At 60.0% G+C, this 113,212-nt stretch carries 102 protein-coding genes and 1 other RNA gene (1 of these 103 running past the window's edge); 38 read left to right on the top strand and 65 right to left on the bottom strand.

Features of this window, described 5'->3' with window-relative positions:
• Positions 1-52: 52 nt before the first annotated feature.
• Both mutM and AB4P91_RS07330 read right to left on the bottom strand, forming a co-directional pair.
• Entirely contained in the window at positions 53-865 is an 813-nt protein-coding gene (gene mutM / locus AB4P91_RS07335; RefSeq protein ID WP_150597582.1) for a bifunctional DNA-formamidopyrimidine glycosylase/DNA-(apurinic or apyrimidinic site) lyase, read from the bottom strand.
• Between the two features lie 12 nt (positions 866-877).
• Positions 878-1,690 carry an HDOD domain-containing protein gene (locus AB4P91_RS07330; protein ID WP_191624033.1) on the bottom strand — a complete coding sequence of 271 codons (813 nt, stop codon included), beginning with the start codon at positions 1,688-1,690 and terminating at the stop codon, positions 878-880.
• Between the two features lie 228 nt (positions 1,691-1,918).
• Here AB4P91_RS07330 and AB4P91_RS07325 point away from each other — a divergent pair, with 228 nt between their 5' ends.
• From AB4P91_RS07325 to ilvD, 6 genes are all read left to right on the top strand, one after another.
• Positions 1,919-2,458 (top strand): type 1 glutamine amidotransferase domain-containing protein, encoded by a 540-nt coding sequence (locus tag AB4P91_RS07325; protein WP_150593577.1) that lies wholly within the window; start codon positions 1,919-1,921, stop codon positions 2,456-2,458.
• Between the two features lie 173 nt (positions 2,459-2,631).
• Positions 2,632-3,828 (top strand): class I SAM-dependent rRNA methyltransferase, encoded by a 1,197-nt coding sequence (locus tag AB4P91_RS07320; RefSeq protein WP_150593576.1) that lies wholly within the window; start codon positions 2,632-2,634, stop codon positions 3,826-3,828.
• Between the two features lie 453 nt (positions 3,829-4,281).
• Complete coding sequence (locus AB4P91_RS07315) at positions 4,282-5,355, top strand: SagB family peptide dehydrogenase (protein WP_150687960.1); 1,074 nt, start codon at positions 4,282-4,284, stop codon at positions 5,353-5,355.
• A complete protein-coding gene (locus tag AB4P91_RS07310) occupies positions 5,352-6,329 on the top strand; it encodes a diiron oxygenase (protein ID WP_395604563.1) in 978 nt (325 codons plus the stop codon). The genes AB4P91_RS07315 and AB4P91_RS07310 overlap by 4 nt, the downstream gene beginning before the upstream one ends.
• Complete coding sequence (locus tag AB4P91_RS07305) at positions 6,322-7,554, top strand: MFS transporter (protein ID WP_395604562.1); 1,233 nt, start codon at positions 6,322-6,324, stop codon at positions 7,552-7,554. Before AB4P91_RS07310 ends, AB4P91_RS07305 begins: the two co-directional genes overlap by 8 nt.
• Positions 7,555-7,810: 256 nt before the next feature.
• Positions 7,811-9,652: a dihydroxy-acid dehydratase gene (ilvD, locus tag AB4P91_RS07300; protein ID WP_150593572.1), complete on the top strand. Its 1,842-nt coding sequence runs from the start codon at positions 7,811-7,813 to the stop codon at positions 9,650-9,652.
• A gap of 190 nt (positions 9,653-9,842) precedes the next feature.
• On the opposite strand, the gene AB4P91_RS07295 is transcribed toward ilvD, so the two are convergent.
• A complete protein-coding gene (locus AB4P91_RS07295; protein WP_150597587.1) occupies positions 9,843-10,904 on the bottom strand; it encodes a haloacid dehalogenase-like hydrolase in 1,062 nt (353 codons plus the stop codon).
• A gap of 242 nt (positions 10,905-11,146) precedes the next feature.
• Between AB4P91_RS07295 and AB4P91_RS07290 the strand changes: the two genes are divergently transcribed.
• The gene (locus tag AB4P91_RS07290; RefSeq protein WP_150687956.1) at positions 11,147-12,535 is read left to right on the top strand and encodes an L-cystine transporter; all 1,389 of its coding nucleotides are present in this window, start codon (positions 11,147-11,149) and stop codon (positions 12,533-12,535) included.
• 65 nt (positions 12,536-12,600) lie between these two features.
• On the opposite strand, the gene AB4P91_RS07285 is transcribed toward AB4P91_RS07290, so the two are convergent.
• Complete coding sequence (locus AB4P91_RS07285; protein ID WP_150593569.1) at positions 12,601-13,119, bottom strand: dihydrofolate reductase; 519 nt, start codon at positions 13,117-13,119, stop codon at positions 12,601-12,603.
• Between the two features lie 85 nt (positions 13,120-13,204).
• Between AB4P91_RS07285 and AB4P91_RS07280 the strand changes: the two genes are divergently transcribed.
• Together AB4P91_RS07280 and AB4P91_RS07275 are read left to right on the top strand one after the other, a co-directional pair.
• Positions 13,205-14,578: a DUF2868 domain-containing protein gene (locus AB4P91_RS07280; protein WP_150593568.1), complete on the top strand. Its 1,374-nt coding sequence runs from the start codon at positions 13,205-13,207 to the stop codon at positions 14,576-14,578.
• A complete protein-coding gene (locus AB4P91_RS07275) occupies positions 14,571-15,956 on the top strand; it encodes a GTPase/DUF3482 domain-containing protein (RefSeq protein ID WP_150593567.1) in 1,386 nt (461 codons plus the stop codon). Before AB4P91_RS07280 ends, AB4P91_RS07275 begins: the two co-directional genes overlap by 8 nt.
• Positions 15,957-16,129: 173 nt before the next feature.
• Here the strand turns inward: AB4P91_RS07275 and AB4P91_RS07270 are convergent, their stop codons facing one another.
• The 7 genes from AB4P91_RS07270 to AB4P91_RS07240 form a co-directional block, all read right to left on the bottom strand.
• Positions 16,130-16,690: a phosphonate degradation HD-domain oxygenase gene (locus AB4P91_RS07270; protein ID WP_395604561.1), complete on the bottom strand. Its 561-nt coding sequence runs from the start codon at positions 16,688-16,690 to the stop codon at positions 16,130-16,132.
• Entirely contained in the window at positions 16,690-17,823 is a 1,134-nt protein-coding gene (locus AB4P91_RS07265; RefSeq protein ID WP_395604560.1) for a TIGR03364 family FAD-dependent oxidoreductase, read from the bottom strand. The genes AB4P91_RS07270 and AB4P91_RS07265 overlap by 1 nt, the downstream gene beginning before the upstream one ends.
• Positions 17,824-18,037: 214 nt before the next feature.
• Positions 18,038-19,063, bottom strand: a complete 1,026-nt coding sequence (locus tag AB4P91_RS07260; RefSeq protein ID WP_042561586.1) for a putative 2-aminoethylphosphonate ABC transporter substrate-binding protein — start codon at positions 19,061-19,063, stop codon at positions 18,038-18,040.
• Positions 19,064-19,097: 34 nt separating this feature from the next.
• Positions 19,098-20,822, bottom strand: coding sequence for a putative 2-aminoethylphosphonate ABC transporter permease subunit (locus AB4P91_RS07255; RefSeq protein ID WP_395604559.1), 1,725 nt, complete (start codon positions 20,820-20,822; stop codon positions 19,098-19,100).
• Complete coding sequence (locus AB4P91_RS07250; RefSeq protein ID WP_150593562.1) at positions 20,822-21,898, bottom strand: putative 2-aminoethylphosphonate ABC transporter ATP-binding protein; 1,077 nt, start codon at positions 21,896-21,898, stop codon at positions 20,822-20,824. The genes AB4P91_RS07255 and AB4P91_RS07250 overlap by 1 nt, the downstream gene beginning before the upstream one ends.
• 256 nt (positions 21,899-22,154) lie before the next feature.
• The gene (locus AB4P91_RS07245) at positions 22,155-23,018 is read right to left on the bottom strand and encodes a LysR family transcriptional regulator (RefSeq protein WP_150593751.1); all 864 of its coding nucleotides are present in this window, start codon (positions 23,016-23,018) and stop codon (positions 22,155-22,157) included.
• Between the two features lie 16 nt (positions 23,019-23,034).
• Positions 23,035-25,290, bottom strand: a complete 2,256-nt coding sequence (locus AB4P91_RS07240; RefSeq protein WP_395604558.1) for a heavy metal translocating P-type ATPase — start codon at positions 25,288-25,290, stop codon at positions 23,035-23,037.
• A gap of 85 nt (positions 25,291-25,375) precedes the next feature.
• Here AB4P91_RS07240 and cadR point away from each other — a divergent pair, with 85 nt between their 5' ends.
• The gene (gene cadR, locus AB4P91_RS07235; RefSeq protein ID WP_105704602.1) at positions 25,376-25,825 is read left to right on the top strand and encodes a Cd(II)/Pb(II)-responsive transcriptional regulator; all 450 of its coding nucleotides are present in this window, start codon (positions 25,376-25,378) and stop codon (positions 25,823-25,825) included.
• Positions 25,826-25,886: 61 nt separating this feature from the next.
• On the opposite strand, the gene AB4P91_RS07230 is transcribed toward cadR, so the two are convergent.
• The 3 genes from AB4P91_RS07230 to AB4P91_RS07220 form a co-directional block, all read right to left on the bottom strand.
• Complete coding sequence (locus AB4P91_RS07230) at positions 25,887-26,858, bottom strand: thymidylate synthase (RefSeq protein WP_395604557.1); 972 nt, start codon at positions 26,856-26,858, stop codon at positions 25,887-25,889.
• A gap of 50 nt (positions 26,859-26,908) precedes the next feature.
• Complete coding sequence (gene lgt, locus AB4P91_RS07225; RefSeq protein WP_395604556.1) at positions 26,909-27,724, bottom strand: prolipoprotein diacylglyceryl transferase; 816 nt, start codon at positions 27,722-27,724, stop codon at positions 26,909-26,911.
• Positions 27,725-27,803: 79 nt separating this feature from the next.
• A complete protein-coding gene (locus AB4P91_RS07220) occupies positions 27,804-28,586 on the bottom strand; it encodes a sulfite exporter TauE/SafE family protein (RefSeq protein ID WP_150593560.1) in 783 nt (260 codons plus the stop codon).
• Between the two features lie 129 nt (positions 28,587-28,715).
• On the opposite strand from AB4P91_RS07220, the gene AB4P91_RS07215 reads away from it, so the two are divergent.
• Positions 28,716-29,462, top strand: a complete 747-nt coding sequence (locus AB4P91_RS07215) for an NRDE family protein (protein ID WP_395604555.1) — start codon at positions 28,716-28,718, stop codon at positions 29,460-29,462.
• Positions 29,463-29,588: 126 nt separating this feature from the next.
• On the opposite strand, the gene ptsP is transcribed toward AB4P91_RS07215, so the two are convergent.
• Both ptsP and AB4P91_RS07205 read right to left on the bottom strand, forming a co-directional pair.
• Complete coding sequence (gene ptsP / locus AB4P91_RS07210; protein WP_042561615.1) at positions 29,589-31,868, bottom strand: phosphoenolpyruvate--protein phosphotransferase; 2,280 nt, start codon at positions 31,866-31,868, stop codon at positions 29,589-29,591.
• A gap of 22 nt (positions 31,869-31,890) precedes the next feature.
• Positions 31,891-32,370 (bottom strand): RNA pyrophosphohydrolase, encoded by a 480-nt coding sequence (locus tag AB4P91_RS07205; protein WP_003229203.1) that lies wholly within the window; start codon positions 32,368-32,370, stop codon positions 31,891-31,893.
• Between the two features lie 143 nt (positions 32,371-32,513).
• On the opposite strand from AB4P91_RS07205, the gene AB4P91_RS07200 reads away from it, so the two are divergent.
• Positions 32,514-33,170 carry an HAD family hydrolase gene (locus AB4P91_RS07200; RefSeq protein WP_395604554.1) on the top strand — a complete coding sequence of 219 codons (657 nt, stop codon included), beginning with the start codon at positions 32,514-32,516 and terminating at the stop codon, positions 33,168-33,170.
• A 121-nt stretch (positions 33,171-33,291) separates the two neighbouring features.
• On the opposite strand, the gene AB4P91_RS07195 is transcribed toward AB4P91_RS07200, so the two are convergent.
• Together AB4P91_RS07195 and ilvA are read right to left on the bottom strand one after the other, a co-directional pair.
• Complete coding sequence (locus AB4P91_RS07195) at positions 33,292-33,705, bottom strand: DUF2269 family protein (RefSeq protein ID WP_395604553.1); 414 nt, start codon at positions 33,703-33,705, stop codon at positions 33,292-33,294.
• Positions 33,706-33,745: 40 nt separating this feature from the next.
• Positions 33,746-35,260, bottom strand: coding sequence for a threonine ammonia-lyase, biosynthetic (ilvA, locus tag AB4P91_RS07190; protein ID WP_395604552.1), 1,515 nt, complete (start codon positions 35,258-35,260; stop codon positions 33,746-33,748).
• Between the two features lie 148 nt (positions 35,261-35,408).
• Here ilvA and rpiA point away from each other — a divergent pair, with 148 nt between their 5' ends.
• On the top strand, positions 35,409-36,083 hold the full coding sequence (gene rpiA, locus AB4P91_RS07185) for a ribose-5-phosphate isomerase RpiA (protein ID WP_042561619.1): 675 nt from the start codon (positions 35,409-35,411) through the stop codon (positions 36,081-36,083).
• A 147-nt stretch (positions 36,084-36,230) separates the two neighbouring features.
• Here the strand turns inward: rpiA and AB4P91_RS07180 are convergent, their stop codons facing one another.
• The 4 genes from AB4P91_RS07180 to AB4P91_RS07165 all read right to left on the bottom strand — a co-directional run bounded on the left by AB4P91_RS07180 (position 36,231) and on the right by AB4P91_RS07165 (position 40,573).
• Complete coding sequence (locus AB4P91_RS07180; RefSeq protein WP_150598273.1) at positions 36,231-37,148, bottom strand: SdiA-regulated domain-containing protein; 918 nt, start codon at positions 37,146-37,148, stop codon at positions 36,231-36,233.
• Between the two features lie 132 nt (positions 37,149-37,280).
• A complete protein-coding gene (locus tag AB4P91_RS07175) occupies positions 37,281-38,204 on the bottom strand; it encodes an SdiA-regulated domain-containing protein (RefSeq protein WP_395604551.1) in 924 nt (307 codons plus the stop codon).
• A gap of 267 nt (positions 38,205-38,471) precedes the next feature.
• A complete protein-coding gene (locus AB4P91_RS07170) occupies positions 38,472-39,137 on the bottom strand; it encodes a fumarylacetoacetate hydrolase family protein (RefSeq protein ID WP_150593552.1) in 666 nt (221 codons plus the stop codon).
• A 41-nt stretch (positions 39,138-39,178) separates the two neighbouring features.
• Positions 39,179-40,573, bottom strand: coding sequence for an FAD-binding oxidoreductase (locus tag AB4P91_RS07165; protein WP_395604550.1), 1,395 nt, complete (start codon positions 40,571-40,573; stop codon positions 39,179-39,181).
• Between the two features lie 204 nt (positions 40,574-40,777).
• Between AB4P91_RS07165 and serA the strand changes: the two genes are divergently transcribed.
• On the top strand, positions 40,778-42,007 hold the full coding sequence (gene serA / locus AB4P91_RS07160) for a phosphoglycerate dehydrogenase (RefSeq protein ID WP_042561624.1): 1,230 nt from the start codon (positions 40,778-40,780) through the stop codon (positions 42,005-42,007).
• A 111-nt stretch (positions 42,008-42,118) separates the two neighbouring features.
• Here serA and AB4P91_RS07155 read toward each other — a convergent pair whose 3' ends face one another.
• Positions 42,119-42,544 carry a DUF4399 domain-containing protein gene (locus tag AB4P91_RS07155; protein WP_150593551.1) on the bottom strand — a complete coding sequence of 142 codons (426 nt, stop codon included), beginning with the start codon at positions 42,542-42,544 and terminating at the stop codon, positions 42,119-42,121.
• 135 nt (positions 42,545-42,679) lie between these two features.
• Between AB4P91_RS07155 and AB4P91_RS07150 the strand changes: the two genes are divergently transcribed.
• Positions 42,680-43,243: a transporter substrate-binding domain-containing protein gene (locus AB4P91_RS07150; protein ID WP_150593550.1), complete on the top strand. Its 564-nt coding sequence runs from the start codon at positions 42,680-42,682 to the stop codon at positions 43,241-43,243.
• A 295-nt stretch (positions 43,244-43,538) separates the two neighbouring features.
• On the opposite strand, the gene AB4P91_RS07145 is transcribed toward AB4P91_RS07150, so the two are convergent.
• On the bottom strand, positions 43,539-44,024 hold the full coding sequence (locus tag AB4P91_RS07145) for a DUF523 domain-containing protein (RefSeq protein WP_395604549.1): 486 nt from the start codon (positions 44,022-44,024) through the stop codon (positions 43,539-43,541).
• Position 44,025: 1 nt separating this feature from the next.
• Entirely contained in the window at positions 44,026-44,658 is a 633-nt protein-coding gene (locus AB4P91_RS07140) for a 2OG-Fe(II) oxygenase (protein ID WP_150593548.1), read from the bottom strand.
• Positions 44,659-44,766: 108 nt separating this feature from the next.
• On the opposite strand from AB4P91_RS07140, the gene AB4P91_RS07135 reads away from it, so the two are divergent.
• Positions 44,767-45,498: a DUF2059 domain-containing protein gene (locus AB4P91_RS07135; protein WP_042561629.1), complete on the top strand. Its 732-nt coding sequence runs from the start codon at positions 44,767-44,769 to the stop codon at positions 45,496-45,498.
• 128 nt (positions 45,499-45,626) lie between these two features.
• Here the strand turns inward: AB4P91_RS07135 and AB4P91_RS07130 are convergent, their stop codons facing one another.
• The gene (locus tag AB4P91_RS07130; RefSeq protein ID WP_395604548.1) at positions 45,627-46,574 is read right to left on the bottom strand and encodes an alpha/beta hydrolase; all 948 of its coding nucleotides are present in this window, start codon (positions 46,572-46,574) and stop codon (positions 45,627-45,629) included.
• Between the two features lie 99 nt (positions 46,575-46,673).
• On the opposite strand from AB4P91_RS07130, the gene AB4P91_RS07125 reads away from it, so the two are divergent.
• Together AB4P91_RS07125 and AB4P91_RS07120 are read left to right on the top strand one after the other, a co-directional pair.
• On the top strand, positions 46,674-47,252 hold the full coding sequence (locus AB4P91_RS07125) for a DUF6436 domain-containing protein (protein ID WP_150597883.1): 579 nt from the start codon (positions 46,674-46,676) through the stop codon (positions 47,250-47,252).
• A gap of 102 nt (positions 47,253-47,354) precedes the next feature.
• Positions 47,355-49,766: a penicillin acylase family protein gene (locus AB4P91_RS07120; RefSeq protein WP_395604547.1), complete on the top strand. Its 2,412-nt coding sequence runs from the start codon at positions 47,355-47,357 to the stop codon at positions 49,764-49,766.
• A 300-nt stretch (positions 49,767-50,066) separates the two neighbouring features.
• On the opposite strand, the gene AB4P91_RS07115 is transcribed toward AB4P91_RS07120, so the two are convergent.
• The 8 genes from AB4P91_RS07115 to AB4P91_RS07080 form a co-directional block, all read right to left on the bottom strand.
• The gene (locus tag AB4P91_RS07115; protein WP_150593543.1) at positions 50,067-50,957 is read right to left on the bottom strand and encodes an ABC transporter permease subunit; all 891 of its coding nucleotides are present in this window, start codon (positions 50,955-50,957) and stop codon (positions 50,067-50,069) included.
• Complete coding sequence (locus AB4P91_RS07110; RefSeq protein WP_395604944.1) at positions 50,954-51,835, bottom strand: ABC transporter permease subunit; 882 nt, start codon at positions 51,833-51,835, stop codon at positions 50,954-50,956. The genes AB4P91_RS07115 and AB4P91_RS07110 overlap by 4 nt, the downstream gene beginning before the upstream one ends.
• Positions 51,836-51,870: 35 nt before the next feature.
• Entirely contained in the window at positions 51,871-53,013 is a 1,143-nt protein-coding gene (locus AB4P91_RS07105; protein ID WP_115146591.1) for an ABC transporter ATP-binding protein, read from the bottom strand.
• Between the two features lie 67 nt (positions 53,014-53,080).
• Positions 53,081-54,178: a polyamine ABC transporter substrate-binding protein gene (locus tag AB4P91_RS07100; protein WP_150593541.1), complete on the bottom strand. Its 1,098-nt coding sequence runs from the start codon at positions 54,176-54,178 to the stop codon at positions 53,081-53,083.
• A 187-nt stretch (positions 54,179-54,365) separates the two neighbouring features.
• On the bottom strand, positions 54,366-55,478 hold the full coding sequence (locus AB4P91_RS07095) for a polyamine ABC transporter substrate-binding protein (RefSeq protein ID WP_150593540.1): 1,113 nt from the start codon (positions 55,476-55,478) through the stop codon (positions 54,366-54,368).
• Between the two features lie 171 nt (positions 55,479-55,649).
• Positions 55,650-57,014, bottom strand: a complete 1,365-nt coding sequence (locus tag AB4P91_RS07090; protein WP_395604546.1) for an aspartate aminotransferase family protein — start codon at positions 57,012-57,014, stop codon at positions 55,650-55,652.
• Positions 57,015-57,071: 57 nt separating this feature from the next.
• Positions 57,072-58,430 carry a glutamine synthetase family protein gene (locus AB4P91_RS07085; protein ID WP_042561639.1) on the bottom strand — a complete coding sequence of 453 codons (1,359 nt, stop codon included), beginning with the start codon at positions 58,428-58,430 and terminating at the stop codon, positions 57,072-57,074.
• A 95-nt stretch (positions 58,431-58,525) separates the two neighbouring features.
• The gene (locus AB4P91_RS07080; protein ID WP_395604545.1) at positions 58,526-58,885 is read right to left on the bottom strand and encodes a glutamine amidotransferase; all 360 of its coding nucleotides are present in this window, start codon (positions 58,883-58,885) and stop codon (positions 58,526-58,528) included.
• Positions 58,886-59,163: 278 nt separating this feature from the next.
• Here AB4P91_RS07080 and AB4P91_RS07075 point away from each other — a divergent pair, with 278 nt between their 5' ends.
• Together AB4P91_RS07075 and AB4P91_RS07070 are read left to right on the top strand one after the other, a co-directional pair.
• Positions 59,164-60,540, top strand: coding sequence for a glutamine synthetase family protein (locus AB4P91_RS07075; RefSeq protein WP_150593537.1), 1,377 nt, complete (start codon positions 59,164-59,166; stop codon positions 60,538-60,540).
• Positions 60,541-60,799: 259 nt separating this feature from the next.
• Positions 60,800-61,438, top strand: coding sequence for a TetR/AcrR family transcriptional regulator (locus AB4P91_RS07070; protein ID WP_150593536.1), 639 nt, complete (start codon positions 60,800-60,802; stop codon positions 61,436-61,438).
• 178 nt (positions 61,439-61,616) lie between these two features.
• Here the strand turns inward: AB4P91_RS07070 and AB4P91_RS07065 are convergent, their stop codons facing one another.
• From AB4P91_RS07065 to argE, 11 genes are all read right to left on the bottom strand, one after another.
• A complete protein-coding gene (locus AB4P91_RS07065) occupies positions 61,617-61,832 on the bottom strand; it encodes a molybdopterin-binding protein (protein ID WP_003229256.1) in 216 nt (71 codons plus the stop codon).
• Between the two features lie 106 nt (positions 61,833-61,938).
• The gene (gene ssuB, locus AB4P91_RS07060; protein ID WP_395604544.1) at positions 61,939-62,745 is read right to left on the bottom strand and encodes an aliphatic sulfonates ABC transporter ATP-binding protein; all 807 of its coding nucleotides are present in this window, start codon (positions 62,743-62,745) and stop codon (positions 61,939-61,941) included.
• The gene (gene ssuC / locus AB4P91_RS07055) at positions 62,742-63,524 is read right to left on the bottom strand and encodes an aliphatic sulfonate ABC transporter permease SsuC (RefSeq protein WP_395604543.1); all 783 of its coding nucleotides are present in this window, start codon (positions 63,522-63,524) and stop codon (positions 62,742-62,744) included. The genes ssuB and ssuC overlap by 4 nt, the downstream gene beginning before the upstream one ends.
• Positions 63,525-63,532: 8 nt before the next feature.
• On the bottom strand, positions 63,533-64,681 hold the full coding sequence (ssuD, locus tag AB4P91_RS07050) for an FMNH2-dependent alkanesulfonate monooxygenase (protein WP_150593533.1): 1,149 nt from the start codon (positions 64,679-64,681) through the stop codon (positions 63,533-63,535).
• Between the two features lie 25 nt (positions 64,682-64,706).
• Positions 64,707-65,672: a sulfonate ABC transporter substrate-binding protein gene (locus AB4P91_RS07045; protein WP_395604542.1), complete on the bottom strand. Its 966-nt coding sequence runs from the start codon at positions 65,670-65,672 to the stop codon at positions 64,707-64,709.
• Between the two features lie 89 nt (positions 65,673-65,761).
• Entirely contained in the window at positions 65,762-66,355 is a 594-nt protein-coding gene (ssuE, locus tag AB4P91_RS07040) for an NADPH-dependent FMN reductase (RefSeq protein ID WP_150593531.1), read from the bottom strand.
• A 357-nt stretch (positions 66,356-66,712) separates the two neighbouring features.
• Positions 66,713-67,351: a peroxiredoxin gene (locus tag AB4P91_RS07035; RefSeq protein ID WP_395604541.1), complete on the bottom strand. Its 639-nt coding sequence runs from the start codon at positions 67,349-67,351 to the stop codon at positions 66,713-66,715.
• A 296-nt stretch (positions 67,352-67,647) separates the two neighbouring features.
• A complete protein-coding gene (locus AB4P91_RS07030) occupies positions 67,648-68,982 on the bottom strand; it encodes an OprD family porin (protein ID WP_150593529.1) in 1,335 nt (444 codons plus the stop codon).
• A 422-nt stretch (positions 68,983-69,404) separates the two neighbouring features.
• On the bottom strand, positions 69,405-70,733 hold the full coding sequence (locus tag AB4P91_RS07025) for an OprD family porin (RefSeq protein WP_150597877.1): 1,329 nt from the start codon (positions 70,731-70,733) through the stop codon (positions 69,405-69,407).
• Between the two features lie 569 nt (positions 70,734-71,302).
• Positions 71,303-72,604, bottom strand: a complete 1,302-nt coding sequence (gene argA, locus AB4P91_RS07020; protein ID WP_150597876.1) for an amino-acid N-acetyltransferase — start codon at positions 72,602-72,604, stop codon at positions 71,303-71,305.
• A 180-nt stretch (positions 72,605-72,784) separates the two neighbouring features.
• Entirely contained in the window at positions 72,785-73,939 is a 1,155-nt protein-coding gene (gene argE, locus AB4P91_RS07015) for an acetylornithine deacetylase (protein WP_150593525.1), read from the bottom strand.
• A gap of 155 nt (positions 73,940-74,094) precedes the next feature.
• Between argE and AB4P91_RS07010 the strand changes: the two genes are divergently transcribed.
• Positions 74,095-75,465, top strand: a complete 1,371-nt coding sequence (locus AB4P91_RS07010; RefSeq protein ID WP_395604540.1) for an inorganic triphosphatase — start codon at positions 74,095-74,097, stop codon at positions 75,463-75,465.
• A 115-nt stretch (positions 75,466-75,580) separates the two neighbouring features.
• Here the strand turns inward: AB4P91_RS07010 and AB4P91_RS07005 are convergent, their stop codons facing one another.
• Positions 75,581-76,045 carry an Lrp/AsnC family transcriptional regulator gene (locus AB4P91_RS07005; RefSeq protein ID WP_141125863.1) on the bottom strand — a complete coding sequence of 155 codons (465 nt, stop codon included), beginning with the start codon at positions 76,043-76,045 and terminating at the stop codon, positions 75,581-75,583.
• A gap of 126 nt (positions 76,046-76,171) precedes the next feature.
• Here AB4P91_RS07005 and AB4P91_RS07000 point away from each other — a divergent pair, with 126 nt between their 5' ends.
• The 3 genes from AB4P91_RS07000 to AB4P91_RS06990 all read left to right on the top strand — a co-directional run bounded on the left by AB4P91_RS07000 (position 76,172) and on the right by AB4P91_RS06990 (position 78,775).
• Positions 76,172-76,510 (top strand): hypothetical protein, encoded by a 339-nt coding sequence (locus AB4P91_RS07000; RefSeq protein ID WP_395604539.1) that lies wholly within the window; start codon positions 76,172-76,174, stop codon positions 76,508-76,510.
• A gap of 92 nt (positions 76,511-76,602) precedes the next feature.
• On the top strand, positions 76,603-78,387 hold the full coding sequence (locus tag AB4P91_RS06995; protein ID WP_150597874.1) for a GspE/PulE family protein: 1,785 nt from the start codon (positions 76,603-76,605) through the stop codon (positions 78,385-78,387).
• Positions 78,388-78,457: 70 nt separating this feature from the next.
• Complete coding sequence (locus tag AB4P91_RS06990) at positions 78,458-78,775, top strand: DUF2388 domain-containing protein (RefSeq protein WP_042561654.1); 318 nt, start codon at positions 78,458-78,460, stop codon at positions 78,773-78,775.
• 101 nt (positions 78,776-78,876) lie between these two features.
• Here the strand turns inward: AB4P91_RS06990 and gcvP are convergent, their stop codons facing one another.
• The 10 genes from gcvP to AB4P91_RS06940 form a co-directional block, all read right to left on the bottom strand.
• Entirely contained in the window at positions 78,877-81,750 is a 2,874-nt protein-coding gene (gcvP, locus tag AB4P91_RS06985; protein WP_395604538.1) for an aminomethyl-transferring glycine dehydrogenase, read from the bottom strand.
• A gap of 253 nt (positions 81,751-82,003) precedes the next feature.
• Entirely contained in the window at positions 82,004-82,387 is a 384-nt protein-coding gene (gcvH, locus tag AB4P91_RS06980; RefSeq protein WP_042561656.1) for a glycine cleavage system protein GcvH, read from the bottom strand.
• A gap of 48 nt (positions 82,388-82,435) precedes the next feature.
• Entirely contained in the window at positions 82,436-83,518 is a 1,083-nt protein-coding gene (gcvT, locus tag AB4P91_RS06975; RefSeq protein WP_395604537.1) for a glycine cleavage system aminomethyltransferase GcvT, read from the bottom strand.
• 155 nt (positions 83,519-83,673) lie between these two features.
• The gene (locus AB4P91_RS06970) at positions 83,674-85,290 is read right to left on the bottom strand and encodes an iron ABC transporter permease (protein WP_150597871.1); all 1,617 of its coding nucleotides are present in this window, start codon (positions 85,288-85,290) and stop codon (positions 83,674-83,676) included.
• 349 nt (positions 85,291-85,639) lie between these two features.
• The gene (locus tag AB4P91_RS06965; protein WP_042561659.1) at positions 85,640-86,644 is read right to left on the bottom strand and encodes an extracellular solute-binding protein; all 1,005 of its coding nucleotides are present in this window, start codon (positions 86,642-86,644) and stop codon (positions 85,640-85,642) included.
• A gap of 187 nt (positions 86,645-86,831) precedes the next feature.
• Entirely contained in the window at positions 86,832-88,049 is a 1,218-nt protein-coding gene (locus AB4P91_RS06960; RefSeq protein WP_181818472.1) for a 2-octaprenyl-3-methyl-6-methoxy-1,4-benzoquinol hydroxylase, read from the bottom strand.
• A 9-nt stretch (positions 88,050-88,058) separates the two neighbouring features.
• Positions 88,059-88,544 carry a DUF4442 domain-containing protein gene (locus AB4P91_RS06955; RefSeq protein WP_150597869.1) on the bottom strand — a complete coding sequence of 162 codons (486 nt, stop codon included), beginning with the start codon at positions 88,542-88,544 and terminating at the stop codon, positions 88,059-88,061.
• Entirely contained in the window at positions 88,537-89,724 is a 1,188-nt protein-coding gene (gene ubiH, locus AB4P91_RS06950) for a 2-octaprenyl-6-methoxyphenyl hydroxylase (RefSeq protein ID WP_395604536.1), read from the bottom strand. Before ubiH ends, AB4P91_RS06955 begins: the two co-directional genes overlap by 8 nt.
• Positions 89,721-91,055 carry a Xaa-Pro aminopeptidase gene (gene pepP, locus AB4P91_RS06945; RefSeq protein ID WP_395604535.1) on the bottom strand — a complete coding sequence of 445 codons (1,335 nt, stop codon included), beginning with the start codon at positions 91,053-91,055 and terminating at the stop codon, positions 89,721-89,723. The genes ubiH and pepP overlap by 4 nt, the downstream gene beginning before the upstream one ends.
• 27 nt (positions 91,056-91,082) lie before the next feature.
• The gene (locus AB4P91_RS06940; protein WP_395604534.1) at positions 91,083-91,643 is read right to left on the bottom strand and encodes a YecA family protein; all 561 of its coding nucleotides are present in this window, start codon (positions 91,641-91,643) and stop codon (positions 91,083-91,085) included.
• Between the two features lie 118 nt (positions 91,644-91,761).
• On the opposite strand from AB4P91_RS06940, the gene AB4P91_RS06935 reads away from it, so the two are divergent.
• The 4 genes from AB4P91_RS06935 (at position 91,762) to AB4P91_RS06920 (ending at position 93,179) form a co-directional block, all read left to right on the top strand.
• Complete coding sequence (locus AB4P91_RS06935; RefSeq protein WP_016985919.1) at positions 91,762-91,971, top strand: TIGR02449 family protein; 210 nt, start codon at positions 91,762-91,764, stop codon at positions 91,969-91,971.
• Positions 91,968-92,285 carry a cell division protein ZapA gene (locus AB4P91_RS06930; protein WP_007967943.1) on the top strand — a complete coding sequence of 106 codons (318 nt, stop codon included), beginning with the start codon at positions 91,968-91,970 and terminating at the stop codon, positions 92,283-92,285. Before AB4P91_RS06935 ends, AB4P91_RS06930 begins: the two co-directional genes overlap by 4 nt.
• Positions 92,286-92,315: 30 nt before the next feature.
• A non-coding RNA gene (ssrS, locus tag AB4P91_RS06925) (6S RNA) lies at positions 92,316-92,494 on the top strand.
• 79 nt (positions 92,495-92,573) lie between these two features.
• Positions 92,574-93,179: a 5-formyltetrahydrofolate cyclo-ligase gene (locus AB4P91_RS06920; RefSeq protein ID WP_395604533.1), complete on the top strand. Its 606-nt coding sequence runs from the start codon at positions 92,574-92,576 to the stop codon at positions 93,177-93,179.
• Between the two features lie 35 nt (positions 93,180-93,214).
• Here the strand turns inward: AB4P91_RS06920 and AB4P91_RS06915 are convergent, their stop codons facing one another.
• On the bottom strand, positions 93,215-93,370 hold the full coding sequence (locus tag AB4P91_RS06915) for a hypothetical protein (RefSeq protein WP_191627814.1): 156 nt from the start codon (positions 93,368-93,370) through the stop codon (positions 93,215-93,217).
• 197 nt (positions 93,371-93,567) lie between these two features.
• Between AB4P91_RS06915 and AB4P91_RS06910 the strand changes: the two genes are divergently transcribed.
• From AB4P91_RS06910 to AB4P91_RS06895, 4 genes are all read left to right on the top strand, one after another.
• The gene (locus tag AB4P91_RS06910) at positions 93,568-94,017 is read left to right on the top strand and encodes an EVE domain-containing protein (RefSeq protein ID WP_150593514.1); all 450 of its coding nucleotides are present in this window, start codon (positions 93,568-93,570) and stop codon (positions 94,015-94,017) included.
• Between the two features lie 123 nt (positions 94,018-94,140).
• Complete coding sequence (locus AB4P91_RS06905; RefSeq protein WP_395604532.1) at positions 94,141-95,106, top strand: HlyD family secretion protein; 966 nt, start codon at positions 94,141-94,143, stop codon at positions 95,104-95,106.
• Positions 95,103-97,826 (top strand): ribosome-associated ATPase/putative transporter RbbA, encoded by a 2,724-nt coding sequence (rbbA, locus tag AB4P91_RS06900; protein WP_395604531.1) that lies wholly within the window; start codon positions 95,103-95,105, stop codon positions 97,824-97,826. Before AB4P91_RS06905 ends, rbbA begins: the two co-directional genes overlap by 4 nt.
• A complete protein-coding gene (locus AB4P91_RS06895; protein ID WP_150593511.1) occupies positions 97,826-98,944 on the top strand; it encodes an ABC transporter permease in 1,119 nt (372 codons plus the stop codon). Before rbbA ends, AB4P91_RS06895 begins: the two co-directional genes overlap by 1 nt.
• A 16-nt stretch (positions 98,945-98,960) precedes the next feature.
• Here AB4P91_RS06895 and AB4P91_RS06890 read toward each other — a convergent pair whose 3' ends face one another.
• Complete coding sequence (locus AB4P91_RS06890; protein ID WP_042561670.1) at positions 98,961-99,368, bottom strand: flagellar basal body-associated protein FliL; 408 nt, start codon at positions 99,366-99,368, stop codon at positions 98,961-98,963.
• Positions 99,369-99,518: 150 nt separating this feature from the next.
• Here AB4P91_RS06890 and AB4P91_RS06885 point away from each other — a divergent pair, with 150 nt between their 5' ends.
• Positions 99,519-100,496 carry an NADPH:quinone oxidoreductase family protein gene (locus tag AB4P91_RS06885; RefSeq protein ID WP_150597865.1) on the top strand — a complete coding sequence of 326 codons (978 nt, stop codon included), beginning with the start codon at positions 99,519-99,521 and terminating at the stop codon, positions 100,494-100,496.
• A gap of 200 nt (positions 100,497-100,696) precedes the next feature.
• Positions 100,697-102,046, top strand: a complete 1,350-nt coding sequence (gene glpT, locus AB4P91_RS06880) for a glycerol-3-phosphate transporter (protein ID WP_042561673.1) — start codon at positions 100,697-100,699, stop codon at positions 102,044-102,046.
• On the opposite strand, the gene AB4P91_RS06875 is transcribed toward glpT, so the two are convergent.
• The 7 genes from AB4P91_RS06875 to AB4P91_RS06845 form a co-directional block, all read right to left on the bottom strand.
• Positions 102,022-102,690 (bottom strand): gamma-glutamylcyclotransferase, encoded by a 669-nt coding sequence (locus AB4P91_RS06875; RefSeq protein ID WP_042561674.1) that lies wholly within the window; start codon positions 102,688-102,690, stop codon positions 102,022-102,024. The genes glpT and AB4P91_RS06875 overlap by 25 nt on opposite strands.
• A gap of 207 nt (positions 102,691-102,897) precedes the next feature.
• On the bottom strand, positions 102,898-103,866 hold the full coding sequence (locus tag AB4P91_RS06870; RefSeq protein ID WP_395604530.1) for a CDP-6-deoxy-delta-3,4-glucoseen reductase: 969 nt from the start codon (positions 103,864-103,866) through the stop codon (positions 102,898-102,900).
• The gene (gene ubiD, locus AB4P91_RS06865) at positions 103,866-105,332 is read right to left on the bottom strand and encodes a 4-hydroxy-3-polyprenylbenzoate decarboxylase (RefSeq protein WP_150593506.1); all 1,467 of its coding nucleotides are present in this window, start codon (positions 105,330-105,332) and stop codon (positions 103,866-103,868) included. The genes AB4P91_RS06870 and ubiD overlap by 1 nt, the downstream gene beginning before the upstream one ends.
• An 80-nt stretch (positions 105,333-105,412) precedes the next feature.
• Positions 105,413-107,374 (bottom strand): acyltransferase family protein, encoded by a 1,962-nt coding sequence (locus AB4P91_RS06860; RefSeq protein ID WP_150687921.1) that lies wholly within the window; start codon positions 107,372-107,374, stop codon positions 105,413-105,415.
• A gap of 138 nt (positions 107,375-107,512) precedes the next feature.
• Positions 107,513-108,772, bottom strand: a complete 1,260-nt coding sequence (gene rho, locus AB4P91_RS06855) for a transcription termination factor Rho (RefSeq protein WP_042561678.1) — start codon at positions 108,770-108,772, stop codon at positions 107,513-107,515.
• A gap of 248 nt (positions 108,773-109,020) precedes the next feature.
• Complete coding sequence (gene trxA / locus AB4P91_RS06850) at positions 109,021-109,350, bottom strand: thioredoxin TrxA (RefSeq protein ID WP_003206727.1); 330 nt, start codon at positions 109,348-109,350, stop codon at positions 109,021-109,023.
• A gap of 120 nt (positions 109,351-109,470) precedes the next feature.
• Positions 109,471-110,178 (bottom strand): FadR/GntR family transcriptional regulator, encoded by a 708-nt coding sequence (locus AB4P91_RS06845; protein WP_150597863.1) that lies wholly within the window; start codon positions 110,176-110,178, stop codon positions 109,471-109,473.
• Between the two features lie 255 nt (positions 110,179-110,433).
• Between AB4P91_RS06845 and AB4P91_RS06840 the strand changes: the two genes are divergently transcribed.
• The 4 genes in view from AB4P91_RS06840 to AB4P91_RS06825 are tightly spaced (at most 21 nt apart) and all read left to right on the top strand, a layout consistent with a single transcriptional unit that may run on beyond the window.
• Positions 110,434-111,219, top strand: a complete 786-nt coding sequence (locus tag AB4P91_RS06840) for a transporter substrate-binding domain-containing protein (RefSeq protein ID WP_395604529.1) — start codon at positions 110,434-110,436, stop codon at positions 111,217-111,219.
• Positions 111,220-111,240: 21 nt separating this feature from the next.
• Positions 111,241-111,909 carry an amino acid ABC transporter permease gene (locus AB4P91_RS06835; protein WP_047304094.1) on the top strand — a complete coding sequence of 223 codons (669 nt, stop codon included), beginning with the start codon at positions 111,241-111,243 and terminating at the stop codon, positions 111,907-111,909.
• Complete coding sequence (locus tag AB4P91_RS06830) at positions 111,906-112,556, top strand: amino acid ABC transporter permease (protein ID WP_150593502.1); 651 nt, start codon at positions 111,906-111,908, stop codon at positions 112,554-112,556. The genes AB4P91_RS06835 and AB4P91_RS06830 overlap by 4 nt, the downstream gene beginning before the upstream one ends.
• Positions 112,543-113,212: the 5' portion of an amino acid ABC transporter ATP-binding protein gene (locus AB4P91_RS06825; RefSeq protein WP_395604528.1), read on the top strand. It continues 68 nt past the right edge of the window; 670 of the gene's 738 nt are visible here — the first part of the coding sequence; the start codon lies at positions 112,543-112,545; the stop codon falls past the right edge of the window. The genes AB4P91_RS06830 and AB4P91_RS06825 overlap by 14 nt, the downstream gene beginning before the upstream one ends.

The raw sequence follows: 113,212 nt of genomic DNA, 5'->3' as shown, positions 1-113,212 counted from the left end.
AGGCAGTGAGACAACTCACTATAGACCGTAGGATGTTTTCGAACGGTTTGCCTCAGCTCTGACAGCGCGGACAGAAGACACTGGCGCGCTGGCCAAGCTTCACCTCACGCAGCCCGGTGCCGCAGACCTTGCAGTGTTCACCACCACGACCATAGACAAACAGCTCCTGCTGGAAATACCCCGGTTGCCCGTCGCCGCCGATAAAATCACGCAACGTGGTGCCGCCACGCTCGATGGCGGCGGCAAGGATGCGTTTGATCTCGATCGCCAGTTTCAGATAACGCCCCCGGGAAATGCCCCCGGCCTCGCGACGTGGATCAATCCCGGCGGCGAACAGCGCTTCGGTCGCATAAATATTGCCGACCCCGACCACCACCGCGTTGTCCATGATGAACGGCTTGACCGCCATGGAGCGTCCGCGCGACAGCTTAAACAACCGTTCACCGTCGAACAGATCGGTCAACGGCTCCGGCCCGAGACGAATCAGCAATTCGTGATTGAGTGGATCGGTGCTCCAAAGCATCGCGCCGAAACGCCGTGGATCGGTGTAGCGCAGGGCCAGACCGGATTCCAGCTCGATATCGACATGCTCATGCTTGAGCGCCGGCAGCCCGGACTCGACCAGGCGCAAATTACCTGACATGCCCAGATGGCTGATCAACGTGCCGACTTCTGCATTGATCAGCAGATACTTGGCCCGCCGCTCGACCAGCACGATGCGCTGGCCCGAGAGGCGCACATCGAGGTCTTCGGGGATCGGCCAGCGCAGCCGGCGGTCGCGCACGATCACACGGCTGACACGCTGGCCTTCCAGATGCGGAGCAATGCCCCGGCGGGTGGTTTCGACTTCCGGCAGTTCAGGCATGGCGTCCTCGAATCAATGCGCGCCGAGGTCGCGGATCGTTTGTTTGAGGGTTTCGAAGTCGTATTCCGACAGGCCGACATAATCAAGCACCAACGGGCCGACTGCGTTCCATTCGAAATCTTCGGTCTGGTTGCCCAATACCCGATAGGACGCGCAAATGTGCTCGGCCATCTTGAGGATCGCCAGCAGGTTCTTCAGTTGACTGTTGCGCGAAGACTCGTCGCTGAAAATCGCCAGCGCATTGTGGTGATTGGCGATCGCCGCACTGACGTGTTCCGGCAGGCGCCAGGACTTGGCCGTGTAGTAGCCGACCACGGCGTGGTTGGTGTTGAACGCGTTGTTTTCGGTGTCCACCACCCGGCATTCGGCGCTGGCCTGGGCGTAGGCCTTTTCCAGAACCGACATGTAATTGGGGAAGCGCTGCAGCATCAACGGCACACCGCAATCGTGGAACAGGCCCAAGGCGTAGGCTTCGTCGCCGGCCTGAGTGCCGATGCGCTTGGCCAGCGTCAGGCACGTCATCGCCACGTCCTGGGCGGTATCCCAGAAACGGTTGAGCGTGACGATGGTGTCATCGTTCATCTCGCCCTTGATCGACTGCGCGTTGATCAGGTTGATGATCGAACGACTGCCCAACAGGTTCACCGCGCGCTGGATCGAAGTGATCTTGTTGCTCAAGCCGTAATACGGCGAGTTGACGATTTTCAGCAGCGAGCCGGACAGGCCCGGATCCTGGGCGATCAGCTTGGCGATCACCTCCAGGTCCGGGTCAGGCATGTACTGCTCCATTTGCAGATCCACCATGATCTGCGGCTGCGCGGGCACGCTGATGCCTTGCAGGGATTGTTGGATCTGTTCGGCGGTCAGCTCTTGGGACATAAGTACACACTCTGGGACAGGCGGCGATTCTACCCTCTTAAATCCGCAGGACGACACACCAGTGGGCAATTGTCAGGAACTTTCATTCAAGCGCCGGCTTCGGATTCATTAATGCCCAACGGATCATTCAGGTCCCATGTGGCGGTAAATTCCCACACACTCAGGAGCTTATCGATGGCTACTCAACTCAACGGCAAGCGCGTCGCTTTTTTGGTAACTGATGGTTTCGAACAGGTTGAATTGACAGGTCCCAAGCAAGCGCTCGAGCAGGCCGGCGCTCAGGTCGATATCCTTTCGGCCGAAGAAGGCACGGTCAAAGGCTGGAACCATGACAAACCGGCGGATGACTTCAAGGTCGACCGGACCTTCCAGGCCGCCAGCAGCGAGCAATATGACGCGATCGTATTGCCCGGTGGCGTACAGAATTCCGACACCATTCGCATCGACCCGGATGCCCAGCACCTGGTCAAGACAGGCACCTCGGCCGGCAAACCGATTGCGGTGATCTGCCATGGCGGCTGGCTGTTGATTTCGGCGGGGCTGGTGAATGGCAAAACCATGACAAGCTACAAGACGCTCAAGGATGATCTGGTGAATGCCGGCGCCAACTGGGTCGATCAGGAAGTGGTCAAAGACGGCCACTTGATCAGCAGCCGGCAGCCGGATGATATTCCGGCGTTCAGTCGTGAGTTGATCGGCGCCCTGTCGGCATAACATTCCTGACCGCTTGCGCGAGCAATCTCGCTCCCACAGGGGATTTGTGATCACCACAAGCCCGATGTGAGAGCGAGCCGGCTCGCGAAAGCGTCATCAGCGTTTCATCGCACGCCAAACCCGGCACAAGTCTCAACACGCTATACTCCCGCTCTTTTTTCCGGAGCGACGTCATGTCCCTGCCTAGCCTGCGCCTCAAAGCCAATGCCGACCGTCGCCTGCGCAACGGCCACTTGTGGGTCTACAGCAACGAAATCGATGTGGCGGCCACGCCACTGCACGGCTTCAAAGCCGGCGATCAGGCGATCCTCGAAGCTGCCGGCGGCAAGCCGCTGGGCATCGTGGCGATGAGCCCGAACAACCTGATCTGCGCCCGTCTGGTGTCCCGCGACATCAAGGTGCAACTGGACAAATCCCTGCTCGTGCATCGCCTCAACGTAGCGCTGTCGCTGCGTGATCGCCTGTTCGACAAGCCGTTCTATCGTCTGGTGTACGGTGATTCCGACCTGCTGCCGGGTCTGGTCGTTGACCGTTTCGGCGACATTCTCGTGGTCCAGATCGCCTCGGCGACCATGGAAGCGCATAAAGATGACGTGATCGCCGCACTGACCCAAGTGCTCAAGCCAAGCGGCATTCTGTTCAAGAACGATTCCGCTGCGCGTGACGCCGAAGGCCTCAACCGCTACGTCGAAACCGTATTCGGTCTGGTGCCGGAATGGGTCGCACTGGAAGAGAACGGCGTGAAGTTCGAAGCGCCGGTCATTCAGGGTCAGAAAACCGGTTGGTTCTATGATCACCGCATGAATCGCGCACGCCTGGCGCCGTATGCCAAAGGCAAGCGAGTACTCGACCTCTATAGCTACATCGGTGGCTGGGGCGTGCAGGCTGCCGCGTTCGGCGCCAGCGAAGTATTCTGCGTCGATGCCTCGGCCTTCGCCCTTGATGGGGTCGAGCGCAACGCTGCATTGAACGGCTTTGCCGACAAGATGACCTGCATCGAAGGTGATGTCTTCGAGGCCTTGAAAGAGCTGAAGGCAAGCGAAGAACGCTTCGACGTGATCGTGGCCGACCCACCAGCGTTCATCAAACGCAAGAAAGACATGAAGAACGGCGAAGGTGCTTACCGTCGTCTGAACGAGCAAGCCATGCGCCTGCTCAACAAGGACGGCATTCTGGTCAGCGCATCGTGCTCGATGCACCTGCCGGAAGACGATCTGCAAAACATCCTGCTGACCAGCGCCCGCCACCTGGACCGCAACATCCAGTTGCTGGAGCGCGGCGGTCAGGGCCCGGATCACCCGGTCCACCCGGCGATCGCCGAAACCCGCTACATCAAGAGCATCACCTGCCGCCTGCTGCCTAACAGCTGATCAACGCGGATGACGGGGAGCCACCAGGCTCCCCGTTTGCTTTACGCCTGAATCTGACGGCCAATCAACCTACTTTTACCTTCGTTATTGCGACTTCCTACACTTCCGTCCGACTGACGTGCAGGACGTTTCCTTACGCCTTTTAAATATTGAAACTTGCCCTACAAAGTCCATCTCTATCTAAAGATCGCTCCGACAAAATTACTGGAATATTCCTACTTAATATCCACTTGCCAATAATCCATTACAAACTATTATGAAGTTGTCACCACGAGGTGACTTCGCTTATCAATGAACAAGGAGTTCACATCATGAAAAACATTTCTCTGGAAACCAACAAAATCGCAAACCTGGCTTTTCTGGTTGCGCCTAAAGTCCGTTAAATAGGTCAGGACGCTGGGGAGTGCCGGCCCCTCGGCGTCCTTTCGACTTTTTCCAGAGTGAATGAAGCCCATGTACATCAACCCTTACTTGTTTATATTGCCGCGCTCGCCCGGACAAATAGTCTGGAACTACAAAGATCACACTCAACATGAACTCGACCTGGATTATGCGTCACGCCTTACCCAACTCATAAACAATCCAGACTTATTTGACACACACAACATCATAGACACGCAACTATTAAACACGGGCATTCTAACCGTTTCAAAACCAGACAACCCTCACTGGGGTTGGGATGAACTGTCGAAGATTTATCATATCGGCACGCAAAACATTCCCTGCGAACACACCCCACAGAATATTCAAGAGTGGTCCAGGCAATACCTGGCGCACTGCAACGAAGTGCTGGCCACCCCGCCGCCCGCAAAAAGCCGTGCGCAGCACGAGGCTGCACAGCGCATCGCCTTGCCCGACCCGGGCGAATTGAGCGACGACAGCCTGGCTAACGCGCTGCTCCAGCGAAAAACCTGTCGCTCCTTTACCGGCGCAGCGATGACGCTCAATCACGTCAGCACTTTGCTTTACCTGACGCTCGGTTACCTGCGCGAGCGCGACACTGATCGGGATGACAGCATCGCCGAAGGCCTCGGCGCACGCCGCAGCAGTCCCTCCGGCGGTGGCCTGAACGCATGCGAAGGTTTTTTGCTGGTGCAGAACGTCGACGACGTTGCGCCCGGCATTTATGCCTATCACTCCGACGATCACTCCATCAGTCGAGTCAATCCATTGCCGTCATCGGCACTGGGCCACTTGCTCGGTGGTCAGCATTTCATCAACAACCTGCCGCTGGGATTGTTCATCACGGCGCGATTCGATCGACTTTGGTGGAAGTATGGACACTCCCGCGCCTATCGCATGGCGTTCGTGGAGGCCGGTCACCTCTCACAAACCTTTCAACTGGTTGCCACAGCACTTGGCCTTAACACCTGGTTGACCGGCGCGTTTGCCGACGAGCACGTCGAAACACACCTCAAACTTGAGGGAAGCGCCGAACAGCCCTTGTTCTTTGTCGGCTGCGGGGAAAGCGACGGACAGGCAATGTGCCAGGAACTGCGCGAACTGTTGCGCGAGGCCCAGGCATGACTCTCCTCTGCGCCGATCCGAGCGAAGCGCCAACCTCCTGGGCGCTCAAATTCACCTTGGGGGACTGGGACAACCGAGCCTCCGTCCGCACCAGCACTCATGACTATCAGTTGCCAGACGATGTGCAGCAACAACTGGAAAGTCGTTACTGGTTTCCACCAGACTTCCTGCCCTACCTGTCGCATCCCGCTATTCAAGCAGCAGGGCGTGATGTGCTGCATCGGCTGACGGCCAATCATCTGGTGCACTTTCTCGACTACACCACCCTGCTGGAACACCGCATCGTCAATCGCGCGGTAGAAGTCATCGTCCACCGGGAACTGCCGATTCATGTGTCTCAAGCGATGAAACATGCAGCGCTGCAGCTCTACACCGACGAGGGCTATCACGCGCTGTTTTCAAATCGTCTCGCCGATCAGATCGCCGGGCTCTACGGGATCATCGGGCGTCCGGCGATGCCAAAGCGGATTGCGCGCATGAACGCCCTGATCGCCCGCACTTCGGAGAAAACCCGCCCATTGGCATGGTTTCTCCTTGGCTTCGTCTCTGAAACCATCATTGCCCGGGAGCTGCTGGAGGTCTGTCGCAACAGTCTGGTGTCCAGCGTGAACGACATGCTGCGCGATCATCTGGCCGACGAAGCCCGCCACAGCCGCTACTTCGCCGAAGTGTTCCATTACCTGTGGCTGGCCTTGAACAATCGCCAGCGAACCTTCGCCTCCAGATCGCTATTGGAGATCATCGGGATGTTTTTCGAAGCCGACGAGCGCTGGCTGCAACAGAGCCTGCGCGGAGCAGGCATCACCGACAGCGCCGTGACCGACATCATCGCCAGCGTAAAGGCGCCGCAAGCCACTCGACGGCGCGCACGCTCAGGTGCCACCGCGACACTGGACGCACTGAAAAGAGCCGGTTTTTTTGCGTGGCCCACCAACCAGCAACGCTTCGCCAAGGCAGGATTGATCGATGGATAAGGGGCAATCAGTGGTAACCGCCAGACAACGCCGTGGCGCGGTCAGCCTGTTGCTGGCGATGGTGCTGCTCGGCGTGTTTCCTCTGGATGTTCTGCTGCCTTCATTTCCGGCACTGGCTGCACACTTTCGCAACACGCCCACAGACATTGCGCTGTCGATCAGTCTGTTCGCCGTGGGAATCGCGTTCGCTCAGGTTTCGATCGGGCCACTGTCCGACGTGATCGGGCGCAAGGGCTTGCTACTCGCAGGCATGATCGTATCGATACTCGGCGCGCTTGGTTGCGTGATGACCAGCGACTACTCGCTGTTCCTGATGTTTCGAATAGTGCAGGCCGTGGGCTGCGGTTGTTTTGTGCTGTCACAGGCGCTGGTGCAGGATTTGTTCGAGGGTAAAGAACGCGATCGTCTGCGCATCCTGATGGTCACGGCGAGCGGGGTCTTTATTTCAGTGTCGCCGCTGGCCGGCACCTTTCTGCAAGCCACTCTCGGCTGGCGCGGCAGTTTTTGGGTTTTCATTGCACTGGCTACAGTGGTGTTCATCAAAGCCTGGCTGCTTCTGGATAACCGTCGTCCGGCCAGCAGCAGCGAACGCTTGGGTTTCATTCCGTCCTACCGACGGGTGCTGGGAAGTTTCGAGTTCGTCGGCTATTGGCTGATATCGGCGTTTGCCTTTGCCTGCCACTTCTCGTTCATCGTGATCTCGCCGCTGATCTTCATGGATCAGTTGCAACTGGCGCCGTACGACTTTGCGCTGATCCTGCTGATTTACGGTGCCGCCTACATTGTCGGGGGCATCATCGCTTCGGTGCTGAATCGACGCATCACGCCCGGCCGACAAATCATTATCGGGCTGAGCCTGATCCTGCTGTCGGGGCTGCTGACGCTGTATCTGGCGGCCCATCATCCGCTCACCCCGATTGCGGTGCTGATCCCGATGCTGATGTGTACCGCTGGCACGACCATCTCCCGGCCAGCCGCCACTTCTCGGGCCATGAGTCTGTTCCCCGATAACGCCGGCACCTCGGCCTCGGCCGGCAGCACCATCATCTTCATTTGCGCAGGATTGATCAGCGCACTGATAAGCCTCAGTCCTGCCAATCTGCAATCCACGCTGGGCTACAGCTTCGTGCTGCTCAGTTGCGTGGCGCTGGCCTTGAACGGTGGTATCAGCCGTCGAGCAAGAAACCCTCAGACCAACGCGATCGTGCAGCCGGGGAGCGATTAATCCTGCCGGTCGTCACGCAACAGGCACCGTCGGCACGGCAACAACACTTTGCGCCATTCCCTCCAGACGCCAGCGGTGTAGAATCGCTTCATTCATCGCCATTCATCCCCCGGCGGGTTTATGAGCTCAGGCTGAGGCAAGCGGCGATCCCGCAAAGTCATCGGCAACTTCCGGACACACGGCCATTTCTGAGTGTTCCAGACGTCAATAGAAGCTCTCTCCCCTTTGATACCTGTTTAGCCGCCCGGAGTGCTCCATGCCTGATTACCGTTCGAAAACATCCACCCACGGCCGCAACATGGCCGGCGCCCGCGCACTGTGGCGCGCCACCGGGATGAAAGATGACGACTTCAAAAAGCCGATCATCGCCATTGCCAACTCGTTCACCCAGTTTGTACCCGGCCATGTGCACCTGAAGGATCTGGGCCAGCTGGTCGCCCGTGAAATTGAACGCGCCGGTGGCGTGGCCAAGGAATTCAACACCATCGCCGTGGATGACGGCATCGCCATGGGCCACGACGGCATGCTCTATTCGCTGCCGAGCCGCGAAATCATCGCCGACTCCGTCGAGTACATGGTCAACGCCCACTGCGCCGACGCCATTGTCTGCATCTCCAACTGCGACAAGATCACCCCGGGCATGTTGATGGCTGCGTTGCGCCTGAACATTCCGGTGATCTTCGTTTCCGGCGGGCCGATGGAAGCCGGCAAGACCAAACTCGCGTCCCACGGCCTCGACCTCGTCGATGCCATGGTGATCGCCGCCGACGCCAGCGCTTCTGACGAGAAAGTCGCTGAATACGAGCGCAGCGCCTGCCCTACCTGCGGTTCGTGCTCCGGCATGTTCACCGCCAACTCGATGAACTGCCTGACCGAAGCCCTCGGTCTTGCACTGCCGGGCAACGGTTCGACCCTCGCTACCCACAGCGACCGCGAACAACTGTTCCTGCAGGCCGGCCGCACCATCGTCGAGCTGTGCAAGCGCTACTACACAGAGGACGACGAGTCGGTATTGCCGCGTAACATCGCCAATTTCAAGGCGTTCGAGAACGCGATGATGCTCGACATCGCCATGGGCGGTTCGACCAACACCATCCTGCATTTGCTGGCGGCTGCCCAGGAAGCCGAGATAGATTTCGACCTGCGCGACATCGACCGTCTTTCCCGCGTTGTGCCGCAGCTGTGCAAGGTCGCGCCGAACATCCAGAAGTACCACATGGAAGATGTGCACCGTGCCGGCGGCATCTTCAGCATCCTCGGTTCGCTGGCCCGTGGCGGCCTGCTGCACACTGACCTGCCGACCGTGCACAGCCGCAGCATGGAAGAAGCCATCGCCAAGTGGGACATCACCCAGACTGACGATGAAGCCGTGCATCACTTCTTCAAGGCGGGCCCGGCGGGCATCCCGACCCAGACTGCATTCAGCCAGTCGACGCGTTGGGAAAGCCTCGATGACGACCGTGAAAACGGCTGCATCCGCAGCTTCGAGCACGCCTATTCGAAAGAAGGTGGCCTGGCCGTACTCTACGGCAACATCGCGCTCGATGGCTGCGTGGTGAAAACCGCTGGCGTCGACGAGTCGATCCACGTGTTTGAAGGCAACGCGAAGATCTTCGAAAGCCAGGACAGCGCCGTACGCGGCATCCTCGCCGACGAAGTGAAAGAAGGCGACATCGTCATCATTCGCTACGAAGGCCCGAAAGGTGGCCCGGGCATGCAGGAAATGCTCTACCCGACCTCGTACCTGAAATCCAAAGGCCTGGGCAAAGCTTGCGCCCTGCTTACCGACGGCCGTTTCTCCGGCGGTACCTCGGGGCTGTCCATCGGCCACGCTTCGCCAGAAGCCGCGGCCGGCGGTGCGATCGGTCTGGTGCAGGATGGCGACAAGGTGCTGATCGACATTCCAAATCGCTCGATCAACCTGTTGGTCAGCGACGAAGAACTGGCCGCACGCCGGGTCGAGCAGGACAAGAAAGGCTGGAAACCGGTGGAAATCCGTCCGCGCAAAGTCACCACCGCGCTGAAGGCTTACGCCCTGCTGGCAACCAGTGCCGACAAAGGCGCTGTGCGTGACAAGGCGATGCTCGACGGGCTGTAAGCCTCGACAGCAAAAACAAAAATGCCCCGCCAAAGTGCGGGGCATTTTTTTGCCTGGCTGATTCAGTCGGTGACCATGACGGCCCCATCGCGGGCAAGCCCGCTCCCACAGGGATCTGTGTGATCACAAATTTGTGGTTCGCCCCGATACCTGTGGGAGCTGGCTTGCCAGCGATTGGAGCGACTCGGTATTACTGAATTTCCTCAGGCTTGACGATCACCCAGTTCTTGTCCGCCGTCACCGGCAATCCTTCCTTGGCCTGCGCCGCCGCATGCTTGGCCATCATGCCGTTGATTTGCGTCATGTACTTGTCCTTGCGGTTGATCCACAAGTGAATACCGCCCTTGGCCACGTCGACATCGTGGAACAGCATGTAGCCGTCGCTGGTGGGCGTATCGCCGCCGACCAATACCGGTTTTTTCCACTCATCAATGTAGGTCAGGATCGCTGCATGCTTGCCGGCCATCCAGGTCGCTGGCGTCCACAGGTACGGGGTCAGCTCCAGACCGAGGTTGGCCTTCTCGTCGTAGTTGCCCGCCGTGATTTGCTTGCGTGCGGTGGTCAACTCGTTAGTTTCGCGGTTCTTCAGCAGCAGACTCACGCCAATGACGTTTTGCGGTTTGACGTTGTAGCCGTACTTGGGATCCGCCGCGACCATGCGCACCAGTTCTTCAGAGGCCGCGGTCATCACGTAGACCTCGATGCCGTTCTCCATCAGCTTGTTGTACAACTCTTGCTGGCCGGTAAAGATCTTCGGCGGGTTGACGTCGAGTTTCTTGACCACATCGCCTTCGTAATACGTGGCCGGCACCGGTTTGCCCGAGGCCATCAGCTCATCGACGTAGCCTTTGAGTTCCTTGAGGGTGAAGCCGGAGAACACCTGCGCCACCCATGGGTAGCAAACCATGTCGTCGACTTCGCAGAGGCGATAGTAGTAACTGAACAGGCTTTCCTTGTGGTCAGCGGTGTCCTTGAACGGCATCAGTTTCAGGGAGGGGTCGAGTTTGTCGCGGGTGATCAGGCCCTTGTTTTCCATGAACGGCAGCAAGGACTCTTCGAGGTCGTAGCGGTAACTGGTGTTGTCCATGTCGAACACCGCGTAGTTACCCTTGTTGGCGTTGGCCGCAATCATCGCGTCCAGCGCCTTGGCCTGATCGGCTGGCCAGTGTTTCAAGTCGGTAGCGAAGGCCTGAGTGGCCAGGCCCATCCCCACAGTCAATGCGACAGCCAGAAATTTCGGTGCGAACTTCATCGACGCTTTCTCCCTGATCGAAAAGCATCGACGCTAACAAATACGTGTGACAGTCCTCGTCTGTCAGCGACCGCCCCCGCCCCTGTTTGCGCCAAATGCATTGCTGTGAGCGACACACGCTTATTCCAAAAACGACGGACACCATACGTTTTCGGTATTAAATCATTAGTTTTCAAGCTGTTAGGCTTGCCGGTTCGCAGCAGCCCCGGAAGGCTGTTGGCAAAGACTTTCCTGGAGTTCTCATGAATCTACCGTTGATTCTCAACCTGCTGGTGTTCCTCGCCCTGCTCTTCGGTCTGGCGCAGACCCGCCACACGTCGTGGAGCCTGGCGAAAAAAGTCCTGCTCGCGCTGGCGCTCGGCGTGGCATTCGGCGTGGCGCTGCACAGCATTTACGGTGCCGGCAACCCGGTGCTGAAAGCTTCGATCGGCTGGTTCGATCTGGTCGGTAACGGCTACGTGCAGTTGCTGCAAATGATCGTCATCCCACTGGTGTTCGCCTCGATCCTCAGCGCCGTGGCCCGGCTGCACAACGCGTCGTCGTTGGGCAAGATCAGCTTCCTGACCATCGGCACGCTGCTGTTCACCACCGCGATTGCGGCGCTGATCGGTATTGGCCTGACCAACCTGTTCGGCCTTACCGCCGAAGGTCTGGTCGCCGGCACGCAGGAAATGGCTCGCCTGCAAACCATTCAGACTGACTACGCCGGCAAGGTGGCCGACCTGAATGTGCCGCAACTGTTGCTGTCGTTCATCCCGCAAAACCCGTTCGCCGACCTGGCCCGGGCCAAGCCGACCTCGATCATCAGTGTGGTGATTTTTGCAGCGTTCCTGGGGGTTGCCGCACTGCAACTGCTCAAGGATGACGTCGAAAAAGGTCAGAAAGTGATCAACGCCATCGACACCTTGCAAGCCTGGGTGATGCGTCTGGTGCGTCTGGTGATGAAGCTGACCCCGTACGGCGTGCTGGCGCTGATGACCAAAGTGGTCGCCGGTTCCAACCTGCAAGACATCATCAAGCTCGGCAGTTTCGTCGTGGTCTCGTACCTCGGTCTGGGCCTGATGTTTGTGGTGCACGGCCTGCTGGTGTCGGGGGCCGGGATCAACCCGCTGCGTTTCTTCCGCAAGATCTGGCCGGTGCTGACGTTCGCGTTTACCAGCCGTTCCAGTGCAGCGAGCATTCCGCTGAGCATCGAGGCGCAGACCCGTCGTTTGGGTATTCCACAGTCTATCGCCAGTTTCGCCGCTTCGTTCGGCGCGACTATCGGTCAAAACGGCTGCGCAGGTCTGTACCCGGCGATGTTGGCGGTGATGGTTGCACCGACTGTCGGCATCAACCCGCTGGATCCGCTGTGGATCGCCACGCTGGTAGCGATTGTGACTCTGAGTTCGGCCGGTGTGGCGGGCGTGGGTGGCGGTGCGACGTTTGCTGCGCTGATCGTGCTGCCGGCGATGGGTTTGCCGGTGTCTTTGGTGGCGCTGCTGATTTCGGTTGAGCCGCTGATTGATATGGGGCGTACGGCGTTGAACGTGAGTGGTGCGATCACCGCCGGTGCGATTACCAGCCAGGTGATGCAGCAGACGGATAAAGAACTGCTGGATGCCGATGAACATGCGCAGCTAGCTAGCTAGCCAGCAAGCTGCAAGCTGCAAGCTGCAAGCCAAGAGCCAATCAGCTTTTACTTGCAGCTTGTAGCTCAAAGCTGCTCTTTCTCCCAGACTTCGAAGTTGTACGCCGGCTTATCGCCCTCTGCCGGGTTCGGCACATTCGACACCAGTGTCCACTGGCTCAGATCAAACTCCGGAAACCACGCATCGCCTTCCGGGCTCAGCGCCACACGGGTCAGGTACAGACGATCCGCCTGCGCCAGCCCTTGCGCATACAACTGCGCCCCGCCAATCAGCATCAGCTCATCGACGCCCTGCGCTTTCGCCCACTCTTCAGCGCGAACCACGGCAGCCTCCAGCGACGGATAAACCTCCGCACCTTCGAGCACCAGGTCTTGCTGACGGCTGACCACGATGTTCAAGCGCCCCGGCAGCGGGCGGCCCAGCGAATCCCAGGTCTTGCGCCCCATGATGATCGGCTTGCCGAGGGTCGTGGCCTTGAAGTATTTGAAATCGCCCGGCAGGTGCCAGGGCATGCTGTTGTCGATGCCGATCACACGGTTTTCACCGAGGGCTGCGATCAGGCTGAGGGGGAGTGATTTAGTCATGCCGGCGAGGATACCAGAGCCTCGCTTACCCCGATAAGCGCCACAGCGGTTATGCTCTCGACTCAATTGAGCGACGGAATGGCGCGTGACAGAACTGACTCCACTGCAAAACCTCTGGCTGACCGAAACCGTGCGCCTGCGCGAAGAACATGCAGGCCCTCTGGATGATCTGGAAGCCAATCGTCTGGCCCGCGCGGCCGGCGGTGATCTGCCGAGCCGCATTCAACGCCGTGCCTTGTGGCTGGCCGAGCGTGACGGACTGACGGCCGCATTAAAACACTGGCTGCAAGGCGCGCGTCTGGCGTTGGTGTTGCTGATAATACTGGCGATGTTGAGTGGCGCCGGTCTGGCGTTCGCCGCGCTGGGCCAGACGCCGGTCAATGTGTTCTGGGCCTTGGGCAGTCTGCTCGGGCTGAACCTGATTCTGCTGCTGAGCTGGGCATTGGGGCTGATTTTTGCCGGCGAACACGGTGCCACCCTCGGGCGACTGTGGTTGTGGCTGAGCGAAAAACTCGCCCGCGACGCTAAAGCCGCGCAACTGGCGCCGGCCCTGCTGTTGATGCTGCAGCGCAAGAAACTCAATCGTTGGGCGCTCGGTGCGCTGGTCAACGGCCTGTGGTTGCTGGTCATGCTCAGCGCGTTGGCTCTGCTGCTGACGCTGATGGCGACGCGGCGTTACGGCTTCGTCTGGGAAACAACCCTTCTCAGCGCCGATACCTTCATTCACGTCACCCAGGCCCTCGGTCATCTGCCATCGTTGCTGGGGTTCAACGTGCCGACTGTGGACATGATCCGCGCCAGCGGCGACGGCGCTCTCGATATCGAAAGTGCCCGTCAGGCCTGGGCGACATGGCTGGTCGGCGTGCTGGTGGTCTATGGCGTGCTCCCGCGCCTGATGTTGGCGCTGCTGTGCTTCTGGCGCTGGAACAGCGGCAAAGCAGCACTGCGCCTGGACCTGAACCTGCCCGGCTACGCCCAATTGCGCGAACGCCTGATGCCGAGCAGTGAGCGCCTCGGTGTCAACGATCCGGAGCCCGCACAGCTGCATCGCGTCGAAAGCGGCGTCAGCGAACACGCCAGCGAAGGCGCGTTGCTGGTCGCAATCGAACTCGACGAGCAACGCCCATGGCCGCCCGCGCTGCCGAAAAATGTCAGCAACGCCGGCATCCTCGACAGCCGCGAATCGCGTCACAAACTGCTCGAACAACTCAGCCGCTTCCCCCCGGCACGACTGGCGATTGCCTGCGACCCACGGCGCTCGCCAGATCGCGGCAGTCTTGCACTGATCGCCGAACTGGCGCGCAACGCCAGCGCCACCCGCGTCTGGCTGCTGCAAGCGCCACCCGGCGAAGCGCTGGACGCTGAACGCCTCGGCGACTGGCACATCGCGCTGCAACAGCTTGAGCTGGAGTTTGCCGATAGCGCGCCGCTGAACTGGCTGGAGACTGGACATGACTGACGCCCGTAAAGCCCCGCTGAAACTGGCAGTGGTCGGCCACACCAACGTCGGCAAGACGTCGCTGTTGCGCACGCTGACCCGCGATGTCGGCTTCGGCGAAGTCTCCCATCGGCCAAGCACCACACGGCATGTCGAGGGCGCGCGGCTGTCGGTGGACGGCGAGCCGTTGCTCGATCTCTATGACACGCCGGGGCTGGAAGACGCCATCGCCCTGCTGGATTTTCTCGAACGTCTGGAGCGCCCCGGCGAACGCCTTGATGGCCCGGCGCGGCTGGCGCGGTTTCTTGACGGCAGCGAGGCACGCCAGCGCTTCGAGCAAGAAGCCAAGGTGCTGCGACAACTGCTCGCCTCGGATGCCGGTTTGTATGTGATCGACGCCCGTGAACCCGTGTTGTCCAAATATCGCGATGAGCTGGAAGTGCTGGCCAGTTGCGGCAAGCCGCTGCTGCCGGTACTCAATTTCGTCAGCAGTGCCAACCATCGCGAGCCGGATTGGCGCGAGGCGTTGGCGCGACTGGGTCTGCATGCGCTGGTGCGTTTCGACAGCGTCGCGCCGCCGGAGGATGGCGAGCGGCGGTTGTATGAAAGCCTCGCACTGCTGCTGGAAAATGCGCGGCCACAACTGGAGCGCTTGATCGCCGATCAACAGGCTCAGCGCCTGGCGCGCCAGCACAGTGCCGCACGGCTGATCGCCGAATTGCTGATCGACTGCGCCGCGTGCCGACGCAGCGTGGTCAGTGAAGCCGAGCAGGAACAGCAAGCCATCAGCGAACTGCGCAAGGCTGTGCGTCAACGCGAACAGAAGTGTGTTGAGGCGTTGCTCAAACTGTATGCGTTTCGCCCGCAGGATGCGGCGGCCAGTGATTTGCCGTTGTTGGACGGGCGCTGGGGTGATGACCTGTTCAATCCCGAGACGTTGAAGCAGCTCGGTGTGCGGGTTGGTGGCGGTATCGCAGCGGGCGCGGCGGCGGGTGCCGGGGTGGATTTGCTGGTCGGCGGGATAACCCTCGGGGCTGCGGCATTGGCGGGTGCGATTGCCGGCGGTGCGCTGCAAACGGCGCGCAGTTATGGCAGTCGCTTGCTCGGCAAGATCAAAGGGCAACGGGAGCTGACCGTGGACGATGGGGTGTTGCGGTTGTTGGCGTTGCGTCAGCGGCAATTGCTGCTGGCACTTGATCAGCGCGGGCATGCAGCGATGGACGCGGTTCAGGTGGCCACACCGCAGGACAAGACCTGGCGCGAAGGCAAGTTGCCCGAGGCGCTGAGCAAGGCGCGGGCGCATCCGCAGTGGTCATCGCTCAATCCGCACGCGAAGTTGAATCAGGGGGAAAGGCAGGAGCAGATCGAGGAGTTGGTTGGAAAGGTGCTTGAGCTTTAGAGCGCTACCCCCTCACCCCAGCCCTCTCCCCCAAGGGGGCGAGGGGGAAAGGGAGCAGATCTTCATGCTTTTCAAATCCTGAGTTCGGCTGGATATCTCAGGTCGGCGCATAACTGAAGATCACTCCGTCGGCCCCCTCTCCCTCTGGGAGAGGGCTGGGGTGAGGGTGACTTTCACAAGCCCGACAACAATGTCACTGCCTTGCGCTTCAATACCCCAAGGTCCATCACCGGCACCGCCCTCTCCTTCGCCAACTCATCCCACTGGCGCATGCGCAAACTCACCGCGCACAACGGATCCCGTTCAAATACCTCAGCTTCGGCCCCGGTCATCACTCCGCCCTGATACTCCAGCGTGCGCCGACTTGCTTCACTCAACCGCTCGAAATACCCCGGCTCCCGCAACGTCAGGTAACGCTTGGCCTGCACGTGATATTCCACCAGCCGCGCCATGCGTTCGCTGAATCCGGCCTCCCTTAAATAATCCGCCCCGAGCCGTTCATGACTAACCACGCCGTAACCGCCCATATTCTCCGCGCCCTCGGCACACAAATGGCCGATGTCATGAAAGAACGCCGCCAGCACCACTTCGTCATCGAAGCCCTCGGCGATAGCCCGTTCGGCCGCCTGGGACATGTGCTCGATCTGCGACACCGGTTCGCCAATGTAATCACGGGTGCCGAAGCGCTCATACAACCCGAACACCCTCGCGACGATTTGCTCATGACCTGCCATCAAACTTCCTCCAGCAACTGCGCCATGTTGCGCTCGGCCATCGCCGGGCCAACGCTCATGCCGACGCCGGTGTGCATCAACGCCACACTCAACCCCGGTGCCGGGCGCAGGAACGAAAACGGTCCCGGCCCCCGAGAACCATAGACGCCCTGCCAGCGCTCGACCACTTGCACCTTGCAACCCAGAGTCTGTTCGGCCAGTTCAAGCATCCAGGTGTCGACTTGTTCGGCGTTGAACGGTGAAGCATCGCTGCCGTAATGGTGCGAGTCGCCGATGATCAACTCGCCATACGGCGTCGGGCTGATCAGCAGGTGGATGCCGTTTTCGTGCAGGTGCGGTTGCTCACGCAGAATCTGCGCTTGTACCGCCGCCGCTTCCGGCAGATCGGCGAAGGCGCCGTAGTGCACGCAACTCAAACCCGTGAGCAACGCGTGTTGCAGATCAAGATCGATCTGCGGCCGGGCGCGGAGCATTTGCAGGCGACAGATTTGCGGGTCGAGCGCGGCAATCGGCTCGGCCAGCAATGTCTGATAATCGTGGCCGGAACAGACGATGATCTGCTTGGCAGTGAACGTCCCGGCCGTGCTTTGCAGGCGTCCGGACTCGACATCGCGCACCAGCGTGGAAAAGTGAAATTGAACACCGAGGTCGCGGCGCAGATAGTCGATCAGCGCCGGAATCGCTTCGCGCGAGTACAGCTGTTGGTCGTCCATCCCGTGTAACGCGGCGCGGTGGTGGCTGAACTGGCCGTTGTACAGATCGCGCAATGCAGCGCCGCGCAGCAAGTCGACGTTGTAACCGTGCTCCACTGCGCGGCTTGCGCAGAAGGCTTCGAGCAGATGCTCTTCGGCTTCGCTGCGGGCGAACAGGTACGAGCCGTTGCGCTTGATTTGCAGCCCGGCGAGTTGCGCCCAGTCCCCCCAGATGTCACGGCTTGCCTTGGCCAGTTCGAGCATTTGGCCGGGCGGTTGGCCGGTGACCAGTGCCTGGCCGAAGTTACGCACCGAAGCGCCGAGTGGCGTGGCGCTGCGTTCGAATACGGCGACCTTGAGACCGCGTTTGGCGGCGGCGTAGGCGTGTGAGAGGCCGAGGATGCCGGCGCCGACGACCAGCAGGTCTTTGTGTTGTGTCATGGGGATGATGTCCTGAATGCAATACCGCTATCGCTGGCAAGCCAGCTCCCACAGGGAATTGGGGTGTTCACAAAAGTGTGTTCACTGGAGATCCAATGTGGGAATGAGCCTGCCAGCTCCCACAGGGATTTGTGGTGAACACCGATTGCGAGAACACCTTGAAACCTGTGGGAGCTGGCTTGCCAGCGATGGGGCCCTGTCAGTTTACGAAGATTTACTTGGCAGCGACTTTCTCGGACTTGCCGTCATAGCGCTTGCGCCACTCGGTCAGGATTTCGTCGCGATTTTTCGAGGCCCAGGCGAAGTCGTTCTTGATCAGACGCTGCTCGTAGTCGGCCGGCAATTCGGTCTGCGGCTTGGCGATGCCCGGCTGCGCGAGGACGGCGAAGTTCTCTTTGTACAAGTCCATCGCCTCGGCGCTGGCGGAGAAGTCGGCGAGTTTCCTGGCCGCGTCTTCATGCGGGGTGCCTTTGATCACGGCGGTCGCTTCGATCTCCCAGCCCAGACCTTCCTTCGGCAGGATGATGTCCAGTGGCGCGCCCTGACGTTTCAACTGAACCGCCGGGTATTCAAAGGAAATGCCGATCGGGAATTCGCCGGCCGCTGCCAGTTTGCATGGCTTGGAACCGGAGTGAACGTACTGGCCGATGTTCTGGTGCAGTCCGTCCATGTAGGCCCAGCCCTGTTTCTCGCCGAAGGTTTGCAGCCAGGCGCTGACGTCGAGGAAACCCGTGCCGGACGAGGCCGGGTTAGGCATGACGATCTTGCCTTTGTACTCAGGCTTGGTCAGATCCTGCCAGCTTACTGGCTTGGTCAGACCCTGCTTTTCGGCCTCAATCGTGTTGAAGCAAATGGTCGCGGCCCAGACGTCCATACCGACCCAGGCTGGTGGGTTGGCGGCATCGCGGTAGTTCGCGCCGATCTTGCCCAGATCTTTTGGCGCGTAGCTTTGCAGCATGCCTTGCTGATCGAGAATCGCCAGGCTGGACGCCGCCAGCCCCCATACGGCGTCAGCCTGCGGACGGGCCTTTTCGGCCAGCAGTTTGGCGGTGATGATCCCGGTGGAATCGCGCACCCACTTGATCTCCACGTCCGGGTTGGCTTTTTCGAAGGCTTCTTTGTAGGTCTTCAACTGTTCGGCTTCGAGGGCGGTGTACACCGTCAACTCGGTTTTTGCCGCGAAGGCATTCAGGCTGAAAGTAGCGAGCACAGCAGCGGCCAGGGCCATAGGCTTGAACATGATCGGTATCCTGTCTTTGAGTTGAGGGTGTAAGTCAGTGACCGGGCGCGGTTTGCCGCCAGGCCTGGGAGCGGCGCAACAAGCCGCGCGAAGCCCACGCCAGCAGCAAGGACACGCCCGCCGAGGTGAACAGAATCAGGGTCGACATCGCCGCCGCGCCGCCGACGTTGCCGGCGTCGTCCATGTTCAGCACCGCCACCGCCGCGAGAATGGTGTCGGGGCTGTAGAGGAAGATCGCGGCGGACACAGTAGTCATCGCCGAGACGAACAGGTAGCGCACGATGTCCAGCAACGCCGGCAGGCAGATCGGCACGGTCACGCGCAGGTAATGCCGGTACAGCGGCGCCTTGAGCGATAGCGCGGCGGCTTCGAACTCGGCGTCGAGTTGACGCAGCGCGGTGGTCGCGGTCATTTGTGCGGTGGTCAGATAGTGCGCAATGGTGCAGACGATCAGCAGCGTCATCGTCCCGTACAACACATGCAGCGGATTGCCGGTGAGGTTGAAGAAAAAGACGTAACCCAGACCCAGCACCAGCCCCGGCACCGCCATCGGGATGAAACTCAGCATGCGCAACGCCAGGTTGAGGCCGCGCTGAGTGCGGGTCTTCTCCATCAGGTAAGCGCCGGTGAAGATCAGCACGCTGCCGATCAGCGCCGTGCCCAACGCCATCTTCAAGCTGTTGCTGTAGGCCAGCCAGCCACCGCCGGCCGTCTCGTTGAACTGGTAGTGATTGAGCGACAGCGACAGGTTGTACGGCCAGAACTTCACCAAGGAGGAGAACACCGCCATGCCGAACACCAGCAGCAACGCGGCGCTGATCAACACGACAATCGCCAGATAGCAGCTGTCGCGCAGTTTCGACGGTGCCGGTTTGAACACCTGAGCGCGACCGCTCATGGAGTCGCCGTGACGGCGGCGCAGCCAGGCATCAACCCCAAAGCTGAACAGCGCCGGCACCAACAGCACCATGCCGATCAACGCGCCGCGACCGAATTGTTGCTGGCCGACCACCGCTTTGTAAGCTTCCAGCGCCAGTACCTGGTAGTCGCCACCCACCACCACCGGCACACCGAAGTCGGTGATGGTCAGGGTGAACACCAGACAGAACGCGGCGAACACAGCCTGACGCGTCGCCGGCCAGGTGATGCTGCGAAAGGCCTTGGCGGGACTGGCGCCCATGCTCGACGCGGCATCGAACAAACGCGCATCGGCCAGCGACAATGCCGAGAGCAAAATCATCAGCGCATGGGGAAAGGTGTAGATCACCTCACCCAGCACAATCCCCCAGAACCCGTAAATGTTGTCCGAGAGCAGCCCGCGCAACATGCCCTGGTTGCCGAACAGATAGACCAGCGCAATGCCCGGCAGCATCGACGGCGCCATCAGCGGCAGCAGGGAAATCCCGCGCCAGATGCCCTTCGCCGGTATCAATGTGCGTTGCAGTGCGTAGGCAAACAGGTAAGCCAGCGGTACGACGATGGCCGCAACACTGAGGGAAACTTTCAGGCTGTTGCCAAGCAGCCAGTGGAAATTCTCGCTGGTCACCAGTTCCTTCGCCGCGGCCCAGCCACCGCCCTGCCCGGCCTCGCTGCTGAAACCCCGCCAGAAGATCGCCAGCAACGGCAGCAACACCGCAACGCCGAGCAATACCAGCAACAGCAGTTTGCCGCCGACGACAAAAATACGGTCGCCGATTTCGGCTTTCGAGGTCTGCCGCACCTGCTTGTGCGGTAGCGGCAGCGCGAGGTTGCTGTTCATCAGGCAAACACCTGCAAGCTACGCGGCGGCAAGGCGATCATGATCTGCTGGGCGCCGAGGCGCGGCATGGCTTCCGGCGCCAGTTCGGCGAGCAGTGCGTGGCCTGGCAATTGATCGAGTTCGAAACTCATGCGGCAGCGGTTGCCGAGGAAGGTGATCTCACGGACTTTCGCCGGAAAGAGGTTCTCCTCATGCACCAGCGGATTGACGTTGATCGCTTCCGGGCGGCAGAACAAACGGCCCGACGCACGCTGGACGCTGCCGTCACTCAGGCGCAGGTTCATGCCGCCGACCTGGGCGTGGCTTTCGCTGCTGCGCTGGAACGGCAGCCAGTTGCCCTGGCCGACAAACTCGGCCACGAACGGCGTGGCCGGGCGGTTGTAGATTTCCTGCGGGGTGGCGTATTGCTCGACACGGCCGTTGTTCATCACCGCGATGCGGTCCGCCATCAGCATGGCTTCGTCCTGATTATGGGTGACCATCAGGGTGGTGATGCCGAGGTTGCGTTGCAGCTGGCGCAGCTCGGTGCACAGATGCTCGCGCACCCGGGCATCGAGGGCCGACATCGGTTCATCGAGCAGCAGCAACGACGGCGCCGGAGCCAAGGCGCGAGCGAGCGCAACGCGCTGTTGCTGACCGCCGGACAATTGGCCGGGGTACTTTTTCTCACTGCCGATGAGGCCGACCAGCTCTAGCATCTGACCGACGCGACGGCGTACTTCATCGCGACCACTGCCGGCGAGGCCGTAGGCAATGTTCGCCTCGACAGTCAGATTGGGGAACAGCGCGTAGGACTGGAACAGAATCCCGTAGTCGCGAGCTTGCGGGGCGAGGTGCGAGACGTCGCGGTCACCGAGGTAGAGTTCGCCGCTGTCCTGCTTCTCCAGACCGGCGATGCAGCGCAGCAACGTGGTCTTGCCGCAGCCCGAGGGGCCGAGCAGACACACCAGTTCACCGGCGGCGACGTCGAGGGAGACGTTATCCAGCGCGGTGAAAGCGCCGAAGCGCTTCTGCACGCTGCGCACTTTCATCGGCGCACCGGGGTTGGTCAGGGCAGTTGCAATGGCAGGATTCATGGACAGACCTCATCAAGCAGATGAGGCCAATCCTAGGGTTGTAATGCGTCCGTCATGTGGCAGTGAGGCAAAAACGGCCGATAGTGGTATTCGGGGATTTTGGTTCAGCGTCTGGATCCGTGTTGTCTGACCTGGCGCCATCACTGGCAAGCCAGCTCCCACAGGTGTTTCTGTGGTTCACAAAATCCGAATTCACTGAAAGTCTCTGTGGGAGCTGGCTTGCCAGCGATGAGGCCGGCCCTGCCAACGCAAGGTTTCAGGCCGGGGACATTTCCTGCGCCAACCCGAGGAACGCCGCCGGCAACCGCGCGCCCTTCCTCTCCTTCAGGCAATACAGGTACTCAGGAATCTGCGGCGCGTTCTCGATGGTCAGCACGCGCAACTGCGGATCATGCGGTACTTCCTGCCGGGCAATGATGCTGATGCCGATATTGCGCAGCACCGCCTCGCGAATCGACTCACGGCTGCCTATCTCCAGCAATGGCCCGAAACTCACCCCGGCACCGGCCAGCAATTCTTCAGTCAGCCGCCGTGTGGTAGAGCCCGATTCCCGCATCAACAGCGTATGCCCGGCCAGCGCACTCAACGCCACATGCTCATGCGCCGCCAACGGATGATTGCGATGCACTGCCAAGACCAGCGGATCAGTACCCAGCACCCGGCGAATCAGCCGCGCGTCATCGAGCAACTGCGAGGACGCCGCGATATCCACGCGATAATCCTCCAGCGCTTCGAGCACTTGCTGCGAGTTGCCGATTTCCACCGACACTTCCACCTGCGGCAGGCGCTCACGAAAGGTCTTCACCAGATCGAGGATGTAATATGGCGCGGTCGCCGCGATGCGCAGTGTGCCCTGCACCTGGCCGCTGTTGCGCAGGAAGAACTCGATGTCCGCCTCTTGCTGCAACAGCGTTTTGACCATCGGCAGCAACCGCGCGCCTTCGTCGCTCACGCTCAAACGCCGACCGCCACGGTAGAACAGCTCCACCGAATACTGGCTTTCCAGATTGCGGATCTGCGTGGTCACGGTCGGCTGGCTGAGGCCGAGTTTTTTCGCCGCCAGCGTGATGCTGCCCAAGCGGGCCACCATGTAAAACGCCTTCAGCTCGGCACTCAGCACAACCATCCCTCATCGTTTATTTGCGCAGCAGGCGCAAACCATTGAACACCACCAACAGACTCACGCCCATGTCGGCGAACACCGCCATCCACATGGTGGCGAGTCCGGCGAAGGTTACCCCAAGGAAGATCGCTTTGATCACCAGCGCCAACGCGATGTTCTGTTTCAAGATGCTGGCGGTATTGCACGACAGGCTAATAAATGCCGGAATCTTGCGCAGATCGTCGTCCATCAGGGCGACATCGGCCGTCTCGATCGCCGTGTCGGTGCCCGCAGCGGCCATGGCAAAACCGATCTCGGCGCGAGCCAGCGCCGGGGCGTCGTTGATACCGTCGCCAACCATGCCGACGCGATGACCCTGCTTGTACAGGTCTTCGATGGCTTGCAGTTTGTCGGTCGGCAGCAAATCGCCACGCGCTTCATCAATGCCAACCTGCGCCGCAATCGCCTGCGCGGTGTGGACATTGTCGCCAGTCAGCATCAGGGTTTTCACGCCCAGCGCATGCAACTGACGGATCGCCTCACGGCTGGTCTCTTTAACGGTATCGGCCACGGCAAACAGCGCCAGCGGGCCAGACGAGTCGAGCAGCAGCACCACGGATTTGCCCTGTTTCTCCAGCGCGAAGAGCTTTTCTTCCAGTTGCGGCGAGCACAGGCCCAGCTCTTCGACCAGACGATGGTTGCCCAAGTGATAGGTCTGGCCGTTGATATCGCCCTTCACGCCCCGCCCGCCGAGCGCTTCGAAGTTATCCACATTCAACACAGCGAAGTTTTTATCCACAGCCGCATTGGCGATGGCCAGCGACACTGGGTGATCGGAACGCCCGGCCAGTGCGGCGGCAATCGCGGGGGCCATGGCATCGGCCGTCGGCTCAAGGGACAGGTAATCGGTCTGCACCGGTTTGCCGTGGGTGATCGTCCCGGTTTTATCAAGCGCCAGATAGTCGAGCTTGAAACCGCCCTCCAGGTACACGCCGCCCTTGACCAGAATGCCTTTGCGCGCCGCTGCCGCGAGGCCGCTGACGATGGTCACCGGGGTGGAAATCACCAGTGCACAAGGGCACGCAACGACCAGCAACACCAGTGCGCGATAGATCCAGTCGAACCACACCGCGCCCATGAACAGCGGCGGAATGATCGCGACCGCCAGCGCAAAGACGAACACCACCGGGGTGTAGATTTTCGAGAATTGATCGACGAAGCGCTGAGTCGGTGCGCGCGCGCCTTGGGCTTGCTCGACGGCGTGAATGATCCGCGCCAGGGTCGAGTTGTTTGCCGCAGCAGTCACTGCGTATTCCAGCGAACCTGCCTGGTTGATGGTGCCGGCGAAGACTTTGTCGCCGATCGTTTTTTCCACCGGCAGGCTCTCGCCAGTGATCGGCGCCTGATCGATGGTCGAATTGCCGCTGACGACCTCACCGTCCAGCGCAATACGTTCACCGGGTTTAACCCGCACGCGGGCGCCGAGTTCGACGCTTTTCACTTCCTGTTCGAGCCAGGTGCCGTCAGCCTGCTGCACGGTCGCCTGCTCCGGGGTCATCTGCATCAGGCCGCTGATCGCGTTACGTGCACGATCCAGCGAGCGGGCTTCAATCAACTCGGCCACGGTGAACAGGAACATGACCATCGCCGCTTCCGGCCACTGCCCGATAAGGATCGCACCGGTGACGGCAATGCTCATCAGCGCATTGATGTTGAGGTTGAAGTTCTTCAGGGCGATCCAGCCCTTTTTGTAGGTGGTCAGGCCACCGCTGAGGATCGAAATCAACGCGATGATCGCCACCACCCAATCGGGTGCGGCGTTGGTGAAGTGGATGACTTCAGCCGCCAATGCGCCAACGCCCGAGAGAGCCAGCGGCCACCAGTGCTTTTTCACCGGAGCCGGCGCCGGCGCTTCGACGCCCGCCTCCAGCGGCTCGGCGTGCATGCCGATGGATTTGATCGCATCGATGATCGGCGCGGTGTCCGGCAGATTGTGGGTTACGCCGAGCACGCGGTTGATCAGGTTGAATTCCAGTTGCTCAACGCCCGCGAGTTTGCCGAGCTTGTTCTGGATCAGCGTCTGTTCGGTCGGGCAGTCCATCGCCTCGATGCGGAAACTGCTCAGCCGGGCATCGGCACTGGTCTTTTCGCTGAGCTGCACCAACGCAGGCGCAGCCGTTTTCGACCCGCAGCAGGAATCGCCGCCATGGGCATGTTTATGCACAGGCTGCAGCTTATGACTGTGATCGTGCCCGTCGCCGGGCTTGTGGGTGTGCTGGGAATCGCTCATCGGGTCGCGTCCATGAAGGTGCCTGTTGCCAAGTAAAGACCCTGTAGCCACTATAGGGTCAAGCACCCTTTTGGAGATTGCCGTCATGAAGATCGGAGAACTGGCCAGACTGACCGATTGCGCCGTGGAAACCATCCGCTACTACGAGCGCGAAAACCTGCTGCCGGAGCCGGCCCGCAGCGACGGCAACTACCGCGTCTATACCCAGGCCCACGCCGAAAGACTGACCTTCATCCGCAACTGCCGCACCCTCGACATGACCCTCGAAGAGATCCGTAGCCTGCTCGCCCTGCGCGACAGCCCGCAGGATCAATGCGAAAGCGTCAACGCACTGATCGACGAACACATCCAGCACGTGAAGGCGCGAATCGATGGATTGCTGGCATTACAGACGCAACTGCTCGACCTGCGACAACGTTGTGGCGAAGGGCCGATGGCAGATCAGTGCGGGATTTTGCAGCGACTGGAAGTGAGTGGCGGGGTTGTGGCGACGGAAGTAGAGCATTCCCATGTGGGCCGTAGCCACGGCCATTGAAAACACCGAATATCCCTGTGGGAGCTGGCAAGCCAGCTCCCACAGGTTTAATGGCAGACCTTCAGACCGCCATCGGCGCGGTCATTGGCGCGTGATGCTCGTAACCTTCCAGCGAGAAATCGCTCGGCTCCACCAGTTCCAGCCATTCCGGCTGATACACGCCAGTCTTGGCAAACTCCGGCACGCGATCCGAAATCTTCAGCTTCGGCATGGCGAACGGCTCCCGCTTGAGCTGTTCGTTGAGCATGTCCAGGTGGTTTTCGTAGACGTGTGCATCACCGATGAAATAGGTGAACCAGCGTGGCGTGTAACCGGTCAGGCGACCGATCAGGCTCAGCAGCGCGGCACCTTCGGTCAGGTTGAACGGCGTGCCCAGACCCAGATCGTTGGAGCGGATGTAGAGGGTCAGAGAAATCTCTTTGGTCTCGACATTCGGGTGGAACTGGTACAGCAGATGGCACGGCGGCAAGGCCATTTCATCAAGCTGAGCAACGTTCCAGCCGTGGAACAGAATGCGGCGACTGCCCGGATCGTTGATGATCGTGTCGACGCACTGGCGCACCTGATCGATGGCTTTGTACAGGACCACGTAGGCCTGACCTTCTTCTTCGCCCTGAGCGATTTGCTTGTAGCCGTTGCTCAGGGTTTGTTCGATGGCGGCGGTGTTGCTCAGCGGAATCTGCTTGTACGCGGGCCATTTGCGCCATTGCACGCCGTAGATTTCGCCGAGGTCGTCGTCGCCCTGACGGAACGGGTTGGCCAGCCACTGCGCGTTTTCGTTGGCGTTCTGATCCCAGACCTTGCAGCCCAACGCGCGGAATTCAGCGGCGTTGTTCACGCCCCGCAGAAACCCGCACATCTCGCCGATGGCCGATTTGAAGGCCATCTTGCGCGTGGTGATCGCCGGGAAACCTTCCTGCAGATCGAAACGCAGCATCGCACCGGGAAAACTGATGGTGTTGATGCCGGTACGGTTGGCCTGCTTGGTGCCGTTCTGAATGACGTGCGAGACCAGTTCGAGATATTGCTTCATGAATTACCTGTGTCCTTTGAGCCCCGGCGTCGCGCGCCGGGGTTCGTAGTTTAAGCCGTCGGAGCGAGTGGTGCTGCCGGCGCGCGACGATAGGCCAGCCAGATCAGGAACAACCCGCCGACGATCATCGGTACGCACAGCACCTGGCCCATGGTCAGCCAGTTCCAGGCCAGATAGCCCAACTGGGCGTCCGGTACGCGGACGAACTCGACGATGAACCGGAAGATCCCGTAGAACAGCGCGAACATACCCGATACGGCCATGGTCGGACGCGGCTTGCGCGAGAACAGCCAAAGGATCACGAACAGCGCCACGCCTTCGAGCGCGAACTGATACAGCTGCGACGGATGACGCGGCAGTTGTGCCGGGTCGCTGAACGGCGGGAAAACCATGGCCCACGGCACGTCGGTCGCCTTGCCCCACAGTTCGGCGTTGATGAAGTTGCCGATACGCCCGGCGCCAAGACCGATCGGCACCATCGGCGCGACGAAGTCCATCAGCTGGAAGAACGACTTGCCATTGCGCTTGCCGAACCACAAGGCCGCAAGCATTACGCCGATGAAACCACCGTGGAACGACATGCCGCCCTTCCACACTTCGAAAATCAGCATCGGGTTGGCGAGGTACGCGCTCAGGTCGTAGAACAGCACATAGCCCAGACGTCCGCCAACAATGACGCCCATCGACAGCCAGAAGATCAGATCGGAGAGCTTCTCCTTGGACCAGGTCGGGTCGAAGCGGTTGAGCCGGCGCGACGCCAGCAGCCACGCACCGCCGATGCCGATCAGGTACATCAGACCGTACCAGTGGATTTTCAGCGGACCGATGGCCAGGGCCACCGGGTCGATCTGCGGGTAAGGCAGCATTGCGACTCCTCGTTAGAGTTGAAAGCAGAATTCCCGGGCGACGCTGCCACCTCAGGATTAAGCCAGGATTGCCACGCGGTCAAAGCAGAAAGCTTAATCCCACGCAGAACAGCAAAGCGGCGAACAGTCTTTTCAGCAACTTCGCCGACAACCGATGGGCCAGCCGCGCGCCAAAACGCGCGAAGACCATGCTGGTCAGGGCAATGCCCAGCAGCGCCGGCAAATAGATAAAGCCGAGACTATGGGCTGGCAACCGCGCATCGTGCCACCCCAAAATCATGAAACTTAAAGCACTGACCAGCGCAATCGGCAGCCCGCAGGCCGACGACGTGGCGACCGCTTGCTGCATCGGTACGCTGCGCCAGGTCAAAAAAGGCACGGTCAGCGAGCCACCACCGACGCCGAAAATCGCCGAGGCCCAACCTATCACGCTGCCGGCCGCCGCCAGCGCGACCTTGCCAGGCACCGTGCGGCTGGCCTTGGGTTTGACGTCCAGCGCGAGCTGCACCGCAATCACCAACGCAAACACGCCAATGATTTTCTGCAGGTTCGGACCGGAAATCGCTTCGGCAGTCAGGGCGCCCAAACCCGCACCGATCAGGATCCCGACCGCCATCCAGACAAAAATCGGCCACTGCACCGCGCCTCGTCGATGATGCTCACGCACGGCATTGACCGAGGTGAAGATGATCGTCGCCAGCGAAGTACCGACCGCCAGATGCGTGAGGATCGACTGATCGAAACCCTGCAAGGTGAAACTGAACACCAGCACCGGGACAATGATGATCCCGCCGCCAACCCCGAACAGCCCGGCCAACACGCCCGCACAGGCGCCCAGCGCCAGATAAAGCAAAAATTCCATGACCGTCTCCCTGACGCATCCCCAAATCGGAGCGGCATGGTAACGGATGCATAGCCTTCTGCTCCACTTGCGATGGATGCGCGGACGCCGGATGCGTAGAGTGAGCAAAAAACACACAAGGACCACCTTATGTGCCTGATCGTTTTCGCCTGGCGCCCGGACCACGCTCAACCGCTGATCGTCGCAGCCAACCGTGACGAGTTCTACGCCCGCCCGAGCCTGCCGCTGGCGCAATGGCCGGAGGCGCCGCACGTGCATGCCGGGCGTGATCTCGAGGCCGGGGGCTCCTGGCTGGGGATCGGTGCCAATGGGCGCTTCGCCGCATTGACCAATATTCGTGACCCGCATCAGCCACCGGCGCGTAAATCGCGGGGCGAGCTGGTGGCCGGGTTTCTCGCCGGGGATCAGTCGCTGGAGGATTATCTGGCTGACGTGGTCGACCGCTCGCCGGACTACGCGGGTTTCAACCTGCTGCTCGGCAACCACCATGAACTGTGGCACTTCAATGCGCGGATGTCCGAGCCGGTGATGCTGGAGTCCGGGGTCTACGGGTTATCCAATGCCGGGCTGGATACACCGTGGCCGAAGTTGCTCAAGGCCAAGGCAGCGTTGAGCGCGGTGCTGGAAGATCCGACGCCTGCGCGGTTGCTGGAGTTGCTTGGCGATGCGCAGACGGCGCCGTTTGCCGAGCTGCCGGATACCGGCGTGGGGCTTGCGACTGAATCACTGCTGTCGAGTGTGTTTATTGCCAGCCAGAGTTACGGGACGCGGGCGAGTACAGCGCTGATTGTGCAGGCGGATGGGACGCGGCGGATGGTGGAGCGCAGTTTTGGGCCGTATGGGGGGCATCTGGGCGAGGTGGAGATTTTGATTTAGGCGGCGTCTGGACTGGCGCCATCGCTGGCAAGCCAGCTCCCACAGGTTTCCTGGGTGCTCACAGATATCGTGTTCACTGAAGATCCCTGTGGGAGCTGGCTTGCCAGCGATGAGGCCATTGGCCTTTTAGAGGGCCTTGTTGACCGCCGGCGGATTCATCTTCGACAAACCGAGATTCTTCAGCGCCAATTGCAGTGAGCTGTGGATAACTTGCGGATTGTCGATAGTCATCAACTCGGCCAGCAACTCCTTGGCCTTGCTCAGGTTCACCTGACGCAACATCCACTTCACCTTCGGCAAGTTGGTGGCGTTCATCGACAGGCTGTCGAAACCCATCGCCATCAACAGCACCGCCGCTGCCGGATCACCGGCCATCTCGCCGCAGATACTGACCGGCTTGCCTTCGGCATGGGCGTCGCGCACCACGTTTTGCAAGGCTTGCAGCACGGCCGGGTGCAGGTAGTCGTAGAGGTCGGCGACGCGCGGGTTGTTGCGGTCGACTGCCAGCAGGTACTGAGTCAGGTCGTTGGAACCGACCGACAGGAAGTCCACTTGCCGTGCCAGTTCCTTGGTCTGATACACCGCTGCCGGAATCTCGATCATCACGCCAATCGGCGGCATCGGCACGTCGGTGCCTTCGTCGCGCACTTCGCCCCAAGCCCGGTGGATCAGGTGCAGGGCTTCTTCGAGTTCGTGGGTGCCGGAGATCATCGGCAGCAGAATGCGCAGGTTGTTCAAGCCCTCGCTGGCCTTGAGCATCGCGCGGGTCTGCACCAGGAAGATTTCCGGGTGGTCGAGGGTGACGCGAATGCCGCGCCAGCCGAGGAACGGGTTGTCTTCCTTGATCGGGAAGTACGACAGCGACTTGTCACCGCCGATGTCGAGGCTGCGCATGGTCACCGGTTGCGGGTGGAACGCGGCGAGCTGCTCGCGGTAGATCGCCAGTTGTTCTTTTTCGCTCGGGAAGCGCTGGTTGATCATGAACGGCACTTCGGTGCGGTACAGACCGACACCTTCGGCACCGCGCTTCTGCGCTCGTGCCACGTCCGCCAGCAGGCCGGTGTTGACCCACAGCGGCATGCGGTGACCATCGAGGGTCACGCAGGGCAGGTCGCGCAGGGTGTCGAGACCCAGCGCCAGTTGTTTCTCTTCTTCCACCACCTCGGCGAACTGCTTGCGCAGCACTTCGCTGGGGTTGGTGTAGACCTCGCCGCGTGTGCCGTCGACGATCAATTCGATACCGTCGACCTTGGCGTACGGCAGGTCGACCAGACCCATTACCGTCGGAATGCCCATGGCCCGGGCCAGGATCGCGACGTGGGAGTTGCCCGAACCGAGTACCGAAACCAGACCGACCAGCGTGCCTTCCGGCACTTCGCCGAGCATCGCCGGGGTCAGCTCTTCGCTGACCAGAATGGTTTTTTCCGGGTAGACCAGATTCTGCTGACGCTCTTCCTGCAAATAGGCGAGCAGGCGGCGACCGAGGTCTTTGACGTCCGATGCCCGCTCGCGCAGGTAGGCGTCGTCCATCAGTTCAAAACGGTTGACGTGTTCGGTGACCACTTGGCGCAGTGCGCCCTGGGCCCACTGACCGGTCTTGATCACCGTGGTGATTTCGCTGCCCAGCGAGGCATCGTCGAGCATCATCAGGTAGACGTCGAACAGCGCGCGCTCTTCCGGGCGCAATTGGGTCGCCAGTTTGGCGGACAGGGCGCGCATGTCGGCGCGCACGCCTTCGATGGCGGTCTTGAACAGGCCAAGCTCGGCGTTGATGTCGGTGATGGTCTTGTCCGGCACCACGTCCAGGTCGGCAGGCGGCAGCATGACCACCGCGGTACCGACCGCCGCACCCGGCGAGCCCGGTACGCCGACGAACTTGGCTTCCTGGATACCCTTGCCCTGACGGCCCAGACCACGAATCGAACCCGTAGCCTCAGCGTGGGCGATAACGCCTGCGAGCTGCGCGCTCATGGTCACGAGGAAGGCTTCTTCACCTTCGTCGAACTGGCGACGCTCTTTCTGCTGGATAACCAACACGCCGACGACGCGGCGGTGGTGAATGATCGGGGCTCCGAGGAACGAGGCGTAACGCTCCTCGCCGGTTTCGGCGAAGTAGCGATAGCGCGGGTGATCCGCGGCGTTTTCGAGGTTCAGGGGTTCTTCACGCGTGCCGACCAGACCGACCAGACCTTCGTTGGGTGCCATGCTGACCTTGCCGATCGAGCGCTTGTTCAAGCCCTCGGTGGCCATCAGGACGAAGCGATTGGTCTCGGGATCAAGCAGGTAGACCGAGCAGACCTGGCTGCCCATGGCCTCTTTGACGCGCAACACAATAATCCCCAACGCCGCCTTGAGATCCTTGGCGGAGTTAACTTCCTGGACGATCTTGCGCAGCGTATTGAGCATGGCTCGGGGTCGAACTCCGTCGTCAGTCGCGCGCTAAAAGGCGCGGGGCAAGCTCTTTGAGGGCGCGGCGATACACCTCGCGCTTGAATGTCACCACCTGGCCCAACGGATACCAATAGCTGACCCAGCGCCAGCCATCGAACTCCGGTTTACCGGTCAAATCCATCCGCACCCGTTGCTCGTTGGAGATCAGGCGCAGGAGAAACCATTTCTGTTTCTGGCCGATGCACAGCGGTTGGCTGTGGGTACGCACCAGACGTTGCGGCAAACGATAGCGCAACCAGCCTCGAGTACAGGCCAGTATTTCAACATCTTCACGTTCCAGGCCAACTTCTTCGTTCAGCTCGCGGTACAAGGCGTCTTCCGGCGTCTCCTCAGGGTTGATTCCCCCTTGCGGAAACTGCCAGGCATCTTGATTGATACGGCGAGCCCATAGCACCTGGCCGGCGTCATTCGTCAGAATGATCCCGACATTGGGGCGGAAACCATCGGGGTCGATCACGGGCACAACCTCGCAAACGCATGTCGCCGCATTGTTCCACAAAGGTTCATAAGGCGGCAACGAAGCTTCCTACCTTATGTGCACTCTTGTGAAAAGACCGTATTCTTGTCGCCTTTTTACAGACTTATCAGCGGGTAACTGCAATGCGCCTGGCTCTATTCGATTTGGACAACACCCTTCTGGGCGGCGACAGCGATCACGCCTGGGGCGACTATCTGTGCGAGCGCGGCTTCCTCGACCCGATTGCGTACAAGACGCGCAACGACGAGTTCTATCAGGATTACCTGGCCGGCAAACTGGATAACGCCGCGTACCTGAACTTCTGCCTTGAGATCCTCGGCCGCACCGACATGGCCGTGCTCGATCAATGGCACCGCGACTACATGCGCGACTGCATCGAGCCGATCATGCTGCCCAAGGCGCTGGAACTGCTGAAAAAGCACCGCGACGCCGGCGATAAACTGGTGATCATCACGGCGACCAACCGCTTCGTCACCGCGCCGATCGCTGCTCGCTTGGGTGTTGAAACCCTGATCGCCACTGAATGCGAAATGGTGGATGGCCGCTACACCGGGCGCAGCGCCGACGTTCCGTGCTTCCGTGAAGGCAAGGTAACGCGCCTGACCCGTTGGCTGGAAGAGACCGGGTATTCGCTGGAGGACAGCTATTTCTACAGCGATTCGATGAATGACCTGCCGCTGCTGGAGCAGGTAGCGAATCCGGTCGCGGTTGATCCGGATCCGAATTTGCGCGCCGAAGCCGAAAAACGCGGCTGGCCGGTAATGACCCTGCGCGACTGATGACGCCATCGCTGGCAAGCCAGCTCCCACAGGGACTATCAGTGGACACAAATTTTGTGGACACCTCAAAAACCTGTGGGAGCTGGCTTGCCAGCGATTTGGGTCGACTCGGTCTCAAGCCTTAAACCGGCTTGGCCCCCATCAACGCCGCAATGGCGAGAAATCCGACGCCGCTTACAATGGCCAGCGCCAGATTGAATCGGCGGTTGCCCACCCCGATTGTCCACAGTCGATTAAGCCGCACAAGCAGCCACACCGCACTGAACGTGGCCACGGCATAGATCACGCTGGACCCCAGAATCCAGAACTGCCCCAGTGGCCAGCCGATCAGGTGCACCAGCCACCAGCCAGTGAATGGCATGCTCAGCATACCGATCAGCATCAAACACCAAATAAACAGCCACGGACGCTGCATCGTGCTCGCCGGCCCTTCGCTGCGATTACGCCAGGTCAGAGCGGCAAGCCCCAGCCCGCTCGCGAGTATGACCACGGTCGCCGCGACGTGAAGGACTTTCAGGGTTGTCAGGGTTTCCATGTAGTTCTCTTCCTTGGGTCATGCCCATCAGCGTAGCCGTTCAGCCAAGAAACAGCTGATAGGCCGGGTTGTCGCTTTCGTCCCAGTAGGGGTAACCGATTTCCGCCAGCGCCGCCGGCACCAGGTGACGTTCATCGTGGGGTACTTGCAGGCCGGCGACCACACGGCCGTCCGCCGCGCCGTGGTTGCGGTAGTGGAACATCGAGATATTCCAGCGCCCGCCGAGCTTGTTGAGAAAGTTGAACAGCGCGCCCGGTCGTTCCGGGAATTCGAAGCGCAGTACCACTTCATCAACCACATGCGCCGCGTGCCCACCGACCATATGGCGGATGTGCAACTTGGCCAGTTCGTTGTCAGTCAGGTCCAGCACCGGGAAACCCTGCTCGGTCAGGCTCGCCAGCAATGCACTGCGCGGGTCGTTCTCCGGGTGAGTCTGCACGCCAACGAAGATGTGCGCTTCGCTGCCGGTGTTGTAGCGGTAGTTGAATTCAGTGATCTGGCGCTTGCCGATGGCCTCGCAAAACGCCTTGAAGCTGCCGGCCTGCTCGGGGATGGTCACGGCGATGATCGCTTCGCGGCCCTCGCCCAGTTCGGCACGCTCGGCGACGTGGCGCAGGCGATCGAAGTTGACGTTGGCACCCGAATCGATGGCGACGAAGGTCTTGCCGCTGACGCCGCGCTGTTCGACGTACTTCTTGATCCCGGCCACACCCAATGCGCCGGCAGGTTCGGTGATCGAGCGGGTATCGTCGTAGATATCCTTGATCGCCGCGCAGATTTCGTCGGTGCTCACGGTGATCACTTCATCGACATGGTCTTTGCAGATGTCGAAGGTGTGCTGACCGATCTGGGCCACCGCCACGCCGTCGGCGAAGATGCCCACGGTCGGCAGCACGACGCGCTCACCGGCAGCCATCGCCGCTTGCAGGCAGTTGGAATCGTCCGGCTCGACGCCGATGACTTTGATGTCCGGACGCAGGTATTTCACGTAAGCAGCGATGCCGGCAATCAACCCGCCGCCGCCGACCGGGACGAAAATCGCGTCCAGCGGTTGCGGGTGCTGGCGCAGAATCTCCATCGCCACGGTGCCCTGCCCGGCAATGGTATGCGGATCGTCGTACGGGTGGATGTAGACGTAGCCTTTTTCGTCGACCAGTTTCAGCGAGTAGGCCAAGGCTTCCGGGAACGAATCACCGTGCAGCACCACTTTGCCGCCACGCGAACGCACGCCCTCGACCTTGATTTCCGGGGTGGTCTTGGGCATGACGATGGTGGCTTTCACGCCCAGCACTTTCGCCGCCAGGGCCAGACCTTGCGCATGGTTGCCCGCCGACGCGGTGACCACGCCACGGGCGCGCTCCTCGTCGGTCAACTGGGTCAACTTGTTGTAGGCGCCGCGAATCTTGAAGGAGAACACGGGCTGCAAGTCTTCGCGCTTGAGCCAAATGTCATTACCCAGCCGCTCGGAGAGCTGGCGAGCATTCTGCAGCGGGGTTTCTACGGCAACGTCATAAACGCGCGAGGTGAGGATCTTTTTGACGTACTGTTCGAGCATCGGAAAGCATCACTGAGCGGGTTGGGCGGGACCACGGAGTCTAACCCGGCTTTTGGGCACACGACCACACGAATCCAGAGGTTTTAGACAGTCTTGAGGCTATAATGCCGGCCTTTCCGTTCTCCCCTTGCCCGCTTCCGGAGCCCGCATGACCCAGGATCAACTCAAACAGGCAGTGGCGCAGGCCGCCGTCGACTTCATCCTTCCGAAACTCGACGACAAAAGCATCGTCGGTGTCGGCACCGGCTCCACCGCCAACTGCTTCATCGATGCGCTGGCAAAGCACAAGGGCGCGTTCGATGGCGCGGTCGCCAGCTCCGAAGCCACTGCCGCACGCCTGAAGGGCCACGGGATTCCGGTGTATGAGCTGAACACGGTCAGCGACCTGGAGTTCTACGTCGACGGCGCCGACGAAAGCGACGCACACCTGAACCTGATCAAGGGCGGCGGCGCAGCCCTGACCCGCGAGAAAATTGTAGCGGCCGTGGCCAAGACCTTTATCTGCATCGCCGACGCCAGCAAACTGGTGCCAGTGCTGGGCGAGTTTCCGCTGCCGGTCGAAGTGATCCCAATGGCCCGCAGCCACGTCGCTCGTCAGTTGGTGAAGCTGGGCGGCGACCCGGTGTACCGCGAAGGCGTGTTGACCGACAACGGCAACATCATCCTCGACGTATTCAACCTGCAGATCACTAACCCGGTGGAGCTGGAAGCGCAGATCAACGCGATTGTCGGCGTGGTCACCAACGGCTTGTTCGCGGCGCGTCCGGCGGATTTGTTGTTGCTGGGTACGAGTGAAGGCGTGAAGACGCTGAAGGCTGAGTAAGCCCGGCTACGCACAATCTTGTGAATAAATGCTTTACCCCTGTGGGAGCGAGCTTGCTCGCGAAAGCGTCGGACCAGTCTGCATCTTGATTGACTGATCCACCGCATTCGCGAGCAAGCTCGCTCCCACAGTGTTTTGTGGTCAGGATTAGTTTGGTGTGGGTTTCTTGAACACGTAAAACAGATTCGGCTCACTCACCAGATACAACGTCCCGTCATCATCCATCGCAATGCCTTCCGCCTGCGGCACGGTTTTCTGCAAGCCCTGCCGGCCCTTGCTCAGCGACATGGTGCTGAGCGGGCGCCCGTTGACATCCAGCTCCAGAATCAGCCGCGACTCATCCGACAGCGCCAGCAAATGACCGCTGCGCTCGTCGTATTGCAGGCTCGACAGATCGCGCACGAACATCCCGGCATCGCGTTTGGGGTTGTTGATCACGTGCACCGCGTAGGACTTTTCCGGGTTGAAGTGAGGAAAGCCGTGCACTTCGTAGATCAGCATCGGGTCGCGCTCCTTGGCGACGAACAGGCGCTTGCCCACCGAGTCGTACGCCAGACCTTCAAACCCCTTGTTGCCGGCCATGTGCACACCGAGGGTCATCTGCTCGGCGTCCGCCGCGTCGAGGAAGGTGGTGTCTTGCTCCAGATGAATCTTGATCAGCCGCTGCTGGCCCTCATCGGTGATCACGTAGGTATCGGCGCTGATGAACTCGACTGCCTCCGCGTCGCCGAAGCCAATCAGCGGGATGCGCCGCAGGATCTTGCCCTCCAGCGACAGCTCAACCAGTTCGGAATTCTTGTTGGTCACCGTGAACAGGCTGTCGCGCACCGGATCGTAGGTCAGCGCCGACACATCGTCGTCCAGCCCGTCGATGACGCGCGCTTCGATATCCACGCGATACTGATCCAGGCCAATGGCCTCGCTGCTCAGCGGCTGCCATAGGGTGTGCAGGTTGAACCAGGCGCGTTCGAACAGGCGCATGTATTGGCCGATCGAGAGCAGCGCGATCAGGGCAATCAGCGAAAAGATGAGCAACAGCGGTTTGGGGCGGGCAAGTCGACGCATTCGGGCGGGCTCGGAATCAAGGCAGGCGGATGAAATATCACGCCTGACTGAACTGAAGCTTAATGGCCACTTGCCTTGAACCACAAGACAACCTGTGTAGGCGCTGCCGAAGGCTGCACCTGCAGGAGTGAGTTATTTGTGCTTTTCGAAGCGATAAAACAGGTTCGGCTCGCTGACCATGTACAGCGTGCCCGCCTCATCCATGGTCACGCCTTCGGCGCGGGGGATGGTGTTCTTCAAGCCGTTGAAACCGCCGAGCAGGGTCATGAAGCTGACTTGCTCGCCCTTCTCGTCCAGTTCCAGCAACAGGTGAGAATCGGCGGACAGCACCAGCAGGTGGCCAGTGCGCGGATCGGTTGCCAATGCGGAGAGATTGCGGATATCCAGTTCATCGCTGGACAGCTTCTGCTTGTCGCCTTTCAGGGGCTGACCGCCATCGCTTTTCCAGGTGAACAGCGCCGGTGGCCGTTCTTCACCTAGCAGCAATTGTTGGTTGCGCGGGTCCCAGGTGATCGCTTCGAAGGCCTTGTTCTGGTCCTTCGACGGGCCGAGATCGTACTTGGGGAAACTGGCGATGTTCAGTTCACGGGTGTCGGCATCGACCTTGACGATCGACAGCATGTGCTGGCGCTCATCGACGATCGCCATCAGGCCGTTTTCCATGGCGGTCAGGCCTTCCGGATTGCTCCAGCCTACCAGCGGCATCTTGCGCAGCACCTCGCCTTGCAGGCTCAGTTCGACGAGGAACGGATTCTTGCCCATCACCGAAAACAGGGTTTTGGTCTGCCGGTTGTAGGCGAGGTCCGACGCTTCGTCCTTCTCCATGCCCGGCAATGACTTGGCATCGATCACCACCCGATAGTCCGGCAGCCAGATGCTTTCCTTTTGCTCGGCCTTGCTTTCAAAGCGTTCCAGCACCCACAGCAAGCCCCGGTCATCCCAATGCATGGCAAACGCCAAGCCGTACGCGGCGGCAATCGCCAGCAGCAACCAGGAATACCAGCGCATGGCGAAACGCGACCGGCGTGGGGGTTTGAGCTGAGTTTGAGATGACATCAAGGGACGCTTTCCGAAAATTCAGGCTATGGGTAATAGCATAAAGAGGCCGGCTAAGACGCCAGAATTGCGGGAATTATCCAGACAGGATGTGAAAAAAACGGCAAATGGCGGGATTGGCGTGTGCTGTCCCCAAGCTTCAGGCCACCAACAATCATTGTGGGAGCGAGCTTGCTCGCGAAGGCGTCAGGTCAGCCGACAGCATCGCTGACTGATACAACGCTTTCGCGAGCAAGCTCGCTCCCACAGGGATGTCCAGTGTTACGACTAGCGCACGCTGCTGTTGAAGCGGTTGGCGCCAACCAGTTCGAGGACGATCTCATCGCCGACATTCAGCGGGCCGACGCCAGCCGGGGTGCCAGTCAGGATCACGTCACCGGCCTGTAGCGAGAAGCAGCCGGCCATGTACTGGATCATCGGCACAATCGGGTTGAGCATCGCGCTACTGTTGCCGTCCTGACGCACCTCACCGTTGATGGTCAGGCGGATACCGATGTCGGTCAGGTCCGCGAAGGTGCTGCCAACCACGAACGGCGCAAGCACGGCCGCGCCGTCGAACGACTTGGCGATTTCCCACGGCAGGCCCTTGGCTTTGAGCTCGGCCTGCTTGTCGCGCAGGGTCAGGTCCAGCGCCGGGGCGAAACCGGAGATCGCATCCAGCACTTCTTCACGGCTGGGTTTGGTCGACAGCGGCTTGCCGATCAACACGGCGATTTCCGCTTCGTAGTGCACCGAGCCACGCTCGGTCGGAATGCTGAAACCACCGTCCAGCGGCACCACGCAACTGCCGGGCTTGATGAACAGCAGCGGCTCGGTAGGCACCGGGTTGTCCAGTTCCTTGGCGTGTTCGGCGTAATTACGGCCAATGCACACGACTTTCCCGATCGGGAAGTGAATGCGCGTACCGTCGACGTACTGGTGCTGATAGCTCATTTACCGACTCCTGCCTTCATTGATTCATCAAGAATTACAGATCAAACCGCGAAGATCTTGCCCGGGTTCATGATGCCGTTCGGGTCGAACACCGCTTTGACCGCTTTCATGTACTCGATCTCAACCGGCGATCGGCTGTAGGTCAAGTAGTCGCGTTTGGTCATGCCCACGCCGTGCTCCGCGGAAATCGAACCGTTGTACTTCTCGACGGTTTCGAACACCCACTTGTTGACGGTGGCGCACTTGGCGAAAAACTCGTCCTTGCTCAGGTTGTCCGGCTTGAGGATGTTCAGGTGCAGGTTGCCATCGCCGATGTGGCCGAACCAGACGATTTCGAAATCCGGATAGTGTGTGCCGACGATCGCGTCGATTTCCTTGAGAAATGCCGGGACTTTCGAGACGGTGACCGAGATGTCGTTCTTGTACGGCGTCCAGTGCGAGATGGTCTCGGAGATGTACTCGCGCAGTTTCCACAGATTCTGCAACTGGGTTTCGCTCTGGCTCATCACGCCATCGAGGACCCAGCCCTGTTCAACGCAATGCTCGAAGGTTTCCAGCGCGCTGTTGGCCACTTCTTCAGTGGTCGCTTCAAATTCCAGCAGGGCGTAGAACGGGCAATCGGTTTCGAACGGCGCCGGCACGTCGCCACGCCCCATGACTTTGGCCAGAGCCTTGTCGGAGAAGAACTCGAAAGCGGTGAGGTCGAGCTTGCCCTGAAAGGCGTGCAGCACCGGCATGATCGAGTCGAAATCCGCGGTACCCAGCACCATCGCCGTGAGGTTTTTCGGCGCGCGATCCAGGCGCATCGTCGCTTCAACCACAAAACCCAGGGTGCCTTCCGCGCCGATAAACAGCTGACGCAAGTCATAACCGGTGGCGTTCTTGATCAGGTCCTTGTTCAGCTCCAGCACGTCGCCCTTGCCGGTGACGACTTTCATGCCCGCGACCCAATTGCGCGTCATGCCGTAACGAATGACTTTGATACCGCCGGCATTGGTGCCGATGTTGCCGCCAATCTGGCTGGAACCGGCCGAAGCGAAGTCCACCGGGTAATACAGGCCTTTTTCTTCGGCAACGTTCTGCAAATGCTCGGTAACCACGCCCGGCTGACACACGGCGGTACGGTCAGTGAGGTTCACGTCGAGAATCTGGTTCATGTAATCGAACGACACGACCACTTCGCCGTTGGCCGCCACCGCCGCGGCGGACAGCCCGGTTCGCCCGCCCGAAGGCACCAGCGCGACCTTGTGTTCGTTGGCCCAACGGACAACGGCCTGTACTTGCTCGATGGTCTTGGGAAACACGATGGCACTGGGCGCCGGGGCGAAGTGCTTGGTCCAATCCTTGCCATACGTGTTCAGGGAGTCGGCATCGGTCAGGACCTTGCCAGGCTCGACCAGGGTCTTCAGTTCATCAATCAGGGCAGGATTGGTCATCGACAGAACTCTCGAACAATTCATGGTCATCCTGAGAACGCTTCACGTCGCAGGAATGAGTGTTTAGCGGGGCGGCTATGCTAGCATACCGACCCCGCAGGCCAGTGCCCAACGGCCTTTCTGCGGTGACGGCTTTCCTGCCGTCGCGGTCAGCCTCTGTTGACCATTTCCTGCCATTTTTCTCCGGGATACAGGTTTACGCAGATGAGCAAGACTTCTCTCGATAAGAGCAAGATCAAGTTCCTTCTTCTCGAAGGCGTCCACCAATCGGCTGTCGACGTCCTCAAGGCGGCGGGCTACACCAGCATCGAATACCTGACAGGTTCCTTGCCGGAAGCCCAGCTCAAGGAAAAGATCGCTGACGCTCACTTCATCGGCATTCGTTCTCGCACCCAACTGACCGAAGAGATCTTCGATCACGCGAAGAAGCTGGTAGCCGTCGGCTGTTTCTGCATCGGCACCAATCAGGTTGACCTGAGTGCTGCCCGCGAGCGCGGTATCGCCGTGTTCAACGCGCCGTACTCCAACACGCGTTCCGTTGCCGAACTGGTACTGGCCGAAGCCATCCTGCTGCTGCGCGGCATCCCTGAGAAAAATGCTTCCTGCCACCGTGGCGGCTGGATCAAGAGCGCAGCCAACTCCTTCGAAATCCGCGGCAAGAAGCTGGGCATCGTCGGCTACGGCTCGATCGGTACTCAACTGTCGGTTCTGGCTGAAGGCCTGGGCATGCAGGTGTACTTCTATGACACCGTGACCAAGCTGCCGCTGGGCAACGCGACGCAGGTCAACAACCTGCACGAACTGCTGGGCATGTCCGACATCGTCACCCTGCACGTTCCGGAAACCGCTGCGACCCAGTGGATGATCGGCGAGAAGGAAATCCGCGCCATCAAGAAGGGCGGCATCCTGATCAACGCTGCACGCGGTACCGTGGTCGAGCTTGATCACCTGGCCGCAGCAATCAAGGACAAGCACCTGATCGGCGCCGCCATCGACGTATTCCCGGTGGAGCCACGCTCCAACGACGAAGAGTTCGAAAGCCCGCTGCGTGGTCTCGACAACGTGATTCTGACCCCGCACATCGGTGGCTCGACCGCCGAAGCACAAGCCAACATCGGTCTGGAAGTGGCGGAAAAACTGGTCAAGTACAGCGACAACGGTACATCCGTTTCGTCGGTCAACTTCCCGGAAGTGGCCCTGCCGGCTCACCCTGGCAAGCACCGCCTGCTGCACATCCACGAGAACATTCCGGGTGTGATGATGGAGATCAACAAGGTCTTCGCCGAAAACGGCATCAACATCTCCGGTCAGTTCCTGCAGACCAACGAAAAGGTCGGCTACGTGGTGATCGACGTCGACGCCGAGTACTCGGAGCTGGCGCAAGAGAAGCTGCAACACGTTACCGGCACCATCCGTAGCCGGGTTCTTTTTTAAGAACAGCTACACCTCAAGCGGCAAGTGATGTTCGCTTCTGCTAATGCTTGCAGCTCGCCGCTTGTAGCTCGCAGCTGATAAAAGAAGGGAGCCCCGAAGGGCTCCCTTTTTTTATTTGACGTTGACGGTGATTTTTTCGGAAACGATCGTCGGGTCAAACGGCATATGGCCGCTGTCGCCAAGAATCAGCTGCAAGGTGTGCTTGCCGGGGGCCAGTTTGATGGTGGCTTCGGTCTGCGCCTTGCCGAAATGCATGTGGTGGGCATCAGTCGGGATAGGTGCGCCTTCAGCCGGCAGGTCGTCGACGTCAATCAGCAGATGATGGTGGCCGGTGTTCTTGGTGACGTCACCCGCGGGCGCCAGCGCGATGTTCTTGACGCCGAACTTGACCTTGAATTCCTGGGAAACCGTCGCACCGTCCTCGGGAGAAACGATGAACACTTCAGCATCTTTCGGCGCCGGCGTCGCCGCACTGGCCATTACCGAAACACCCATCAGCACACCCGCCAACGCAGCACGTGACATAAAGCTTTTCATTTTCTTCTCCAGTTTTTCCGTAAAATCCGCACGGTCATGACAACTTCATGACCATTCGTTGTCGAAGGCACTCGACAACCATAGCAAAGCGAGCCTGAATCAGAGCATCGCGATAATGATTTCAAAGGAGTGACCATGCGCCTTTTGCCTGGCCTGATCTGCCTGATACCCCTTCTGAGCCCGCTGGCTCATGCCGAACTGATTGATGACGTCAACGACCGTGGCGAGTTGCGCATAGCCCTGGAGGCTAATACACCGCCCTTCAATTTCAAGGAAGGTGACACGCTCACGGGGTTCGAGGTCGAGCTTGGGCAATTGCTGGCCAGGGAGCTGGATGTGCGCGCCGACTTCATCGTCACTGACGCCGGCGATCTGCTCCAGGGCGTTGAAAGCGGCAAGTACGACGTCGCGCTCAACCACATAGCACTGACACCCGAACTTAAGGATCGTTTCGACTTCAGCGAGCCGTACAGCCAGATCGATTCACAATTACTGGCGAAGAAGGACGAGCAGCCCCGCCCCATGGTGCTGGTGCAGGCGCTGACCGAAACGAAGCCGGCAGTGAGTGCGCCGGTGGAGTTGGCGATACCGTTTCAGAAGGGTAATCCGGCCTTTCGCGCCAGCCTTGAGAGTGCGTTGCAGCGAATCAAGGCGGATGGGCGATTGGCGGCGTTGTCCGAGAAGTGGTTGAAACCGTAAGCCCCTGAAAGAGCCCCTCACCCTGGCCCTCTCCCAAGGGAGAGGGAACTGATTGGGGGATGCTTCAGAGATACGCCGACCTGGGATGGCATTACCGAATCCATGATCGACTGGTTATTGCGTTGTCGAATCCATGATCGGCTGATTACTGTTCTGTCTTTTCCATGATCGATAGACCATTGCTTTGTCGAGTCCATAATCAACCTAGTCTTTCAGGTCGATGTAAAGCTCCGGACGCCTCGGTCGGCCCCCTCTCCCTCAGGGAGAGGGCTGGGGTGAGGGTAAGGATTCTGGATCAACCCAAAGCCGCCAATGCCACCGCCGCCTCAGGCAATTCAAGCTCGCTGAAAACCTGCACACCATGACGTTTCAATAGAGCAGCAGTAACCCCCTCACCACTGACCTTCACCCCACTGAACGTCCCGTCATACGTCAGCAGGTTCCCGCACGACGGACTGTTGGCCTTGAGCACCGCCACCCAGATATCGTGCTTTTGCACCAGTTCCAGCGCCTGCCGCGCACCCTCCAGAAACTGCGCACTGACATCCTCGCCTTCAGTGGTCATCACCGCAGCCACACCATCGAGCACCTCACCCCCCTGCCCGCCCGGAATCTCCGCCGCCGCTCGCGGCGTCGGCAAGCCACCGGCCACTTCAGGGCACAACGGCACCACCCGTCCTTCGGCTATCCACTGCTCCAGCACATCAAACGGTCCGCTGGCACCGCCGTCGTAACGCACGCGATGGCCTAACAGGCAGCGGCTGACCAGAATCTTTTGCATGTCAGAAAGGCTCGTTGCCACGACGACGGAACCAGCCCGTCAGCGACAGGCGCTCGCGGTGGGCCGGCAGCACCTCATGCGGTACTTCGCCGGAGAGGAAAACCACCAGACAACCACCGGTAGGCTGCACATCATGAACGCGATCATCGCTCAGATACATGCGCAGCTGACCGCCATCCTCAGGCAGCCAGGCATCATTGAGGTAAACCACCACCGAGACCATGCGCCGGTCATCGTCACGAAAACGGTCGACGTGCCTGCGATAAAACGCGCCCGGCGGATACAGGGCGAAATGGCATTCGAAATCTTCAAGCCCGAGGAACAAGCCACGGTTGAGCGCCTCGCGCAGGCTGTCCATCAGGTTCAGATAACGGTCACTGGCCTCAGCCTGCCCCGGATCGATCCATTGGATATGGTCGCCGCGAATACCCTCGCGAATCTCTGAAAACGGCCCACGACCGACCGCCGCCGGCGCCAGCTCACCCTCGGCTTCACGTTTACGGCATTCGGCCGCCAGCTCGCTGGTCAAACCGGCGGGCAGGAAAATGTTCTGCTGCGACCAGCCGTGTTCGGCCAGGTCGTCGACAATGCGCAGCAGCAGCGGGTGTTCAGAGGATATTTGCATGGCGCGCATAGTATGTCGGCGGCAAGAAATCCGACAGAGCCACGCGGCGGCTTGTTACGAATTCTCGACAAGTCACGGCACCGCACGGAGAATAGTCCGCTGCTGACAGGAGTCCCTATGCGCCGTTTGCTTTTTTCACTGTTGATGTTCTGTGTTTTGCCCGCTTGGGCGGACGGCCACGATCAGCTGTACAAGGTCGCCGGTTGGCCAGAACAACGTGCGCATTTCAATGACGCCCTGAGTGCCGCGCAACAGCGCTATCAAAACAGCCTGCCGCCCGCCGTGTTTCAAGCGCTGGTGAACAACAGCAACCAGCGCTTCGCCCCGCAGGCCATGGATCAACGCGCCGAGGCACAGCTACGGCAGAACCTCGCCGATCCGAAACCTGCGCTGTCTTTTTTCCAGTCGCCGCTGGGCAAGAAAATCGTTGCCGCCGAATTGCTCGCGACCCGCCGGGATCAACTGGCCAAGAACGCCAAGGGCCTGCCGAAAATGCCGGCCAGCGACAGTCGCCTGCTGATCATCGGCCACCTCGCCCAGGCACTGCCTGCGCGGGAGGCTGGCGCCGAGGTCAGCCTGGCGATTGCAGGGGTCGCGGCGGACAGTTTGAGTTCGATGATTCCGGGACTGCTCGGCGGCGGACAGGCGCAAGGCATGTTGAACGGTCAGCGTCAGCGCCTGATGGATCAGATCGGCGCGGACATGAACAACACGCTGCTCTACGTTTATCGCGACCTGTCGGATAACGAACTGGAAGAGTTTGCGACGTTCGCCGAGTCGACCGAAGGCAAGGCGTATTACCAGGCCGCGCTGGCGGCGATCAGGGCTGGGTTGGCGGTGGGGCAATGATTCTCGTCGCCTGACCGGCCGCCATCGCTGGCAAGCCAGCTCCCACAGGTTCTCCGGTGTTCACAAATTCTGCATTCACTGAAAACCTTTTAAGCGCTGGCTTGCCAGCGATGAGGCCAGCAAATCCGCTAGAGATTCCGGCCCCTGATCCGCTTGCTCAAGAACTCGAAATACTCCTCACGCATATCAGCCGTCTCATTCGCCAGATGGTGCCGCGCCTCGGGTAGCAGCAAGATCTGCGGTCGATCGAACTTCAACTTCAACACTTGCAGATTGTGCTGCCAGTCCACGGTCATGTCCGCCTGCCCCTGAATGATCAGCGGCCGTCGCGGACTTTTTTTGGCGAATTCCACTCGGTGAATCCAGCGTGACAAGGCCCCGACCCATGCCGTCGGCAAGCGCTTGGGCTGCAACGGATCGGCCAGCAGAAACGGCAGGAAATCCGGGTCGTTGGAGTTCTCGCTAAAGCGCCGCGCGATGCCCCGTACGAAAGGCCGCAGCAGGTAATAACTCAGCTGCGACCACCCCCACGCCCGCGGTCGCACCAGTGGCGACAGCAAAATCACCTGACCCTGCGCCGGACTGCTCTCGCCATGATTGAGCACATGGTCGACGACGATGGCGCCGCCGGTACTTTGCCCACACAGGTGCCACGGCTGCGGCAGGGCAATCGAATTGGCTTCGACGAACAAGGCTTGCAGCGCGTCCTGATATTCAGAGAAGTCGCGGATGCTCGCCCGCGTGCCGCTCGACAGACCATGCCCGGGCAAGTCGCAGGCGATGACGGCAAAATCCTGATCCAGCGCCCACTCGATCACATGCCGATACAGCCCGGTGTGGTCGTAGAAACCGTGCAATAGGAACAGCGTGCCCTTGACCTTCTCCGGCCACCAGCAATGGCTGACCAGTTCATAGCCATCGACGGCGAAACGGCCCATGCCGCGCCAGACATCACGCTCGGGAAAATCGGTTTTGTAGAAGCATTGATAGGCCTTGGCTTCGTCCGACAACGGCTGCCACTCAGCCAAAGGCTTGAGGCTGGCGCGTAATTGATCGGGGTCGAAAGTAGCGGGCATGAGGCAAATTCCAGAGCGGTGAACAGACTTTATCGGCTTGCGATATTCATCTGTCGCGGCAAGCATGGCAAGCTAGCCGCCCCTCAAGGATCGAAATACATGCGTTCGTCCTACCGCACCGCACTGTTTGCCAGCCTGCTCGCGCTTGTGTGTGCCGGCGTGTTGTGGACGGCGTACGACTGGTTTCAGGGCCGATATTTGCGCGCGTTCAGCGAGCACACCGCGGTTTTTTCCGGCGACCCGCTGCGCCTGCCGGACGATATCGCCGGACCTGGCAAGATTCGCCTGGTGCACTTCTGGGACCCGGCCTGCCCCTGCAACGTCGGCAATCAGCAACACCTGACCGAGATGGTCGAGCATTTCAGCGCCAGAGGCGTCGATTTTTTCGCGGTGCAACGCCCCGGCAGCCACGGCCAGTTGCCCGCCACTTTGAGCAGCCTGAAAACCATCGCGGTATTGCCCGGTGCCGAGCAGATTCCCGCCAGTCCCGCTGTGGCGATCTGGGACCGAAGCGGCAAACTCGCGTACTTCGGCCCCTACAGCGAAGGCCTGACCTGCAACTCCAGCAACAGCTTTATCGAACCGATCCTGAACGCGTTGACGGATGATCGCCCGGTGAATGCCACGCACACGCTGGCGGTCGGCTGCTATTGCCCGTGGCCGGTGCAGGCGCAATAAGGCATTCCGGACTTTTCAAGGACAGCGATGCACGGCACAGAAGGTCTGTGCTAATTGTTTGCAGCCCGACGGGCGGCAATTCTGCATGCACAAGGAGTCACCATGAAACGCGTGTTCACCGTTCTCGCCTTGCTCATCGTTGTCCTGCTCGCTGGCGCAGGCGGGTACCTCTACAGCAAACAGCCGACACGCCAGGGCCAGATTGAACTGCGCAACCTGCAAGGTTCAGTAACGGTGCGCTACGACGAGCGCGGTGTGCCGCACATCCGCGCCGAGAACGAAACCGACCTCTATCGCGCCCTCGGTTATGTGCATGCCCAGGATCGTCTGTTCCAGATGGAAGCCATGCGCCGTCTCGCCCGTGGCGAACTGGCCGAAGTGCTCGGACCGAAACTGCTCGACACCGACAAACTGTTCCGCAGTTTGCGCATTCGTGAACGCGCGGCCAGTTATGTAGCCAGCCTCGACAAGCAGTCACCGGCGTGGAAGGGCCTGCAAGCGTATCTGGACGGCATCAACCAATATCAGAATACGCACGCCGCGCCTGTCGAGTTCGACGTGCTGGGCATCCCCAAGCGGCCGTTCACCGCCGAAGACAGCATCAGCGTCGCCGGTTACATGGCCTACAGCTTTGCCGCCGCGTTTCGCACCGAACCGTTGCTGACCTACGTGCGCGATCAGCTTGGCGCCGATTACCTCAACGTCTTCGACCTCGACTGGCAGCCCAAAGGCGTACTCGCCAAGAGCCACAGTACGTCGGCGCCGGCACTTGCGGCCAATGACTGGAAAGACCTCAACGCGCTCGCCCGCCTCAGTGAACAGGCGCTGATTGACAACGGTCTGCCGCAATTCGAAGGCAGCAATGCCTGGGTCATCTCGGGCAGTCGCAGCCAGAGCGGCAAGCCGCTGCTGGCCGGCGATCCGCACATTCGTTTCTCGGTGCCATCGGTGTGGTACGAAGCGCAACTGTCGGCACCGGGGTTTGAACTCTATGGCCATCATCAGGCGCTGGTGCCTTTCGCGTTCCTGGGGCACAACCTGGATTTCGGGTGGAGCCTGACCATGTTCCAGAACGACGACCTGGACCTGATCGCCGAGAAGATCAACCCGGACAACCCGAATCAGGTCTGGTATCGCGGCCAGTGGACCGACATGGTCAGCAGCGAGCAGCAGATCGCCGTGAAGGGCCAGGCGCCGGTGACCATCACCCTGCGCCAGTCGCCGCACGGCCCGATCGTCAACGACGCGCTGGGCGCCGCCGCCGGCAAGACGCCGATCGCGATGTGGTGGGCCTTCCTCGAAACACCGAACCCGATCCTCGAGGGTTTCTACCAGCTCAACCGCGCCGACACCCTGGCCAAGGCCCGCGCCGCTGCGGCCAAGGTGCAGGCACCGGGGCTCAACCTCGTTTACGCCAATGCCAAGGGCGATATCGCCTGGTGGGCGTCGGCGTTGTTGCCCAAGCGCCCCGCCGGGGTCAAGCCGGGCTTCATCCTTGATGGCAGCACTGATCAGGCGAACAAGGACGGCTTCTACCCGTTCAGCGCCAACCCGCAGGAAGAGAACCCGGCACGCGGCTATATCGTCTCGGCCAACTTCCAGCCCGTGTCGCCAAGCGGCATGGAGATTCCCGGTTATTACAACCTCGCCGACCGTGGCCAGCAGCTCAATCGCCAGCTCAGCGACAAGAGTGTGAAGTGGACCAACGAAGCCAACCAGACACTGCAACTGGGCACCGCCACCGGTTACGGCCCGCGTTTGCTGGCGCCTCTGCTGCCCGTGCTGCGCGAGGTAGTGAGCGATCCGGCGCAGTTGAAACTGGTCTCGCAACTGGCGCAGTGGTCAGGCGACTATCCGCTGGATTCGGTGAGTGCGACGGTGTTCAACCAGTTCCTCTACGACCTCGCCGATGCAGCGATGCGCGATGAGTTGGGTAATGACTTTTTCGACACGCTGTTGTCGACGCGGGTGATTGATTCGGCATTGCCACGCTTGGCGGCGAATACCGATTCAGTCTGGTGGGATAACCGCAACACGCCGAACAAAGAGACTCGCGCCGATACCGTGCGCGCGGCATGGCAGGCGAGCATGAAACACCTGAAGCTGACACTCGGTGACGATACGTCCGGATGGAAATGGGGTACGGCGCACACGCTGACCCACGGGCATCCGCTGGGGCAGCAGAAGCCACTGGATCGCATCTTCAACGTCGGGCCATTCGCCGCACCGGGCAGCCATGAAGTGCCGAACAACCTCTCGGCGAAGATCGGCCCGGCGCCGTGGCCGGTGACCTACGGGCCTTCTACGCGGCGTCTGGTTGACTTCGCTGATCCTGCTCACAGCTTGACGATCAATCCGGTCGGGCAGAGCGGCGTGCCGTTTGATCGGCACTATGACGATCAGGCTGAAGCGTACGTCGACGGGATTTACGTGCAGGCGCATTTCAGCGACGAAGAGGTGTCGGCGAATACGCGCAGTACATTGAAGCTGCTGCCCGCGCGCGGAACCCCTTAAAAGCCCCTCACCCTAGCCCTCTCCCATAGGGAGAGGGGACCGATTAGGGAGTATTGACGAGCTACGCCGACTTGAACGAACACGACTGAATCCATGATCGACAAAGCCACTTCAGGTCGATGTATGGCGCAAGACACCTAGGACCCGAAGATCACCCCAAAACAACTGTGGGAGCAAGCTTGCTCGCGAAGACGGAGCGTCAGCCACCCTTTGAGTCGACTGACACTCCGTCCTCGCGAGCAGGCTCGCTCCCACATTGGATTTGGATTGGCCTGGATACCGAGGCCAATCCAGATTGGCTTACACCACTCCCGGCGCCGGTGCGCGACGTACGTCCGGTTGCTTCCACGAATCGGCAGCGCTTTCTTCGATGGCTTGCTGGATGGCTTTCTTGCGGGCTTCTTCGGCGCGACGGCTGAAGAACCAGACCATGAAAGTCACGATCGACACCGCCAGCAGAATCAGGCTGGCCACGGCGTTGATCTCAGGCTTCACACCCAGACGCACCGCCGAAAACACTTCCATCGGCAGCGTCGTCGAACCCGGGCCCGACACGAAGCTCGCCAGTACCAGGTCGTCCAGCGACAGCGCGAACGACATCATGCCGCCCGCTGCCAACGATGGCGCGATCATCGGGATGGTGATCAGGAAGAACACCTTCCACGGCCGCGCCCCCAGGTCCATCGCCGCTTCTTCGATCGACAGGTCCAGCTCACGCAGGCGCGCCGACACCACCACTGCCACATAGGCCGCACAGAACGTCGTGTGAGCGATCCAGATGGTGACGATGCCCCGTTCCTGTGGCCAGCCGATCATCTGCGCCATGGCCACGAACAGCAGCAACAGCGACAGACCGGTGATCACTTCGGGCATGACCAACGGCGCCGTCACCAGGCCGCCGAACAACGTACGGCCCTTGAAGTGGGTGATACGCGTCAGCACGAATGCGGCCAAAGTACCCAGCGCTACCGCAGCCACCGCCGTGTAGCAGGCGATTTCCAGCGAGCGCAGTACCGAGCCCATCAGTTGCGAGTTGTCGAGCAGGCCGACGTACCACTTGATCGACCAGCCGCCCCACACCGTCACCAGTTTCGAGGCGTTGAACGAGTAGATCACCAGGATCAGCATCGGCAAGTAGATGAACAACAAACCCACGACCAGCATCAGGCTGGAGAAACGGAAGCGCTTCATTCTTTACCCTCCATTTCCTTGGCCTGACTGCGGTTGAACAGGATGATCGGCACAATCAGGATCGCCAGCATCACCACCGCCAGCGCGGACGCTACCGGCCAGTCACGGTTGTTGAAGAACTCTTGCCAGAGCACCTTACCGATCATCAGCGTTTCCGGGCCGCCGAGCAGTTCCGGGATGACAAACTCGCCCACGACCGGAATAAACACCAGCATGCAGCCGGCAATGATCCCGTTCTTGGACAGCGGAATAGTGATTTTCCAGAAGCTGTTGAAGGTGCTCGAACCGAGGTCAGAAGCCGCTTCCAGCAGACTGTTGTCGTGCTTCACCAGGTTGGCGTACAGCGGCAGGATCATGAACGGCAGGTACGAGTAGACGATGCCGATATACACCGCGAGGTTGGTGTTGAGGATCTGCAGCGGCTCATCGATCAGGCCCATGCTCATCAGGAATCCGTTGAGCAGGCCGTTGTTGCTGAGGATGCCCATCCACGCGTAAACGCGGATCAGGATTGCCGTCCAGGTGGGCATCATGATCAGCAGCACCAGCACCGTTTGCATTTCTTTACGGGCCGTGGCGATCGCGTAGGCCATCGGGTAGCCGATCGCCAGGCACAGAACGGTGCTGATCAACGCCATCTTCAGCGAGCCGAGGTACGCGGCGATGTACAACTCGTCGTCGCCCAGCATCGCGTAGTTGCCCAGGTTCAGCAGCAGTTGCAGCTTCTGCTCGGCAAACGTGTAGATCTCGGTGTACGGCGGAATGGCCACGTCGGCTTCGGCGAAGCTGATCTTCAGGACGATGAAGAACGGCAACATGAAGAACAGGAACAGCCAGATGAACGGAACCCCGATGACCAGTTGGCGGCCATTGGGAATTATTCGGTTGATGCGCCGTTTGAATTTGCGCATGTTCATGAGCGAAGTACCACACCGCTGTCGTCTTCCCACCACACGAAAACCTGATCGCCCCAGGTCGGACGGGCGCCACGGCGTTCGGCGTTGGCGACGAAGGACTGCACCAGTTTGCCGCTCGGCAGTTCGACGTAGAACACCGAGTGCCCGCCAAGATAGGCAATGTCGTGCACCTTGCCGCTCGACCAGTTGTATTCGCAGGTCGGTTGTTCGGCGGTGACCAGCAGTTTCTCCGGACGAATCGCGTAGGTGACCGACTTGTCCTGCACCGAGGTGCTGATGCCGTGACCCACATAGATCTGCCGGTCGAGGTCCTTGCAAGTGATGGTCGCGTGACCCTCGGCGTCGTCGATCACTTCGCCTTCGAAGATGTTGACGTTACCGATGAATTCGCAGACCAGACGGCTGGTCGGGGTTTCGTAGATGTCGATCGGGCTGCCGATCTGGGCGATCCAGCCCAGGTGCATGATCGCGATGCGCTCGGCCATGGTCATGGCCTCTTCCTGGTCGTGGGTCACCATCACGCAGGTCACGCCGACGCGCTCGATGATTTCCACCAGTTCGAGCTGCATCTGCGACCGCAGTTTTTTATCCAGTGCGCCCATCGGTTCGTCGAGCAGCAACAGCTTTGGCCGCTTGGCCAGCGAACGTGCCAAAGCAACACGCTGACGCTGACCGCCCGACAGTTGATGCGGCTTGCGCTTGGCGTATTGGCTCATCTGCACCAGTTTGAGCATCTCGGCGACGCGGGCTTCGACTTCAGCCTTGGGAATCTTGTCCTGCTGCAAACCGAACGCGATGTTCTGCGCCACGGTCATGTGCGGAAACAAGGCGTAGGACTGGAACATCATGTTGATCGGACGTTCGTACGGCGGCATGTCGGTAATGTCGACGCCGTCGAGAAAAATGCGCCCCTCCGTGGGCCGTTCGAACCCTGCCAGCATCCGCAGCAGAGTGGATTTGCCCGATCCCGAACCGCCGAGCAGGGCAAAGATCTCGCCCTTTTTGATTTCCAGGGACACGTCGTCCACGGCAATCGTCTCGTCGAACTTCTTCGTGACCCGGTCGATTTTGACCAACACCTGTTTGGGTGTCTGGTCGCCCTCGAGGGCTTTCTTATAGGCGCCGGAGGCAACTGCCATTTACGAAACTCCCAGAAAAAAAGAGTGCAGTTCGCCCAATACGGACGAACCCAGGATAGTTTGTGCCTTACATCCCCGACTTGACCTTGGTCCAGCTGCGGGTCATCAGGCGCTGAATGTTCGGTGGCAACTCGGTCGACACGTAGGCCTTGTCGATCACGGCCTGTGGCGGATAAACCGACTCATCGGTACGGATGGATTGATCCATCAGCTTGTCCGAGCCCGGGTTGGGGTTGGCGTAACCGACAGAATCACTGACCTGGGCGATCACCTCAGGTTTCAACAGATAGTTGATGAAGGCGTGGGCCTGCTTCACGTTCGACGAATCCTTGGGAATCGCCAACATGTCGAACCACAACGCGCCGCCTTCTTTCGGCACCGTGTAGGCGATGTTCACGCCCTTCTTGGCTTCTGCCGCGCGGTTCTTCGCCTGGAAGATATCGCCGGAGAAACCGATGGCCACGCAGATGTCGCCGTTGGCCAGGTCGCCGATGTATTTCGAAGAATGGAAGTAGGTCACGTAGGGGCGCACGGCGAGCAATTTGTCGGTGGCTTTCTTGTAGTCCTTGGGATTGGTGCTGTTGGCATCCAGACCCATGTAGTTGAGCACGGTCGGCATCATTTCATCGGCCGAATCGAGGAATGCCACGCCGCAGCTTTGCAGTTTCTTGATGTTTTCCGGCTCGAACAGCACGCCCCAGGAATCGATCTTGTCGACGCCCAGCACAGCCTTCACTTTATCGACGTTGTAGCCGATGCCGTTGGTGCCCCACAGGTACGGTACGGCGTACAGGTTGCCAGGATCGTTCTGCTCCAGACGCTTGAGTAGCGCCGGGTCGAGATTCGAGTAATTTGACAGCTGCGCCCGGTCGAGTTTCTGGAACGCGCCCGCCTTGATCTGCTTGCCGAGGAAGTGGTTCGACGGCACGACCACGTCGTAGCCGGTACGCCCGGCGAGCAACTTGCCTTCCAGGGTTTCGTTGGAGTCGAACACGTCGTAGACCGGTTTGATCCCGGTCTCTTTCTGAAAGTCGGCCAGCGTCGATTCGCCGATGTAATCCGACCAGTTATAAATATGCACCGTGCCGGCGGCTTGGGCACCGATGGCGATCGTCAGGCCGGCAGCGGCCAGCAGGGCATTGCGCAAAGAAGAAAAAACAGGCACGTGGAGGTCCTCTAAATTAGTTGGGCCCAAGTTGCCCAGCGCTGCATGACAGCCATGGCTGCCCGGCAACAAAACCGGCGCGCAACTTACCCTCGAAAAACCGTTCCGGCAAAACTTTCCGTCATTTAATTATTCCGCTGGCCGCCGTCGCGCAGACGACGGCCAGTGGTTGCTGCTTCAAACCGGATTATTTGCCGGATTTGATCTTGGTCCAGCTGCGAGTGATCAGACGCAGGGTCGCTGCATCCAGATCACTGATCGCGTAGAGCTGCTTCTTCACTTCAGCCGAAGGATAGATGCTCGCATCGCTGGTGATGTCTTTGTCCACCAGCGGCGTGGCCGCCTTGTTGCCGTTCGGGAAACGCACGGCGTTGGTGATCTCGGCCATCACTTCCGGCTGCAGCAGATAGTTCATGAACTTGTAAGCCGCATCGACGTTGGTGGCATCTTTTGGCATGGCAACCATGTCGTAGAACGTGCCGGCGCCTTCCTTCGGAATGGTGTAGGCCAGTTTGACCTTGTCACCGGCTTCCTTGGCGCGCGACTTCGACTGCTCCAGGTCACCCGAGTAACCCACGGCCACGCAAATGTTGCCGTTGGCCAGGTCGGAGATGTACTTGGAGGAATGGAAGTAGGCGACCGAAGGACGAATCTTGAGGAACAGATCTTCGGCGGCTTTCAGGTCAGCCTTGTCTTTGCTGTTGGTCGGCTTGCCCAGATAGTGCAGCGCCGCCGGAATCATTTCGGTCGGTGCGTCGAGGAAGCTCACGCCGCAGCTTTTCAGCTTCGCCATGTTTTCAGGCTTGAACACGACATCCCAGGAGTCGATCTTGTCGATACCCAGTGCAGCCTTGACCTTCTCCGGGTTGTAGCCGATGCCGATCGAGCCCCACATGTACGGAAACGCGTGTTTGTTGCCCTGGTCGCTGGCATCGCCAACGGCTTTGAGCAGGTCTTCGTCGAGGTTTTTCCAGTTCGGCAGCTTGGACTTGTCCAGCTCCTGATACACGCCGGCCTTGATCTGCTTGGCGAGGAAGTTGTTGGAAGGCACCACGATGTCGTAACCGGATTTACCGGCCAGCAGTTTGGCTTCCAGGGTTTCGTTGCTGTCGAACACGTCGTAAACGACTTTGATGCCGGACTCTTTTTCAAACTTGGCCACGGTGTCCGGTGCGATGTAGTCGGACCAGTTGTAGACGTGCAACACCTTGTCGTCCGCCTGAACCGCACCCGCCATCATGCCCGCGATGGACAGAGCGAGAAGTGTCTTGCCAGCAAGCTTTTTGCCTAATGCCTTCATGCGTAATGCTCCAAATTTTTCTTTTTTGAACCACTTTGTTCAGCGGCCGAACCCGGACAACTGGAACCGCGGCTAGTCTGGCAAGATCCGAGGCGGTCTTTCAAGGAAAGACCAGCCTTTCTGACAGCTTTGCGCGAGAGCGCCGAGGCTTTCCCGCACAAAGCCTAGCACTTAGCCCTGCAACGCACTGAGGGTCAGGTCCAGACACTTGCGTGCCTTTGTAACCAGCTCGTCGATTTCCGCTTTGCTGATCACCAGCGGCGGCGCAATGATCATGGTGTCGCCCACGGCGCGCATGATCAGCCCGTTGTCGAAGCAGAACTGGCGGCAGATCATGCCCACGCCCTTGCCCTCGTAACGTTTGCGGGTGGCCTTGTCTTGCACCAGCTCGATCGCCCCCAGCAGACCGACCCCGCGAACTTCACCCACCAACGGGTGATCGTTCAGTTCCCGCAGACGTTTCTGCAAATACGGTGCCGTTTCGTTGTGCACGTTCTCGATAATCTTTTCGTCGCGCAGAATACGGATGTTTTCCAGGCCCACTGCCGCCGCCACCGGGTGGCCGGAGTAGGTGAAACCGTGGTTGAAATCGCCGCCTTCATTGAGCACCGCGACCACTTCATCACGCACGATCAGGCCACCCATCGGGATGTAGCCGGAGGTCAGGCCCTTGGCGATGGTCATCATGTCGGGCTTGAGGTCGTAGAAATCGCTACCGAACCACTCACCGGTGCGGCCGAAACCACAGATCACCTCATCCGCGACGAAGAGGATGTCGTACTGGGCGAGGATTTCCTTCACGCGCGGCCAGTAGCTGTCGGGCGGAATGATCACGCCGCCGGCGCCCTGGATCGGCTCGGCAATAAAGGCACCGACGTTGTCGACGCCGACTTCGAGAATTTTCTCTTCCAGCTGATTGGCCGCCCAGATCCCGAAATCTTCCGGGGACATGTCGCCGCCTTCGGCGAACCAGTACGGCTGGGCGATGTGGACGATGCCCGGGATCGGCAAATCGCCCTGCTCATGCATATAGGTCATGCCGCCCAGGCTCGCGCCGGCCACGGTGGAACCGTGATAACCGTTCTTGCGGCTGATGATGACTTTCTTGTTCGGCTGGCCTTTGATCGCCCAATAGTGGCGAACCATGCGCAACATGGTGTCGTTGCCTTCAGAGCCGGAACCGGTGAAGAACACGTGGTTCATGCCTTCTGGCGCGATGTCGGAGATGGCCTTGGCCAGTTCCAGTGCCGGCGGGTGCGCAGTCTGGAAAAACAGGTTGTAGTACGGCAGTTCGCGCATCTGTTTGCTGGCGGCATCGGCCAGTTCATCGCGACCGTAACCGATGGCCACGCACCACAGACCGGCCATGCCGTCGAGGATCTTGTTGCCTTCACTGTCCCACAGGTAAACGCCCTTGGCGTTGGTGATGATCCGCGGGCCCTTCTCTTTCAGTTGCTTGAAATCGCTGAACGGGGCCAGGTGGTGATCGCTGCTCAGCGCTTGCCACTCACGGGTTTGCGGGTTGTTGCTGGTCATGCCAATTCTCCTTGTTATCGGTGAAGGCGCGGCGGCTGACCACCGCGCCCAGGCGTATCAGACGGCGAAGAGCAGGTACTCACGCTCCCACGAACTGATCACGCGCTTGAAGTTTTCATGCTCGGCCCGCTTGACCGCGACGTAGCCCGTGATGAAAGTTTTGCCCAGGTATTTCTCGACGGTCGAGCTGTTTTCCATGCGTTCCAGCGCGTCTTCGATGGTCAACGGCAGGCGCAGGTTGCGGCGTTCATAGCCACGACCCACCACCGGCGCGCTCGGGTTGAGGCCCTCGACCATGCCGATGTAACCGCAGAGCAGGCTCGCGGCGATCGCCAGGTACGGGTTGGCGTCGGCGCCCGGCAGACGGTTTTCCACGCGGCGGTTCTGCGGGCCGGCATCCGGAACGCGCAGGCCCACGGTGCGGTTTTCTTCGCCCCACTCGACGTTCACCGGGGCAGAGGTATCCGGCAGGAAGCGGCGGAACGAGTTGACGTTGGGGGCGAACAGCGGCAGCAATTCCGGGATCAGCTTCTGCAGGCCACCGATGTGGTGCAGGAACAGCTGGCTCATGGTCCCGTCTTCATTAGAGAAGACGTTTTTACCGGTCTCGATGTCGATGATGCTCTGGTGCAAGTGCATCGCGCTGCCCGGTTCACCGGTCATCGGCTTGGCCATGAAAGTGGCGGCCACGTCGTGCTTGAGCGCGGCTTCGCGCATGGTGCGCTTGAACACCAGAATCTGGTCGGCCAGCGACAGCGCGTCACCGTGACGGAAGTTGATTTCCATCTGCGCGGTGCCGTCTTCGTGGATCAGCGTGTCGAGATCCAGTTCCTGCAACTCGCACCAGTCGTAGACGTCTTCGAAGAGCGGGTCGAATTCGTTCGCGGCTTCAATAGAGAACGACTGACGACCGATTTCCGGACGCCCGGAGCGGCCGATCGGCGGCTGCAACGGATAGTCAGGGTCGTCACTGCGCTTGGTCAGGTAAAACTCCATCTCTGGCGCCACGATCGGCTGCCAGCCCTTGTCGGCGTAGAGTTTGAGTACTTTCTTGAGGACGTTGCGCGGCGACAGTTCGATCGGGTTGCCTTGCTTGTCGTAGGTGTCGTGAATCACCTGGGCGGTTGGCTCGATGGCCCACGGCACCATGTACACGGCGTTCTGGTCGGGGCGGCAGATCATGTCGATGTCGGCCGGGTCGAGCAGTTCGTAATAGATGTCGTCTTCGACGTAGTCGCCGGTTACGGTTTGCAACAGAACGCTTTCTGGCAGGCGCATGCCTTTTTCGGCGATGAACTTGTTGGTCGGCGAGATCTTGCCCCGGGTAATACCGGTCAAGTCGGCGATCATGCATTCGACTTCTGTGATCTTGTGGTCTTTCAACCAATCGGTGAGCTGGTCGAGGTTGTTACTCATAAATGCCTCTGGGCTGAGTCTCCTGACGCTATGTCAGGCAAGGTTTGACGCTTGTGCGTCGCGTTAAAGGGGGTTTGCGTGCGCGCAGTGCCGGCTTACGCCTGGCACCGCGCATAGACAATGAAAGAGAAGCTTACCTGCCCTTTACGCTGGCGTTGCATTTCCTGTGCACAAGCGGCACGTGCAGAATCATGAGCACGGCTTGAAAAGCGGCACAGGCTTTGTGGGAGAAAGAGATCTATATTGGAAGGAGACGCCATAAAGAGGATGGCTTCCCGTGCGTCCAGAATATCGGACGTTGCCGTTTTGACGGCGCCTGCGCGCGAGACCATCGTCGGCAGGCTGCGAGCCTGATTGACGGCGCGATGCACGGACGATTCGCCACTGATGTGATAAGCATGCAGACCGGACTGTTGCGAGCAGTCGGTGACGCCGATTATCGACAGGCGAGACATGAAGCACCCCGGTATTATTGCTGTTATGGGTTTGATCGGAGCTTAGCCTTGTTCATTTTTTTACACAACACCCCCGTAAAAAATACAACACGGCCTGCTCAAGCCTGCGGGTGCCAAGCGCTCCAAGGGCCAAAAACTACCCGGAAATGCCCCATAAACGCCCTCACAGCGCTTTTTTAGGGCAAAAAAGGCCTTGCTTGACTTCGGCAGGCCGTTCGGGTTGACTGAAACCAGAAAAGATCAATGATTGATATTTTTAACAACAAAGGTGTTGCATCATGTCGGTACCCCCGCGTGCCGTTCAGCTCAACGAAGCGAACGCGTTCCTTAAGGAACATCCTGAGGTTCTGTACGTTGACCTTCTGATTGCGGATATGAATGGTGTGGTGCGCGGCAAGCGCATTGAACGCACCAGCCTCCACAAGGTTTACGAGAAAGGCATCAACCTGCCGGCCTCTCTATTTGCTCTGGATATCAATGGTTCAACGGTGGAAAGCACCGGTCTGGGCCTGGACATCGGCGACGCCGATCGTATCTGCTATCCGATCCCCGATACCCTGTGCAACGAGCCATGGCAGAAGCGCCCTACCGCGCAACTGTTGATGACCATGCACGAACTCGAAGGCCAGCCGTTCTTCGCTGACCCGCGTGAAGTGCTGGCTAATGTGGTGCGCAAGTTCGACGAACTGGGCCTGACCATCTGCGCCGCGTTCGAGCTCGAGTTCTACCTGATTGACCAGGAGAACGTGAACGGTCGTCCGCAACCACCACGCTCGCCGGTTTCCGGCAAACGTCCGCACTCGACTCAGGTTTACCTGATCGACGACCTAGACGAATACGTCGATTGCCTCCAGGACATTCTGGAAGGCGCCAAAGAGCAAGGCATTCCAGCCGACGCCATCGTCAAGGAAAGTGCCCCGGCGCAGTTCGAAGTGAACCTGCACCACGTTGCCGACCCGATCAAGGCGTGCGACTACGCGGTACTGCTCAAACGGCTGATCAAGAACATCGCCTACGATCATGAAATGGACACCACTTTCATGGCCAAGCCTTACCCTGGCCAGGCGGGCAATGGTCTGCACGTGCACATTTCGATTCTGGATAAAGAAGGCAAAAACATTTTTGCCAGCGAGGATCCCGAGCAGAACGCCGCGCTGCGTCACGCGATCGGCGGTGTGCTCGAGACCCTGCCCGCGCAGATGGCTTTCCTCTGCCCTAACGTCAACTCCTACCGTCGATTCGGCGCACAGTTCTACGTGCCGAACTCGCCATGCTGGGGCCTGGACAATCGCACCGTGGCGATTCGCGTACCGACCGGCTCGGCCGATGCCGTGCGGATCGAACACCGCGTTGCCGGTGCCGATGCCAACCCGTACCTGCTGATGGCTTCTGTGCTGGCTGGCGTGCATCACGGCCTGACCAACAAGATCGAACCGGGCGCGCCCGTCGAAGGCAACAGCTACGAACAGAACGAACAAAGCCTGCCGAACAACTTGCGCGATGCCCTGCGTGAGCTGGACGACAGCGAGGTGATGGCCAAGTACATCGATCCGAAATACATCGATATCTTCGTCGCCTGTAAAGAGAGCGAGCTGGAGGAGTTCGAACACTCCATCTCCGACCTCGAGTACAACTGGTATCTGCATACCGTTTAAGCGGTTGTAGCTGCATAAAAACGCCGTTGGCTGATTCAGCCAGCGGCGTTTTTTTATGGCCCACACTAAAGTCCTGCCTGGGATTAATGGCCGCCTGCGGCGGATCGCTGGCAAGCCAGCTCCCACAGGGTTCTGTTGTGTACTCAAATTCTGTGTTCGACACAGATCACTGTGGGAGCTGGCTTGCCAGCGATGGCGTCCGGGCAGACAAACACAACAGCCGGCTCGTACAATGCCCGCTGCCCCGCAGGAGACTTTCATGACGCGTCCCGCCCCCGTCCGCAAACCCCGCGCCCGCAGTCAGGCGCGGATCGATTCGATACTCGACGCCGCGCGCACGCTGCTGGCCGCCGAGGGCGTGGCCAGCCTGTCGATCTACAGCGTGGCCGAGCGCGCGCAGATTCCGCCCTCTTCGGTTTACCACTTCTTCGCCAGCGTCCCGGCGCTGCTTGAAGCCCTGACAGCGGATGTGCACGCGGCATTCCGCGCCTGCCTGCAAGCGCCGATCGATCATCATGCCTTGCGCGACTGGCGCGACCTGTCGCGGCTGGTCGAACAGCGGATGCTGGAGATTTACGACGAAGACGCCGCCGCCCGCCAGTTGATCCTTGCCCAGCATGGCCTCACCGAAGTCACCCAGGCCGACCGTCAACACGACATCGAACTGGGCGACCTGATGCACAAGCTGTTCGATCATCACTTCGAACTGCCGAGGCTGCCGGAGGATGTTGATGTGTTTGCCCTGGCGATGGAATTGGGCGACCGCGTTTACGCGCGTTCAGTGCAGCAACACGGGCAGATTACGCCGCGCATGGCAGAGGAAGGAATGCGCGTGTTTGATGCGTATATCGGGTTGTATTTACCGCCCTATCTGCCCAAGAGATCCCTGCTGATCTGACTGGCCGCATCGCTGGCAAGCCAGCTCCCACAGGATTATCTGTCGGTCCAAAAATCTGCATACGCCGACGATTTTTGTGGGGGCTGGCTTGCCAGCGATGGCCGCGTCGTCGATTTCAAGCCAGGCACAACAAACCCCGAAGGGCTCACACCCTCCGGGGTTGTTTTTTATCACCGGCTTACAACTTGGCGATCGAGACCTCGGTGGATTTCACAAAGGCGATCACTTCGCTGCCGACCACCAGTTCCAGCTCTTTTACCGAGCGCGTGGTGATGACCGACGTAACGATGCCGGAAGCGGTCTGCACGTCGATTTCCGACAGCACGTCGCCGAGGACGATTTCCTTGATAGAGCCTTTGAACTGGTTGCGTACGTTGATGGCTTTGATCGTCATGATATTTCTCCTGAGGTCGAAATAAGCGGCAAGTGGCAAGCTTCAAGTGGCAAGCAAAAGCACAGCGCTTCTACTTGTAGCTCGTAGCTTGAGGCTCGCAGCTGCTTCATTGCGCCCAACGCAGTTGCGTAGGCAGTGGTGAAACAGGTTCCGGCGCCGGCGGTTCGCCGGGCAGGGACAGAACTCGGTTGAGCACTTCGGTTTCCAGCGCCGCCAGTCGATGCGAACCACGCACTCGCGGTCGCGGCAACTCGACATGCAGGTCGAGGCCGACTTCACCGCCCTCGATCAGAATCACCCGGTCGGCAATCGCCACCGCTTCGCTGACGTCGTGGGTGACCAGCAACACCGTGAAACCGTGTTGCTGCCAAAGGCGTTCGATCAGTTGCTGCATCTCGATGCGGGTCAGCGCATCCAGCGCGCCGAGCGGTTCGTCGAGCAACAGCAGACGCGGCTTGTGAATCAAGGCTCGGGCCAGAGCAACACGCTGCTTCTGACCACCGGACAAGGCGGCCGGCCATTCATTGGCACGGTCCGCCAGGCCGACCGCTTCCAGTGCAGCCAACGCTTGTGGGCGCCAGTTGCCTGAGAGCCCGAGGCCGACGTTGTCGATGATCTTTTTCCACGGCAACAGCCGTGCTTCCTGGAACATCAATCGGGTGTCTTGCCGTGCATCGCCGAGCGGCGCAGCACCTGCGAGCAAGTCACCACCCGTTGGCTGATCGAGGCCGGCAAGCAAGCGCAGCAAGGTACTTTTGCCGCAACCGCTGCGCCCGACCACAGCAACAAACTGCCCTGCCGGAATGTGCAGATCGATATCGCGCAGCACCTGCCGGGTACCGAAGGTTTTTTGCAGGTTGCGCACTGCCAGCGGAATTCCGCGCAGCAGGTGTGGAGGTTGTTGAGCGGTCATGCTGCACCTCCTTTGGCAACCTGATAGGCCGGATGCCAGCGCAGCCACACACGTTCAAGTCCACGCGCCGCAAGGTCGGCGAGTTTGCCGAGTACCGCGTAAAGCAGAATCGCCAGCACCACCACATCAGTCTGCAAAAACTCCCGGGCATTCATCGCCAGATAGCCGATGCCGGAGCTGGCAGAAATGGTTTCGGCGACGATCAGCGTCAGCCACATAAAGCCCAGAGCGAAGCGCACACCGACCAGAATCGAAGGCAACGCTCCCGGCAGGATCACCTGCCAGAACAGGCTGAAGCCGCTCAATCCATAATTGCGCGCCATCTCGACCAGCGCGGGGTCGACGTTGCGGATGCCGTGATAGGTGTTGAGGTAGATCGGGAACAGCGTGCCCAACGCCACCAGAAAAATCTTCGCCGACTCATCAATGCCGAACCAGAGAATCACCAGCGGAATCAGTGCCAGATGCGGCACGTTGCGGATCATCTGCACCGAACTGTCGAGCAAGCGTTCGCCCCACTTCGACAGACCGGTAATGAAGCCCAACACCAGACCGAGGCTGCCGCCGATGGTGAAGCCCAGCGCGGCGCGCCAGCCGCTGATTGCCAGGTGCGTCCAGATTTCACCACTGCGCACCAGACTCACGCCGGCCTCGATTACCGCCACCGGTGCCGGCAGAATCCGTGTCGACAACCAGCCCGCCGACACCGACAACTGCCACACCGCCAGCAGCAACACCGGCAACGCCCAAGGCGCCAGACTGTGGATGATTTTCTTCATGGCGCGCCTCAGCTCTGCGACGCGGCTTTGGGAAGAATGTCGTTGGCGACCATCTCGCCGAAAGGGCTGACATAACCGGCGCTTTTCGGCAGTTCCGGGCGCTCGATGTCCAGGTGCGGGAACAGCAATTCGGCGACGCGATACGACTCTTCGAGGTGTGGATAACCGGAGAAGATGAAGGTATCGATGCCCAGATCCGCGTATTCCTTCACCCGAGCGGCCACGGTCGGACCGTCGCCAACCAACGCCGTCCCGGCACCGCCGCGCACCAGCCCGACGCCGGCCCACAGGTTGGGACTGACTTCGAGGTTGTCGCGACTGCCGCCGTGCAATGCGGCCATGCGTTGCTGGCCGACTGAATCAAAGCGCGCCAGCGAAGCCTGGGCACGAGCAATGGTGTCATCGTCCAGATGCGAGATCAGACGATCCGCCGACTGCCAGGCTTCAGCATTGGTTTCACGGACGATCACATGCAGACGAATGCCGAAGCGCACGGTGCGTCCGAGCTTGGCGGCTTTGGCGCGCACCTGTTCGATTTTCTCCGCCACCGCTGCGGGCGGCTCGCCCCAGGTCAAAACCATTTCGACCTGTTCGGCCGCCAGATCCTGCGCCGCTTCCGAGGAGCCACCAAAGTACAGCGGCGGACGCGGCTGCTGGATCGGCGGATAGAGCAACTTCGCACCTTTGACGCTGATGTGCTGACCATCGTAATCAACGGTTTCGCCTTCCAGCACGCGGCGCCAGATGCGGGTGAATTCCACCGAGGCTTGATAGCGCTCCTCGTGACTGAGGAACAGACCGTCACCGGCCAATTCTTCCGGATCACCACCGGTCACCAGATTGAATAGCGCCCGCCCGCCAGACAGGCGATCCAGCGTGGCCGCCTGACGCGCCGCCACCGTCGGGGAGATAATCCCCGGGCGCAGGGCGACAAGAAACTTCAGACGCTGGGTCACCGGGATCAGCGACGCCGCCACCAGCCAGGAATCTTCGCAAGAACGGCCAGTGGGAATCAGCACACCGCCAAAACCCAAGCGATCCGCCGCTTGCGCGACCTGTTGCAGATACCCGTGGTCAACAGCACGGGCGCCTTCGGAGGTGCCAAGGTAATGGCCGTCGCCGTGGGTAGGCAGGAACCAGAAAATATTGAGGCTCATGGAGTGGTCTCCTTGGGGATTCGAATTACTGCGCGTTGGCCACAGCGGCCGGTGGGGTCCAGATCACATCCTTGATGCTCAAAGGCTTGGGAATCAGTTTGAGCTGGAAGAACGTGTCCGCGATTTTCTGTTGCGCGGCGATCACCTCCGGGGTCAGAAACAGCGCACCGTAGCCCTGGCGTTTGACCGCGGTCAGGGTGATGTCCGCCGGCAGGCCGAGCAGCGGCGCGACCTGTCGGGTCACGTCTTCAGGATTGGCTCGTGACCACTCCCCAACCGCGCGCACTTCTTCGACGAGAGTCTTGATCACCTCGGGATTTTTCTGTGCGTAGGGTTTGGTTGCGAGATAGAACTGGTGGTTGTCGACGATGCCTTTGCCGTCGCGCAGGGTGTGCGCTTGCAGCTGTTTCTCGGCGGCCGCCTGATACGGATCCCAGATGACCCAGGCATCAACGCTGCCACGCTCAAAAGCGGCGCGAGCATCGGCCGGCGGCAGGAATACGGTTTGGATATCGGTGTATTTGAGTCCGGCGTCTTCCAGTGCGCGCACCAGCAGGTAGTGGACGTTGGAGCCTTTGTTCAGCGCGACCTTCTTGCCTTTGAGATCGGCCACCGATTTGATCGGTGAGTCTTTCGGCACGAGGATCGCTTCGCTGTTCGGCGCTGGGGGCTCGTAGGCGACATATAGCAGATCGGCACCCGCCGCCTGGGCGAATACCGGTGGCGTTTCACCCGTCACGCCGAAGTCGATCGAACCGACGTTCAAGCCTTCGAGCAGTTGCGGGCCACCGGGAAATTCCGTCCATTGCACGTCGACGCCTTGGGCGGCCAGGCGTTTTTCCAAAGTGCCTTTGGCTTTGAGCAGCACCAGCGTGCCGTACTTTTGATAACCGATCCGAAGCGTCTCGGCCTGAGCTTGAGTGATGGCGCCGAAGGACACAGCCGCAGCAAACAGAGCGACCAGACCACGACGCAAAAATACAGTGCGCATAGCGCTCTCCTTTTTGCTGTTGGGTTTTGGCTGCACCTGCTTGCCCGTTGGCGGGCGAGTAAGGCGAGTACTTCAAATTCTTATGAGGCTTAAATGCTCCAGCGAGCACTCAACAAACGTTCGTTCAGCAGGCCCGGCTCCAGCGGTTTCGGCCGGCGGGCCATGGCACTGACAAACTGATCCAGCGCTTCATGCAGTCGCTGTTCCAGCGCCGGTGCCAACTGCGCCTGGGCACTGCCTTCGCCATAGGCGATCTGGCTGTCCTCGGCGAAAATCCCCTGAAGCATTTCCTGGGCTTTTAATGCCGACAGCACGGGCTTGAGGGCGTAATCGACCACCAACATGTGAGCGATGCTGCCGCCGGTGGCCATCGGTAAAACAACCTTGTGGTTCAAGGCACGTTCGGGCAGCAGATCAAGCACAGTCTTCAGGGCGCCTGAAAACGAGGCCTTGTACACCGGGGTAGCGATCAGCAAACCGTCGGCGTTTTCAATCTGTTGCAAAAGGTCGAGCACCTTGGGGCTATCAAAACGAGCGTGGAGCAGATCTTCGGCCGGGAAATCCCGTACCTGATAACTCACCACTTCCACCCCTTGCTGTTGCAACCAGCGTTGCGAGCGATCCAGCAGAACTCCAGAACGGGAGCGCAGGCTGGGACTGCCACCGAGTGAGACGACCAGCATTGAGATAATTCCTTAAGCGTTACAGGCGATTCGCAGGTTGCGATCTCGCTTCAATGTGAGAGACCTTACCAGCTGATTTATATATCCATAAATCATATTTATTCATTTGGTTATGCATTTTGGAGATATGCGTTTCAGCCTTCTCCGGACGAAAAAAAGGCCGTCGAAACGGCCCGAAATCCCCTGCTATGTGGATGCGACAAAGTTAACGCTGTGTAGATTGAACTGACGTCATCGCGAGCAAGCTCGCTCCCACACTGGATTTTCAGTGAACACAGTTTTGTATTCAGCCAAAGACAACTGTGGGAGCGAGCTTGCTCGCGAAAGCGGTAGTCAGCTCACCGCAATCTCACTGGCTCACTTGTTCGGCTGCGGCGTCAGGCGCAGATAAGGTTTGACCGCGCGATAGCCTTTCGGAAAGCGCTGCTTGATCTCTTCTTCATCCTTGAGCGACGGCACGATCACCACTTCATCACCGTCCTGCCAGTTGGCCGGGGTGGCCACTTTGTAGTTGTCGGTAAGTTGCAGTGAATCGATCACCCGCAGAATCTCGTGGAAATTGCGCCCGGTGCTCGCCGGATAGGTGATGGTCAGGCGAATCTTCTTGTTCGGATCGATCACGAACAGCGAACGCACCGTCAGGGTGTCATTGGCGTTCGGGTGGATCAGGTCATACAGATCCGAAACTTTGCGATCCGCGTCGGCCAGGATCGGAAAGTTGACGACAGTGTTCTGGGTTTCGTTGATGTCTTCGATCCACTTGTGGTGCGAGTCCACCGGGTCTACCGACAGCGCGATAGCTTTGACGCCGCGCCGGCTGAATTCATCCTTGAGCTTGGCGGTGAACCCCAGCTCGGTGGTGCACACCGGGGTGAAGTCCGCCGGATGGGAAAACAGCACGCCCCAGCTATCGCCTAGCCATTCGTGAAAACGAATCTTGCCTTCGCTGGAGTCTTGCTCGAAATCGGGGGCGATGTCGCCGAGTCTGAGGCTCATGGTGCTGCTCCTGATGAGAGGGTGGAGACCTCAACTGTAGCTTGGCTTTTATGATCATGAAAAAGAATATATAACTAGATATGTATGCTTTTTAGGAATATTAAACTTCTGTTCACTGGACGCTAGGCCGCATCGCGACGAACATCGGTCGCAAGGTTCGAGAAGGCCTTGAGTTGCTGTAAAGAGGGAAATGTCGGGGAAGGCTTACGGGGGTGGGCCTGACCCGGAAACGCAAAAGCCCCGTCCGACGCGATGCCGGACGGGGCTTTTTTACATCCGCGGTTCGACGCGCGCTATTACATCAGCGGGATCGAGTAGCTGACGATCAGGCGGTTTTCATCCTGGTCGCGAACGCCCGGAATGTTGGTGCGCCAAGTAGCGTTTTTCCACATGACGCCAACGTTTTTCAGCGGGCCTTCTGGCACGACATAACCGATGGTCAGGTCGCGTTCCCACTCGGAGCTGTTAGTGCCAGCAGGTGCGTTAGCGGTTCTGTTGGTGTCGATATCGTAACCACGCAGGTAGACCATACCCGCTGTCAGGCCAGGCACGCCGACTTTGGCGAAGTCATACGAGTAGCGTGCTTGCCAGGTTTTCTCGCCAGCACGACCGAACTTCTGGATCTGCATGTCGGTGATGGTGTAGTTCGACGAACCGTCGCCCTGGTTCAGCCAAGGGAAGTCGCTGCTACCATTGGAAACCTGGTAACCGCCGCCGAAGGTGTGACCCGCCACGGTGTAGAGGAACAGGCCGCTGTACAGGTTGTTGTCAACCTTACCCTTGCCGTTCGACGTGCTGCTGTAGTTGCCGTTGCTGTAGTAAGCAGGGGTATTGCTGTTGGCGCCGTCATCCGAGCTGTTGAAGTAACGGAAGTCGGACTTCAACACACCTGGACCGATTGCCCAGTTATGAACCAGACCCAGGAAGTGTTGCTTGTAGAAATCTTCCAGGTTGCCGTAGTAGTACTGAGCAGTCAGGTCTTTGGTGATTTTGTAGTCACCACCGGCGTAGATGAACTTGTTGCTGTTGGCTACGCGCGCATTGGCGCCACCAATCGACAGCTGTTCATTGTTACTGGAGTTACGACCTTTGACGTGCTCAATCTGACCACCGACCAGAGTCAGGTCTTTGATTTCGCCGGAAGTGATCTGGCCGCCCTGCCAGGTTTGCGGCAGCAAACGACCGTCGTTGGTGACGATAACCGGCAACTTTGGCTGCAGGGTGCCCAATTTCAGTTCGGTCTGGGAAACCTTGGCCTTGGCGGTCAGACCGAGGCTGGAGAAGTTATCGACAGCTTCGCCATTACTTTCGCTTGGGAAAACAGTGCCGCCGTAAGAAGTAGCAGTCGAACCGGCAGTGGCGCCGCTCGAATCCAGACGCACGCCCAACAGGCCGATGGCGTCGATACCGAAACCGACGGTGCCTTGGGTGTAACCCGAGATGAAGCGCAGATCGAAGCCTTGGCCCCATTCTTCGTTCTTGTTGGCGCCTGGGCCACTACGGTTATCCGTGTTGATGTAGAAGTTACGCAGCCCCAAAGTTGCCTTGCTGTCTTCGATGAAACCGGCGGCGCCTGCCTGCTGCGCCATAACCCCTACGGCCACAGCCAGGGCCAAGGTGGACTTGTTCATGTAAAGCTCCTCTCGTTTCTAATTCTTCTGCTTATTTCTGTCGGCTTCGGATCGATTGCCCGAAATCCTGATCGCTTGGTCGTTTGATCGCAGTGGACCTTTACCCCAGTCAAAGCCGCGAAAGAATACCTCGGCATAGTCCCAAAAAGAATTGTTTCACTCTTTTTCATAGCACCGGGATATATAAAGGCACCGCAGATTGGAGGTATCGGCTTAAACCCGGATTCCTGAACCCTTTAGATTGTCGAGGGGCAAAAATGCCAAAGCACCGCAGTGACTTTTTAGCGCTGGACGGGGCCTAATTTAGCCTTTCGCCAAAAAAACAAAAAAGAATAAAAAATTTCTATAACCTAGAAATATGGAATATATAAAAAAGCACGAAAAAAAACCTTGCCGAGCGGCAAGGCTTTTCTCTGGATTTGTTACAGGAAGCTGTAGGTGTAGTTGAAGATCAGGCGGGTCTGATCCTGATCGGCAATATTGATTTCGCTGCCGCGATAAACACCATTGCGCAGTGTTACACCAAAACCTTTGAGAGCTCCCTGTTGAACGGTGTAATCGATACGCATGTCCCGTTCCCACTCGGACATGTCGCTACCGGAACCGTTCGTTGCCTTGATGTTGTCGCCATGCAGGTAAGCGACCGAAGCTTTGAGGCCCGGTACACCCAGCCCTGCGAAGTCATAGGAGTACTGGCCGAAGGTCGTGTTTTCACCGGCACGGACAAAACCGTTAATCATGGAGTCGGTGAACAGGTAGAAGCTTGCGCCACCGGCACCCTCTGGGCGACCGTTGCCATCGACCACGTTGCCCTGGTTCAGGTAGACGAAGCCACCGTCATCGTTGACGCGTTGATGGCCGAGCAAGAAGGCGTTGCCACCCAAGGTGTAAGTGAACATGGCGCTCCAGGTCTTGTTATCGACCTCGCCCGGAGTCTTGGCATAACCACCGTTGTTATTGAAGCGGTAGCCTGCGTCGCCGTTCTTGCCATCAGAGCTGCTGTCGAAATAGCGGATGTCGGTCTTGAACGACTGGTTGGTGCTGATCGGAAGCACGTGCACCAGGCCGAAGAAGTTCTGCTTGTAATAATCCTGCAGGTTCGAGTGGTAGTACTGCAGGGTCAGATCTTTGGTGACCTTCCAGTCAGCACCGGCATAGCGGAACTGATTGCTGTCCTGCGTACCACCGGCCACCGCGAGGCCGGTGCTGTTTGTCGAGGCACGACCCACTGCATGCTCGAGTTGACCAGCATTGAAGGTGACGTTGTCGATTTCCTTGGAGGTGATCGTGCCACCCTCGAAGGTTTGAGGCAGCAGACGGCTATCGTTCGCAACCAGAATCGGCAAGCTAGGTTGCAGCGCGCCCCCCAGGTGAGCTTCGGTCTTGGACAGACGTGCCTTGACGTTACCCGCTACGCGGCTCCAGGACTGCGTTGCCGAACCGTCGGAATCACTTGGGCTGAACGAGTTATTGTCTGGGTGGTGCCCACGGCCACCATCAAGGTGAATACCGCTGAGCGCCTGCACATCAAGACCAAAACCGACCATACCTTGAGTGAAACCGGACAGGTAATCAAACTTGAAGCCCTGCGCGGCTTCTCTCTGATCTGCGCCGCCATCACGGTTGTCGTTGTTGAAATACATGGTGCGAGAACTCAGGGAAGCCTTGCTGTCTTCGATGAAACCCGCGGCCCCTGCCTGCTGCGCCAATACCCCAAAGGCCACAGCCACGGCCAAAGTGGACTTATTCATTGTCAAGCTCCTCTCGTTTCTAATTATTGTTTGCCTGGCCCGGATCGACGCCCGGGTTCCAAAGGTCAGCGATTAGCGCCAGAGCGTGACCCACAAGTCAATCGTAACTTTGTGTGTCTACGACCATGGTCTAAGCTCCGGTTTTTTGGTCCATGCAGGTTCATGAGTTCGTCATGAATCTGAAAAGAATGAATACCTTCTCTTCTAATACCCTTTAGGAATTTAACCCCGTATTTGCACGCTCTGGTGCCGCCCACAACAACGCGTCGGTCAATTCCTGAAAGGTATTAAGCTGCCCTGTTTAGGCCCATTTGCCCTGAAGCAATCCTGTAACAGTTCCATCACCCCAGCAGCCAGCCCGGGGCACTATCCAGATCAATTGTTACAGTTTGTGTGTCGGTAGGTTTTTTGCAGGCACGGCGCAGCCGCCGTTCTTGCCGGAGTGCAACAAGTCATTCCAGTCGTGGTTTTCAGCGAGGGGGAATCAGAAGGAGGGGTTCAGATTGGAATGCACAGGTGTCGCGATGTGGGGACCCGGCAGCCTGCCCCACTCGCCACGACCTGATGAATCAAAGGGTCTTTTCGAAGATCTTCGAATTACGTTGATAGTTGTACAGCGACGCCCGAGCCGCCGGCAGACGTTCAACACTGCTCGGTTCGAAACCACGCTCGCGGAACCAGTGCGCGGTCCGCGTGGTAAGCACGAACAGCGTCTTCAAGCCCTGCGCCCGGGCACGGGTCTCGATGCGCTCCAGCAATTCGTCGCCGCGACGGCCATGGCGATACTCGGGGTTCACCGCCAGACACGCCAGCTCACCCGCATCCGAATCGGCAATCTGATACAGCGCCGCACAGGCGATGATCATGCCTTCGCGCTCGACCACGCTGAACTGCTCGATCTCACGCTCCAGCACTTCACGCGAACGACGTACCAGAATCCCTTGTTCTTCGAGCGGGCTGATCAGGTCAAGCAAACCGCCGACGTCTTCAATCGCCGCCTCGCGCACCAGTTCGAATTGCTCCTGGGCCACCAGCGTGCCGCCACCGTCACGGGTGAACAGCTCGGTCAGCAGCGCGCCATCCTCGACGTAACTGACGATGTGGCTGCGCGCCACACCGCCTCGGCAGGCTTCGGCGGCGGCATCCAACAGTTCCGCTTGATAATTGCTGCTGCCCAGACGCTGCAGGTGCGCCGGCACTTGTTGCGGACGCAGTTCACGGACCAGTTTGCCGTTCTCGTCGATCAGGCCGAGGTCGGCGCCGAACAGCAGCAATTTGTCTGCACCCAGATCGATGGCGGCGCGGGTGGCGACGTCTTCGCAGGCGAGGTTGAAGATTTCCCCGGTCGGCGAATAGCCCAGCGGCGACAGCAGCACGATCGAACGCTCATCGAGCAAACGATTGATACCCTTGCGGTCGACCCGGCGCACTTCACCGGTGTGGTGATAGTCGACACCTTCCAGTACACCGATTGGTCGCGCGGTAACGAGGTTGCCACTGGCCACGCGCAGGCGCGAGCCCTGCATCGGCGACGAAGCCATGTCCATCGACAACCGCGCTTCGATGGCGATGCGCAACTGGCCGACCGCATCGATCACACACTCAAGGGTCGCGGCATCGGTGATGCGCATGCCGTGGTGGTAATGCGGCGTCAGGCCGCGGGCGGCGAGGCGGGTTTCAATTTGTGGGCGCGAACCATGCACCAGCACCAGCCGCACGCCGAGGCTGTGCAGCAGCACCAGGTCGTGGACGATGTTGCCGAAATTCGGATGATCCACACCGTCGCCGGGCAGCATGACGACGAAGGTGCAATCGCGGTGGGCATTGATGTAGGGAGAAGCGTGACGAAGCCAATTAACGTATTCGGGCATGAACCTGGGCCTGTAATAAATAGCAGCCGGAAAAAAGGGCGAAACGGAAAACGCACAGCGGGCTGATGGTTATCGTCGGAACAGGCTTGGCGACACGCGCGCTCTCCTCATGAATACGGGTTGGGTTGCAGGCAATTTACAGCGTTCGGTCAGTTAACACATGGCCCCCACAGGGGTACATCATGGTTTGTCTGGGGTCAGGCAGTAATGTTCAATCAACTGTCGCAATAGATGCACGGTAGGCTGCAAACGTGACATTTCAAGGTATTCGCCCGGTTGATGCGCACAGGCAATATCACCGGGGCCAAGTACGATGGTTTCGCAGCCAAGACGCTGAAGATAAGGCGCTTCGGTGCCGAACGCTACTGCTTCGGCAGTGTGGCCGGTGAGCTTTTCGGCAATACGCACCAATTCGGCGTCCGCGTCCTGCTCAAATGGCGGCACTTCCGGGAACAATGGCTTGTAGTCGATCTTCACCTGATGCCGCTCGGCAACCGGGTTGAGCTTGCGCAGAATCTCCGCCCGCAGGACTTTCGGGTCCATACCCGGCAACGGCCGCAGGTCGAACTCCAGCGAACACTGGCCGCAGATACGGTTGGGGTTGTCACCACCATGGATGCAGCCGAAATTCAGGGTCGGTTGCGGCACGCTGAATTGCGGATTGTTGTATTCGCGCTGCCACAGCAGGCGCAGGCCCCGCAGTTCGCCGATGGCATCGTGCATGGCCTCAAGGGCGCTGTGCCCCAGGCGCGGGTCCGACGAGTGCCCGCTCTGCCCAAGGATGTCGATGCGTTCCATCATGATGCCTTTGTGCATGCGAATCGGCTTGAGCCCGGTCGGCTCGCCGATCACTGCCGCGCGGCCCAGCGGTCGTCCAGCCTCGGCCAGCGCGCGGGCGCCGGACATCGAGCTTTCTTCATCACAGGTGGCGAGGATCAGCAGCGGTTGCTTGAACGGCTGATCGAGCAGCGGCAGCACGGCGTCAATGATCAGGGCGAAGAAGCCCTTCATGTCGCAACTGCCCAAACCAACCCAGCGGCCGTCGACTTCTGTGAGTTTCAGCGGATCGGTCTGCCATAAGGCGTCGTCGTACGGCACCGTGTCGCTGTGCCCGGCCAGCACCAGCCCGCCGGGGCCGCTGCCGAAACTGGCGAGCAGATTGAATTTGCCGGGGCTGACCTGCTGGACATCGCAGCTGAACCCCAGATCACCCAGCCATCCCGCAAGCAAATCGATCACCGCCCGGTTGGACTGGTCGAGGCTCGGCTGGGTGCAGCTGACCGATGGCGCGGCAATCAGCGCAGCGAACTGGTCTTGCATGGATGGCAAAGGCATCGCTGACTCCAACTCCCGATTTGAAGTCCATCATAGAACCATCCGGCGTCAGGAATAAACCGCCGCAGGGCGTAGGACGAATCAGTCCTGTACACTGCACGGCCTTGGCAGCCACATATTCCCCGGCTGCGCTCCCGATCCTGGATTTTCCGGCCATGCAGAAAGAAACCGAAATCAAACTCCGCGTCAGCCGCGAAACCCTCGCCGCCCTGCGCGAGCACCCTCTTCTCAAGAAACGCAACAAAAGTGGCTGGGAACGCCGTGAGTTGATGAACCAGTACTTCGACACCCCGGAGCGCGATCTGGCCCTGGCCAAAGTCGCCCTGCGCCTGCGCAAGGACGGCGACGAGGTGATTCAGACCCTCAAGACCCGTGGCCATAGTGTCGCCGGTCTGTCCGAGCGTAACGAGTACGACTGGAAACTGCCGAAAGCCAAGCTCGACGTGAAGAAACTCGACGGCGAATGCTGGCCAGAGTCGCTGGCCGAGCTGGACAAGAAAACCCTGAAGCCGATCTTCACCACCGATTTCGTCCGCGAGCGCGCCGAAATCGCCTGGGGCCGCGGCAAGAGCAAAGTGGTTATCGAAGCGGCGCTGGATCTCGGTCACGTCGTGGTGGGCAAACAGAAAGAAGAAATCTGCGAGCTGGAACTCGAACTGCGCGAAGGCGAGCCTGAAGCGTTGCTGGAACTGGCCGCTGAACTGGCACAAACCCTGGCCCTGATGCCGTGCGACATCAGCAAGGCTGAGCGCGGCTACCGCTTGTACGACGCCAACAGCTACTCGCTGAGCCTGCCGGCGCCACAACTGACGGTCGAAACCCAACTGGACGACGCCTTCGCCGCCCTGTGCTGGCATTTGCTCGGCAGCAGCCAGCGTCTGGCCGAACAGTATCGCTTCAACGGTCACTGGCGTTTGTTGCAGGACTGGGTCGAGAACCTCGCGGAAATGCGCGCTCTACTCAGCAGCCTCGGCCAGGCCGCACCGCGTCCTTCGACCCACGACCTGCGCGTGGCCCTCGACGCACTGCTGGAAGACTGGCGCCCGCTGGTTCAGGTGGGTATCGAAGACGAAGATGTGCGCAAAGCCGCGCCGGAGCAGTTCCTCGAAGAGCTGGAAGACCCACGCTGGGGCCTGTTCTCGCTGACGGCTTCGCGCTGGCTGCTGGCTCGCAGCTGGACCGCTGATCGTAATGTGCGTGGCAACCGTCAAGGTGGTGCGCAGTTGCACAGCTGGTTGCCGCGCCTGCTCGGCGAAGAAGCCACGGCCCTGCAATTGCAGCGCTATCAGCAGCAGCCGGAAGATCTGGCTGAACAGCTGCCGCGTATCGAGCGCATTCAGGTCTGGCTGCACCACGCCCGCCATGTACTGGAGATCCCGGAGATGGATCGCCTGTACGGCGAGCTGAACAAGTTGGCGCAACTGGCCAACGAGCCGACAATCACTGACGAACTGCTCGATGCACGCAAGCAGCAGGCGATTGCGGTTTATCAGAATCGTGCGTGGAAAATGCTGCTGCGTATGTAATACCGCCATCGCTGGCAAGCCAGCTCCCACAGGGTTTGATGTTGAAATGTAATTTGTGTTTCAACACAAAACCTGTGGGAGCTGGCTTGCCAGCGATGAGGCCAGCAGCCTCACCTCAAACCGGCAGGCTGGTTGTGGACTTGATCTCCGACAGCGCCACAATCGAGTTCACTTCCTGTATCCCCGGCACCAGCGACAACTTCTCGAAGAAGAACCGCTCATACGCCTCGATGTCCGCCGCGACAATTCGCAACAGAAAATCCACCGCCCCCATCAGCACATAACACTCCAGCACCTCCGGAAAACCGCGAATCGCTTCGGTGAATTCGGTGAAGTTCGAACGCCCGTGGGCGTTGAGTTTGATCTCGGCAAAGATTTGCGTGTTGAGGCCGATTTTCTTGCGATCGAGCAAGGTCACCTGGCCGCGAATGATCCCCTCCTCCTTCATCCGCTGAATCCGCCGCCAGCACGGCGATTGCGACAAGCCCACCTGCTCGGCGATCTGCGCGCTCGAGAGCGAAGCGTCCTCTTGCAGCAAAGCCAGAATCTTGCGGTCGTAGCTGTCCAGCTCGCTGCGCATAGAAAAACCTCAAACAGAACATTCTGCGAATTGATCCAGTTGATCAAACACCAATAACGCCCATCTTAGATAAGAAATACCCGGCAGCGAATGTAAAAATTCCTCCAGTGATTTTGGAGCCCTGCCATGCCGCACCTTGAAGCTGTCAACACGCCCCCGACCCGCGCCGATGTCTGGAACGTCAGTAACGCCCACTGCCTGGCGCAGTATCAGATTCTGGCCGAGGCCGAACCGGATCTGCTGGTGCGCGTGCTTAACCTGTTCGCGCTGCAGTTTCTTACGCCTGAGCACGTGAACGTGCAGCGAATGGATGATCTGTTGTCGATCGACCTCGTCATGGGCGGCTTGAGCTGGCATCGCGCGCAAGTGATTGCGGAAAAACTTCGTAACCTGATCAGCGTCTGTTCGGTGAATCTGCAGAACACCGACACGGCGTGGGCTGCACCGGCGCAAGCGGCCGGCTGACAAATCCGGCAACGGCTTCGTCGGGTAGTGGCCCAACGGTCTGCGGGGCCGCGACTATCCTTTTGCGCACTGTCGCTTAAAAGGAAGCCCGCATGTCCGTTCAACTTGCCACTCAGGACCGCTGGCTGGACCTCAATGATGTGTTGCGTGAACTGGTCGCCCAAGGCTTCATCAGCCAGGATTCGGCGGAGCAGGCGCTCAATGCCCGCCGTCGCCACGCCGCGCATGGCCAGAAGCATCCGCTGGAGTTTATCGCCGGCCAGCAACTGGACGACCTCAGCCGTCCGGGCAAGCATCTGGATCTCGAAAGCCTGACCCTGTGGCTGGCGCAACAGGCCGGCCAGCCCTATCTGCGCATCGATCCGCTGAAGATCAACGTTGCCGCCATCACCCCGTTGATGTCCTACGCCTTCGCCCAACGGCACAAAATTCTCGCGGTGGCGGTCGATCGCGACTCGGTGACGGTGGCCAGCGCCCAGCCCTATGTGAATGGCTGGGAAGCCGATCTGACTCACGTCTTGAAGCTGCCGATCAAACGGGTGGTGGCCAACCCGGCGGACATCCAGCGTTTCAGCGTCGAGTTCTTTCGCCTGGCCAAATCGGTCAGCGGCGCCAGTAACGCCGATCAACAGAACGGCAACCTCGGTAACTTCGAACAACTGCTCAACCTCGGCGCCAGCGATCAGGAGCCGGACGCCAACGACGCGCACATCGTCAACATCGTCGACTGGCTGTTTCAGTACGCCTTCCAGCAGCGCGCCAGTGATATCCATATCGAACCGCGGCGCGAACAAGGCACGGTGCGGTTTCGCATCGACGGTGTGTTGCACAACGTCTATCAATTTCCGCCGCAGGTAACCATGGCGATTGTCAGTCGCCTGAAAAGCCTCGGGCGCATGAATGTCGCCGAAAAGCGCAAACCCCAGGACGGCCGGGTCAAGACCAAGACCCCGGACGGCGGCGAAGTGGAGTTGCGCCTGTCGACCCTGCCCACCGCGTTCGGCGAAAAAATGGTGATGCGGATTTTCGACCCGGATGTGCTGCTCAAGGACTTCGATCAGCTTGGGTTTTCCGCCGACGATCTGCGCCGCTGGCAGGACATGACCCGCCAGCCCAACGGCATCATTCTGGTCACCGGGCCCACCGGTTCGGGCAAGACCACCACGCTCTACACCACCCTGAAAAAACTGGCGACGCCAGAGGTCAACCTCTGCACCATCGAAGACCCGATCGAAATGGTCGAGCCGGCGTTCAACCAGATGCAGGTCCAGCACAACATCGACCTGAGCTTCGCCGCCGGGGTCCGCGCGCTGATGCGACAGGACCCGGACATCATCATGATCGGCGAGATCCGCGACCTCGAAACTGCTGAAATGGCGATTCAGGCGGCACTCACCGGGCATCTGGTGCTCTCGACCTTGCACACCAACGACGCGCCGAGTGCGATCAGCCGGTTGCTTGAACTGGGCGTGCCGCATTACTTGATCAAGGCCACGGTGCTCGGAGTCATGGCCCAACGGCTGGTGCGGACCCTGTGCCCACACTGCAAGGCACCGCTGACGCTGGACGAGGAGGATTGGCAAACCTTGACCCGCCCCTGGCAGGCGCCACTGCCAGGCAACGCACAAAGGGCCATCGGCTGCGTGGAATGTCGCGACACCGGTTATCACGGACGCGCCGGGGTTTACGAAATCATGCAACTGAGCGACAGCCTCAAAGCCTTCATCACCCCGGACACCGACCTCACGGCGATCCGTCGCCAAGCATTCAAGGAAGGCATGCGCAGCCTGCGCCTCTCCGGCGCACAGAAAGTTGCGGCGGGGCTGACGACGGTGGAAGAAGTGCTGAGGGTGACTCCGCAAAGCGAGCTGAAATAGGCGCCCAGGGAACCGGATAGGGAAAATGACGATCCAAGCAGTCATTCAACACCAGTGGAGTCACCCCCTCATGCGTCTCAAACTTGCTGTCGCTACCCTTGCCCTGCTGTCTCTGCCTGTTGGTTCGGCAATGGCCGACAGCTTCTGGCGTAACGTCATTTCTTCCGGCGCCACCACCGGCTCGACTTACCTGACCTTCAAGGATCACAAGCTGATCGTCGCCGCACAGGACGACGCCGGCAGTTTCGTTGCCAGCGACGGCGGCATCCGTGGCCCATATCTGGAAGCTGCAATGCAGAAAGTCCGTAACGACAATCCGGGCCTGCAGGCGACGGACATGGAACTGGCGAACGCGATTCTGGCGAAGAACGCCGTGGCTTCCGAGTAAGTCGTTCGCAGACAAAAATGCCGCTCATTTGAGCGGTATTTTTTTTGCCCGGATTTCAGCCCCACCCTGTAACCCTGTGGGATCGCATGCTTGCTGGGCAATCAGCGGTAATCGTCCACCGGCACGCACGCGCAATACAGATTGCGGTCCCCATAGACATTGTCGACCCGATTCACCGCCGGCCAGTACTTGTGTGCCTTCGTGTGCGCATCCGGGGTGATGCCTTGCTCGATGCTGTATGGCCGCTCCCACACGCCGGTGACATCCGCCAGGGTGTGTGGCGCACGTTTGAGCGGGTTGTCTTCTGCCGGCCAGTTACCGTTCTGCACCTCGGTGATTTCCGCGCGAATGCTCAACATCGCGCCGATGAACCGGTCCAGTTCAGCCTTGGATTCGCTCTCGGTCGGCTCGACCATCAAGGTGCCCGGCACCGGGAACGACATGGTTGGCGCGTGGAAGCCGTAATCCATCAGGCGCTTGGCGACATCCTCCTCGCTGATCCCGGTCTGCGCTTTAAGCGGCCGCAAATCGAGAATGCATTCATGGGCCACGCGACCATTGCGACCGGTGTAGAGCACGGGAAACGCACCGGATAAATGCTGCGCCAGGTAGTTCGCCGCGAGGATCGCCACTTCGCTGGCGTCTGCCAGTTGCGGCCCCATCATGGCGATGTACATCCAACTGATCGGCAGAATGCTCGCACTGCCCCACGGCGCCGCGCTGACTGCTCCGTTCTGCGCCAGCGGCCCGTCGATCGGCACCACCGGATGGTTGGCGACGAACGGCGCCAAATGTGCGCGAATGCCGATCGGCCCCATGCCCGGCCCGCCACCGCCATGGGGAATGCAGAAGGTCTTGTGCAAATTCATGTGCGACACATCGGCACCTATGTCCGCCGGTCGCGCCAGCCCGACCTGCGCATTGAGGTTGGCACCGTCCATGTACACCTGACCGCCGTGCTTGTGGATAACCTCGCAGATCTCGCCGATGCCTTCCTCGTACACGCCGTGGGTCGATGGGTAGGTCGCCATCAGGCATGACAACTTATCCCCAGCCTCGGCGGCTTTTGCTTTCAGATCCTCCAGATCGACGTTGCCCGCCTCGTCGCACTCGACGATCACCACGCGCATTCCGGCCATTTGCGCCGAGGCCGGATTGGTGCCGTGGGCCGACGACGGTATCAGACAGATATCGCGCGCGCCCTGCTGGCGGCTCTCGTGATATTTGCGGATCGCCAGCAACCCGGCGTACTCGCCCTGAGCGCCGGAGTTGGGCTGCATGCAAATCGCATCGAACCCGGTAATCGCGCACAACCAGCGCTCCAGCTCTTCGATCATCAAGGTGTAGCCGACCGCCTGCTCCCTGGGCACGAAGGGATGCAGATTGGCGAACTGCGGCCAGGTGATCGGGATCATTTCGCTGGTGGCGTTGAGTTTCATGGTGCAGGAGCCCAACGGGATCATCGACTGGTTGAGCGCCAGATCCTTGTTCTCCAGTTGCTTGAGATAACGCAGCATCTCGGTTTCGCTGTGATGGGCGTTGAACACCGGATGACGCAGATAAGGTGTGCTGCGTTGAAGACTGTCAGGAATGCCGCAAACCAGCGCCTCAGCGTCAAGATCCTCGACGATCAGCCCATGATCAGCACCAAGCAATACATCGAAGAGCTTTGCCACGGTGTGCTGGTCACACGTTTCGTCGAGGCTCAGACCGACCCGGCCACGGCCGAGAATCCTCAGGTTGATTTGCGCAGCCTTGGCACTTTCGATAATCGCGGTTTGCGCGCCGCCGACGTCCAGTGTCAGCGTGTCGAAAAACTGTGCGTTGACCCGGTTGATACCGTGGCGCTCAAGACCTGCCGCCAGAATGCAGGTCAGCCGATGCACCCGCTGCGCGATGCGCTTCAAGCCTTCCGGCCCGTGATAGACCGCGTAGAAACTGGCGATGTTGGCCAACAGCACCTGCGCCGTGCAGATGTTCGAATTGGCTTTCTCGCGGCGGATATGTTGCTCGCGGGTTTGCAGGGCCATGCGCAACGCGACGTTGCCGCGGGCGTCTTTCGACACACCGATGATCCGCCCGGGAATCGCCCGTTTGTATTCCTCGCGACTGGCGAAAAAAGCGGCGTGTGGCCCGCCATAGCCCATCGGCACGCCAAAGCGTTGAGACGAACCGAACACCACATCGGCGCCAAACTCACCCGGCGGCGTCAGCAACAACAAACTGAGCAAATCAGTGGCGACACAGGCCAGCGCCTGCTGGGCATGCAAGTGATCGATGAGCGGCCGCAGATCGCGGATCTCGCCGTGGGTGTCGGGGTATTGCAGCAGTGCTCCAAATACCGAGTGCTGCTTCAAGTTATCCACAGCGTCGATGATCAACTCGAAACCGAAACCTTCGGCCCGGGTCTGCACGACGGAAATGGTTTGTGGATGACAGTTCTCGTCGACAAAAAACAGATTGCTCTTCGACTTGGCGACACGTTTGGCCAGTGCCATGGCCTCCGCCGCCGCAGTAGCCTCATCGAGCAATGAGGCGTTGGCCAGTTCCAGGCCGGTGAGGTCGATGGTCAGTTGCTGGAAATTCAGCAGCGCTTCGAGCCGACCCTGGGCAATCTCCGGTTGATACGGCGTGTAAGCGGTGTACCAACCGGGGTTTTCCAGCACGTTGCGCAAGATGACGGTCGGCGTGAGCGTGCCGTGGTAGCCCATGCCGATCAGGCTGGTCCAGACCTGATTCTGCTCGGCGTAGCCACGCAGCCTGGCCAGCGCCGCTTGCTCATCCAGCGCTGGCGGCAAATCCAGTGCGCGATTAAAGCGAATGCCTGGGGGCACGGTCTGCTCGATCAGTTCACCTCGGCTACCAAGGCCGAGGCTGTCGAGCATGGCCTGCTGCTCGGCGGCGTCGGGACCGAGATGGCGGCGCAGGAAGGCCTCGGCATCGCGTAACTGGCTCAGGGACGGCAACTGGGACATGACGGGCTCTCTCTTGGCTGGCGCTCGGCGTCAAGGCAAATACGGTCAAACCAGCATAGCAGCCCATCCCGGACGCAAATTTTCATGACAGACCACATCCCCTGTGGGAGCGAGCTTGCTCGCGAAGGCGTCCTGTCAGTTGACATCGATCGGCCTGACACACCGCTTTCGTGAGCAAGCTCGCTCCCACAGGTGCATTCATCGCCAACAAAAAAGCCCCGACAAGTCGGGGCTTTGGGGTGCAGCGCTCAGCTTACTCGCCGATGGCAGCCTTGTAGGCAGCGGCGTCGTGCAGCTTGTCCAGCTCAGCCTTGTCGCTTGGCTTGAGCTTGAAGATCCACGCACCGTACGGGTCGGAGTTCAGCAACTCAGGCGAACCGCTCAGCTCATCGTTGATCGCGATGACTTCGCCGCTGACCGGGGCGTAGATGTCGGAAGCGGCTTTCACCGATTCGACCACACCGGACTGATCGCCAGCCGCAAATACTTTGCCGACTTCGGTCAGCTCGACGAACACCACATCACCCAGCGCTTCCTGCGCGTGATCGCTGATGCCCACAGTGACGGTGCCGTCGGCTTCCAGACGTGCCCATTCGTGACTTTCGGCAAAACGCAGGTCGGCAGGAATATCGCTCATCTTCAGTGTCCTCAAGAAATTGTCAGCGGTGGTGCCCGCCGGAAAAGGTTAGATCAAAGTTTTGCCATGGCGTACGAAGGTCGGTTTGACCACTCGTACCGGGTACCACTTGCCACGGATTTCCACTTCGGCGCGGTCGGCAGTCGCCATCGGAACACGCGCCAGGGCAATCGATTTGCTTAGCGTAGGAGAGAAACTACCACTGGTGATCTCCCCTTCGCCAACATCGGCGATACGAACCACCTGGTGGGCACGCAAAACACCGCGTTCCTCAAGCACCAGACCGACCAGTTTGTGTGCAACGCCAGCGGCTTTTTCCGCCTCCAGCGCAGCACGGCCGATGAACTGACGCGAGGCCGGTTCCCAGGCGATGCTCCAGGCCATGTTGGAAGCCAGCGGCGAAACGTCTTGATGAATGTCCTGACCGTAGAGGTTCATGCCGGCTTCCACGCGCAACGTGTCGCGGGCACCGAGGCCGATCGGGGAAATGCCGGCCCCCACCAGATCGTTGAAGAATGCCGGGGCCTGATTGGCCGGCAATACGATTTCCAGACCGTCTTCACCGGTGTACCCGGTGCGGGCAATGAACCAGTCGCCGTCGGTCTCGCCTTCGAAGGGTTTGAGGTGCTGGATCAGCGTGGCACGCGACTGGGTGACCAGTTCAGCAATCTTGTGCCGGGCATGCGGACCTTGAATGGCCAGCATCGCCAGCTCCGAGCGCTCGTGCAGTTGCACGGTGAAACTGCCGAGTTGCGCCTGCATCCACGCCAGGTCCTGATCACGGGTCGAGGCATTGAACACCAGACGATAGCCGTCTTCGAGCCGGTAGACGATCATGTCATCGACGATGCCGCCGCGCTCGTTGAGCATGGTGCTGTACAACGCACGGCCGGGGCGGTGCAGGCGGTCGACGTCATTGGCCAGCAAATGCTGGAGCCAGGCCTTGGCCTGGACGCCGCTAACATCGATTACGGTCATGTGGGACACATCGAACACCCCGCAATCGCGGCGCACTTCGTGGTGCTCCTCGACCTGCGAGCCGTAATGCAGTGGCATGTCCCAACCGCCAAAATCGACCATCTTCGCGCCGAGGGCGAGATGCAGGTCATACAGAGGCGTACGCTGTCCCATGGGTTTCTCCTTCCGGGCGTGGCGAGGGTGCGGACTGCCGCTGCACGGCTGAAAGCCTCGAAATATAGGGCTTTGAGCTGTTTCCAGCGAACGGGTCTGTCAGACGAACCGCACCGAATGCCGCGCATTGTAGCCGCATGATTCAGGACTGACGACTAAGTGTTTCGGTGCGCCGAGCGACGGATCAGACCAATGACCGGCAATAGTCCGACCAGAACCAGGGTCAGCGCCGGCAACGACGCCCTCGCCCATTCGCCTTCGCTGGTCATTTCAAAGATGCGTACGGCCAGCGTGTCCCAGCCAAACGGGCGCATCAGCAGGGTTGCCGGCATTTCCTTGAGCACATCGACGAACACCAGCAACGCCGCGCTCAACGTGCCGGGCAACAACAACGGCAGATACACTTTGAAAAACAGTCGCGGCCCACTGACACCCAGGCTACGTGCCGCTTCCGGCAAAGATGGCCGTATACGCGCCAGACTGCTTTCCAGCGGGCCATACGCGACGGCAATAAACCGCACCAGATACGCCATCAGCAACGCCGCCAGGCTGCCGAGCAACAACGGTTTGCCTGCACCACCGAGCCAGCCTGAAAGCGGAATCACCAGTTCGCGATCCAGATAACTGAAGGCGAGCATGATCGACACGGCCAACACCGAGCCCGGCAGGGCGTAACCGAGGTTGGCCAGACTGACCCCGGAGCGGATCGCCCGGGTCGGCGCCAACCGTCGGGCGAACGCCAGCAGCAACGCAACGCTGACGGTGATCAACGCCGCCATGCCACCCAGATAGAGGGTGTGGAGGATCAACCCGGCGTAGCGCTCATCGAGGTCGAAACGCCCGCGCTGCCAGAACCACACGACCAATTGCAAAACCGGAATCACAAACGCGCAGGCGAAGACCAATACGCACCAACTCATCGCCGCGAAAGCCTTGAACCCGCGCAGGTGATACAGCGCCTTGATCCGCGGACGCTCGTTGCTCGCCCGGTTGGCGCCGCGTGCACGACGTTCGCCGTACAGCACCAGCATCACCACCAGCAACAACAGGCTGGCCAATTGGGCCGCACTGGACAAGCTGAAGAAGCCGTACCAGGTCTTGTAGATCGCCGTGGTGAAGGTGTCGAAGTTGAACACCGAGACCGCGCCGAAATCCGCCAGAGTTTCCATCAGCGCCAGTGCCACGCCGGCACCAATCGCCGGCCGTGCCATCGGCAACGCTACGCGCCAAAAGGCTTGCCAGGGTGATTGGCCGAGCACGCGCGCGGCTTCCATCAGGCCTTTGCCCTGAGCGAGAAAAGCCGTGCGTGCCAACAGGTAGACGTAGGGGTAGAAGACCAGCACCAACACCAGAATCACCCCACCGGTGGAGCGAACACGCGGCAGCCGCAGGCCGGAACCGAACCATTCACGCAGCAGGGTTTGAACGGGCCCGGCGAAGTCGAGCAAGCCGACGAAGACGAAAGCGAGCACATAGGCCGGGATGGCGAAGGGCAGCATCAGCGCCCAATCGAGCCAGCGGCGACCGGGGAATTCGCAGAGGCTGGTGAGCCAGGCGAGGCTCACACCCAGCAGCGTCACACCGAAACCGACGCCGAGCACCAGCGTCAGGGTGTTGCCCAGCAGGCGCGGCATCTGGGTTTCCCACAGGTGCGACCAGATCTGTTGATCGATGGTCTGCCATGACAGCAGCAGAACGCTCAGGGGCAACAGCACCAGCGCGGCAATGGCGAAGACGATGGGATACCAGCGGCGTTGGGCGGGGTGGGCCACTTTTGGGACTCTGGAGGGATTGGGTTGTTCTGGAGCTTTGTGTTTCAGGTCAGGATTGTGGCCCTCACCCTAGCCCTCTCCCAGAGGGAGAGGGAACTGACCGAGGTGCTCATGCAAGCTACATCGACCTGAGATATCGAGTCGAACTCATGTTTCGAAAACAACCCAAGCCGGCTCCCTCTCCCAAAGGGAAAGGGCACTGACCGAGGTGCTCATGCAAGCTACATCGACCTGAAATATCGAGTCGAACTCATGTTTCGAAAACAACCCAAGTCGGCTCCCTCTCCCTCCGGGAGAGGGCTGGGGTGAGGGGCTGGATTTTGAAGCAAGTAAAGCAATCAGAAAAGACTCAGTTCCAACCCGCCCGATCCATCATGCGAATCGCCTCGGCCTGGCGCTTGCCCGCCACTTCCACCGGCAAGGTGTCGGCAATGAACTTGCCCCATGCGGCCACTTCTTCGGACGGTGCAACGGCAGGGTTGGCCGGGAATTCCTGGTTCACGTCGGCGAAAATTTTCTGCGCCTCAGGCGTAGTCATCCACTCGACCAGTGCCTTGGCGGCTTCCGGGTGGGGTGCATGTTTGGTCAAGCCTATACCCGACAGGTTGACGTGCACACCGCGATCCGCCTGATTCGGCCAGAACAGTTTCACCGGCAGTTCCGGCTTCTGCTTGTGCAGGCGACCGTAGTAGTAGGTGTTGACGATGCCGACATCGCACTGCCCGGCATTGATCGCTTCGAGCACTGCAACGTCATCGGAGAACACATCGGTGGACAGGTTGTTGACCCAGCCCTTGAGAATCTTCTCGGTCTTCTCGGCACCATGCACTTCGATCATGGTTGCGGTGAGAGACTGGTTGTAGACCTTCTTCGCCGTGCGCAGGCACAGACGACCTTCCCAATTCTTGTCGGCCAACGCTTCGTAGGTGGTCAGTTCGCCCGGCTTCACTCGCTGGGTGGAATAGGCGATGGTCCGTGCGCGCAGGCTCAACCCCGTCCAGGCGTGGCTAGAGGCGCGGTATTGCTGCGGGATATTGGCGTCGATGGTTTTCGAGGTGAACGGCTGCAGGATACCCATCTGTTCGGCCTGCCAGAGGTTGCCGGCATCGACGGTCAACAGCAGGTCGGCGGTGGCGTTTTCGCCTTCAGCCTTGATGCGCTGCATCAGCGGCGCTTCCTTGTCGGTGATGAACTTGATCTTCACCCCGGTTTTGGCGGTGTAGGCATCAAACACCGGTTTGATCAGTTCATCGATACGCGAGGAGTAAACCACCACCTCGTCGGCAGCCTGGGCAGTGGTGCTGCCGATCAGGGTCAAGGCCAGTGCGGTCAGAAGACGCTTGGGTGCCAACATGGGAGTGGTCTCTCGGTCGGGAAATGTGGGCCAAATGATAAGGACTCACATTTACGTTCTCAATCGATCAGTTGGGCAAGGAGTTACCAGATGTTGCATGGTGCTAAACGAATCCCTGTAGGAGGACGCATTGCCAAATGTAGAAGTGAGCCTGCTCGCGATGAGGCCATCAGCCTAAATGCAGGCCTCAGGGTTTCGCGAGTGCCGGAAGGTCACCCGTCAAACCGAGGGCTTCACGCACAAACAACGCCTTGGCCTCAGGCATCTGCTCAACCAGCTTCAACCCGGCATTACGCAACCAGCGCACAGGCAGCGGATTGGCCTGGAACAAGCGCTCGAACCCTTCCATCGCCGCCATCAACGCCAGGTTATGCGGCATGCGCCGGCGCTCGTAGCGGCTCAGCACTTTCACATCCGCCAGCCGTTCACCACGTTCGTTAGCCTGCAACAGCACTTCAGCCAGCACCGCCGCATCAAGGAATCCCAGGTTCACGCCCTGCCCCGCCAGCGGGTGAATGGTGTGCGCGGCATCGCCGATCAGCGCCAGGCCTTCAGCCACATAGCGCTTGGCGTGGCGCTGACGCAGTGGCACGCACAGCCGTGGATCGGCACTGACGACGTCGCCCAGGCGACCTTCAAACGCCCGCTCCAGCTCTCGGCAGAATGCCGCTTCATCCAGCGCCATCAAACGCTCGGCTTCGCTCGGCGTGGTCGACCAGACGATCGAGCACCAGTCCTGCTGACCCTCGCGTTCCAGCGGCAGAAACGCCAGCGGCCCGTGATCGGTGAAGCGTTGCCACGCCGTCATCTGGTGTGGCTTGCTGCTGCGCACGCTGGTGACGATGGCGTGATGCAGGTAATCCCATTCGCGGGTCGCGACACCGGTCAGACGGCGCACCGCTGAATTGGCGCCATCCGCCGCGATCACCAGCGGAGCGCGCAACTGCCGGCCATCGGCCAGGGTCAGCAACCAGTCATCGCCGGAGCGGCGCATCTGTTCCAGCCGTGCGTTGGCCAGCATGCCCAGATCGCAATCGTGCAAACGATCGAGCAAAGCATCCTGCACCACACGATTTTCGACGATATGGCCGAGTACATCGGCGTGCACGCTGCTCGCCGAGAAGTGAATCTGCCCGGTGCCGCTGCCGTCCCAGACGTGCATGTCGGTGTACGGACTGCTGCGCCGACTGGCGATGCCTTCCCACACGCCAAGGCGTTCGAGTATCCGTTGGCTGGCCGCCGACAACGCGCTCACGCGAGGCTCGAATGGCGCCTGGGCATCGAACGGTTTGACGCTCAGCGGGCTGCCGTCGAGCAGCAAAACCTCCAGGCCACTGTCCTGCAACGCCAGCGCCAGGGCGCTGCCGACCATTCCGGCTCCGACAATCAGCAGATCTGCGCGCATTTCCATGCTTTAAGCCTGTCTCGCTTGCGGCTTGAGCCGCACGTAAAGGGTTTTACCGACCCGCGCGACAAGGTTGCCGGCGCCGTCATGAATATCGACCTGCAACTGCGGCAGGTACTTTTCGCCATTGGCGGTCTGCCGACGGACCTCATCGAGCAAGGTGTTGTCGATGGTAAACCGGGCGAACACCGGGCCTTTGCCCGGCGCAATGAAATCGATGTCGGCGGCCTTGTCCCAGACGATGTACCGCGACCCAAGGTTTTCCATCAGCATCAACATGAAAAAAGGATCGACCATCGAATACAGACTGCCGCCAAACTGCGTGCCGACGTAATTGCGGTTGTACCAGCCCAACCCCATCGACACCTGGATGTCGCGAAAGTCGTCGCTGATGTGCCGCACCCGAACACCGGCGCCGAGATACGGCGGGTAAAAGGTCATCACCCAACGCATCAACCGCGCCTTGCCGAACCTGTCGCTCAACCACTTAAGCATCTGGACGTGTTCCCAAACCCATGGCCTGGCGGGCGAACCAGCGCTTGGCGGGGGGTAACAGGTCGAGACCGAGCAAACCGATGTTGCGCCCCAGCGATACCAACGGCTGGGTGCTGCCAAACAGCCGGGTAACCTGATCGGAGAACCCCACCGTGAGGTCCTGATCGAGACGCTGACGCTCGCGATAAGCCTGCAACGTGGCGAAGTCGCCCAGCGGTTTGTCGCTGGCGAGCAAGACCGCGGCGAGAGCATCGGCATCACGCAGGGACAGGTTGAAACCCTGCCCCGCAATCGGATGCAAACTGTGCGCGGCGTTGCCAAGTACGGCCAGATGCGAGCGCACCTGCTCTTCGGCTTCGACCAGCGACAGCGGATACAAATGCCGCGCCCCCACCTGTTTCAAGGTGCCGAGGCGGTAACCGAACACGCCCTGCAATTCGCTGAGGAAATCGCGCTCGCTCAAATCGGCCAGGCGTTGCGCGTCCATGCCCAGACGCGTCCAGACCAATGCGCAACGGTTATCCGGCAGCGGCAGCAAGGCCATCGGGCCCTCGTCGGTGAAACGCTCGAACGCCATGCCGTTGTGCGCTTCGCTCGGGGTGATGTTGGCGATCAGCGCACTCTGGTTATACGGACGCTTGCGCACGTTGATGCCCAGCTGCTCGCGCAATCCGGAGCGCCCGCCATCGGCCAGCACCGCGAGGTCGCATTCAAGGGTGGTTTCATCATTAAGGGTCAGGCGATAGCCGTCGGACAACGGCTCCATGCGGGTGACTTCAGCCGGGCAACGCCAGCTGATCACATCCTTGTCGACGTGCCGCCACAGGCATTGGCCGAGCCAGGCGTTTTCCACCACGTAACCGAGCGCCGGCACACCTTCTTCCATCGCCGACAACCGCGCGGTGGAGAAGCGGCCACGATCGGACACATGGATCTGTTTGATCGGCTCGGCGCGACGGGAGATTTCCTGCCACACGCCCAGCCGTTGATAGATTTGCCGTGCGCCGAAGGACAACGCCGAGGAACGTGCATCGTAGCTCGGCTGCCAACTGTCGCCAGGCGCGAACGGTTCGATCAGCACGATCTTCCAGCCGCGCGCCTTGGCCCCGGCCTGCAGCGCCAATGCCAGACTGGCGCCGACCAGGCCGCCACCGATGATTGCCAGATTGACTCGACTCATGCCGCGTGTGTCCGTGCTTGCGCCATCAGCGCTTCGATGTCGGCGACGGTTTTCGGTACGCCGTTGGTGAGGATTTCACACCCGGTCTTGGTCACTACCACGTCATCCTCGATGCGCACGCCAATGCCGCGCCATTTTTTCGCTACGTTCTGATTGTCCGGGGCGATGTAGATACCCGGCTCCACGGTCAGCGCCATGCCGACTTCCAGCACGCGCCATTCGCCGCCGACCTTGTACTCGCCGACGTCGTGTACATCCATCCCCAGCCAGTGGCCGGCGCGGTGCATGTAAAACGCTTTATAAGCCTCAGTCGCGATCAATTCGTCGACGTCGCCCTGCAACAGGCCCAGCTTCACCAAACCTGCGGTGATGACTCGAACCGTGGCTTCGTGCGCCTGATTCCAGTGCTTGTTCGGGGCGATTTCAGCGAACGCGGCTTCCTGCGAGGCGAGTACCAATTCGTAGATCGCTTTCTGCTCGGGCGAAAACTTGCCGTTGACCGGCCAGGTGCGGGTGATATCGCTGGCGTAGCAGTCGATTTCGCAACCGGCGTCGATCAGCACCAGATCTCCTTCTCTGAGCAGCGCGTCATTTTGCTGGTAATGCAGGATGCAGCTATTGCGCCCGGCGGCAACGATCGAACCGTAGGCCGGCATCTTCGCCCCGCCCTTGCGGAATTCGTAATCGAGCTCGGCTTCGAGGCTGTACTCGTAGAGCCCGGTGCGGCTGGCCTGCATCGCGCGGATGTGGGCCTGGGCCGAGATCCGTGCGGCTTCGCGCATCACCTTCACTTCTGCCGCCGATTTATACAGGCGCATGTCGTGCAGCAGATGATCCAAGGCAACGAATTCGTTCGGCGGCTGGGCGCCGAGGTGCGCTTTAGAGCGGATCACGTTGATCCAGTCCATCAGGTGCCGGTCAAATTCGGGGTTACTGCCCATCGCCGAATACACCCGGTCGCGACCTTCGATCAGGCCCGGCAGGATGTCGTCGATGTCGGTGACAGGGAATGCGTCGTCGGCGCCAAAGTCGCGTATCGCGCCTTCCTGGCCGGCGCGCAAGCCGTCCCACATTTCCCGTTCAGCGTTGCGTTCACGGCAAAACAACACATATTCGCCATGCTCGCGTCCGGGCATCAAAACGATGACGGCTTGCGGCTCGGGGAAACCGCTGAGGTACTGAAAGTCGCTGTCCTGACGGTAGACGTGCTCGACGTCGCGGTTGCGGATGGCCACCGCGGCGGCGGGCAGAATCGCGATGCTGTTGGGTTCCATCTGCGCCATCAGGGCCTTGCGGCGACGGCTGTATTCCGCTTTCGGGATATGGGTCATGGGCAGATGGCTTTCCCTGGCTTGCGATTAATGCAGCGACGGCTTGGCCGCTGGCGGCACGTCGGCTTTTTTGGTTTCCGTGAACAGCAGCAGCGGCGCAACGCGCAGGTACTCCATGACTTCCATGTAGTCGGTCTCGCCGTCTTCGGATTCTTCCAGGGCATCTTGCACCTGGGAAATGGCGGCCAGATCCTGCAACACTTCGGTGGCTTCAGTGCTGAGCATGCTGCTGTCGCGGCAGTTCAGGCCGAAACCGCTGAGGAAGCCCTGGCACCATTCGCCCAGTGCGGCGGCACGCGCAGCCAGTGGCGCGTCATCGGTCGGCAGCAGCAGGACGACAGTGACGTCGTCGCCGGTCAGCTCACCCTTGACCATCTCTTGCAGGCCAATCAGAGCGTTGCGGATGTTGTCCTGGGGCTCGCTTTCGAGCAGCTCGGCGGCATCGATCAGCCACTCGTCAGCATTGAAGCCGGCACCGGCGCAACTGCGCCCGAGCAGCAAGCCGTGCAGTTCGGCAGGCGAGACGTTATGGCCGCTGGAGGTCAGCAGGGTGGCAAAGGCTTGGTACGGGGAATTCGCAATGGTCATGGGCAGCTAGGCGCCAGACGGCGCTATGTCTAGAATGGAGGCCTTGTATCCTACATCGACAGACTCGCCAAGACTATTAAAGGCTGTCCGCCAGCTAACCCATCAGACAGTGAATCCAATGGAAGACAACGACCTGCAAGCGCTGATGGCCAGACTCGAACTGCTGATTGGCCGAGTCGAGCAACTAAAGAGTCAAAACGCACTCTTACTAGCTCAGGAAAAGACCTGGCGCGAGGAACGCGCGCACCTCATTGAAAAAAACGAAATCGCCCGGCGTAAGGTCGAATCGATGATTTCGCGCCTCAAGGCCCTGGAGCAAGACTCATGAGTTCAAGCAATAGCGTTACCGTGCAGATCCTCGATAAAGAATATTCGATCATTTGCCCGCAGGAAGAGCGCAGCAATCTGGTGAGCGCCGCACGCTACCTGGACGGCAAGATGCGCGAGATCCGCAGCAGCGGCAAAGTCATTGGGGCCGACCGCATTGCTGTGATGGCTGCACTGAACATCACTCACGATCTCTTGCACAAAGAAGAGCGTCCGGACATTCAAGCCAGCGGCTCGACCCGTGAGCAGGTGCGTGACTTGCTCGATCGTGTCGATCTGGTCCTGGCCGACGATCCGGACATCAGCAAGGGCTGATTCGCACGTCCGCTTGAGGTATACTCGCGGCACTCCCTGGGGTGCTTGCCAGTTGACGATGTCCCTGAGCCGATTCGCACTACCCTGGAAGTTGCACGTTGGGCTGGTGTGCATGTCCGCCAGACGGAAAGCCTTAAAGTCTACTGCATCTTCCACCTTGAACTTTCGGGTTCAAGGGCTAAGTTGACAGCGGTTCATCCGGGGAGCCTGATTCGAATCCGATGTCGGTGAATGCCGACATCGGATTTTTTATGCGTACGTTTTCGTCCAACCTGCCGAAGCCGAACCATGACCGAACTCGCGCTGCTGCCCCGCCCGCAACTTCGCCGCCTGCTGCGCAAGGCACGCCGCGCACTGACGGCTGCTGAACAACGCCAGGCCGCCAAAGGCCTGTTCCGGCAATTGGCGCAAGACCCGCACTTTCGCCGGGCAAAACACATCTCCCTGTACCTGCCCTGCGACGGTGAAATCGATCCGCGCCTGCTGCTGCATGAAGCACAGCGTCGGGGCAAGGCCACGTACCTGCCGGTGCTCAGCGCCTGGCCGCGAACCAAAATGGTGTTCCAGCGCATCCATCCCGGCGAAAAACTCAAACCCAACCGTTTTCGCATTCTTGAGCCGCGCGCCAATCTGGTTCGCCAGCGCAAGATCTGGACACTGGATCTGGTGTTGTTGCCACTGGTGGGATTTGACGACGTCGGCGGACGCCTGGGAATGGGCGGCGGCTTCTATGATCGCAGCCTGGCGTATCTGGCGCGGCGCAAGAACTGGCGCAAGCCGACGTTATTGGGTCTGGCCCATGAATGTCAGAAGGTCGAACGATTGGCGCAGGCGAGTTGGGATGTACCGTTGCAAGGCACGGTCACTGACAAGGCGTGGTATTTCGTAGACTGAACGCCGCGTAGAACAGCGGCGTCGAGGAGGCAGTTTCAGCGCTTGAAGGCTGTTGACTGTTGAACCTGTTGCGCGACTTCAATCGGTGCGTCGGCCTTGTTGGCCCACAGGCTTTGCGCGTAACCGGTGGTCACAACGCCCAAACCAAACAAAATAACCAAAACCCAAAGCAAATCCGGTTTGCGTTTCATCGATTGCCCCCCTCAAGGCACATCATCACGATGACAGCAGCGGTTTCCATTCGTAGGCCGTGCAGCAGCGTCAAGCTTTAAAGGCCGGCATTTTGCGACAACGAGAACCTGCGCGCAAACGCTGACGTCAACCGACTGTCGGTTTGTCATAAAATTGCCCGACAACTTGCCCAAAGAACACTCCAGGAGCAAAAACCATGGCCTATTGGCTGATGAAATCCGAACCTGACGAACTCTCGATCAAAGGCCTGGAGAAGCTTGGCAAAGCGCGCTGGGACGGGGTTCGCAATTATCAGGCACGCAACTTCCTGCGGGCGATGGCGGTGGGGGATGAGTTCTTTTTCTACCATTCCAGCTGCCCGGAGCCGGGAATTGCCGGGATCGGCAAAATAATCGAGGCGGCGTACCCGGATCCCACCGCGCTGGAACCGGAAAGCCACTACTTCGACCCGAAAGCCACACCTGAGAAAAATGCCTGGAGTGCAATCGACGTGGCGCACGTCGAAACCTTTGCGCGGGTGTTGAAACTCGATTATCTGAAGCAGCAGCCGGCGCTGGCCGAGATGCCACTGGTACAAAAAGGCAGTCGCCTGTCAGTGATGCCCGTCACCGCCGAGCAGTGGGCCGCTGTGCACGGTTTGCGCTGAGAACCGCTCGGTCACGCAGTGGGCCCAGACAAAAGGGTCTAGGCTTGCCGCTCATTTGATTGACATCAAGCGCCCCCAGCGCTTGAACCGTCAGACTGGACGCCACAGCCGCAGGATGCCCCCATGTCGACGCACAGCCGTTCCTCACTTCTATTTGCCGGATCGCTTATTGCACTACTGCTGGCCGCTGGCGGCTTCGGTTACTGGAAGTCGCTCAGTAGCCGTCTGCCCGAGGGCCTGTCGGCCGGCAACGGACGACTCGAGGCCACCGAAGTGCAGATCGCCAGCAAGACACCCGGTCGCCTGGCCGAAGTGCTGGTCGATGAAGGTGACAAGGTCACTAAAGGGCAATTGCTCGCGCGCATGGACACCCGCACCCTTGAAGCCCAACGCAACCAGGCCGAAGCCGAAGTCTTGCGCGCCCGGGAAAACCTCAACGCCGCTCAGGCCAACGTGCAGTTGCGTCAGAGTGAGCTATTGCTGGCCCAGCAGGAACTCGGCCGATCGCAGTCGCTGTTCAAGCACGGCTTCGTCAGCGCCCAGGCCATCGACCAATTGCAGTCGCGCATGGGCACCGGCAACGCTGCGGTGACGGCGGCCCGCGCCCAAGTGTCGGCGGTCAGTGCAGGGATCGGCGCAGCGCAGGCGCAGGTCGCGCAACTGACCAGCGAAATCGACGACAGCAGCCTGCGCGCGCCGATTGATGGCGTGATCCAGTTACGCATGGCCGAACCCGGCGAAGTACTGGGTGCCGGCGGCCGCGTCCTGCTGCTGATCGATCCCAATGATCAGTACATGAACCTCTACCTGTCCGCCTCCGTGGCCGGGCGGCTGGCGGTGGGGGATGAGGCGCGGGTGCTGCTCGATGCCCTGCCCGAGAAACCCTTGCCGGCAATAATCAGTTTCGTCGCCGGCAAATCACAGTTCACCCCCAAGGAAGTCGAAACCCGCGACGAGCGGCAAAAACTGGTGTTCCGCGTCAAGCTGCGCCTGACCCAACCCAGCGCCGTGCCGCAAGCCAAGCCCGGCATGCCCGGTGCCGGGTATGTGCGCACCGCGCCGATCGCCTGGCCGGCCAATCTGCAATGAGCAATCTCGCGGTTCAGGCGAACGGCATCGCGCACCGCTACGGCAAACAGCAAGCCCTGAGCGAGATCACGTTCAGCCTGCCCGCCGGCACCCGCTGCGGGCTGATCGGCCCCGATGGCGCCGGCAAGTCCAGCCTGCTGGGGCTGATCGCCGGGGTGAAGGCCCTGCAACAAGGGCAGTTGGACGTCCTCGGTGGGCCCATTGAGCAGCGCCGCCACCGCGACACGTTATATGCACGCATCGCCTTCATGCCTCAGGGATTGGGCGGCAATCTGTATCCCGAGCTGTCGATCCGCGAAAACATCCAGTTCTTTGCCACGCTGTTCGGTCTATCGAAAGCCGACAGCGAACAACGCATGCACAACCTGCTGCTCGCCACTGATCTGTTGAAGTTCGCTGAGCGCCCCGCCGGCAAGTTGTCCGGCGGCATGAAACAGAAACTGGGGCTGTGCTGCGCGCTGATCCATGAGCCGGACCTGCTGATCCTCGACGAGCCAACCACCGGCGTCGACCCGCTGTCACGCCGGCGTTTCTGGGAGTTGATCGACGACGTACGGCGCCAGCGCCAGCAACTGACCCTGCTGGTCGCCACCGCTTATATGGAGGAAGCCGAACAGTTCGAGCATTGCCTGATGCTCGACAACGGCAAGTTGATCGCCACCGGCTTGAGCCGTGAACTGGCGGCTGTCACCCCCAGCGGCAAACTCGATGAGGCCTTCACGCATTTCCAGAGTGACAGCCAGCATGACGCCCAGCCGCTGGTGATTCCGCCACGTAGCGGTGGCAGCAGCGACATCGCCATCGAGGCCCACGACCTGACGCTGCGTTTCGGCGACTTCACCGCCGTGGATCACGTCAGCTTCGCCATCGGGCGCGGCGAGATTTTCGGTTTTCTCGGCTCCAACGGTTGCGGCAAGACCACCACGATGAAAGTCCTCACCGGGCTGATGCCCGCCAGCGAGGGCAGTGCGACGCTGCTCGGCAACGCGGTAGACGCCAAGGATCTGGCCACGCGCAAGCGGGTCGGCTTCATGTCCCAGAGTTTTTCGCTGTATGGCGAGCTCAGCGTGCGGCAGAACCTTGAGCTGCACGCCCGGCTGTTCGACTTGCCCAAAGCCGAGAGCGCGCCACGCATCGATGCATTGATTCAGCGCTTCAATCTGCTCAGCGTCGCCGATCAGCCGTCCGGGGCCTTGCCTCTCGGACTGCGCCAGCGTCTGTCGCTGGCGGTGGCGGTGTTGCACCGCCCGGAAGTGCTGATCCTCGACGAGCCGACTTCCGGCGTCGACCCGGCAGCCCGCGATGATTTCTGGCGGCTGTTGATCGAACTCTCCCGCGAGCAAGGCGTGACGATTTTCCTCTCCACCCACTTCATGAACGAAGCCCAGCGCTGCGACCGCATCTCGCTGATGCACGCCGGCAAAGTCCTGGCGTGCGACACCCCGGCGGCGCTGCAACGTCAGTTCGGTGGAGAAACGCTGGAAGCCGCTTTCGTGACGTGCCTGGAACAGGCCCAGGGCACGGCCCAATCGCCGCCCACGAGTGAATCGCCGACAGCGCCAGCGGCTCACGCGCCACCGCTCAAGCAGCGCGGTTTCAGCCTCGGCCGCCTGCTGGCAGTGGCCCGTCGCGAAGGCAAGGAGCTGCTGCGCGACAAAGTGCGCATGGCCTTTGCGCTGGCTGGGGCGATTTTCATGATGGTGATTTTCGGCTACGGGATTTCCCTGGACGTGGAAAACCTCGCGTTCGCCGTTTACGACCAGGATCAGACACCGCAGAGCCGAACTTATCTGGAAGCCTTTCGCGGCTCCCGTTATTTCGACGAACAACCGGCCATCCATGACGCTCAAGAACTGCATCGACGCCTGCAACGTTCGGAAATCAAACTGGCGCTGGAGATTCCCCCCGGGTTCGGCCGCGATCTGTACGCCGGGCGCCAACCCGCCGTGGCGGCCTGGCTCGATGGCGGCATGCCGTTTCGCGCCGAAACCAGCCGCAATTACGTCGAAGCCGTCCATTTGGCCAATCTTCAGCAGTTGGCCGAGCAGAGCAGCCCCGCCATCAACCATCAGGCGGGCGCCAGCCTGCAAACGCGCTTTCGCTACAACCAGGATGTGGTCAGCGTCAACGCGATTGGCCCCGGGGTGATGGCGCTGATTCTGGCGTTCATTCCGGCGATGCTGACCGCGCTCGGCATCGTGCGCGAAAAGGAACTGGGTTCGATCACCAACTTCTACGCCACGCCCCTGACTCGTCTGGAGTTTCTGCTGGGTAAACAAGCGCCGTACCTGTTGGTCAGTCTGATCAACCTTGCGCTGCTGGTGGCGATGAACCGCTGGCTGTTCGGCGTACCGTTCAAGGGCAGCCTGCTGACGCTGGCATTCGGCGGCCTGCTCTATGTGCTGGCGACCACCAGCATGGGCCTGCTGATCTCGGCGTTCACCCGTACGCAAATCGCTGCGATCCTCGGCACCATGATCATTACCAGCCTGCCCACCATCCAGTTCTCCGGGCTGATTGTGCCGCGCTCCTCTTTGGAAGGGGCCGCAGCGGTGATGGGCATGCTGTTTCCGGCGGGGCATTTCCTCGACATCGCCGTCGGTACCTTCACCAAAGCGCTGGACTTGCGGCAGCTGTGGCCGCAGTGCCTGGCGCTGTTCGGGTTCTTTGTCGGGTTCACCGGGCTGAGCCTGGTCATGCTGAAAAAGCAGGAGGCCTGATGCACAAGTTCGCGCACATCCTGCGCCTGGGACTCAAGGAGCTGACCAGCCTGCGCCACGACAGCGTGTTGCTGCTGTTTTTGTTCTACGCCTTTACCGTGGCGATCTACATGCCCGCCGCCGGTTCGGTGATCGGCGTGCACAACGCCAGCGTGGCGATCGTCGACGAAGACCACAGCGCCCTCTCGCGCCAGTTGGCCCAGGCCCTGCAACCTCCAGAGTTCCAGACACCGGTGCTGTTGCCTTACGCGCAACTGGACCAGGTCATGGACAGCGGCCAATACACCTTCGTGATCAATATACCGGCGCGTTTTCAGACCGATCTGCTCGCGGCGCGACAACCGGCCATTCAAGTCAACGTCGATGCCACCGCGATGAGCCAGGCGTTCATGGGCGCCGGCTACATCGGCCGGATCTTCCAGCGCGAGCTGCAGGCCTATGGCGGCCAGAGCGATGCCGCGAGCAAGGCGCCAGTGCAACTGACTACCCGCGCCCTGTTCAACACTAATCTGGAGGGGGGCTGGTTTCTGGCGGTGATTCAGATCGTCAACAACATCACCATTCTGGCGATCATCCTGACCGGCACGGCGCTGCTGCGTGAACGCGAACACGGCACGCTCGACCATTTGCTGGTGCTGCCGCTGACGGCGCTGGAAATTATGCTGGCGAAAATCTGGAGCAACCTGCTGGTGGTGGTGCTGTGCACCTGGGTGTCACTGGAGGTGGTGGTCAAAGGCGCGCTCGGCGTGCCGTTATCCGGCTCGATGAGCCTGTTTTTACTGGTGACGGCGGTTTATCTGTTCGCCAGTACCGCACTGGGGATCTTTCTGGCGACCCTGGCGCGCTCGACGCCGCAGTTCGGCCTGCTGGCCATTCCGGTGATCATCCCGATGTTGCTGCTGTCCGGCGGCAGTACGCCGCTGGACAGCATGCCGCAATGGCTGCAGTGGGTCATGCAAGGCTCACCGTCCACGCATTTTGTCAGCCTCAGCGCCGCGATTCTGTTTCGCGACGCCGGGCTGAGCGTGGTCTGGCCGGACTTGCTGGCGCTGACGGCCATCGGCCTGCTGTTCTTCGTCATTGCCCTGGCGCGCTTTCGCAAAAGCCTGGCGTCCTGAACAGCAGCCAACGCACTTACTGAATGATCAGGTTGTTGAACAACAGATCCTCAACCACCGGCTTGCCAGTCTCGTCATTCATTACTTGCTGCGTTTGTTTCAACGCTTCCTGGCGCAACTTTTCCTTGCCCTCGATGCTGCCCATCGCTTCTGTGGTCTGCTGGGAGAACAGCGCCACCAGTTGATTGCGAATCAACGGTTCGTTGGCCTTGACCAGTTTGGTCGACTCTTCACCGGTCACACGCAGCGCCACATCGGCTTTAAACACCTTCAGTTTAGGCGTGCCATCGAGCCCGTAGTTGCCCACGAATGGCGGGCTCAGGGTGATGTAATTGACCTTCGGCGCCTCGCCTTCTTTGGCTTCTTCGGCCAGCGCTGCCACAGGCAGAGACAGGGCCAGCAACAACATGATCCACGCTTTCACAATTCGCTCCTTATCCGGTTTGCGGCCTAGCATAACGACCCGCCGCGCAAGCACAAGCTTATGGCTGGCTATCAGGGCCGGGTATGCTCGTTGACCCGTTGACTGACACACCTACACTTATCGGCCATCACTCCCAAAGGAATAGCCCTGATGAAAGCCGTGCTGTGCAAAGCCTTCGGCCCTGCCGAATCGCTGGTGCTGGAAGACGTCGCCAGTCCTGTCGCCAAGAAGAACGAAATCCTGCTGGACGTGCACGCCGCCGGGGTCAACTTCCCGGACACGCTGATCATCGAGGGCAAATACCAATTCAAGCCGCCCTTCCCGTTTTCGCCGGGTGGTGAAGCGGCCGGCGTGGTCAGCGCCGTCGGCGAAAAGGTCAGTCATCTGAACGTCGGCGACCGGGTCATGGCCCTTACCGGCTGGGGCAGCTTCGCCGAGCAGGTCGCGGTGCCGGGCTATAACGTGCTGCCGATTCCGCCGTCGATGGACTTCAACATCGCCGCTGCATTCAGCATGACCTACGGCACCTCGATGCACGCCCTCAAGCAACGCGCCAACCTTCAACCGGGCGAAACCTTGCTGGTGCTGGGTGCTTCCGGCGGTGTCGGACTGGCGGCCGTGGAAATCGGTAAAGCCATGGGCGCGCGGGTCATCGCCGCGGCCAGCAGCACGGAAAAACTCGCCGTGGCCAAGGCTGCCGGCGCCGATGAACTGATCAACTACAGCGAAACCAGCCTGAAGGAAGAAATCAAACGCCTCACCGACGGCCAGGGCGCCGACGTGATCTACGACCCGGTCGGCGGCGACCTCTTCGACCAGGCCATCCGCGCCATCGCCTGGAACGGGCGCCTGCTGGTGGTCGGTTTTGCCAGCGGACGCATTCCCGAGTTGCCCGTCAACCTCGCCCTGCTCAAGGGTGCAGCGGTACTCGGCGTGTTCTGGGGCTCCTTCGCCCAGCGCCAGCCGCAGGACAACGCGGCGAACTTCCAGCAACTGTTCGGCTGGTTTGCCGAGGGCAAGCTGAAACCGCTAGTGTCGCAGGTGTATCCACTGAGCAATGCGGCGCAAGCGATCAATGATCTTGGCCAGCGCAAAGCAGTGGGCAAGGTTGTGGTGCAGGTGCGCTGAACAACATCAAAACCGGATTGCCCCCCGCGCAATCCGGCATCTCCTATACGACCGCCATTTATACCTGAGCGACATGTTCATAAAGGAACACGCGATCTCCAAAATTTCCGCTGTTTGGTGGATGCGAACCGGTGCTATTTTCGGTAACGAAACTGTAACATTCGCATCCGCAGTCAAAACAAGAAATCTGGAGCTCTTGAATGTTTGCTTTCTTTCGTCCTGCCGCACATCAGGCTCCATTGCCTGAAGAAAAAATAGACAGCACCTACCGACGCCTGCGTTGGCAGATCTTCGCTGGCATTTTCATTGGCTACGCGGGTTATTACCTGCTGCGCAAAAACTTCTCCCTGGCCATGCCGTACCTGATCGACGAGGGCTACAGCCGTGGCGATCTGGGTCTGGCGATGTCGGCCATCGCCATTTCCTACGGTCTGTCCAAGTTCCTCATGGGCCTGGTGTCCGACCGCTCCAATCCACGTTTCTTCTTGCCTTTCGGCCTGCTGGTATCGGCTGGGGTGATGTTCGTTTTCGGTTTCGCGCCGTGGGCGACGTCCAGCGTGACCATGATGTTTATTCTGTTGTTCATCAACGGCTGGGCCCAAGGCATGGGCTGGCCGCCGAGCGGACGGACCATGGTGCACTGGTGGTCGCAGAAGGAACGCGGCGGCGTGGTCTCGGTGTGGAACGTGGCGCACAACGTCGGTGGCGGCCTGATCGGCCCGCTGTTCCTGCTCGGCATGGGCCTGTTCAATGACTGGCACGCGGCGTTCTACGTGCCGGCGGCTGTGGCTCTGGCCGTGGCGGTTTTCGCCTTCATGACCATGCGCGACACCCCGCAATCGGTGGGCCTGCCGCCAATCGAGCAGTACAAGAACGACTACCCGGAAGGCTACGACGCCAGCCACGAAGACGAATTCAGCGCCAAGGAAATCTTCGTCAAATACGTGCTGCGCAACAAAATGCTCTGGTACATCGCCATGGCCAACGTCTTCGTCTACTTGCTGCGCTACGGCGTACTGGATTGGGCGCCGACGTACCTCAAGGAAGCCAAGGGCTTCACCGTGGATAAAACCTCGTGGGCCTACTTCTTCTACGAATGGGCAGGGATTCCGGGCACGCTGCTGTGCGGCTGGATGTCGGACAAAATCTTCCGCGGCAACCGTGGCCTGACCGGCATGGTGTTCATGGCACTGGTGACCGTGGCGACGCTGGTTTACTGGCTCAACCCGGCCGGCAACCCGACTGTGGACATGATCGCGCTGGTCTCCATCGGCTTCCTGATCTACGGCCCGGTGATGCTGATCGGCCTGCAGGCGCTGGAACTGGCGCCGAAGAAAGCCGCGGGTACCGCTGCGGGTTTCACCGGTCTGTTCGGTTATCTGGGTGGTTCGGTCGCGGCCAGTGCGGCGATGGGCTACACCGTCGACCACTTCGGCTGGGACGGCGGTTTTGTACTGCTGGTGAGCGCGTGCCTGCTGGCGATGGCCTTCCTGGCCCCGACGCTATGGCACAAGCAAGTCGCCAGTCAGAGCCGCGAAGCGGTCGCTTGATCGACCTGTGACTTACAGCGTTTGAGCCGCGCCTCCAGATTTCGGTCTGGCATGGCGTGGCTGCGCAGGGCGTGGGCGGTCTGCTCGACATAATCGCGAGTGGTACCGTAACGTCCGCAAGCGCTTGCGAACACCTGGCTCAGTACGTGATCCGGCAAGTTGCCGGCATAGCTGGGCAGGTGTCGCTCCAAAACAAATCCTAATGCCTGAACCTGACTGCCATCTTCGAGCCGGCAGTTGAGCCAGTGTGGCCGATAGGACGGGAACGGCATCTCGCGCTTCCACAGCGCATACAGCGCACTGTCCAGATCGTCTTCGGGCAAGCGATAAGCAAATCCACTGCACGAGCCGCCACGATCCAGACCGAACACCAGCCCCGGCATTTCCGGGGTGCCGCGATGTTCGTGCGACCACAGGTACAACCCTCGATGATAGCCATGCACGCGACCGCGCATGCGCTGCGCCGAATTGCACTCCGGCCGCCAGATCAGCGAACCGTAGGCGAACAGCCACACCGGCCCGCCCTTGTGGCGCGCCATGGTCGATTGCATGGAAGCGAGAAGTTGTTCGTGCGTCAGCTGCGGCCCAAGATCGAGCCGCGGAGGGTAAGCCAGGTTCAGAAAAGCGTTTTCAATGGCACTCATGGCGAATAGCGTTCAGCTCCCCGCGGGTGAAGAATTACCTAATAGAACGCACCGCTGTAACAATAAGGCACATCTGTTTTAAGGCAATTTAGGTGCCATGGCACACTTCTTAAAAGATTGCCTGATTGATATATAACCTACCGGTATTTACCCAATTAGATAAATACCGATCGGCTATATAGAGAGTTATAACGATTTACCCGCGGCTCAAGAGCGCGGGGCATACGCGAACACATCGGCGCGCATTTGATGAGCATCCATCCCCGCTTCGACCAGCGCATCCAGCGTCCCGTAGACCATGGCCGGCGAGCCGCTGGCGTAGACGTGAAGGGATTTGAGATCAGAAAAGTCTTCACAGACCGCTTCGTGCAACATTCCGCAGCGGCCTTCCCAGCCACATTGGTCGCTGACGACTTTGTGCAGGAACAGATTGGGCAGCTTCACCCATTCGTCCCAATGTTCGATCTCATAGAAATCTTCCGGCCGGCGCACGCCCCAGTACAGATGCACCGGGTACTTGAAGCCGTTGGCGCGACAATGTTCGATCAGGCTGTGGATCTGGCCCATCCCCGTGCCAGCAGCAACCAGCACCAGCGGCCCGTCCGGCAGCTCGGCGAGGTGAGTGTCACCGAATGGCAGTTCGACGCGCACCATTGCGTTGCGTTGCAGCTGTTCGATCAGGCTCAACGCACTGGCTTCGCGCGCCAGCACGTGAATTTCCAGGTCGCGCCCACCGTGCGGTGCCGAGGCCATGGAAAACGCTGACTTCTCGCCGCTCTCGCGCTCGATCATCAAATATTGCCCGGCGTGATAGCGCGGTGGCTTGCCGGCCGGCGCACGCAGACGCACTCGCCAGGTGTCGCCGCCGACGTCGCGGCATTCGATGACCTGACACGACAGGCTGCGCACCGGCAGTTCTCCCAGCGCAAGCACGCCATCCCACAGCACGATGCAGTCTTCCAGCGGCTCGGCTATGCAAGTGTAGAACTCGCCGTGGTCGCGTACCGTGCCGGCCTGTTCGACCCGGCCTTCCACCAGTAGCGCCGCACACACATGGCAGTTGCCGTTGCGACAGCTTTGCGGGCAATCGTAGCCCAGGCGCCGCGCACCATCGAGAATCCGCTCACCGGGCTGTATCTCAAGTACCGCTCCGGAAGGCTGCAGGGTTACACGCATCAATCTATTCCTAACTGATTCCAGATGGCATCGATCCGCTGGGTGACGGCATCGTCCTTGACGATCACACGGCCCCACTCGCGAGTGGTTTCGCCCGGCCACTTGTGGGTGGCATCCAGGCCCATTTTCGAACCCAGACCTGAGACCGGCGAGGCGAAGTCGAGGTAGTCGATCGGCGTGTTATCGATCATCACCGTGTCGCGCTTGGGGTCCATGCGCGTGGTGATGGCCCAGATCACGTCGTTCCAGTCGCGGGCGTTGATATCGTCGTCACAGACAATAACGAACTTGGTGTACATGAACTGTCGCAAAAACGACCAGACACCCAGCATCACGCGCTTGGCGTGCCCCGGATACGACTTCTTCATGGTCACGATGGCCATGCGGTACGAGCAGCCTTCCGGCGGCAGGTAGAAGTCGGTGATTTCCGGAAACTGCTTCTGCAGGATCGGCACGAACACTTCGTTCAGGGCCACGCCGAGGATCGCCGGCTCATCCGGCGGACGACCGGTGTAAGTGCTGTGGTAGATCGGTTTGATCCGGTGGGTGATGCGCTCGACGGTGAACACCGGGAAGCTGTCGACTTCGTTGTAGTAACCAGTGTGGTCGCCGTACGGGCCTTCATCGGCCATTTCGCCCGGATGAATCACGCCTTCGAGGATGATTTCGGCAGTGGCCGGCACTTGCAGGTCGTTGCCACGGCACTTGACCAGTTCGGTGCGGTTGCCGCGCAAGAGGCCGGCGAACGCGTATTCGGAAAGGCTGTCCGGCACTGGCGTCACGGCGCCGAGGATGGTCGCCGGGTCCGCGCCGAGGGCCACCGACACAGGGAACGGCTGGCCCGGATGCTTCTCGCACCACTCGCGATAATCCAGAGCGCCACCACGGTGGCTGAGCCAACGCATGATGACTTTGTTGCGGCCGATCACCTGCTGACGGTAGATACCGAGGTTCTGACGGTCCTTGTTCGGGCCTTTGGTGACGGTCAGGCCCCAGGTGATCAGCGGGCCGACGTCGCCGGGCCAGCAAGTCTGCACCGGCAGCATCGCCAGATCGACGTCATCGCCCTCGATAACCACTTCCTGGCACACCGCGTCTTTGACGACTTTCGGTGCCATGGCAATGATCTTGCGAAAAATCGGCAGTTTCGACCACGCGTCTTTCAAGCCCTTCGGCGGTTCCGGCTCCTTGAGGAAAGCCAGCAGCTTGCCAATTTCGCGCAGTTCGCTGACCGACTCGGCACCCATGCCCATGGCCACCCGCTCGGGGGTGCCGAACAGGTTGCCGAGCACGGGGATGTCGTAGCCCGTCGGCTTCTCGAACAGCAGCGCCGGGCCTTTGGCCCGCAGCGTGCGGTCGCACACCTCAGTCATCTCCAGCACCGGCGAGACGGGAATCTGGATGCGTTTCAACTCTCCGCGCTGCTCAAGCTGCTGCACGAAATCCCGAAGATCCTTGAATTTCATTGACGATGGCACCCTCAAAATAGGCGTACATCCTACCTGCTCTGACGGGCAAACAGCAGCCCGTCAGCGCCCGGCATCGCTCAATTTTGGTTCGTACCCAGCAGCAGCGGCGCAAACAACGGGCTCAGTCTGGCGCTGCCCACGTCCGAAAGATGATCCGCATCCTTGTACTGCGAGTGGCCATCGACATCGATGGCACACAACCCGTCCTTGCACATCAGCGGCGTCGGGTCGATGACATGCACGCCCGAATCGGCGGCGCTCATCGAGCTGAACAGTGACGTGAAAAACTGCTGTCGCGCCAAGTGCTCCTGAAGCGGGCGTCCAAGGCCCTCTGCCGAGCGGCCGATTCGCGCCAGACTGGTCAAGCGGTCGATGAAGCTCTTGTGTTGCAACGGCACTTCCTTGAACAACCAGACTTGTGCGCCCGCCTGGCGCAGCTCGGCCACTTGCGCCTTGATGCCGGCGGCCATGCGCTGCTCTGCCTGGCGCGGGTTGTCCTTGCGATCAAGCAGGAATTGTCTGTCGCCGTCGCCATCTTCGCGACCATAAACGTACAGGCTCCAGTTCGCTGCCAGCACCACGTCCTTGATCCCCAGACTGATGACGCGTTCCATGTTGCGCTTATTGAAGTCTTTGCACTGCTGACGCAGCCTGTCTTCGATAATCGGCGGGCAACCCGTCAAGCTGTACAGCCACGCCGGCTGGACATTACGACCGGTGTTGCCTTCGATGGCCGGCAACAATGCGGCGGCGTGGCTGTCGCCCCAGAACAATTTTGTCGCCCCACTCTCCGGATCGCCGCCCACCAGACAGGACTTGGTCAGCGCCTTGTCCGTGCTCAAGTGCATGCATTTCGACTGCCCGGCGTTCCATTCCCGGGACTGAGCGTATTCCAGCGCCTTGCCGCTCAGACGCTGTGGAACGCCGTCTGCCGAGCGAATCGCCGAGCCGGTGATAGCCAGAACGGTGATCGATACCAGACCGCCGACCAACACCGAGTTACGGCTGGCGAATACGCGCTTTTCCCGAAATGGCAGTTCGATATAGCGCAGGCTCAGCCAAGCCAGACCCAGCGCCAGGGCCATCCAGCCCAGCGCCTCCAGAGGCTGGATGCCGTCGATCGAGATCGCATTGGCATACACATAGACCGGCCAATGCCAGAGGTAAAGCGAATAGGACAGCAAGCCGATCCACACCAGAGCTTGCATACTCAACAGTCGGCTAGTCCATGTCGCGCCCTGCGCGCCCGACCAGATCAGCGCCGTCGTGCCCAATACCGGCAGCAATGCTGCCCAGCCCGGGAACACCGTGGACCGGTCAAAGGTAAAGATCGCCACCAGCACCGCAGCCAATCCGGCCAGGCCGACAGACTGCCGAAGCCATGCGCTTGGGGCCTGCTTCGGCGCAGGCATCACCGCCAGCATGGCGCCGCACAGCAACTCCCAGGCGCGAGTCGGCAGCGAGAAAAACGCGAATTCGGGCCTGCGCTCGATATAGACGATGTTCAGGCCGAACGACACCAGCAGCACGGCGAACAGCATCCAGCGCCAATGCCGGACATAGCGCATCAGCAACACCATCATCAGCGGGAAGAAAATGTAGTACTGCTCTTCCACCGCCAGCGACCAGGTATGCAGCAGCGGTTTGAGCTCCGACGCCGGCGCAAAGTAGCCGTCTTCACGCATGAACAGGATGTTGGAGATGAACAACGACTGGTAACGAATCGTGCGCCCCAGCTCGGAAAGGTCTTTGGCCGTCAGCAACAGCCAGCCCAATGCCAGTGTTACCACTACCACCACCGTCAAGGCTGGCAGGATGCGTCGGGCGCGGCGCCCCCAAAAATCAAGGAAGCTGAAACGCTGCGCACTGATTTCACGGAACAAGATGGTGGTGATCAGAAAGCCGGAAATGACGAAAAAGACGTCAACGCCGACAAAGCCGCCACTGAATGTATTGAAGCCGAAATGAAACAGCAGAACCGGGATGACCGCCAGTGCCCGTAATCCGTCGATATCACGGCGATTGCCAAACGTATGCATGAAAAACCTTTCTTCTTTTGGATACAAAGTCCCTGAAAGCGCGAAAGTTATCAGCAGCCTTCGTTTCAATCCATACACAAATAATGGCGCGCAAAAAAAAACGCCCCTTTCGGGGCGTCTTTTTGAACAGCGCTGGTATTACTTGCGCTTCATCGACAAGAAGAACTCGTCGTTGGTCTTGGTCGTTTTCAGCTTGTCGATCAAGAACTCGATGGCCGCGACTTCGTCCATCGGGTGCAGCAACTTACGCAGAATCCACATACGCTGCAGTTCGTCGTCGGCGGTCAGCAACTCTTCGCGGCGGGTGCCGGAACGGTTGATGTTGATCGCAGGGAACACACGCTTCTCGGCGATCTTGCGATCCAGAGGCAGTTCCATGTTGCCAGTACCCTTGAACTCCTCGTAGATCACTTCGTCCATCTTCGAGCCGGTTTCAACCAGCGCGGTGGCGATAATGGTCAGCGAGCCGCCTTCTTCGATGTTGCGCGCAGCACCGAAGAAACGCTTTGGTTTCTCCAGGGCGTGAGCATCGACACCACCGGTCAATACCTTGCCGGAGCTCGGAATCACGGTGTTGTAGGCACGGGCCAGGCGGGTGATGGAGTCAAGCAGGATCACCACGTCTTTCTTGTGCTCGACCAGGCGCTTGGCCTTCTCGATCACCATTTCGGCAACCTGGACGTGACGGGTCGGCGGCTCGTCGAAGGTCGAGGCAACCACTTCGCCGCGCACGGTGCGCTGCATTTCGGTCACTTCTTCCGGACGTTCGTCGATCAGCAATACGATCAGGTGAACTTCAGGATTATTACGGGCGATGTTCGCTGCGATGTTTTGCAGCATGATCGTTTTACCGGCTTTCGGCGGTGCAACGATCAGACCGCGCTGGCCTTTGCCGATCGGAGCGCACAGGTCGATCACACGACCGGTCAAGTCTTCGGTGGAACCGTTGCCGGCCTCCATCTTCATGCGCACGGTCGGGAACAGCGGGGTCAGGTTCTCGAAGAGAATCTTGTTTTTCGCGTTCTCCGGGCGATCGAAGTTGATCGTGTCGACCTTGAGCAGAGCGAAATACCGCTCGCCTTCCTTCGGAGGGCGAATCTTGCCAACGATGGTGTCACCGGTGCGCAAGTTGAAGCGGCGGATCTGGCTCGGCGAGACGTAGATATCGTCCGGGCCGGCGAGGTAGGAAGCGTCAGCGGAGCGCAGGAAGCCGAAGCCGTCCTGGAGAATCTCCAGCACGCCATCACCGGAGATTTCCTCGCCGCTTTTAGCGTGCTTTTTCAGCAGGGAGAAAATCACGTCCTGCTTGCGCGAACGGGCCATATTTTCTATGCCCATCTGTTCGGCCAATTCGAGCAGTTCGGTAATCGGCTTTTGCTTGAGTTCAGTCAGATTCATATAGGAATGACGTAATCATTTATGGAGGGGGGAAATTAAGCTTTTGGCTTAATGAGGCCGCGCCGCAGAGAAGGCGACAGGATCGCGTACTTATTCGAAAAGGAGTGCGTCGGCGACGGCTAGCAGGGGGCATTGGAGAAACCAGTGCGGGGCCGAATGTACCACCTGAGTTTCGGAGCGTCTAGCCCTGAATACGCAAAAAGCCCCGCTAATTGCGGGGCTTTTTTTCAGGCACTTTGCTGCAACGCTTAGATATTGGCGTCGAGGAAAGCAGCCAGTTGCGACTTCGACAGGGCGCCGACTTTGGTCGCTTCAACGTTGCCGTTCTTGAACAGCATGAGCGTCGGGATACCACGTACGCCGTGCTTGGCCGGGGTTTCCTGGTTCTCGTCGATGTTCAGTTTGGCAACGGTCAGTTTGCCTTTGTAAGTCTCGGCAATTTCGTCCAGAACCGGAGCGATCATTTTGCAAGGGCCGCACCATTCAGCCCAGTAGTCGACCAGTACAGCGCCTTCGGCCTTGAGTACGTCGGCTTCGAAGCTAGCGTCGCTAACGTGTTTGATAAGATCGCTGCTCATGGAATTCTCCAGGTTGTAAGCAAAAAAACGTGGCCCATCATATCCGCCCCGCTCCGGTTCAGGAAGCCGCAGATGATTGAGTCTTGCTATGGTGCCTCATGAGTTTGGGTATAGCTCAAGTCAAGCGCTGGTGGGAGCAATGAAGGCGATTCCGGTGCGCAGTGCGGCGTTGCGCACGTGTTCCTGCATGGCTTTTTGCGCTGCACCCGAGGCACGGCGGGCCAGTGCGCGAAGGATCTTGCGGTGCTCCTGCCAGGTTTCCATGGCGCGTTCGGCGCGGATGAACGGTAGTTTCTGACTCTCCAGAAAGATCTCGGCGCTGACAGTAAGGATGCTCAGCATCGCCTGATTACCGCTGGCCAGCAGGATTCGTCGGTGAAATTCGAAATCCAGCTTCGCCGCGGCTTCGAAGTCACCGCATCGCAATTGCTCGCGCATGGCGGCGACATTGTCTTCCAGTGCATCCAGATCAGAAGTGCTCAATGTCACCGCCGCCAACCCCGCCGCAAAGCCTTCAAGGGCATAGCGTAATTGAAAGATATCCAGCGGCGAGGCCTGCGCCGCGAAGGGCCAGCTCCCGGCAATCTCCCCACGCGGCAACTCCACCGGCGACTGCACGAACACACCCTTGCCCGGCTGAATGCTGACCAAACCCAGCGCACTCAACGATGACAGCGCCTCACGCAACGACGCCCGGCTGACGCCCAGTTGAAGCGCCAGATCACGTTGCGACGGCAAGGCATCGCCCGCGGCGAAGCCCTGTTCGGTGATCAATTTGCGGATCGCTTGCAGCGCCACTTCGGGGACGGCGCGGGAGATCGAGTTCATGATTTTCAGACGTACCAGGCCAATGTGCGGCTAGTTGTAAAGCTATTCGCCCAGTCCGGCAAGTCGTGCCCCAGCGGGGTTCGGCGAACCTGAGCGATGCGCTATCGCAGTGCGAAAAACTACCTGACTGTTCAGACCAGTAAGACCGAGCAAACCCGCTGAAACTGCGGCGTGCCGGGGCGAAAGCGGCGTATTGGCACGGCCCATGCTCTGTCCGATCGCAGAAAATCCTTCCCGCCGATCCGGAGATTGTCCATGACCCTGCGTTACAGCGCCCTTCTCGCCTCCCTGTTTGCCGGCCTGTTGTTGTGCCAGGCGCCCGCTCACGCCGACGGTCTCGACGACGTGGTCAAACGCGGCACGCTGAAAGTCGCCGTGCCGCAGGACTTCCCGCCGTTCGGCTCGGTCGGCCCGGACATGAAACCCCGTGGCCTGGACATCGACACGGCGAAACTGCTGGCCGATCAGCTCAAGGTAAAACTCGAACTCACCCCGGTCAACAGCACCAATCGCATTCCCTTTCTGACCACCGGCAAGGTCGATCTGGTGATTTCCAGCCTGGGCAAGAACCCCGAACGCGAGAGAGTCATCGACTTCTCGCGCGCCTACGCACCGTTCTACCTCGCCGTGTTCGGCCCACCGGACGCGGCGATCACCAGCCTCGACGACCTCAAGGGCAAAACCATCAGCGTCACCCGTGGCGCCATCGAAGACATCGAACTGAGCAAAGTCGCCCCTGAAGGCGTGACCATCAAGCGCTTCGAAGACAACAACTCGACCATCGCCGCTTACCTCGCAGGCCAGGTCGACCTGATTGCCAGCGGCAACGTGGTGATGGTCGCAATCAGTGAAAAGAACCCGAAACGGGTGCCGGCGCTGAAAGTGAAGCTCAAGGATTCGCCGGTCTACGTTGGCGTGAACAAGAACGAAGCGGCGCTGCTGGCCAGGGTCAACGACATCCTCAACGCCGCCAAAACTGATGGCGCGCTGGAAAAGAACTCGCAGACCTGGCTGAAAGAGCCGCTGCCGGCCGATCTCTGATCGACTGCGCGGGAGAACCTCATGGCTTACCAGTTCGATTTCATGCCGGTGGTGGAAAACACCGACCTGCTGCTACGCGGCGCGCTGTTCACCCTTGAGCTGACGGCCATCGGCGCATTGCTTGGGGTGAGCGTGGGCATTGTCGGGGCGCTGGTACGGGCGTGGAACATCCGTCCGTTCTCGGCGATTTTTGGTGTCTATGTCGAATTGATCCGCAACACGCCGTTTCTGGTGCAGTTGTTTTTCATCTTTTTCGGCCTGCCGTCCCTCGGTGTGCAGATTTCAGAGTGGCAAGCAGCCGTGCTGGCGATGGTCATCAACCTTGGGGCGTATTCGACCGAGATCATTCGCGCCGGCATTCAGGCTATCCCGCGTGGGCAACTGGAGGCCGCAGCGGCACTGGCGATGACGCGCTTCGAAGCGTTCCGCCACGTGGTGCTGCTGCCGGCGCTGGGTAAGGTCTGGCCGGCCCTGAGCAGTCAGATCATCATCGTCATGCTCGGCTCGGCGGTGTGCTCGCAAATCGCCACCGAGGAGCTGAGCTTTGCCGCCAACTTCATTCAGTCGCGCAACTTCCGCGCCTTTGAAACCTACGCGCTGACCACGCTGATCTATCTGTGCATGGCGCTGCTGATCCGCCAATTGCTCAATTGGCTCGGCCGTCGCTACATTTCGAGGAGCAGCCAATGAGCGACTTCACGTTCTGGGACATCCTGCGCAACCTGCTCACCGGTCTGCAATGGACGCTGGCATTGTCGCTGGTGGCGTTTATTGGCGGCGGTATCGTCGGGCTGCTGATCCTGATCATGCGCATCTCGAAAAACTCCTTGTCGAGCAATATCGCCCGCACCTGGATCGAGCTGTTCCAGGGCACGCCGCTGTTGATGCAACTGTTTCTGGTGTTCTTCGGCGTGGCGCTGGCCGGGATCGAGATTTCGCCGTGGATGGCGGCAGCGGTGGCCCTGACCTTGTTCACCAGCGCCTATCTGGCGGAGATCTGGCGCGGTTGCGTCGAGGCGATCCCCACTGGCCAATGGGAAGCCTCATCGAGCCTGGCGCTTAATCCGCTGGAGCAATTGCGCTACGTGATCCTGCCGCAAGCGCTGCGCATTGCCGTGGCGCCGACCGTGGGTTTCTCGGTGCAAGTGGTCAAAGGCACCGCCGTGACCTCAATCATCGGCTTCACCGAACTGACCAAGACCGGCGGCATGCTCGCCAACGCCACGTTCGAACCGTTCATGGTCTACGGCCTCGTTGCCCTCGGCTATTTCCTGCTCTGCTACCCCTTGTCCCTCAGTGCGCGCTACCTGGAAAGGAGACTGCATGCCTCTGCTTAGAATTTCCGCCCTGCATAAATACTACGGCGATCACCACGTCCTCAAAGGCATCGACCTCAGCGTCGAGGAAGGCCAGGTCGTGGCGATCATCGGCCGCAGCGGCTCGGGCAAATCGACCCTGCTGCGTACGCTTAACGGCTTGGAGTCGATCAATGACGGCGTGATTGAAGTCGATGGCGAATACCTCGACGCCGCCCGCGCCGACCTGCGCAGCTTGCGGCAGAAAGTCGGCATGGTGTTCCAGCAGTTCAACCTGTTCCCGCACCTGACCGTTGGCGAAAACGTCATGCTCGCCCCGCAAGTGGTGCAAAAAGTGCCGAAGGCCAAGGCTGCCGAGCTGGCGCGCAAGATGCTGGAGCGTGTCGGCCTGGGCGAAAAATTTGATGCGTTCCCGGATCGGCTGTCCGGCGGGCAGCAGCAACGCGTGGCGATTGCCCGGGCGTTGGCGATGTCGCCGAAAGTGCTGCTGTGTGACGAGATCACTTCGGCGCTGGACCCGGAACTGGTCAATGAAGTGCTCGCCGTGGTTCGGCAACTGGCCAAAGAAGGCATGACGCTGATCATGGTCACCCACGAGATGCGCTTTGCCCGTGAGGTTGGGGACAAACTGGTGTTCATGCACCATGGCAAGGTGCATGAAGTGGGGGATCCGAAAG

The organism is Pseudomonas sp. B21128 (assembly GCF_044218865.1).
Lineage (GTDB): Bacteria > Pseudomonadota > Gammaproteobacteria > Pseudomonadales > Pseudomonadaceae > Aquipseudomonas > Aquipseudomonas iridis.
Note: the sequence above shows the minus strand (reverse complement) of the source record. Positions and strands in the feature narration are given on the sequence as shown.

What these genes read in the sequence shown, in the direction of transcription:
- mutM (WP_150597582.1), bottom strand. Translation starts at nt 865, where the DNA reads ATGCCTGAACTGCCGGAAGTCGAAACCACCCGCCGGGGCATTGCTCCG.
- AB4P91_RS07325 (WP_150593577.1), top strand. Translation starts at nt 1,919, where the DNA reads ATGGCTACTCAACTCAACGGCAAGCGCGTCGCTTTTTTGGTAACTGAT.
- AB4P91_RS07320 (WP_150593576.1), top strand. Translation starts at nt 2,632, where the DNA reads ATGTCCCTGCCTAGCCTGCGCCTCAAAGCCAATGCCGACCGTCGCCTG.
- AB4P91_RS07315 (WP_150687960.1), top strand. Translation starts at nt 4,282, where the DNA reads ATGTACATCAACCCTTACTTGTTTATATTGCCGCGCTCGCCCGGACAA.
- AB4P91_RS07310 (WP_395604563.1), top strand. Translation starts at nt 5,352, where the DNA reads ATGACTCTCCTCTGCGCCGATCCGAGCGAAGCGCCAACCTCCTGGGCG.
- AB4P91_RS07305 (WP_395604562.1), top strand. Translation starts at nt 6,322, where the DNA reads ATGGATAAGGGGCAATCAGTGGTAACCGCCAGACAACGCCGTGGCGCG.
- ilvD (WP_150593572.1), top strand. Translation starts at nt 7,811, where the DNA reads ATGCCTGATTACCGTTCGAAAACATCCACCCACGGCCGCAACATGGCC.
- AB4P91_RS07295 (WP_150597587.1), bottom strand. Translation starts at nt 10,904, where the DNA reads ATGAAGTTCGCACCGAAATTTCTGGCTGTCGCATTGACTGTGGGGATG.
- AB4P91_RS07290 (WP_150687956.1), top strand. Translation starts at nt 11,147, where the DNA reads ATGAATCTACCGTTGATTCTCAACCTGCTGGTGTTCCTCGCCCTGCTC.
- AB4P91_RS07285 (WP_150593569.1), bottom strand. Translation starts at nt 13,119, where the DNA reads ATGACTAAATCACTCCCCCTCAGCCTGATCGCAGCCCTCGGTGAAAAC.
- AB4P91_RS07275 (WP_150593567.1), top strand. Translation starts at nt 14,571, where the DNA reads ATGACTGACGCCCGTAAAGCCCCGCTGAAACTGGCAGTGGTCGGCCAC.
- AB4P91_RS07270 (WP_395604561.1), bottom strand. Translation starts at nt 16,690, where the DNA reads ATGGCAGGTCATGAGCAAATCGTCGCGAGGGTGTTCGGGTTGTATGAG.
- AB4P91_RS07265 (WP_395604560.1), bottom strand. Translation starts at nt 17,823, where the DNA reads ATGACACAACACAAAGACCTGCTGGTCGTCGGCGCCGGCATCCTCGGC.
- AB4P91_RS07260 (WP_042561586.1), bottom strand. Translation starts at nt 19,063, where the DNA reads ATGTTCAAGCCTATGGCCCTGGCCGCTGCTGTGCTCGCTACTTTCAGC.
- AB4P91_RS07255 (WP_395604559.1), bottom strand. Translation starts at nt 20,822, where the DNA reads ATGAACAGCAACCTCGCGCTGCCGCTACCGCACAAGCAGGTGCGGCAG.
- AB4P91_RS07250 (WP_150593562.1), bottom strand. Translation starts at nt 21,898, where the DNA reads ATGAATCCTGCCATTGCAACTGCCCTGACCAACCCCGGTGCGCCGATG.
- AB4P91_RS07240 (WP_395604558.1), bottom strand. Translation starts at nt 25,290, where the DNA reads ATGAGCGATTCCCAGCACACCCACAAGCCCGGCGACGGGCACGATCAC.
- cadR (WP_105704602.1), top strand. Translation starts at nt 25,376, where the DNA reads ATGAAGATCGGAGAACTGGCCAGACTGACCGATTGCGCCGTGGAAACC.
- AB4P91_RS07230 (WP_395604557.1), bottom strand. Translation starts at nt 26,858, where the DNA reads ATGAAGCAATATCTCGAACTGGTCTCGCACGTCATTCAGAACGGCACC.
- lgt (WP_395604556.1), bottom strand. Translation starts at nt 27,724, where the DNA reads ATGCTGCCTTACCCGCAGATCGACCCGGTGGCCCTGGCCATCGGTCCG.
- AB4P91_RS07220 (WP_150593560.1), bottom strand. Translation starts at nt 28,586, where the DNA reads ATGGAATTTTTGCTTTATCTGGCGCTGGGCGCCTGTGCGGGCGTGTTG.
- AB4P91_RS07215 (WP_395604555.1), top strand. Translation starts at nt 28,716, where the DNA reads ATGTGCCTGATCGTTTTCGCCTGGCGCCCGGACCACGCTCAACCGCTG.
- ptsP (WP_042561615.1), bottom strand. Translation starts at nt 31,868, where the DNA reads ATGCTCAATACGCTGCGCAAGATCGTCCAGGAAGTTAACTCCGCCAAG.
- AB4P91_RS07200 (WP_395604554.1), top strand. Translation starts at nt 32,514, where the DNA reads ATGCGCCTGGCTCTATTCGATTTGGACAACACCCTTCTGGGCGGCGAC.
- AB4P91_RS07195 (WP_395604553.1), bottom strand. Translation starts at nt 33,705, where the DNA reads ATGGAAACCCTGACAACCCTGAAAGTCCTTCACGTCGCGGCGACCGTG.
- ilvA (WP_395604552.1), bottom strand. Translation starts at nt 35,260, where the DNA reads ATGCTCGAACAGTACGTCAAAAAGATCCTCACCTCGCGCGTTTATGAC.
- rpiA (WP_042561619.1), top strand. Translation starts at nt 35,409, where the DNA reads ATGACCCAGGATCAACTCAAACAGGCAGTGGCGCAGGCCGCCGTCGAC.
- AB4P91_RS07180 (WP_150598273.1), bottom strand. Translation starts at nt 37,148, where the DNA reads ATGCGTCGACTTGCCCGCCCCAAACCGCTGTTGCTCATCTTTTCGCTG.
- AB4P91_RS07175 (WP_395604551.1), bottom strand. Translation starts at nt 38,204, where the DNA reads ATGTCATCTCAAACTCAGCTCAAACCCCCACGCCGGTCGCGTTTCGCC.
- AB4P91_RS07170 (WP_150593552.1), bottom strand. Translation starts at nt 39,137, where the DNA reads ATGAGCTATCAGCACCAGTACGTCGACGGTACGCGCATTCACTTCCCG.
- AB4P91_RS07165 (WP_395604550.1), bottom strand. Translation starts at nt 40,573, where the DNA reads ATGACCAATCCTGCCCTGATTGATGAACTGAAGACCCTGGTCGAGCCT.
- serA (WP_042561624.1), top strand. Translation starts at nt 40,778, where the DNA reads ATGAGCAAGACTTCTCTCGATAAGAGCAAGATCAAGTTCCTTCTTCTC.
- AB4P91_RS07155 (WP_150593551.1), bottom strand. Translation starts at nt 42,544, where the DNA reads ATGAAAAGCTTTATGTCACGTGCTGCGTTGGCGGGTGTGCTGATGGGT.
- AB4P91_RS07150 (WP_150593550.1), top strand. Translation starts at nt 42,680, where the DNA reads ATGCGCCTTTTGCCTGGCCTGATCTGCCTGATACCCCTTCTGAGCCCG.
- AB4P91_RS07145 (WP_395604549.1), bottom strand. Translation starts at nt 44,024, where the DNA reads ATGCAAAAGATTCTGGTCAGCCGCTGCCTGTTAGGCCATCGCGTGCGT.
- AB4P91_RS07140 (WP_150593548.1), bottom strand. Translation starts at nt 44,658, where the DNA reads ATGCGCGCCATGCAAATATCCTCTGAACACCCGCTGCTGCTGCGCATT.
- AB4P91_RS07135 (WP_042561629.1), top strand. Translation starts at nt 44,767, where the DNA reads ATGCGCCGTTTGCTTTTTTCACTGTTGATGTTCTGTGTTTTGCCCGCT.
- AB4P91_RS07130 (WP_395604548.1), bottom strand. Translation starts at nt 46,574, where the DNA reads ATGCCCGCTACTTTCGACCCCGATCAATTACGCGCCAGCCTCAAGCCT.
- AB4P91_RS07125 (WP_150597883.1), top strand. Translation starts at nt 46,674, where the DNA reads ATGCGTTCGTCCTACCGCACCGCACTGTTTGCCAGCCTGCTCGCGCTT.
- AB4P91_RS07120 (WP_395604547.1), top strand. Translation starts at nt 47,355, where the DNA reads ATGAAACGCGTGTTCACCGTTCTCGCCTTGCTCATCGTTGTCCTGCTC.
- AB4P91_RS07115 (WP_150593543.1), bottom strand. Translation starts at nt 50,957, where the DNA reads ATGAAGCGCTTCCGTTTCTCCAGCCTGATGCTGGTCGTGGGTTTGTTG.
- AB4P91_RS07105 (WP_115146591.1), bottom strand. Translation starts at nt 53,013, where the DNA reads ATGGCAGTTGCCTCCGGCGCCTATAAGAAAGCCCTCGAGGGCGACCAG.
- AB4P91_RS07095 (WP_150593540.1), bottom strand. Translation starts at nt 55,478, where the DNA reads ATGAAGGCATTAGGCAAAAAGCTTGCTGGCAAGACACTTCTCGCTCTG.
- AB4P91_RS07090 (WP_395604546.1), bottom strand. Translation starts at nt 57,014, where the DNA reads ATGACCAGCAACAACCCGCAAACCCGTGAGTGGCAAGCGCTGAGCAGC.
- AB4P91_RS07085 (WP_042561639.1), bottom strand. Translation starts at nt 58,430, where the DNA reads ATGAGTAACAACCTCGACCAGCTCACCGATTGGTTGAAAGACCACAAG.
- AB4P91_RS07080 (WP_395604545.1), bottom strand. Translation starts at nt 58,885, where the DNA reads ATGTCTCGCCTGTCGATAATCGGCGTCACCGACTGCTCGCAACAGTCC.
- AB4P91_RS07075 (WP_150593537.1), top strand. Translation starts at nt 59,164, where the DNA reads ATGTCGGTACCCCCGCGTGCCGTTCAGCTCAACGAAGCGAACGCGTTC.
- AB4P91_RS07070 (WP_150593536.1), top strand. Translation starts at nt 60,800, where the DNA reads ATGACGCGTCCCGCCCCCGTCCGCAAACCCCGCGCCCGCAGTCAGGCG.
- AB4P91_RS07065 (WP_003229256.1), bottom strand. Translation starts at nt 61,832, where the DNA reads ATGACGATCAAAGCCATCAACGTACGCAACCAGTTCAAAGGCTCTATC.
- ssuB (WP_395604544.1), bottom strand. Translation starts at nt 62,745, where the DNA reads ATGACCGCTCAACAACCTCCACACCTGCTGCGCGGAATTCCGCTGGCA.
- ssuC (WP_395604543.1), bottom strand. Translation starts at nt 63,524, where the DNA reads ATGAAGAAAATCATCCACAGTCTGGCGCCTTGGGCGTTGCCGGTGTTG.
- ssuD (WP_150593533.1), bottom strand. Translation starts at nt 64,681, where the DNA reads ATGAGCCTCAATATTTTCTGGTTCCTGCCTACCCACGGCGACGGCCAT.
- AB4P91_RS07045 (WP_395604542.1), bottom strand. Translation starts at nt 65,672, where the DNA reads ATGCGCACTGTATTTTTGCGTCGTGGTCTGGTCGCTCTGTTTGCTGCG.
- ssuE (WP_150593531.1), bottom strand. Translation starts at nt 66,355, where the DNA reads ATGCTGGTCGTCTCACTCGGTGGCAGTCCCAGCCTGCGCTCCCGTTCT.
- AB4P91_RS07035 (WP_395604541.1), bottom strand. Translation starts at nt 67,351, where the DNA reads ATGAGCCTCAGACTCGGCGACATCGCCCCCGATTTCGAGCAAGACTCC.
- AB4P91_RS07030 (WP_150593529.1), bottom strand. Translation starts at nt 68,982, where the DNA reads ATGAACAAGTCCACCTTGGCCCTGGCTGTGGCCGTAGGGGTTATGGCG.
- AB4P91_RS07025 (WP_150597877.1), bottom strand. Translation starts at nt 70,733, where the DNA reads ATGAATAAGTCCACTTTGGCCGTGGCTGTGGCCTTTGGGGTATTGGCG.
- argA (WP_150597876.1), bottom strand. Translation starts at nt 72,604, where the DNA reads ATGCCCGAATACGTTAATTGGCTTCGTCACGCTTCTCCCTACATCAAT.
- argE (WP_150593525.1), bottom strand. Translation starts at nt 73,939, where the DNA reads ATGCCTTTGCCATCCATGCAAGACCAGTTCGCTGCGCTGATTGCCGCG.
- AB4P91_RS07010 (WP_395604540.1), top strand. Translation starts at nt 74,095, where the DNA reads ATGCAGAAAGAAACCGAAATCAAACTCCGCGTCAGCCGCGAAACCCTC.
- AB4P91_RS07005 (WP_141125863.1), bottom strand. Translation starts at nt 76,045, where the DNA reads ATGCGCAGCGAGCTGGACAGCTACGACCGCAAGATTCTGGCTTTGCTG.
- AB4P91_RS07000 (WP_395604539.1), top strand. Translation starts at nt 76,172, where the DNA reads ATGCCGCACCTTGAAGCTGTCAACACGCCCCCGACCCGCGCCGATGTC.
- AB4P91_RS06995 (WP_150597874.1), top strand. Translation starts at nt 76,603, where the DNA reads ATGTCCGTTCAACTTGCCACTCAGGACCGCTGGCTGGACCTCAATGAT.
- AB4P91_RS06990 (WP_042561654.1), top strand. Translation starts at nt 78,458, where the DNA reads ATGCGTCTCAAACTTGCTGTCGCTACCCTTGCCCTGCTGTCTCTGCCT.
- gcvP (WP_395604538.1), bottom strand. Translation starts at nt 81,750, where the DNA reads ATGTCCCAGTTGCCGTCCCTGAGCCAGTTACGCGATGCCGAGGCCTTC.
- gcvH (WP_042561656.1), bottom strand. Translation starts at nt 82,387, where the DNA reads ATGAGCGATATTCCTGCCGACCTGCGTTTTGCCGAAAGTCACGAATGG.
- gcvT (WP_395604537.1), bottom strand. Translation starts at nt 83,518, where the DNA reads ATGGGACAGCGTACGCCTCTGTATGACCTGCATCTCGCCCTCGGCGCG.
- AB4P91_RS06965 (WP_042561659.1), bottom strand. Translation starts at nt 86,644, where the DNA reads ATGTTGGCACCCAAGCGTCTTCTGACCGCACTGGCCTTGACCCTGATC.
- AB4P91_RS06960 (WP_181818472.1), bottom strand. Translation starts at nt 88,049, where the DNA reads ATGCGCGCAGATCTGCTGATTGTCGGAGCCGGAATGGTCGGCAGCGCC.
- AB4P91_RS06955 (WP_150597869.1), bottom strand. Translation starts at nt 88,544, where the DNA reads ATGCTTAAGTGGTTGAGCGACAGGTTCGGCAAGGCGCGGTTGATGCGT.
- ubiH (WP_395604536.1), bottom strand. Translation starts at nt 89,724, where the DNA reads ATGAGTCGAGTCAATCTGGCAATCATCGGTGGCGGCCTGGTCGGCGCC.
- pepP (WP_395604535.1), bottom strand. Translation starts at nt 91,055, where the DNA reads ATGACCCATATCCCGAAAGCGGAATACAGCCGTCGCCGCAAGGCCCTG.
- AB4P91_RS06940 (WP_395604534.1), bottom strand. Translation starts at nt 91,643, where the DNA reads ATGACCATTGCGAATTCCCCGTACCAAGCCTTTGCCACCCTGCTGACC.
- AB4P91_RS06935 (WP_016985919.1), top strand. Translation starts at nt 91,762, where the DNA reads ATGGAAGACAACGACCTGCAAGCGCTGATGGCCAGACTCGAACTGCTG.
- AB4P91_RS06930 (WP_007967943.1), top strand. Translation starts at nt 91,968, where the DNA reads ATGAGTTCAAGCAATAGCGTTACCGTGCAGATCCTCGATAAAGAATAT.
- AB4P91_RS06920 (WP_395604533.1), top strand. Translation starts at nt 92,574, where the DNA reads ATGACCGAACTCGCGCTGCTGCCCCGCCCGCAACTTCGCCGCCTGCTG.
- AB4P91_RS06915 (WP_191627814.1), bottom strand. Translation starts at nt 93,370, where the DNA reads ATGAAACGCAAACCGGATTTGCTTTGGGTTTTGGTTATTTTGTTTGGT.
- AB4P91_RS06910 (WP_150593514.1), top strand. Translation starts at nt 93,568, where the DNA reads ATGGCCTATTGGCTGATGAAATCCGAACCTGACGAACTCTCGATCAAA.
- AB4P91_RS06905 (WP_395604532.1), top strand. Translation starts at nt 94,141, where the DNA reads ATGTCGACGCACAGCCGTTCCTCACTTCTATTTGCCGGATCGCTTATT.
- rbbA (WP_395604531.1), top strand. Translation starts at nt 95,103, where the DNA reads ATGAGCAATCTCGCGGTTCAGGCGAACGGCATCGCGCACCGCTACGGC.
- AB4P91_RS06895 (WP_150593511.1), top strand. Translation starts at nt 97,826, where the DNA reads ATGCACAAGTTCGCGCACATCCTGCGCCTGGGACTCAAGGAGCTGACC.
- AB4P91_RS06885 (WP_150597865.1), top strand. Translation starts at nt 99,519, where the DNA reads ATGAAAGCCGTGCTGTGCAAAGCCTTCGGCCCTGCCGAATCGCTGGTG.
- glpT (WP_042561673.1), top strand. Translation starts at nt 100,697, where the DNA reads ATGTTTGCTTTCTTTCGTCCTGCCGCACATCAGGCTCCATTGCCTGAA.
- AB4P91_RS06875 (WP_042561674.1), bottom strand. Translation starts at nt 102,690, where the DNA reads ATGAGTGCCATTGAAAACGCTTTTCTGAACCTGGCTTACCCTCCGCGG.
- AB4P91_RS06870 (WP_395604530.1), bottom strand. Translation starts at nt 103,866, where the DNA reads ATGCGTGTAACCCTGCAGCCTTCCGGAGCGGTACTTGAGATACAGCCC.
- ubiD (WP_150593506.1), bottom strand. Translation starts at nt 105,332, where the DNA reads ATGAAATTCAAGGATCTTCGGGATTTCGTGCAGCAGCTTGAGCAGCGC.
- AB4P91_RS06860 (WP_150687921.1), bottom strand. Translation starts at nt 107,374, where the DNA reads ATGCATACGTTTGGCAATCGCCGTGATATCGACGGATTACGGGCACTG.
- rho (WP_042561678.1), bottom strand. Translation starts at nt 108,772, where the DNA reads ATGAATCTGACTGAACTCAAGCAAAAGCCGATTACCGAACTGCTCGAA.
- trxA (WP_003206727.1), bottom strand. Translation starts at nt 109,350, where the DNA reads ATGAGCAGCGATCTTATCAAACACGTTAGCGACGCTAGCTTCGAAGCC.
- AB4P91_RS06845 (WP_150597863.1), bottom strand. Translation starts at nt 110,178, where the DNA reads ATGAACTCGATCTCCCGCGCCGTCCCCGAAGTGGCGCTGCAAGCGATC.
- AB4P91_RS06840 (WP_395604529.1), top strand. Translation starts at nt 110,434, where the DNA reads ATGACCCTGCGTTACAGCGCCCTTCTCGCCTCCCTGTTTGCCGGCCTG.
- AB4P91_RS06835 (WP_047304094.1), top strand. Translation starts at nt 111,241, where the DNA reads ATGGCTTACCAGTTCGATTTCATGCCGGTGGTGGAAAACACCGACCTG.
- AB4P91_RS06830 (WP_150593502.1), top strand. Translation starts at nt 111,906, where the DNA reads ATGAGCGACTTCACGTTCTGGGACATCCTGCGCAACCTGCTCACCGGT.